The sequence below is a fragment of the Microbispora rosea genome, assembly GCF_900156315.1.
GTDB lineage: Bacteria > Actinomycetota > Actinomycetes > Streptosporangiales > Streptosporangiaceae > Microbispora > Microbispora rosea.
The window spans coordinates 1-111991 of the sequence record NZ_FTNI01000026.1 but is presented as its reverse complement, the minus strand read 5'-3'; the positions used below and the strand labels follow the sequence as shown (position 1 = coordinate 111991).

Annotated in this window: 114 protein-coding genes and 1 pseudogene (1 of these 115 cut by a window edge); 81 read left to right on the top strand and 34 right to left on the bottom strand. The window is 70.9% G+C overall.

Translation table 11 applies throughout. From position 1 onward, the window contains the following. The 9 genes from BXA11_RS30605 to BXA11_RS43370 all read left to right on the top strand — a co-directional run. A protein-coding gene (locus BXA11_RS30605) for a Fic family protein (RefSeq protein ID WP_076440073.1) crosses the window boundary here: on the top strand, positions 1-15 show its 3' end. It extends 762 nt beyond the left edge of the window; the window shows 15 of its 777 coding nt (coding positions 763-777); the start codon falls outside the window, past its left edge; the stop codon is at positions 13-15. A gap of 869 nt (positions 16-884) precedes the next feature. Then, positions 885-1982, top strand: coding sequence for a septum site-determining protein Ssd (gene ssd, locus BXA11_RS30600; RefSeq protein ID WP_076440071.1), 1098 nt, complete (start codon positions 885-887; stop codon positions 1980-1982). Then, entirely contained in the window at positions 1979-3157 is a 1179-nt protein-coding gene (locus tag BXA11_RS30595) for a TadA family conjugal transfer-associated ATPase (protein WP_083744683.1), read from the top strand. Before ssd ends, BXA11_RS30595 begins: the two co-directional genes overlap by 4 nt. After that, positions 3154-3894 (top strand): type II secretion system F family protein, encoded by a 741-nt coding sequence (locus BXA11_RS30590; RefSeq protein ID WP_076440132.1) that lies wholly within the window; start codon positions 3154-3156, stop codon positions 3892-3894. Before BXA11_RS30595 ends, BXA11_RS30590 begins: the two co-directional genes overlap by 4 nt. A gap of 152 nt (positions 3895-4046) precedes the next feature. Further along, positions 4047-4802: a type II secretion system F family protein gene (locus tag BXA11_RS30585; protein WP_239104863.1), complete on the top strand. Its 756-nt coding sequence runs from the start codon at positions 4047-4049 to the stop codon at positions 4800-4802. Positions 4803-5037: 235 nt separating this feature from the next. Then, positions 5038-5529 carry a DUF4244 domain-containing protein gene (locus BXA11_RS45670; protein WP_308441008.1) on the top strand — a complete coding sequence of 164 codons (492 nt, stop codon included), beginning with the start codon at positions 5038-5040 and terminating at the stop codon, positions 5527-5529. Positions 5530-5558: 29 nt separating this feature from the next. After that, the gene (locus BXA11_RS30575; protein ID WP_239104862.1) at positions 5559-5942 is read left to right on the top strand and encodes a TadE family type IV pilus minor pilin; all 384 of its coding nucleotides are present in this window, start codon (positions 5559-5561) and stop codon (positions 5940-5942) included. Positions 5943-6281: 339 nt separating this feature from the next. Continuing rightward, positions 6282-6674 (top strand): Rv3654c family TadE-like protein, encoded by a 393-nt coding sequence (locus BXA11_RS30570; protein WP_076440069.1) that lies wholly within the window; start codon positions 6282-6284, stop codon positions 6672-6674. A 297-nt stretch (positions 6675-6971) separates the two neighbouring features. Next, a complete protein-coding gene (locus BXA11_RS43370) occupies positions 6972-8759 on the top strand; it encodes a fibronectin type III domain-containing protein (RefSeq protein ID WP_159454861.1) in 1788 nt (595 codons plus the stop codon). 188 nt (positions 8760-8947) lie between these two features. On the opposite strand, the gene BXA11_RS30560 is transcribed toward BXA11_RS43370, so the two are convergent. Next, positions 8948-11344, bottom strand: a complete 2397-nt coding sequence (locus BXA11_RS30560; RefSeq protein WP_239104861.1) for a DEAD/DEAH box helicase — start codon at positions 11342-11344, stop codon at positions 8948-8950. Positions 11345-11747: 403 nt separating this feature from the next. Between BXA11_RS30560 and BXA11_RS30555 the strand changes: the two genes are divergently transcribed. The 5 genes from BXA11_RS30555 (at position 11748) to BXA11_RS30535 (ending at position 18212) form a co-directional block, all read left to right on the top strand. Further along, on the top strand, positions 11748-12098 hold the full coding sequence (locus tag BXA11_RS30555) for an STAS domain-containing protein (protein ID WP_030506779.1): 351 nt from the start codon (positions 11748-11750) through the stop codon (positions 12096-12098). Between the two features lie 19 nt (positions 12099-12117). Beyond that, the gene (locus BXA11_RS30550; protein WP_076440064.1) at positions 12118-12546 is read left to right on the top strand and encodes an ATP-binding protein; all 429 of its coding nucleotides are present in this window, start codon (positions 12118-12120) and stop codon (positions 12544-12546) included. 518 nt (positions 12547-13064) lie between these two features. Then, complete coding sequence (locus BXA11_RS30545; protein WP_076440062.1) at positions 13065-15398, top strand: sodium-translocating pyrophosphatase; 2334 nt, start codon at positions 13065-13067, stop codon at positions 15396-15398. Positions 15399-15605: 207 nt separating this feature from the next. Then, positions 15606-16079 (top strand): SixA phosphatase family protein, encoded by a 474-nt coding sequence (locus tag BXA11_RS30540; RefSeq protein ID WP_239104860.1) that lies wholly within the window; start codon positions 15606-15608, stop codon positions 16077-16079. After that, positions 16080-18212 (top strand): FUSC family protein, encoded by a 2133-nt coding sequence (locus BXA11_RS30535; RefSeq protein ID WP_143734600.1) that lies wholly within the window; start codon positions 16080-16082, stop codon positions 18210-18212. A gap of 4 nt (positions 18213-18216) precedes the next feature. On the opposite strand, the gene serB is transcribed toward BXA11_RS30535, so the two are convergent. Then, positions 18217-19440, bottom strand: a complete 1224-nt coding sequence (serB, locus tag BXA11_RS30530) for a phosphoserine phosphatase SerB (RefSeq protein ID WP_239104859.1) — start codon at positions 19438-19440, stop codon at positions 18217-18219. A 189-nt stretch (positions 19441-19629) separates the two neighbouring features. Between serB and BXA11_RS30525 the strand changes: the two genes are divergently transcribed. After that, the gene (locus tag BXA11_RS30525; protein ID WP_076440056.1) at positions 19630-20364 is read left to right on the top strand and encodes a GNAT family N-acetyltransferase; all 735 of its coding nucleotides are present in this window, start codon (positions 19630-19632) and stop codon (positions 20362-20364) included. Next, on the top strand, positions 20361-21359 hold the full coding sequence (locus BXA11_RS30520; protein ID WP_076440055.1) for a lysophospholipid acyltransferase family protein: 999 nt from the start codon (positions 20361-20363) through the stop codon (positions 21357-21359). The genes BXA11_RS30525 and BXA11_RS30520 overlap by 4 nt, the downstream gene beginning before the upstream one ends. Positions 21360-21426: 67 nt before the next feature. Here BXA11_RS30520 and BXA11_RS30515 read toward each other — a convergent pair whose 3' ends face one another. Genes BXA11_RS30515 through BXA11_RS30505 form a run of 3 tightly spaced genes read right to left on the bottom strand, consistent with a single transcriptional unit; the run spans position 21427 to position 23752 of the window. After that, positions 21427-21999: a hypothetical protein gene (locus BXA11_RS30515; RefSeq protein WP_143734599.1), complete on the bottom strand. Its 573-nt coding sequence runs from the start codon at positions 21997-21999 to the stop codon at positions 21427-21429. Between the two features lie 41 nt (positions 22000-22040). Next, positions 22041-23093, bottom strand: coding sequence for an S-adenosylmethionine:tRNA ribosyltransferase-isomerase (locus BXA11_RS30510; protein WP_076440051.1), 1053 nt, complete (start codon positions 23091-23093; stop codon positions 22041-22043). Continuing rightward, positions 23090-23752 (bottom strand): SDR family NAD(P)-dependent oxidoreductase, encoded by a 663-nt coding sequence (locus BXA11_RS30505; RefSeq protein WP_030506789.1) that lies wholly within the window; start codon positions 23750-23752, stop codon positions 23090-23092. The genes BXA11_RS30510 and BXA11_RS30505 overlap by 4 nt, the downstream gene beginning before the upstream one ends. A 125-nt stretch (positions 23753-23877) precedes the next feature. Here BXA11_RS30505 and BXA11_RS30500 point away from each other — a divergent pair, with 125 nt between their 5' ends. From BXA11_RS30500 to BXA11_RS30485, 4 genes are all read left to right on the top strand, one after another. Further along, complete coding sequence (locus tag BXA11_RS30500; protein ID WP_076440049.1) at positions 23878-25035, top strand: GAF domain-containing sensor histidine kinase; 1158 nt, start codon at positions 23878-23880, stop codon at positions 25033-25035. Beyond that, complete coding sequence (locus BXA11_RS30495; protein WP_076440047.1) at positions 25032-25655, top strand: response regulator; 624 nt, start codon at positions 25032-25034, stop codon at positions 25653-25655. Before BXA11_RS30500 ends, BXA11_RS30495 begins: the two co-directional genes overlap by 4 nt. 41 nt (positions 25656-25696) lie before the next feature. Continuing rightward, a complete protein-coding gene (locus BXA11_RS30490; protein ID WP_204053520.1) occupies positions 25697-26161 on the top strand; it encodes a MarR family winged helix-turn-helix transcriptional regulator in 465 nt (154 codons plus the stop codon). An 81-nt stretch (positions 26162-26242) separates the two neighbouring features. Then, entirely contained in the window at positions 26243-27151 is a 909-nt protein-coding gene (locus BXA11_RS30485) for an LLM class flavin-dependent oxidoreductase (RefSeq protein WP_076440045.1), read from the top strand. 19 nt (positions 27152-27170) lie between these two features. Here the strand turns inward: BXA11_RS30485 and BXA11_RS30480 are convergent, their stop codons facing one another. After that, entirely contained in the window at positions 27171-27896 is a 726-nt protein-coding gene (locus BXA11_RS30480) for a hypothetical protein (protein WP_373320538.1), read from the bottom strand. 71 nt (positions 27897-27967) lie between these two features. On the opposite strand from BXA11_RS30480, the gene BXA11_RS30475 reads away from it, so the two are divergent. The 3 genes from BXA11_RS30475 to BXA11_RS30465 are packed head-to-tail and all read left to right on the top strand — an operon-like array spanning position 27968 to position 29817. Continuing rightward, positions 27968-28756 carry an ABC transporter ATP-binding protein gene (locus BXA11_RS30475; RefSeq protein WP_076440041.1) on the top strand — a complete coding sequence of 263 codons (789 nt, stop codon included), beginning with the start codon at positions 27968-27970 and terminating at the stop codon, positions 28754-28756. Between the two features lie 59 nt (positions 28757-28815). Beyond that, positions 28816-29565, top strand: coding sequence for a sulfite exporter TauE/SafE family protein (locus BXA11_RS30470; RefSeq protein WP_030506796.1), 750 nt, complete (start codon positions 28816-28818; stop codon positions 29563-29565). Between the two features lie 6 nt (positions 29566-29571). Next, positions 29572-29817: a hypothetical protein gene (locus tag BXA11_RS30465; protein ID WP_239104857.1), complete on the top strand. Its 246-nt coding sequence runs from the start codon at positions 29572-29574 to the stop codon at positions 29815-29817. Between the two features lie 39 nt (positions 29818-29856). Here the strand turns inward: BXA11_RS30465 and BXA11_RS30460 are convergent, their stop codons facing one another. From BXA11_RS30460 to BXA11_RS43365, 3 genes are all read right to left on the bottom strand, one after another. After that, on the bottom strand, positions 29857-30765 hold the full coding sequence (locus BXA11_RS30460; RefSeq protein WP_076440039.1) for a Rieske (2Fe-2S) protein: 909 nt from the start codon (positions 30763-30765) through the stop codon (positions 29857-29859). Between the two features lie 101 nt (positions 30766-30866). Next, positions 30867-31469, bottom strand: coding sequence for an HD domain-containing protein (locus BXA11_RS30455; protein ID WP_076440037.1), 603 nt, complete (start codon positions 31467-31469; stop codon positions 30867-30869). Between the two features lie 104 nt (positions 31470-31573). Continuing rightward, entirely contained in the window at positions 31574-31735 is a 162-nt protein-coding gene (locus BXA11_RS43365; RefSeq protein ID WP_159454860.1) for a hypothetical protein, read from the bottom strand. A 563-nt stretch (positions 31736-32298) separates the two neighbouring features. Between BXA11_RS43365 and BXA11_RS30450 the strand changes: the two genes are divergently transcribed. Beyond that, positions 32299-33156, top strand: coding sequence for a helix-turn-helix domain-containing protein (locus BXA11_RS30450; RefSeq protein WP_076440035.1), 858 nt, complete (start codon positions 32299-32301; stop codon positions 33154-33156). Between the two features lie 63 nt (positions 33157-33219). Beyond that, positions 33220-33426 (top strand): DUF397 domain-containing protein, encoded by a 207-nt coding sequence (locus tag BXA11_RS30445; protein WP_030506801.1) that lies wholly within the window; start codon positions 33220-33222, stop codon positions 33424-33426. 194 nt (positions 33427-33620) lie between these two features. On the opposite strand, the gene BXA11_RS30440 is transcribed toward BXA11_RS30445, so the two are convergent. Further along, positions 33621-35069, bottom strand: coding sequence for a catalase (locus BXA11_RS30440; RefSeq protein ID WP_076440033.1), 1449 nt, complete (start codon positions 35067-35069; stop codon positions 33621-33623). Positions 35070-35137: 68 nt separating this feature from the next. Continuing rightward, on the bottom strand, positions 35138-35590 hold the full coding sequence (locus tag BXA11_RS30435) for a Fur family transcriptional regulator (protein WP_030506803.1): 453 nt from the start codon (positions 35588-35590) through the stop codon (positions 35138-35140). Positions 35591-35699: 109 nt separating this feature from the next. Here BXA11_RS30435 and BXA11_RS30430 point away from each other — a divergent pair, with 109 nt between their 5' ends. Both BXA11_RS30430 and BXA11_RS30425 read left to right on the top strand, forming a co-directional pair. Further along, positions 35700-36788: a CapA family protein gene (locus tag BXA11_RS30430; RefSeq protein WP_239104856.1), complete on the top strand. Its 1089-nt coding sequence runs from the start codon at positions 35700-35702 to the stop codon at positions 36786-36788. Between the two features lie 281 nt (positions 36789-37069). After that, positions 37070-37639: a TetR/AcrR family transcriptional regulator gene (locus tag BXA11_RS30425; RefSeq protein WP_308441012.1), complete on the top strand. Its 570-nt coding sequence runs from the start codon at positions 37070-37072 to the stop codon at positions 37637-37639. A gap of 47 nt (positions 37640-37686) precedes the next feature. Here BXA11_RS30425 and BXA11_RS30420 read toward each other — a convergent pair whose 3' ends face one another. Beyond that, positions 37687-38082 (bottom strand): hypothetical protein, encoded by a 396-nt coding sequence (locus BXA11_RS30420; protein WP_030506806.1) that lies wholly within the window; start codon positions 38080-38082, stop codon positions 37687-37689. A gap of 163 nt (positions 38083-38245) precedes the next feature. Between BXA11_RS30420 and BXA11_RS30415 the strand changes: the two genes are divergently transcribed. Continuing rightward, positions 38246-38785 carry a YfgM family protein gene (locus tag BXA11_RS30415; RefSeq protein WP_204053519.1) on the top strand — a complete coding sequence of 180 codons (540 nt, stop codon included), beginning with the start codon at positions 38246-38248 and terminating at the stop codon, positions 38783-38785. Between the two features lie 216 nt (positions 38786-39001). On the opposite strand, the gene BXA11_RS30410 is transcribed toward BXA11_RS30415, so the two are convergent. From BXA11_RS30410 to BXA11_RS30380, 7 genes are all read right to left on the bottom strand, one after another. Continuing rightward, entirely contained in the window at positions 39002-40285 is a 1284-nt protein-coding gene (locus BXA11_RS30410; protein ID WP_143734598.1) for a hypothetical protein, read from the bottom strand. A gap of 160 nt (positions 40286-40445) precedes the next feature. Continuing rightward, positions 40446-43037 carry an ATP-dependent chaperone ClpB gene (gene clpB, locus BXA11_RS30405; protein ID WP_076440024.1) on the bottom strand — a complete coding sequence of 864 codons (2592 nt, stop codon included), beginning with the start codon at positions 43035-43037 and terminating at the stop codon, positions 40446-40448. A gap of 24 nt (positions 43038-43061) precedes the next feature. Further along, positions 43062-43409: a heat shock protein transcriptional repressor HspR gene (locus tag BXA11_RS30400; RefSeq protein WP_030506810.1), complete on the bottom strand. Its 348-nt coding sequence runs from the start codon at positions 43407-43409 to the stop codon at positions 43062-43064. 4 nt (positions 43410-43413) lie between these two features. Next, entirely contained in the window at positions 43414-44586 is a 1173-nt protein-coding gene (gene dnaJ, locus BXA11_RS30395; protein ID WP_076440022.1) for a molecular chaperone DnaJ, read from the bottom strand. A gap of 123 nt (positions 44587-44709) precedes the next feature. After that, on the bottom strand, positions 44710-45318 hold the full coding sequence (gene grpE / locus BXA11_RS30390; protein ID WP_239104855.1) for a nucleotide exchange factor GrpE: 609 nt from the start codon (positions 45316-45318) through the stop codon (positions 44710-44712). Between the two features lie 32 nt (positions 45319-45350). Beyond that, positions 45351-47216, bottom strand: a complete 1866-nt coding sequence (dnaK, locus tag BXA11_RS30385) for a molecular chaperone DnaK (RefSeq protein ID WP_030506813.1) — start codon at positions 47214-47216, stop codon at positions 45351-45353. A 190-nt stretch (positions 47217-47406) separates the two neighbouring features. Continuing rightward, positions 47407-47883, bottom strand: a complete 477-nt coding sequence (locus tag BXA11_RS30380; protein ID WP_239104854.1) for an RAD23 family protein — start codon at positions 47881-47883, stop codon at positions 47407-47409. A gap of 85 nt (positions 47884-47968) precedes the next feature. Here BXA11_RS30380 and BXA11_RS30375 point away from each other — a divergent pair, with 85 nt between their 5' ends. Both BXA11_RS30375 and BXA11_RS30370 read left to right on the top strand, forming a co-directional pair. Then, entirely contained in the window at positions 47969-48697 is a 729-nt protein-coding gene (locus BXA11_RS30375; RefSeq protein ID WP_204053517.1) for an ABC transporter ATP-binding protein, read from the top strand. 100 nt (positions 48698-48797) lie between these two features. Beyond that, positions 48798-49532 carry an ABC transporter permease gene (locus BXA11_RS30370; protein ID WP_030506816.1) on the top strand — a complete coding sequence of 245 codons (735 nt, stop codon included), beginning with the start codon at positions 48798-48800 and terminating at the stop codon, positions 49530-49532. 36 nt (positions 49533-49568) lie between these two features. Here the strand turns inward: BXA11_RS30370 and BXA11_RS30365 are convergent, their stop codons facing one another. After that, positions 49569-50525, bottom strand: coding sequence for an AraC family transcriptional regulator (locus BXA11_RS30365; RefSeq protein ID WP_076440019.1), 957 nt, complete (start codon positions 50523-50525; stop codon positions 49569-49571). Positions 50526-50605: 80 nt separating this feature from the next. Between BXA11_RS30365 and BXA11_RS30360 the strand changes: the two genes are divergently transcribed. The 11 genes from BXA11_RS30360 (at position 50606) to BXA11_RS30310 (ending at position 60739) form a co-directional block, all read left to right on the top strand. Next, a complete protein-coding gene (locus BXA11_RS30360) occupies positions 50606-51442 on the top strand; it encodes an NAD(P)H-binding protein (RefSeq protein ID WP_076440017.1) in 837 nt (278 codons plus the stop codon). Between the two features lie 97 nt (positions 51443-51539). Further along, the gene (proC, locus tag BXA11_RS30355; RefSeq protein WP_076440015.1) at positions 51540-52334 is read left to right on the top strand and encodes a pyrroline-5-carboxylate reductase; all 795 of its coding nucleotides are present in this window, start codon (positions 51540-51542) and stop codon (positions 52332-52334) included. A gap of 109 nt (positions 52335-52443) precedes the next feature. Then, positions 52444-53838: an efflux RND transporter periplasmic adaptor subunit gene (locus BXA11_RS30350; RefSeq protein WP_076440013.1), complete on the top strand. Its 1395-nt coding sequence runs from the start codon at positions 52444-52446 to the stop codon at positions 53836-53838. A 92-nt stretch (positions 53839-53930) separates the two neighbouring features. Then, a complete protein-coding gene (locus tag BXA11_RS30345) occupies positions 53931-54632 on the top strand; it encodes an ABC transporter ATP-binding protein (RefSeq protein ID WP_076440011.1) in 702 nt (233 codons plus the stop codon). Between the two features lie 10 nt (positions 54633-54642). Further along, entirely contained in the window at positions 54643-55827 is a 1185-nt protein-coding gene (locus BXA11_RS30340) for an ABC transporter permease (protein WP_076440008.1), read from the top strand. 95 nt (positions 55828-55922) lie between these two features. After that, positions 55923-57086 (top strand): acetoin utilization protein AcuC, encoded by a 1164-nt coding sequence (locus BXA11_RS30335; RefSeq protein WP_076440006.1) that lies wholly within the window; start codon positions 55923-55925, stop codon positions 57084-57086. A gap of 42 nt (positions 57087-57128) precedes the next feature. Beyond that, positions 57129-57920 carry a phosphatase gene (locus BXA11_RS30330; RefSeq protein ID WP_076440004.1) on the top strand — a complete coding sequence of 264 codons (792 nt, stop codon included), beginning with the start codon at positions 57129-57131 and terminating at the stop codon, positions 57918-57920. Between the two features lie 312 nt (positions 57921-58232). After that, positions 58233-58436 (top strand): helix-turn-helix domain-containing protein, encoded by a 204-nt coding sequence (locus BXA11_RS30325; protein WP_030456159.1) that lies wholly within the window; start codon positions 58233-58235, stop codon positions 58434-58436. 155 nt (positions 58437-58591) lie between these two features. Continuing rightward, positions 58592-58690: a 30S ribosomal protein bS22 gene (locus tag BXA11_RS30320; RefSeq protein ID WP_018654693.1), complete on the top strand. Its 99-nt coding sequence runs from the start codon at positions 58592-58594 to the stop codon at positions 58688-58690. A gap of 71 nt (positions 58691-58761) precedes the next feature. Then, complete coding sequence (locus BXA11_RS30315; RefSeq protein ID WP_030506825.1) at positions 58762-59814, top strand: NAD-dependent epimerase/dehydratase family protein; 1053 nt, start codon at positions 58762-58764, stop codon at positions 59812-59814. 10 nt (positions 59815-59824) lie between these two features. Then, complete coding sequence (locus BXA11_RS30310) at positions 59825-60739, top strand: lysophospholipid acyltransferase family protein (RefSeq protein ID WP_081903357.1); 915 nt, start codon at positions 59825-59827, stop codon at positions 60737-60739. Between the two features lie 298 nt (positions 60740-61037). Here BXA11_RS30310 and BXA11_RS30305 read toward each other — a convergent pair whose 3' ends face one another. The 3 genes from BXA11_RS30305 to BXA11_RS30295 all read right to left on the bottom strand — a co-directional run bounded on the left by BXA11_RS30305 (position 61038) and on the right by BXA11_RS30295 (position 63417). Further along, entirely contained in the window at positions 61038-61907 is an 870-nt protein-coding gene (locus BXA11_RS30305) for an HAD family hydrolase (protein ID WP_076440002.1), read from the bottom strand. A gap of 55 nt (positions 61908-61962) precedes the next feature. Continuing rightward, a complete protein-coding gene (locus BXA11_RS30300; protein WP_076440000.1) occupies positions 61963-62724 on the bottom strand; it encodes a DUF5667 domain-containing protein in 762 nt (253 codons plus the stop codon). Between the two features lie 153 nt (positions 62725-62877). Beyond that, positions 62878-63417 (bottom strand): sigma-70 family RNA polymerase sigma factor, encoded by a 540-nt coding sequence (locus tag BXA11_RS30295; RefSeq protein WP_231513791.1) that lies wholly within the window; start codon positions 63415-63417, stop codon positions 62878-62880. Positions 63418-63712: 295 nt separating this feature from the next. On the opposite strand from BXA11_RS30295, the gene BXA11_RS30290 reads away from it, so the two are divergent. Then, positions 63713-65335, top strand: a complete 1623-nt coding sequence (locus BXA11_RS30290; RefSeq protein ID WP_143734597.1) for an antibiotic biosynthesis monooxygenase — start codon at positions 63713-63715, stop codon at positions 65333-65335. Between the two features lie 92 nt (positions 65336-65427). Here BXA11_RS30290 and BXA11_RS30285 read toward each other — a convergent pair whose 3' ends face one another. Beyond that, positions 65428-65676 carry a glutaredoxin family protein gene (locus BXA11_RS30285; RefSeq protein ID WP_030506831.1) on the bottom strand — a complete coding sequence of 83 codons (249 nt, stop codon included), beginning with the start codon at positions 65674-65676 and terminating at the stop codon, positions 65428-65430. A gap of 194 nt (positions 65677-65870) precedes the next feature. On the opposite strand from BXA11_RS30285, the gene BXA11_RS30280 reads away from it, so the two are divergent. The 7 genes from BXA11_RS30280 to hemL all read left to right on the top strand — a co-directional run bounded on the left by BXA11_RS30280 (position 65871) and on the right by hemL (position 73551). Then, positions 65871-66569 carry a redox-sensing transcriptional repressor Rex gene (locus BXA11_RS30280; protein WP_030506832.1) on the top strand — a complete coding sequence of 233 codons (699 nt, stop codon included), beginning with the start codon at positions 65871-65873 and terminating at the stop codon, positions 66567-66569. A 25-nt stretch (positions 66570-66594) separates the two neighbouring features. Next, entirely contained in the window at positions 66595-67893 is a 1299-nt protein-coding gene (locus BXA11_RS30275) for a glutamyl-tRNA reductase (RefSeq protein WP_076439994.1), read from the top strand. Positions 67894-67928: 35 nt separating this feature from the next. Continuing rightward, entirely contained in the window at positions 67929-68801 is an 873-nt protein-coding gene (gene hemC / locus BXA11_RS30270; RefSeq protein WP_231513800.1) for a hydroxymethylbilane synthase, read from the top strand. Beyond that, positions 68798-70387, top strand: coding sequence for a bifunctional uroporphyrinogen-III C-methyltransferase/uroporphyrinogen-III synthase (locus tag BXA11_RS30265; RefSeq protein WP_076439992.1), 1590 nt, complete (start codon positions 68798-68800; stop codon positions 70385-70387). Before hemC ends, BXA11_RS30265 begins: the two co-directional genes overlap by 4 nt. A 68-nt stretch (positions 70388-70455) precedes the next feature. Beyond that, positions 70456-71442 (top strand): porphobilinogen synthase, encoded by a 987-nt coding sequence (hemB, locus tag BXA11_RS30260; protein ID WP_076439990.1) that lies wholly within the window; start codon positions 70456-70458, stop codon positions 71440-71442. Between the two features lie 123 nt (positions 71443-71565). Further along, the gene (locus BXA11_RS30255; protein ID WP_076439988.1) at positions 71566-72210 is read left to right on the top strand and encodes a bifunctional DNA primase/polymerase; all 645 of its coding nucleotides are present in this window, start codon (positions 71566-71568) and stop codon (positions 72208-72210) included. 45 nt (positions 72211-72255) lie between these two features. Then, on the top strand, positions 72256-73551 hold the full coding sequence (hemL, locus tag BXA11_RS30250; RefSeq protein WP_076439986.1) for a glutamate-1-semialdehyde 2,1-aminomutase: 1296 nt from the start codon (positions 72256-72258) through the stop codon (positions 73549-73551). 1 nt (position 73552) lies between these two features. On the opposite strand, the gene BXA11_RS30245 is transcribed toward hemL, so the two are convergent. Both BXA11_RS30245 and BXA11_RS30240 read right to left on the bottom strand, forming a co-directional pair. Further along, positions 73553-74173 (bottom strand): Uma2 family endonuclease, encoded by a 621-nt coding sequence (locus BXA11_RS30245; RefSeq protein WP_239104853.1) that lies wholly within the window; start codon positions 74171-74173, stop codon positions 73553-73555. A gap of 75 nt (positions 74174-74248) precedes the next feature. Beyond that, entirely contained in the window at positions 74249-75136 is an 888-nt protein-coding gene (locus BXA11_RS30240; RefSeq protein ID WP_076439984.1) for an EamA family transporter, read from the bottom strand. A 201-nt stretch (positions 75137-75337) separates the two neighbouring features. On the opposite strand from BXA11_RS30240, the gene BXA11_RS30235 reads away from it, so the two are divergent. The 6 genes from BXA11_RS30235 (at position 75338) to ccsB (ending at position 81149) form a co-directional block, all read left to right on the top strand. Further along, entirely contained in the window at positions 75338-76267 is a 930-nt protein-coding gene (locus BXA11_RS30235; protein ID WP_030506841.1) for a LysR family transcriptional regulator, read from the top strand. 12 nt (positions 76268-76279) lie between these two features. Further along, a complete protein-coding gene (locus BXA11_RS30230; RefSeq protein ID WP_083744681.1) occupies positions 76280-77020 on the top strand; it encodes a histidine phosphatase family protein in 741 nt (246 codons plus the stop codon). Positions 77021-77096: 76 nt separating this feature from the next. Further along, positions 77097-77699, top strand: coding sequence for a TlpA family protein disulfide reductase (locus tag BXA11_RS30225; protein WP_076439983.1), 603 nt, complete (start codon positions 77097-77099; stop codon positions 77697-77699). Then, a complete protein-coding gene (locus BXA11_RS30220; RefSeq protein ID WP_076439981.1) occupies positions 77692-78423 on the top strand; it encodes a cytochrome c biogenesis CcdA family protein in 732 nt (243 codons plus the stop codon). The genes BXA11_RS30225 and BXA11_RS30220 overlap by 8 nt, the downstream gene beginning before the upstream one ends. After that, positions 78423-80198, top strand: coding sequence for a cytochrome c biogenesis protein ResB (gene resB / locus BXA11_RS30215; protein WP_083744680.1), 1776 nt, complete (start codon positions 78423-78425; stop codon positions 80196-80198). Before BXA11_RS30220 ends, resB begins: the two co-directional genes overlap by 1 nt. Before the next feature lie 3 nt (positions 80199-80201). Next, on the top strand, positions 80202-81149 hold the full coding sequence (gene ccsB / locus BXA11_RS30210; protein ID WP_076440112.1) for a c-type cytochrome biogenesis protein CcsB: 948 nt from the start codon (positions 80202-80204) through the stop codon (positions 81147-81149). Between the two features lie 34 nt (positions 81150-81183). On the opposite strand, the gene BXA11_RS30205 is transcribed toward ccsB, so the two are convergent. Further along, positions 81184-81489, bottom strand: a complete 306-nt coding sequence (locus BXA11_RS30205) for a PLD nuclease N-terminal domain-containing protein (protein ID WP_167769286.1) — start codon at positions 81487-81489, stop codon at positions 81184-81186. A gap of 382 nt (positions 81490-81871) precedes the next feature. Here BXA11_RS30205 and BXA11_RS30200 point away from each other — a divergent pair, with 382 nt between their 5' ends. Further along, positions 81872-82597 carry a hypothetical protein gene (locus tag BXA11_RS30200; RefSeq protein ID WP_076440110.1) on the top strand — a complete coding sequence of 242 codons (726 nt, stop codon included), beginning with the start codon at positions 81872-81874 and terminating at the stop codon, positions 82595-82597. 9 nt (positions 82598-82606) lie between these two features. Continuing rightward, positions 82607-82843 carry a hypothetical protein gene (locus tag BXA11_RS30195; RefSeq protein WP_030506849.1) on the top strand — a complete coding sequence of 79 codons (237 nt, stop codon included), beginning with the start codon at positions 82607-82609 and terminating at the stop codon, positions 82841-82843. A gap of 114 nt (positions 82844-82957) precedes the next feature. On the opposite strand, the gene BXA11_RS30190 is transcribed toward BXA11_RS30195, so the two are convergent. Further along, positions 82958-83179, bottom strand: a complete 222-nt coding sequence (locus BXA11_RS30190; RefSeq protein WP_036405550.1) for a BldC family transcriptional regulator — start codon at positions 83177-83179, stop codon at positions 82958-82960. A gap of 259 nt (positions 83180-83438) precedes the next feature. Here BXA11_RS30190 and BXA11_RS30185 point away from each other — a divergent pair, with 259 nt between their 5' ends. Next, a complete protein-coding gene (locus BXA11_RS30185; protein WP_030506850.1) occupies positions 83439-83648 on the top strand; it encodes a DUF4229 domain-containing protein in 210 nt (69 codons plus the stop codon). Here the strand turns inward: BXA11_RS30185 and BXA11_RS30180 are convergent. After that, on the bottom strand, positions 83645-84892 hold the full coding sequence (locus BXA11_RS30180; protein WP_076439978.1) for a hypothetical protein: 1248 nt from the start codon (positions 84890-84892) through the stop codon (positions 83645-83647). The two genes, BXA11_RS30185 and BXA11_RS30180, sit on opposite strands and share 4 nt — an antisense overlap. Before the next feature lie 101 nt (positions 84893-84993). Here BXA11_RS30180 and BXA11_RS30175 point away from each other — a divergent pair, with 101 nt between their 5' ends. The 19 genes from BXA11_RS30175 (at position 84994) to BXA11_RS30090 (ending at position 104694) form a co-directional block, all read left to right on the top strand. Then, entirely contained in the window at positions 84994-85716 is a 723-nt protein-coding gene (locus BXA11_RS30175) for a demethylmenaquinone methyltransferase (protein WP_030506852.1), read from the top strand. Between the two features lie 162 nt (positions 85717-85878). Next, on the top strand, positions 85879-87132 hold the full coding sequence (locus tag BXA11_RS30170) for a geranylgeranyl reductase family protein (RefSeq protein ID WP_204053515.1): 1254 nt from the start codon (positions 85879-85881) through the stop codon (positions 87130-87132). Next, positions 87129-87302 carry a hypothetical protein gene (locus BXA11_RS43360; protein WP_159454859.1) on the top strand — a complete coding sequence of 58 codons (174 nt, stop codon included), beginning with the start codon at positions 87129-87131 and terminating at the stop codon, positions 87300-87302. The genes BXA11_RS30170 and BXA11_RS43360 overlap by 4 nt, the downstream gene beginning before the upstream one ends. Positions 87303-87304: 2 nt before the next feature. Then, positions 87305-87664, top strand: a complete 360-nt coding sequence (locus BXA11_RS30165; RefSeq protein ID WP_030506854.1) for an NADH-quinone oxidoreductase subunit A — start codon at positions 87305-87307, stop codon at positions 87662-87664. A 2-nt stretch (positions 87665-87666) separates the two neighbouring features. Beyond that, entirely contained in the window at positions 87667-88218 is a 552-nt protein-coding gene (locus BXA11_RS30160; protein ID WP_030506855.1) for a NuoB/complex I 20 kDa subunit family protein, read from the top strand. Then, positions 88215-88880: an NADH-quinone oxidoreductase subunit C gene (locus BXA11_RS30155; RefSeq protein ID WP_030506856.1), complete on the top strand. Its 666-nt coding sequence runs from the start codon at positions 88215-88217 to the stop codon at positions 88878-88880. The genes BXA11_RS30160 and BXA11_RS30155 overlap by 4 nt, the downstream gene beginning before the upstream one ends. A gap of 49 nt (positions 88881-88929) precedes the next feature. Then, on the top strand, positions 88930-90258 hold the full coding sequence (locus tag BXA11_RS30150) for an NADH-quinone oxidoreductase subunit D (RefSeq protein WP_076440108.1): 1329 nt from the start codon (positions 88930-88932) through the stop codon (positions 90256-90258). Next, positions 90255-90926: an NADH-quinone oxidoreductase subunit NuoE gene (nuoE, locus tag BXA11_RS30145; RefSeq protein ID WP_030506858.1), complete on the top strand. Its 672-nt coding sequence runs from the start codon at positions 90255-90257 to the stop codon at positions 90924-90926. Before BXA11_RS30150 ends, nuoE begins: the two co-directional genes overlap by 4 nt. Before the next feature lie 49 nt (positions 90927-90975). Then, complete coding sequence (nuoF, locus tag BXA11_RS30140) at positions 90976-92262, top strand: NADH-quinone oxidoreductase subunit NuoF (RefSeq protein WP_030506859.1); 1287 nt, start codon at positions 90976-90978, stop codon at positions 92260-92262. A 38-nt stretch (positions 92263-92300) separates the two neighbouring features. Beyond that, positions 92301-94655: an NADH-quinone oxidoreductase subunit G gene (locus BXA11_RS30135; RefSeq protein ID WP_239104878.1), complete on the top strand. Its 2355-nt coding sequence runs from the start codon at positions 92301-92303 to the stop codon at positions 94653-94655. After that, a complete protein-coding gene (gene nuoH, locus BXA11_RS30130; RefSeq protein WP_030506861.1) occupies positions 94652-96013 on the top strand; it encodes an NADH-quinone oxidoreductase subunit NuoH in 1362 nt (453 codons plus the stop codon). The genes BXA11_RS30135 and nuoH overlap by 4 nt, the downstream gene beginning before the upstream one ends. Further along, on the top strand, positions 96000-96515 hold the full coding sequence (nuoI, locus tag BXA11_RS30125) for an NADH-quinone oxidoreductase subunit NuoI (RefSeq protein WP_030506862.1): 516 nt from the start codon (positions 96000-96002) through the stop codon (positions 96513-96515). Before nuoH ends, nuoI begins: the two co-directional genes overlap by 14 nt. Further along, positions 96508-97434, top strand: coding sequence for an NADH-quinone oxidoreductase subunit J (locus tag BXA11_RS30120; RefSeq protein WP_036405554.1), 927 nt, complete (start codon positions 96508-96510; stop codon positions 97432-97434). Before nuoI ends, BXA11_RS30120 begins: the two co-directional genes overlap by 8 nt. Continuing rightward, complete coding sequence (nuoK, locus tag BXA11_RS30115; RefSeq protein WP_030506864.1) at positions 97431-97727, top strand: NADH-quinone oxidoreductase subunit NuoK; 297 nt, start codon at positions 97431-97433, stop codon at positions 97725-97727. The genes BXA11_RS30120 and nuoK overlap by 4 nt, the downstream gene beginning before the upstream one ends. A 66-nt stretch (positions 97728-97793) precedes the next feature. After that, the gene (gene nuoL / locus BXA11_RS30110; RefSeq protein ID WP_036405611.1) at positions 97794-99635 is read left to right on the top strand and encodes an NADH-quinone oxidoreductase subunit L; all 1842 of its coding nucleotides are present in this window, start codon (positions 97794-97796) and stop codon (positions 99633-99635) included. Continuing rightward, positions 99635-101140 carry an NADH-quinone oxidoreductase subunit M gene (locus tag BXA11_RS30105; protein WP_030506866.1) on the top strand — a complete coding sequence of 502 codons (1506 nt, stop codon included), beginning with the start codon at positions 99635-99637 and terminating at the stop codon, positions 101138-101140. The genes nuoL and BXA11_RS30105 overlap by 1 nt, the downstream gene beginning before the upstream one ends. After that, on the top strand, positions 101140-102693 hold the full coding sequence (gene nuoN / locus BXA11_RS30100) for an NADH-quinone oxidoreductase subunit NuoN (RefSeq protein ID WP_076439972.1): 1554 nt from the start codon (positions 101140-101142) through the stop codon (positions 102691-102693). The genes BXA11_RS30105 and nuoN overlap by 1 nt, the downstream gene beginning before the upstream one ends. Positions 102694-102704: 11 nt before the next feature. Beyond that, positions 102705-103700, top strand: coding sequence for a polyprenyl synthetase family protein (locus tag BXA11_RS30095; RefSeq protein WP_076439970.1), 996 nt, complete (start codon positions 102705-102707; stop codon positions 103698-103700). Between the two features lie 25 nt (positions 103701-103725). Then, positions 103726-104694 carry a hypothetical protein gene (locus BXA11_RS30090; protein WP_076439968.1) on the top strand — a complete coding sequence of 323 codons (969 nt, stop codon included), beginning with the start codon at positions 103726-103728 and terminating at the stop codon, positions 104692-104694. Positions 104695-104770: 76 nt separating this feature from the next. Here BXA11_RS30090 and BXA11_RS30085 read toward each other — a convergent pair whose 3' ends face one another. Continuing rightward, positions 104771-105514, bottom strand: a complete 744-nt coding sequence (locus tag BXA11_RS30085) for an SDR family oxidoreductase (protein ID WP_076439966.1) — start codon at positions 105512-105514, stop codon at positions 104771-104773. Between the two features lie 78 nt (positions 105515-105592). On the opposite strand from BXA11_RS30085, the gene BXA11_RS30080 reads away from it, so the two are divergent. Beyond that, positions 105593-106066, top strand: a complete 474-nt coding sequence (locus tag BXA11_RS30080; RefSeq protein WP_076439964.1) for an RrF2 family transcriptional regulator — start codon at positions 105593-105595, stop codon at positions 106064-106066. A gap of 2 nt (positions 106067-106068) precedes the next feature. Here BXA11_RS30080 and BXA11_RS30075 read toward each other — a convergent pair whose 3' ends face one another. Both BXA11_RS30075 and rarD read right to left on the bottom strand, forming a co-directional pair. Next, positions 106069-106896, bottom strand: a complete 828-nt coding sequence (locus tag BXA11_RS30075; RefSeq protein ID WP_076439962.1) for a TIGR03621 family F420-dependent LLM class oxidoreductase — start codon at positions 106894-106896, stop codon at positions 106069-106071. Positions 106897-106971: 75 nt separating this feature from the next. Next, positions 106972-107877, bottom strand: coding sequence for an EamA family transporter RarD (rarD, locus tag BXA11_RS30070; protein WP_076440106.1), 906 nt, complete (start codon positions 107875-107877; stop codon positions 106972-106974). 135 nt (positions 107878-108012) lie between these two features. Between rarD and msrA the strand changes: the two genes are divergently transcribed. The 3 genes and pseudogenes from msrA to BXA11_RS44915 form a co-directional block, all read left to right on the top strand. Next, positions 108013-108675, top strand: coding sequence for a peptide-methionine (S)-S-oxide reductase MsrA (gene msrA, locus BXA11_RS30065; protein WP_076439960.1), 663 nt, complete (start codon positions 108013-108015; stop codon positions 108673-108675). 405 nt (positions 108676-109080) lie between these two features. After that, on the top strand, positions 109081-110112 hold the full coding sequence (locus tag BXA11_RS30060) for a hypothetical protein (RefSeq protein ID WP_076439958.1): 1032 nt from the start codon (positions 109081-109083) through the stop codon (positions 110110-110112). Between the two features lie 351 nt (positions 110113-110463). Further along, positions 110464-110562, top strand: a pseudogene (locus BXA11_RS44915) (peptide-methionine (S)-S-oxide reductase MsrA); the annotation flags it as partial. 90 nt (positions 110563-110652) lie between these two features. Here BXA11_RS44915 and BXA11_RS30055 read toward each other — a convergent pair. Then, positions 110653-111570, bottom strand: coding sequence for an IS3 family transposase (locus tag BXA11_RS30055; protein WP_204053513.1), 918 nt, complete (start codon positions 111568-111570; stop codon positions 110653-110655). A 2-nt stretch (positions 111571-111572) separates the two neighbouring features. Beyond that, positions 111573-111944 (bottom strand): transposase, encoded by a 372-nt coding sequence (locus tag BXA11_RS30050; protein WP_076440104.1) that lies wholly within the window; start codon positions 111942-111944, stop codon positions 111573-111575. Between the last annotated feature and the right edge of the window lie 47 nt (positions 111945-111991).

Below are 111991 nucleotides of genomic sequence, written 5' to 3'. Positions count from 1 at the left end.
GCCATGTCCCGCTGATCCGCTCTTGCGGGCCGCCGTGCGCGGCGCCTGCATGGGTGGGTGCGGTCCGCTCGGGTCGTGTAGAGCCTGCTCCTGCGGTGGTGGTGCGGGGGTCGCGATGTGCGCCGGGTGCGGACAAAGCGGACGGCGTCCCTGGTGTGGAACGCCGTCGCCGGTACGTGTCACCGGGTTACCAAGCGTGCACCTGATCTGTCGGAGCGGGTCAAGCCCGTCTCGACACGCCTCCCGCGGCTGGTCGCGCGTGGGTACCCGATGTCGTACACGAACCCGCAGGTCCGTAATCCCTTTTTACGTCCGTTTCCCTGAGATGGAAACCCCTGCGTCCAAGACCTTTACCGAGCCACCTTGGTCATTCTGGTACTTCTGTCCACATTCGTACCGTATGTCGCATGCGAGAGATGGCCGGCGTGACTCCTCGTGGCCGCTTCCCTTACCCGTTGCAACTGTGTATGTCGACATGCCACACTGACTCTGGGAAAAATTTTTACTCAGATGCGAGAGGTTCTCGACGTACCTCTCGTGATCAGGCAGCATACGGTGTGTCTCCATCGGAACGATGTGGCTTGAGGGGGTTCGAACCCTTGCCATGTCCTGGTCCCTTGTTTAAAGCTTTCTTGTAAAACGGGACCGGCTCTACCCCCCCAGAGCCGGACCGCCAGGCGACCCCCGCTCTCCCCCCCGGCGGGGGTCGCCTTTTTCTCGATCGACTTCCCTGCGGTCAAAAGCGGACGACCTGAACTGCCCCGGTCTTGTCCACAGGCCGGGCCTCGTCCACAGAACGCCGTTCGCTCGCCCGTGCCGGTCGGGGCCTCTCGCATCGTGGTCCTCCCAACCGCTGAGTCGTCCCGGACGACAGGGAGACACCGATGCCACGCCCACTGGCCATAACCGACGATCAGGAACTCCTCGACGACCTGCTCCGCATCGCCGCCGCCGCGGGCGTCGAACTCGACGTCGCCCACGCGGCGGCCCACGCCCGGCCGTACTGGACGAGGGCTCCGCTGGTCGTGGTCGGCGGCGACCTGGCCGACGATCTCGCCGCCACGGGTCCGGCGCCCCGGCAGAACGTGGTCGTCGTGACGCGGACGGCCGACGATCCCGACATGTGGCGCAGGTGCGTCGCGGTCGGGGCGCACACCGTGCTGGAGCTGCCCGAGGCCGAGCGGCTCCTCGTGGAGGAGTTCGGCGACGCCGCCGAGCCCGTGACCAGGGCCGGCACGGTCCTGTGCATCGCGGGAGGGAAGGGCGGCGCCGGTGCCACGGTCCTCGCGGCGTCCCTGGCGCTGACGGCGTCCCGCGGCGGGCTGCGCACGCTCCTCGTCGACGCCGACCCGCTCGGCGGCGGCGTCGACGTGCTGCTCGGTCAGGAGGAGGCCCTGGGCGCCCGCTGGCCCGACGTCGTCGGCAGGGAGGGCAGGGTGAGCTTCGCCGCCCTTCAGGACGCCCTGCCCACCTTCGGGGAGCTCACGGTGTTGTCGGCGCATCGCGGCGAGCCGGTGCGCATCCCCCGGGAGGCGATGCGTGTCGTGCTCGACGCCGCGCAGCGTGGCTGTGACCTCGTCGTGGTCGACCTGCCCCGGTATCTCGGCGAAGGCGAGGCCGAGGCGCTCGCCAGGGCCGCCGCGACGATCGTCGTCGTTCCGGCGGACCTGCGAGGAGCCCTCGCGGCGGCTCAGACGGTGACGCTGCTCCGGCCGGGGACCGGCGACCTGCGCCTGGTGATGCGCGCCGGGACGCTCGATCCTGAGGTCGTCGCGGCCTCCCTGTCGGTCCCGTGCGTAGGTGTGCTCCCGGAGGTGCGCGGGCTCGTGGAGACGCTGGATCGGGGAGACCCGCCGCCGCTGCGCCGCTCCCCGCTGGGCCGCTTCTGCGGCGAGCTGATCGAGTCCCTCGTCGGCGGGATCCCCGAGACCCGCAGGACCGGCACGACCGGCCTGCCCTCTGCCGGGGCAGGTGGCCCGTGACCCGCCAAGGACCGGCGACCGTTCCCGGGGTCGGCGCGGATCTCGTCGAGGCGGTGCGCGTACGGCTGTCGCAGACCGGTGCCGCCCCCAGCGAGGCCCAGGTGGCGGCGGCCCTGCGCGCGGAGCGGGCCGTGCTCGGCGACGCCGAGGTCCTGGCCGTCGCTCGAACGCTTCGCGCCCATCTCATCGGCGCGGGCCCGCTCGAAGGCCTGCTGGCCGAGCCGGGTGTCACGGACATCCTGGTGAACGGGCCGCGCGAGGTGTGGGTGGACGACGGGGACGGCCTGCGCAGGACGAGCGTGACGTTTCCGGGAGACGACGAGGTCCGCAGGCTCGCCCAGCGCCTGGCCGCGGCGGCCGGGCGTCGTCTCGACGACGCCTGCCCCTATGTGGACGCCCGGCTCGCCGGCGGCGTGCGCCTGCACGCGGTCCTCCCGCCGATCGCGGCCGAGGGAACGTGCCTGTCCCTGCGGCTGCCGTCACGACGGGCGTTCACGGTGGAGGAACTCGCCGTGGAGGGCGGAGCCGCCGTGCTCCGCGCGATCATGGCGGCCCGGCTGGCGTTCCTGGTCACGGGCGGCACCGGCACTGGAAAAACGACGATGTTGAGTGCCATGCTCTCGCTCGCCGGCCCGGCGGAGCGTCTGCTGCTGGTCGAGGACTCCGCCGAGTTGCAGCCTCTGCACCCTCACGTCGTACGGCTGGAGGCACGGCCGCCGAACCTGGAAGGCGCGGGCGGGGTCGGGCTGCGCGATCTCGTACGGCAGGCTCTCCGGATGCGGCCCGACCGCCTCGTCGTGGGCGAGGTGCGAGGGGCGGAAGTCGTCGACTTGCTGGCCGCGCTCAACACCGGCCACGAAGGCGGCTGCGGCACGCTGCACGCCAACAACGCCGCCGACGTGCCCGCGCGGCTGGAGGCTCTGGCCTGTGCGGCGGGGCTGACGCGGGAGGCGGTGCACAGTCAGATCGCCGCCGCGCTCGATCTCGTCATCCACCTCGTGCGGGAGGCCGGCGGCGGCCGCCGTCGCGTCGCGGAGATCTGCGTGCTCGAACGCGGCCCGTCCGGCCTGGTGGCGGCGGCTCCGGCCCTGACCTTCGACCCGGACGGCCGGGCGCGCCGGGGCCCGTCCTTCGAGGCGCTGCGGGCACGTTGCCCGGCCTCGTGGCCGTCATGACGCCGCCGGGCGGGCTGGCTCCGGGGCTGGTCGCGATGCTTGCCGCCGCCCTCGCCGCCTGGGAGTGGGCCGGGCCGGATGCCGGGACGACACGGCTGACGTCGCTCACACGAAGGCGGCGGCCACGGGACATGCGCAGGTTCTGGGCCGCGATCACCCGCCGTCCACGGCCAGGGGCGACGGCGGCGGCCTGGCGTGCGGCGTCCATTGAGCTGTGCCAGAGCCTGGCAGCCGAGTTGTCGGCGGGCAGGACTCCGGGCGACGCCCTCGCGCGGGCGGTCTCCTCGGTCAACCCGCCCGATCCGGCGGCGCTCGCGCCGGTGGTCGCCGCCGCCCGTGACGGCGGCGATGTCGCCGCGGCCCTGCTGCACGCGGCCCCCGCCCGCGGCGGCGAGGGACTGGTCCGGCTGGCCGCGTGCTGGCGGGTGAGCGTGGCCGTGGGCGGGGGCCTTACCGCGCTGGTGGAACGGGTGTGTGCGTCTCTTCGGGAGGCGCAGGCCCACCGAGAGGAGGTCGCCGCCCAGCTGTCCGGCCCCCGGGCGACCGCCCGGATGCTGGCGGGCCTGCCCGTGCTCGGCCTGCTGATGGCCGCCGGGCTCGGCATGGATCCGCTGGCGTTCCTGTTCGGCGGCCCGGCGGGGTTCGTCTGCCTGGTCGTCGGGCTCGCCCTCGACGCCGCCGGCGTCTGGTGGACCCACAGGCTCGTCACCAGGGCCGAGGAAATGACGTTGCCGTGAACGACAGCCCCGCCATCGGCGCGAGCGGCGCCGGGGCTGTCGGAGGGGTGCGGGCGGGGTGTCACGTGGGGTGAAGAGGACGGCTGTCGTCGTGGGAGACGACGCCGGTTGCTCTTCTGGGGACGATTGTCCTGCTGGAAGGGGAGCGAGACATGATCGCTGTGCTGGCCGGGCTCCTGACCACGCTGGCCATGCTGACGTGGCCGGTTGCTCGTTCGCCGGCCGTGCGGCTGAACGCCATCGCGTCGTCGGCGGCGTCGGAGGCGCCGGCAGGAGGGCCACCGGGCGCCGCGCCGATGGGCGCGAGCGCGGCACGCCGAGGGGTGGCCGTCTCGGCACCCGCGGGGATCGCGCTGTTCCTGCTTCTCGGTGGCCTGACGGGGGCGTGCGCGGGGACGTTGGTGGCCGTCGGTCTGTTCGTCGCCGTTCGCAGGCGGGAACCGGCCGAGGTCAGGCGCCTCCGGGAGCGTGTGGGGGCCGACCTTCCGTTCGCCGTCGATCTGATCGTGGCCTGTCTCCGGGCAGGACAACCGATGAGCAGGGCAGTCGAGACGACCGCCGTCGCGATCGCGGGCCTGCTGGGTGAGCGCCTCTCGTGGGCGGGCGCTCAGATGCGCCTGGGGGCTCCCCCCGAGGAGGCGTGGGCCGCCTTGTCCGACGAACCGGCGCTCGCCGTCCTGGCCAGGACGATGATCCGGGCCGCGCAGAGTGGCGCGCCGGTCGCCGACGTCCTCACCCGGCTGGCCGACGACTCCCGGCGTACGGCTCAGGCGACGGCCTCCGCTGCGGCGCGGAGGGTGGGCGTCCACGCCGTCGCACCGCTCGGGCTCTGCTTCCTGCCGGCCTTCGTCTTTCTGGGGATCGTCCCCATGGTCGCGGGCCTGGCGGGTCAGATCCTCCTGCCGTGAACAGCCTGTGGACAGCCTCATCCACACCTGTGGACAGCGAAGTGGGTAAAGCGCTCAGGAGCTCAGCAATCGCCGATCGTTCCTCCACAGATGAGGGCTCTGGCGTTGTGGACAACCGCGGCGGCAGCGCTCCTGTCCACAGAACCGCGCTCGGCCCGAATCCGCCCATCCGTGATCCCGCAGTCTGGCCCCAGCACGGGCGGAGTGGCCGCCCCGAGCGGGATCAGGAGGACCGATGAGCAAGCACGCCGCGACCGCCCGGAGGGACCAGACGGGCACGACCCTCCGGCGGCGAGACGGTGACGCTGTGGGCCGTCACAGGGCGCGGCCGGCACGTTGGGTGGCGCTCGTGCGCTCCGCGCGAAGGGCGCTGCCCGGCCGATCCGGGCGCACATCCGCGTTCACCCGTTTCGGCCGCCTGGGACAGCGGGCGGTCCTCGGCCGGCTCCGGAACGCCGTGCAGGGGATGGGCGACGTCCTGCGGAGGTCGTCCGCCGCGCTGCGGCAGCCGGTCGCCCGAGCCTCGTGCCGCGCTCGAGAGCTGACCCTTCAGTGGGCGGTGCAGGCCGGGACGAGGGCCGACGCGGGCATGTCCACTGCGGAGTACGCCGTCGGCACGATAGCCGCCTGCGGGTTCGCCGCACTGCTCTGGAAGGTGGTCACCAGTGCCGAAGTGAGGTCGATGCTCGCCGCGCTCATCCAAAAGGCGCTGAAGCTGGCCGCCTGAGGCTTCCGGTGATGCGCTGCCGTGCGTGGATGCCGCGACGTCGGCTGGTGGACGTGCGGCCCCGGCGAAATCGAGGGTCGGTGACGGCGGAGACCGCCGTCGCACTTCCGGCCCTCGTGCTGGTGCTGACCGCCGCACTGTGGGCGGTGACGATCGTGGGCGCGCAACTGCGATGCGTCGACGCGGCCCGGGCCGGCGCACGCGCGGCTGCACGTGGCGAGGTGACCGAGGAGGTGCGTGAGGCAGTCCGGCGACTGGCTCCGGAGGGCGCCACGGTGACCATCCGCGTGGATGCGGACACCACCCGGGTTGAGATCGTCGCGACCGTCCGTCCGCCCTTCAGGTCGCCGCTTCCGCCCGCTCGCCTCCGGGCCGCCGCCGTCTCCAGCACCGAACCCGGCGTTCTTCCGTAACTGTGCGCGGCTACGGGGGCGAACCGGTCTCCGGGCTTCCGGGAAGACCTGGTCGCGCCGAGGCCAGGTGCACGCGAATGACGAGCGGCTCCGAAGCCGCGAGAACGCGGCGAGGCAGTCGCCTTGGACTCGGAGGCCTGGGTTCGAAGGACCGAGCTCGGAGGGCCGGGCTTGGAGGGTCGGGGCTCGAAGGACCGAGCTAAGGGCCGGGTTCGGAGGGGCGGGGTTCGGAGGACCAGGCTCGCAGGACGGGACTTGCGGGACCTGGGCTCGGAGGACCTGGGCGGAGGACCCGGGCTCAGAGGACATGGGCTCGGAAGACATGGAGGAGCACGAATCGTGGGAGCGGAATTTCAGGCCTGCGGGGGCGGAGGACCCTCCAGTCGGGAACGCGGCTCGGCGACCATCTGGACGATCGCCCTCATGACCGCCGTCTGGGCGATGGCGATGGTCGTCGTCCAGGTGGGCGTCGCTCGCGTCGCCCGACACCGAGCGCAGAGCGCCGCCGACCTCGGCGCGCTCGGTGCCGCTCGCGTGGCGCTGGCGGTCCCGGATGAGGCGTGTCGTCGAGCGGGGGCGATCACGGTCGCCAACGGCGCGTCGCTGCGGTCGTGCTCGCTGTCGGGCGGTGTCGCCGAGGTTGCGGTAACCGTGCGGTTCGTGGTCCCCCTCCTCGGTCCCGCGACGGCCACCGCTTCCGCATCGGCCGGCCCGGTCGGTGCCGCAGCATGAGGGAGCCACCGGGGTGGGCGGATCAGCGTGCACAACGAGAGTGCTCTCTTCCGGAAACTCGCCCTAGGTTCGACGGCCGTGGCGGATGAGGCGTAATCGGGCGCTCAGGCAGCGGCCTGCGTACGAAGCATTCGGATCTTCCGTAATCCGACACTACTTGTGTCGCAATAGAATCACGACTTCTTGGACATAGGGTCTAAGAGTGGACGGCTGGCGTACAGTGCCGCGTACTCTCAGTCGCCGTGCGTATTCGGCCGAGGCAGCCGGGGCGGACGGTTTTCCATGAAGGGATGCGTCGTGACCAGGGTTCGTAGGCTGGGCACAACGGCGATGATCGTCCTGATGGCTGTGGCGTCCACGCCGATGATCGGTGCCGGACCCGCGTACGCGGCCGACGCCGAGATCCTGTCCCCGGCGGACGGGGCGGTCGTCAAGTCGTCCGGTGCGGTGGCCGTGTCCGCGAAGACGGACTGGTACCAGATCAGCATGGCCCTGTACGTCGAGGGACCCTCCGAATCCCGGCAGAAGATCGCCTCGGGTGGCGCGAACCAGACGATCAGCGGATCCTTCGACCCCGGCGACGCCCCCAACGGCACGTTCACGGTCAGTTTGTTCGGTGAGGTCACGCACAAGACCTACGCCACCTCGACCTTTGTGCTCAGCCGTCCGCCGGAGGCCCCCTCCGGCGTCCAGGCGCAGCTCAAGAATTCCTCGACAATCCTGGTCCGCTGGGCGAAGGGCGCGGAGCCGGATCTCCAGTCGTACGAGATCGCCTCGGTCAAGGCCGGCAGGTCCGGCTCCGTTTCCGCTGACTCCGCCTGCTCCGGATCGAGCTGTCAGACGAGCATGAAGCTTCCGGCCAATATGGCCGGACAGAAGGTGGACGTCTCCGTTCGCGCGTTCCGCTCGGACGGCACCGGCGGCACCGTCGCATCGCAGCGCTCCGCGGCGGCGTATGTGACCGTTCCCGCCCCGAAGCCGTCACCGAGCCCCTCTCCTAAGCCGTCGAAGAAGCCGGGCCAGTCGGGGGTCAAGTCGCCCGCCGCCGAGACTCCGAAGACGCACCAGTCCACCGCCGTGCCGAACGCGGAACCGGCGCTGCCTAAGGACGCCACACGGCCCAAGGACACCGAGCTGCCGAAGGACACCGAGCTCACGCTGCCGGAGGCGAACGGCGGCAGTGACCAGACCGAGCCGGTGGTCGTCCCGGAGAAGACCGACGATCCGAAGATGACGGCGCAGTCGTCTTTCCTGCCGCTCGGCGGGCTGAGCTTCGGCGTGTATGTCGCTCTCGCCGTCGTCCTGCTGCTCACGGGCGCGAACCTGGGCGCCTGGCTACGGCGCAAGGGCCTGACAAGTGACAACGCGGGCGAGGGACGATCCGGTGGCTCAGAGCCGCGGCCGGCGGCAGGAAAGACGGGCGCATCGCCTGAGGCCGCCACGGTGGCGAGCGGCGTGGCCGCGTTCAGCGGCGCCGCCACGGCGAAGGCCCGGGGGAACGCGCCTGTGCGACGTCCCTCCGTGATCCTGGCCAGGCCGAAGCCCCGCGAGAATCTCCCGGAGGCGGACGCCGACACCGAGACCCGCTTGGACGCCGTCACCTCGACGGCCGAGGGCATGGACACCATCCCAGGCGCGGGCATGGACACCATCCCAAGTTCAGGCGCGAGCGTAGACACCGTCGCGGGCCCGGGCGCGGGGACCGTCCCAAGTTCAGGCGCGGGCGTGGACACCGTCGCGGACACGGACATGAGAACGGACACGGACACGGAGACCACGGTGTCCGGTCAGGAGCCGGCCGTTCCCGCCGAAGGCGAGCCGCCTGTGCGGGCCACGCCGGACTGGCCGGCATCGCTTCCGTCGTTGACGACACGGCCGGACGAGGGCGGCCGGAGGGCCTCCGCTCACGAGTCGCCGTCTCCGGCGGTGCTGCCCGGGCAGATGCCGGTGATCTCGGCGTCGGCCATGCCCGCGGGTACGACGATCAACGACCAGATGCAGGAGCGGCCTCTCCGCCAGCCGGAGCCGGACGTCTGGACGGAGGACGACGACAACCTCTACTCCGGCCGCCACCACGACCTCTGACGGTCGCGTGATCCCGGCACCTGCCGGGATCACGAACCTTCGGTGCGCGCCGGCTACCTCCCCTCTGTTCGCCTCGCGGGCGGTCGTGCCGGGAGCGCGCCCGAACGCCTGCCGGAAGGGCGGGTCCGCTCCCGAAAGGGCGGGTCCGCTGCCAGGCGGGCGGGGTCCGCGTGTTCCGCGCGCCGGGGTCAGGCGCCCAGGAGGATGTCGAGGAGGCGGATGGCACCGGCCTTGTCGAGCGGCTCGTTGCCGTTGCCGCACTTGGGGGACTGGATGCAGGACGGGCAGCCGCGCTCGCATTCGCATGAGGCGATCGCCTCCCGCGTCGCCGTCAGCCAGTCGGCCGCCCGGGCGTACCCGCGCTCGGCGAAGCCCGCGCCTCCGTCGTGGCCGTCGTAGACGAAGACCGTGAGCAGGCCCGTGTCGGGATGGAGCTCGGTGGACACGCCGCCGATGTCCCAGCGGTCGCACGTCGCGAACAGGGGCAGCAGGCCGATCGAGGCGTGCTCGGCCGCGTGCGCCGCCCCGCCGAGATCCACCGCGTGTCCGGGCTTGATGAGATCGGCGAGTGCGGGCGTGGGCAGGGTCCACCAGACCGCACGGGTGCAGAGCGTGCGCGGCGGCAGGTCGAGCGGCTCCTCGCCGAGGACCTCCCCGGTCTGGGTGCGCCGCTTGAGGTACGAGACGACCTGGCGGGTGACCTCCACCGAGCCGAAGTGCAGGGTGCCGGGCCCTAAGGGCCGTGAACGCAGCGACTCCATCACCCGGATGTCGGTGACGTCGCGCGCGAAGGTCGCGTAGTCCGGTTCGGTGGCGGTGACCAGGGCGACCCCGGCGTCCAGATCGAGCACGTCGACCACGAACGTCTCGCTCTGGTGCAGGTAGACGGCCCCCGGATGGACCATGGTGTGCGCCGACGGCTCGTCGACCGTGCCCAGCAGGCGACCGGTGGACGCCTCCACGACCTGCACGGGGGCGCCGCCAGAGCCCCGGATGTCCGCCAGATCGGCCGCGTGGTCCCGGCTCGTCCAGAACCACCCCGTGGGGCGCCTGCGCAGCAGTCCCCGGTCCACCAGGTCGTCGAGCACGCCCCGCGCCGCCGGGCCGAAGGTCTTCAGGTCGTCCTCGGTCAGCGGGATCTCCGCGGCGGCCGCGCACAGGTGGGGCGCCAGCACGTACGGATTGTCGGGATCGAGGACGATGGCCTCCACGGGCTGTCCGAACACCGCCTCCGGGTGATGGACGATGTAGGTGTCGAGCGGGTCGTCACGCGCGATCAGCACGGCCAGCGCGTCCTGCCCCGCGCGGCCGGCCCGGCCCGCCTGCTGCCACAAGGAGGCCCGGGTGCCGGGCCATCCGGCGATGAGGACCGCGTCGAGCCCCGAGACGTCGACGCCGAGTTCGAGCGCGTTGGTGGTGGCCAGGCCGGTCAGTTCACCCGAGCGCAGGGCCTTTTCGAGCACGCGCCGGTCGTCGGCCAGGTAGCCCGCCCGATAGGCCGCCACCCGGTCGGCCAGCCGCCCTCCACGGTCCGTCCGGCGTTCCACGCCGGTTTCACCCGCCTCTTCGGTCTCGGCGGCCTGAGAGGCCTCGGCAGCCCCGGAGGAGGACCGCTCTCGCCCGCCGATCGCGTCGAAGGCCCTGCCCGCAGCGTCGAAGGTCCCGCCCACGGTCTCTAAGGTCCTGCCCGCGGTCTCGAAGGCGCCGCCCGCAGCGCCGTCCGCGGTGTCGCCGAAAGCTCCGCCGTCCCCCGCGGCGTCGCCCAGAGCTCCACCGGCGCCCGCGCCGCCCACCTCCCCCGGCACGCCCTCGGCGTACTCCCCGTACGGCGCGGGCCCGGCGTCGAGGAGGGCCTCGACCTCCTCCAGCGTGCGGCGGGCGGTGAGGGCCACGGCCTCCGCGCCGCGGCGGGAGCGGACGAACGCGAGAGTGCGGACGTCCTCGATCACGAGGTCCGCCAGGAGATCGGCCGCCTCGGCCGTGGCCGTACGGCGGACCGGAGCGCCGCTTTCCCCGCGTAAATCGGTCAGAGGCGGCTCCCACAGGGCGAAGGTGGTCGAACCCCGGGGGGAGGCGTCCGCGGTCACCTCGGCCATCTCAAGGCCGGTCAGGCGCATTCCCGCGGCGGCGGGGTCGCTCGCGGTGGCCGACGCCAGCAGGAACACCGGGGAGGAGCCGTATCTGGCGGCCACCCGGCGCAACCGGCGCAGGATCTGGGCGACGTGGGAGCCGAAGACTCCCCGGTAGCCGTGGCACTCGTCCACGACCACCAGCCGCAGCCGCCGCCAGAACGACGACCAGGACGAGTGCCGGGGCAGAATCGACCTGTGCAGCATGTCCGGGTTGGTCAGCACGTAGTTGGCGTTCTGGCGCACCCAGCGGCGTTCCTCGGGCGGCGTGTCGCCGTCGTACGTCGCGGCGCGCACCTGCGTCAGCCGCAGCTTGCGCAGGGCCCTGAGCTGGTCGGCGGCGAGCGCCTTGGTCGGGGTGAGATAAAGCACGGTGCCACCGGAGAAGATCTCCGCGACGGCCGGCACCAGGTAGGCCAGGGACTTTCCGGACGCGGTTCCTGTGGCAATGATCACGTTTTGGCCACGTTTAACCAGCTCGGCGGCTATAAACTGGTGTTCCCACAAGCCGGAGACGCCTTGCAGGCGCAGGCGTGAGACCAGCAGCTCAGGAGCCCATTCCGGCCATCGCGCCTCACCTGCCTGACGTGCTGGAACATGCTCCACATGAGTCACGCGCCCCCGGCGTGCGGGAACCGCGAGCAGACGGGTGAGAAGGTCGCCTGTTCGGGCAGAGGACGAAGAAGTCGGAGTCACTGGTTTCCAGTTTGGCATCTGCGGGGAGAGTCGCCCGGAGTCGTGATTTCGTATAGACACGGAGTCGTAGCGTGGTTGAATGCCGCGCATCGGGTCGTGCCTCTGGACTACCAGGATGCATGACCTGTATCGAGACCTACGCAAGTAAGGCGCTGGAGGATCTGTGGATCTGAAGTTGGACCACCATTCCGAGGACAATCTCACCATCGTCGATGTCGAGGGTGAGATCGACGTCTACACCGCGCCCAGACTGCGTGAGCTGCTGATCGACCTGGTCAACAAGGGCAACTTCCACCTGCTCGTGAACATGGAGAAGGTGGACTTCCTCGACTCGACAGGCCTTGGCGTGCTGGTCGGCGGCCTCAAGCGGGTGCGGGCGCACGACGGCTCCCTGGAGCTCGTCTGCACGCAGGAGCGCATCCTGAAGATCTTCCGCATCACCGGTTTGACGAAGGTCTTCGGGATCTACGCCTCGGTCGAGGAGGCCAAGGAAGCCCACGGCCGGGACAAGTGACGGCCGGGGACTCAGCAACATGGCCACCGTCGAGCTGACGTTCAGCGCTCTGCCCGCCCACGTGCGCACGGCCCGGTTGGTCGCCACGGCCATCGCCCGTCGCACGGGAGTGGCTGAGGCGATCCTGGACGAGGTGCGGCTCGCCGTCGGAGAGGCGTGCTCACGGGCTGTGGAGGCGCACCGCCTCCACTGCCCGGGGGAGCCGGTCCGCATCGAGTTACGCGATGACGCGGGGCGTTTCGAGGTGACGGTCACGGACGCCGCCCCGAGCGAGGACGTGACGCCCCAGGTGCTGGAGGCGAACGGCAGCCTCATGCCCGAGATCGACAATCTGGGCATCGCGGTCATCGCGGGGCTGGCCGACGACGTCGAGGTGCTTCCGGGGCCCAAGGGCATGCGCATCCGCATGAGCTGGCCCGCGTCGCCCCACGGCATCGCCGCCCTCTGACCGGCGAAAGCCTCCGAGAACTTCGGGGAACCTCCGAGGGCATGCGAGGAGGACCTTCACGGACCCCGAAAACCCGCCGAGACAGGACCTTCGCGGACCCCGGAGACCTGCTGGGACAGGACCTCCGAGGCACGACCTTCAAGCAGATCGAGTGTCGCCCCCCGGCGTGACACTCGATCTTTTGCTATGCCCGGCCCGATTTCGGACGGTCCGAAATCGGAGGCAAGGGAGTGCCGTAACCAGGGCGACCATCACCGCCGCACACCTGACTCCGCTGGTCAAAGCCCCTTCATAGCGGTGCAAATGTTGGGGCATTACTAGACGCCGCTTCGATTACGACGCGCGAGGGCCTTCATATCCGTGGCGTCGCTGCGTAGACTCCCGGCACCGGCCAAGGTATTGCGGATGCAACCGGAAGCGGCACTTGCCAACCCGCCCGGAAGCGCCGCACAGCCAGTGGGTTCGTCCAGCGTCGTCCGGGCAGGAGGACCGAAACCCCGTCTGGCCGAGGAGGACGGATGTTTGCCTTGCACGCCGCTGGCGAAGGCGCAGCGGTAGCCCTGAACGGTTCCCATCTCACTCTTGTCATAGTCGTCGCCGTCGTGGCGTTGCTGGCATTGGCGGTCGCGGGCACTCTCGTCCGCGAGGTGCTCGCCGCCGGGCAGGGCACCGAGCGAATGCAGAACATCGCGCGTGCCGTGCAACAGGGCGCCGCCGCGTATCTCGCGCGGCAGTTCCGGACGCTGGCCATATTCGTCGTCATCATTCCGTTCCTGCTTCTGCTGCTCCCCGCGGGCTCGACCGGCGAGCGAATCGGCCGGTCCGTGTTCTTCGTCGTCGGTGCGGTGTTCTCCGCGCTGACCGGTTTCATCGGAATGTGGCTCGCCGTACGCGGAAACGTCCGCGTGGCGTCCGCCGCCCGCGAGTCGGGCGAGAAGACCGCGATGCGCATCGCGTTCCGCACGGGTGGCGTCGCCGGCATGTTCACGGTCGGCCTGGGCCTGCTGGGCGCCGCGATCGTCGTGCTGGTCTACAAGGGTGACGCGCCGAACGTCCTCGAGGGGTTCGGCTTCGGCGCCGCGCTGCTCGCGATGTTCATGCGTGTCGGCGGCGGCATCTTCACCAAGGCCGCCGACGTCGGCGCCGACCTGGTCGGCAAGGTCGAGCAGGGGATCCCGGAGGACGACCCGCGCAACGCCGCCACCATCGCCGACAACGTGGGTGACAACGTCGGCGACTGCGCCGGCATGGCCGCCGACCTGTTCGAGTCGTACGCCGTGACCCTGGTCGCGAGCCTGATCCTGGGCAAGGCCGCGTTCGGCACCGAGGGCCTGGTCTTCCCGCTGATCGTCCCGATGATCGGTGTGATCACCGCGGTCATCGGCATCTTCACCACGGCTCCCCGCTCCAGCGACCGTTCCGGCATGGCCGCCATCAACCGCGGCTTCTTCATCTCCGCCGCCATCTCGGCCGTGCTGGTGGCCGTCGCCGCGTTCGCGTACCTCCCGTCGAGCTTCGCCGAGCTGTCCGGCGCCGCCGCGAACGTCGCCGGGCTCACCGCCGACCCGCGCCTGATCGCCATCGGCGCGGTGCTCGTGGGCCTGGTCCTGGCCAGCGCCATCCAGATCCTCACCGGCTACTTCACCGAGACCAACCGTCGCCCGGTGCGGGAGATCGGCGAGAGCTCGCTCACCGGTCCCGCCACCGTCATCCTGTCCGGCATCTCGGTCGGCCTGGAGTCCGCGGTCTACTCGGCGCTGCTGATCGGCGGCGCGGTCTACGGCGCCTTCCTGCTCGGCTTCGGCAACGTGACCGTGGCGCTGTTCGCCGTGGCCCTCGCGGGCACCGGCCTGCTGACCACGGTCGGCGTGATCGTGTCGATGGACACCTTCGGCCCGGTCTCCGACAACGCCCAGGGCATCGCCGAGATGTCGGGCGACGTCGAGGGCGAGGGCGCCCGGGTCCTCACCTCGCTGGACGCGGTCGGCAACACCACCAAGGCCATCACCAAGGGCATCGCGATCGCGACCGCCGTACTCGCGGCGACCGCGTTGTTCGGCTCGTTCAGGACCGCGGTCGAGGGCGAGCTGGCCAAGGCGACACAGGGCGTGAAGGACGCCCTCGGGTCGTTCGCGAACTTCAGCCTCTCGGTGGACGCCCCGAACGTCCTGGTCGGCCTCATCGTCGGCGCGGCCGTCGTGTTCCTGTTCTCCGGCCTCGCGATCAGCGCCGTCGGCCGAGCCGCCGGCCGGGTCGTGTACGAGGTGCGCGAGCAGTTCCGCACCAAGCCGGGGATCATGGACGGCAGCGAGCTGCCGGACTACGGCCGTGTGGTGGACATCTGCACCCGCGACTCGCTGCGCGAGCTCGCGACCCCCGGTCTGCTCGCCGTGCTGACCCCGATCGCGGTCGGCTTCGCGCTCGGGTACGCGCCGCTCGGCGCCTACCTGGCCGGCGCCATCGCGGCCGGAACGCTGATGGCGGTGTTCCTCGCCAACTCCGGCGGCGCCTGGGACAACGCCAAGAAGCTGGTCGAGGACGGCCACCACGGCGGCAAGGGCTCGGAGGCGCACTCCGCCACCGTCATCGGTGACACCGTCGGCGACCCGTTCAAGGACACCGCGGGCCCGGCCATCAACCCGCTGATCAAGGTGATGAACCTGGTCGCGCTGCTGATCGCCCCGGCCGTCGTCACGTACGCCGACAACGTCGCGGTCCGCGTCACCGCGACGATCGTGGCGGTGGCGGTCGTGGTCGGCGCCGTGGTGGTCTCCAAGCGCCGCGCCTCGGGCATCGCCCCGTCCGGCGAGGCCGACGAGGCCTCCCGCGCCACGGAGCCCGTCGCGCACTGAACGCTCGTCGCCCGAAGGCGCTGAGAACGAAGGCACTGAGAACGAAGGCACTGAGAACGAAGGTCCCCTGCTCCTGGAGCGGGGGACCTTCTCCATACACTGAGCACTTATGGACAAGCCAAACGGGGGCAGGACGCTGGCGCTGATCCTGCTGACCATGGCGGTGATGATTGCTGTGATCGTGGGCCTCGCCGTCTGGGCCATGCCGTGAGCGCGCGGACGCTCGTCGTGGTCAGGCACGCCAAGGCGGGTCAGGCGCCGGGCCTCCCGGACAGCGAACGTCCGCTCACCCCCGGCGGTGAGCGGGACGCCCGGGAGGCGGGGGAGGAGATCCGGCGACTCGCACCCGGGCTCGTCGCGGGGCTCGTCCTGTGCTCGCCGTCGGTCCGCACCCGCAGGACCGCCGAACTGCTCGGTCTCGACGCTCCCGTCGAGATCGAGCGCGACATCTACGAGGCGTACCCCGACGACCTGCTCGGCGTGCTGCGCCGTACGGACGACGAGATCACGTCGGTGGTGCTCGTCGGCCACAACCCGGGGGTGCACGAGCTCGTCGCCGCCCTGACCGACGCGCGGCTCGACGGCTTCCCGCCCGGCGCGTACGCGGTGATCGAGCTGGACGTGCCGTGGGAGGACCTCGCCCCCGGCACCGGACGGCTGGCCCGGATGAGCCGCCCCTGATTGCGGTGCGGCACGGCGGGTAATAACAAGCGCCTGCCGCTCAGGAACGTCGTGCTCGCCAGGGCGCTGAGGCTGGAGGATCCACGCCTCGCGCTCGGCTTCGGCCTGACCGGGGCCGCCTGCCTGGTGATCCCGCTGCTCACGGGCCTGCTTACCGGGCATCCCGCGGGCGGCGCGACGGTCGGCCTCGGCGCGTGGCTGGTCGCGGGGCGGGCAATCCTGAACCCCGCGGGCGTGCGCACGCCCTACCTTCTCGGCGTGGTGCTGTCGGTCGGCGTGGGGACGTCGCTGGGGATCCTGCTGTCGGGCAGCAGCTGGGCCATGGTCCTGGTCGCCTCGGCCCTGGCCGGGCTGGGCGGCCTGGTGCGCCCGATCGGCGTCACCCCGGCGCTCACGCTGCTGCTGACCGCCGCCAACCCGCTGCCGCTCGATCCCGCGCCGCACACCGGCCTGCAACTGCTCGGCGGCCTGCTGGCGGCCGTCCTGCTCACCCTGCCCTGGCCGTGGCGGCGGACCCGCCCGGTCGTCGCGATGCTGGGGGAGACCGCCGACACCCTGGCCGGGCTGGTCGAGGCCGTGGCCGACCCCTCGGTGGGTCAGGACGAGTGGGACGAGCGCCGCAGGAAGGCGGCCGAAGCGATCGCCGAGGTCCGCCTGGCCCGGGCCCGCCGCGTCCGGTGGGAGCGGTCGCGGGCGGCCGCGGACGTCGCGCTCGCGTTGCGCCGGGTGTTCCACGAGATCATCGCGTTGCGCGGGCTGTGCGACACGCTGGCCCGGCGTGCGCCCGGCGCGGCGGACGAGGCGGGAATTCGCGACCTCGTGGGCTCGCTGTCCGCGGCGCTGAGCGCCTATCTGGCCGAGTGCCCGCCCGAGCACGTGTCCGTCATGGATTTCGGCGACCGGGTCGACCGGCTGCGCGACCGGGCCGCGGGCGGCGAGCGCGAGATGGTGGTGCTCGTCCTCCTCCGGCAGATCGCCCACAGCGCCGGGCGGATCCGGGAGGCGCTCGACGGCTCCGCCGAGGCGGCCCGCTGGCTGTGCGCGCACCGTCTCGATCTTGCCACCCTGGCGGTTCCCTCGTCGCTCGCCTTCGACGACCCCCGCGTGCGTCACGCCCTGCGGGTCCTGCTCGGCACCGCCTTCGCCTCGATCGTCATCGTGCTGTTCAAGCCCGCGTTCCCGCACTGGCTGGTGATCGCGGTGCTGGTCACCATCCAGCCGACGTATGGGGAGACGCGGGCCAAGGTGTGGGCGCGGGTGGGCGGCAGCACGGCCGGCGGTCTGGTCTCGGCGGCCATCCTGAACATCGCGCCGGGTCACTGGACGCTTGTCGCGCTGATCGGGGTGTCGGCCGCGCTGGCGTTCGGCCTGGCCCCGACGCACCAGGCCTACTGGGCGACGTTCATGACGATGTGCGTGCTGCTGCTGCTCGACTTCCAGATGCCGCAGACCGCGACGATCGCCGAGTCGCGGGTCGTCCTGACCGTCGCCGGCGGCGTCATCGCCATCGCGTGCGCGCGGCTGCTGTGGCCGCGGGGGGAGACGGAACACCTGGCCGAGCGGGTCGGCCGGATGCTCGACTCGCACGCGGCGGTCGCCCGGACGGTGGCGCAGCTGGCCAGGAGGAAGGCGGGTGCGGAGCGGGCCGAGGAACGGATCAGGAAGGCCGCGGTGGACGCGGAGATGGTCACGGGGGCGCTCTGCTACATCGCCAAGGAGCCCGGCGGCACGGCCCCCGAGACCGTCGACGAGGCCCTGGAGGCCGCCCAGCGGGTCCGCGACGACCTGCTGACGCTGATCTCGGTGCTCCGCGACGAGCCCACGGGTGGTGGCCCGGTCCCCGACGTCCTCGACGCGGTGGCCGGCCACCTGCGGGCCACCGCCCAGGCCGTGCGGGGGCGGGAGCCGTACGAGCCGGCGGCGGAGATGTGCCGGGGGCTCGCGGACGACGCCGTGTGGGTCGGCGCCCAGGCCGAGCGCCGGCTCACCGAACTGGAGGCGGACGCGACCGAGCCGGGCTCGGGGCGGGCGCTGCTGCGCACCGCCGCCGTCGACCAGGCGCTGCGCTCGCTGGACGCCGACGCCGTACGGCTGTGCGCCGCGGCGGCCGACGCCTTCGCGGCCGGGCCCTGAGATCTCAGTTCATGGCGGGCGGCATGCCGTCCTCGGCGTCGGCCGCCTCTACCTCCTCGCGGGAGATGCCGAGCAGGTAGAGGATCGAGTCGAGGTAGGGCACGTTGACCGCGGTGTCGGCGGCCTGCCGCACGATGGGCTTGGCGTTGAACGCGATGCCGAGCCCGGCGACGGCGAACATGTCGAGGTCGTTCGCGCCGTCGCCGATCGCGACGGTCTGGCTCACCGGGATGCCCGCCTCGGCGGCGAAGCGCTCCAGCGCACGGGCCTTGCCCGGCCGGTCCACGATCTCGCCGACGACCCGGCCCGTGAGCCGGCCGTCCACGACCTCAAGGGTGTTGGCGGCGGAGTAGTCGATGCCGAGGTCGGCCACGAGGGAGTCGGTGATCTGGGTGAAGCCGCCGCTCACGATGGCGAAGCGGTAGTCGAGCCGCTTGAGGGTCCGCACCAGCGTGCGCGCGCCGGGCGTGAGGACGACCTCCTTGACGACCTTCTCGAAGACCTCCTCCGACAGCCCTTCGAGCAGCGCGACCCGCCTGACCAGCGACTCGGCGAAGTCGAGCTCGCCGCGCATGGCCTCGTCGGTGACCCGGGCCACCTCGTCCAGGCACCCGGCGTGCCGGGCGAGCAGCTCGATGACCTCGTTCTGGATCAGCGTCGAGTCGACGTCCATCACGATCAGGCGCTTGGCGCGGCGGTGCAGGCCGCTGCGCTGCACGGCCACGTCCACCTGCTGCGCCGCCGCCTCCGCGGCCAGCTCCGCCCGCATCGCCTGGGGGTCGGCGCCGGACACCGCGAGCTCGATGCACGTCACCGGATAGCTCGACAGTCGTTCGATCCTGTCGATGTTGGCGCCGCTCGCCGCGATCCGGCCGGCGATTCCGGCCATGGCGGCGGGCAGCAGCGGCGCGCCGAGGACGGTGACGTGCAGCCGCCCGCGTCGTCGCTTCTCCTTGGAAGTGGTGCCGGTCGCGATCTCCAGGTCCATGTCGAGGTCGGCGGCGACCTGTTCGACGGCCGTCCACAGGCCGCCGATCGTGCCTCCGGTGCCGGTGGGTGGCCCCCCGGCGTAGGCGACGAGGACGCCCAGGGTGAGGCGGCCGCGGATGACGACCTGCTCCACGTCGGCCACGACGACCGGGAACCCGGACAGTACGGAGAACAGCCGCGAGGTGACGCCCGGGCGATCCGGACCGGTCAGCGTGATCAGGAGCGTGCGCTGGTTCACGTTGTTTGAGGTTACTGCGCCGCTTGTCATGAGCGCGCACGAGGTTCACGATGCGGACGCCTTCATGCCCCCGCCCTGAGGCTCCGCTGTCATTTCCGCATGTCGTCATGGTGGTGGGCCGCGGAATGGGCCGGGAGAGACGGGACGCCTCACCGCGGCCGGCACCCCCCGAGGAAGGATGCGACACGCATGACGATCTCTCTGCAGTCCCAGCACTCCCTTGACTCCGGCCGCTACACCGTCGGGCTCGCCGAGAGCGCCGCAGACCTGCGTGCCGCCCAGCGCCTGCGCTACGAGGTGTTCGCCGGGGAGATGGGCGCCCGGATCGACTCCCCCCTGAACGGGCTCGACGTCGAACCGCTCGACGCGTACTGCGACCACATCCTCGTCCGCGAGGGCGACACGGTGGTCGGCACCTATCGCCTGCTGCCGCCCCGCCGCTCCGACCGGCTCTACTCCGACTCCGAGTTCGACCTCCGCGCGCTGAAGGGCCTGCGCGGCGACCTGGTCGAGGCCGGGCGTACGTGCGTGCACCCCGACCACCGCGGCGGCGCGGTCGTCGCCCTGATGTGGGCCGCGATCGCGCAGTACATGACCAGCCTCGGGCACACCTGGCTGGCGGGCTGCTGCTCGGTGCCACTGGACGACGGCGGCGCGGTCGCCGCCGGTGTCGTCGACCGGGTCGCGCTGGGGCCCGAGGAGTATCGCGTCACGCCGCACACGCCCTGGCGCGATGCCGGGGTCCCCCGCCCCGACCGGTTCACGGTGCCACCGCTGCTGCGCGGTTACCTGCGGCTCGGCGCGTGGATCTGCGGCGCTCCCGCCCACGATCCGGACTTCGGCACCGCGGACTTCTTCGTGCTGCTCTCCGTGGCCGACGCCGACCCCCGCTACCTGCGGCACTTCCTGGGCGGGACGCGATGAGCGCCGTCACCCACCTGCCGGCGGCCTCCTCCGCCTGGCTGCCGGCGTCCCCCTGCGCGCCGGACGTCTGCCTGCGGACGCAGGCGCGTACGGCAGGCCCCCTGCGGCGGGCCGCCCGCCTGACGGGCGCGGTCCTCGTGCTGCTCGCCGGTCTGCCGATCGCGCTCGCGCTGGGCCGTACGGCGTGGCGGGGGGCGGTCACGACGCGCTGGTCGCGTCTGCTGCTGCGGGCCCTCGGCATCAGGATCGTGACGCGCCGCGGGTTCTCCTGCATCGGGGGCGCGGCCCGGGCGCGAGCCGTACCGGAGGAGGACGGGCCCGCCCTGCTCGTCGGCAACCACGTCTCGTGGCTCGACCCCCTGGTGATCACGGCGACCTTCGCCTGCCGCCCGCTGGCCAAGGCGGAGGTGGGCAGGTGGCCGATCGTGGGCACGCTCGCCGCCGGGGGCGGCGCGCTGTTCATCGACAGGGACAGGCCGTCCGCCCTGCCGGGGGTCGTCGCGGACATGACCGCCGCGTTGCGGCGCGGTGAGAGCGTGGCCGCGTTCCCCGAGGGCACGACGTGGTGCGGACGCGAGATGGGGCGGTTCCGGCCCGCGGTGTTCCAGGCGGCGCTCGACGCGGGGGTGCCCGTGCGGCCGATGGCGCTGCGTTTCCTGGAGGGCGCCGCGGCCGGCCCGGGCAGTGCGGTTCGTGGAGGCGCGGCGTTTCATGAAGGCGCCGGGGTTTGTGGAGGCGCCGGCGAGCGGGCCGCCCTTTCGACCCGGCCGTCCTACGTCGGGGACGACACGCTGCTCGCGTCCGTCCTGCGGATCGTCGCCACCAGGGGCCTCGTCGCGGAGGTGACGGTCTTCCCCGCCGTACGGCTGGACCGTCCGGCCGCGTACGGCGGGCGGACCCCCAGGAGGGAGGCGCGGATGGCACTCGCGCGGATCGCCGAGGCTCAGGTGAGGACGGGGCTGGCAGGACCCGGGGAGCGGGCCGTAGCGGCCTGACGGGCCGCCGGACGATCGACGGCGCCTGCCCGGGACACGGGCGGGCGCCGTGGGGGATGGATGGACGTCAGCGGGTGATCGTGCTCTTCGACTTCACCCAGCCGATGCGGTCGCCGAACTCCGTGAGCAGCTCCTTGGGGTTGGTGTTCGTCGACGTGTCGACGACGGCGCCGCCGAAGTAGCCGTAGAGCGTGCCGCGGGCGGACCCGCTCAGTTGGGCCTTCGCATAGAACGTGTAGCTCTTGCCCTTCTGGAGGCCGGGCAGCACGCACAGCGCGCGCGTCCGCTCCCGCGTGCAGTGCTCGTGATACCTGGAGCCGTGCGGCACGTAGATCCGGGTCTTGGTCACGTTCTTGGGGAACTTGACCGCGAGGAAGATCTCGTCGGTCTTGGTCCTGAGCTTGTTGACGAGCGTGACCTTGAACGTCACCACGCGCCCGGCACGGACGCGGTAGGGGAAACTGACCTGGATGCGGACGGGCGCCGAGGTCGCCGTGGTCGCCGCGGACGTCGCGGCCGCCGAGGACGAGCTGGACGTGGCCGACGACGCGGCGGAGGCGGGCGCGCCGGACGCGACCAGCGCGCCCGCGGCCAGTGGCAGGGCCAGCAGCGCGGTCGGCTTGCCGATGAGGGTACGCATGCGGTCAGCCTTGACGATCGAGATCACGGTTCGATCACGTGTCACAGGATGAGATGGCTGTCGCCGAACTCGTGCCAGAGGTAGCCCTCCTCCAGCGCCGCCTCGTACGACGAGGTCAGCACGCCGGTCCCGGTGATCGCCGACAGCATCATCAGGTGGCTGGAGCGGGGCTCGTGCAGACCCGTGACGAGGCCGTCCACCGCTCGCACGCCTCCCGCGGGCGTGACGACGTGTGAGGTCCAGCCCGACGTCGCCCGCACCGTGTCCGGGGCGGAGGCGTCGAGGGCGGCGGTCTCCAGAGCCCGTACGACGGTCGTGCCGACGGCGATCACCCGGCCCCCGTGCTCGCGGGTGATGTTCACCAGCCGTGCCGTCCACGGGGAGACCGAGAACCACTCGGGGTAGGGCGGTTCGTCCTTCTCCGGAGACGCGACCCCGGTGTGCAGCGTGATCGGTGCGACGCCGATCCCCCGGCTGACCAGGGCGGTGACGAGCTCCGGGGTGAACGGCCGGCCGGCGCTGGGCATCTCCGCGCTGCCCGGCTCGACCCCGAAGACCGTCTGGTAGTGGGCGAGCGGCCAGTCGCGCCCCACGTAGCCGTACCGGATGGGCACGCCGTGCGCGGCGAGGTAGGAGAGCACGTCGCGGTCGAGGTGGGCACGCCACAGGCGCGGCGTCTCCTGCGCCAGCAGGCGCAGCGTGGCCCCTCCCGGCAGCGGCAGCCACTCGCCGGGCGCGGCGCCGGAGTAGGGCTCCGTCGCCTTCGCCGTACGGCGGCGCAGCTCGACCAGCCACTCTCCGGACGCGAGGCGGCCGGAGAAGTGGACGGCCAGCCGGTCGAGCCGCACCGCCGCGGGCAGGGTGGCGGAGTTGTTGACCACCAGCAGGTCGCCGGGGGACAGCAGCGACGGCAGGTCGGCGAAGACGTGATGGGTGATCTCGCCGGTGTCACGCCGGGAGGCCAGCAGCCTGACCTCGTCGCGGCGCAGCCCGCGCGCCTCCGGCGGTTCGTGCGCCTCCAGCGGCGCCGTCAGCGCGAACTCGAACGACCCCTTCGCCCCATGGGGCCGGATCGCCGAATCGGGGGCGGTCATTCCAGCGCTCCGCGGGTGAAGCGGCCGGGGGCGGGACGGGAGCCGACGAGGCGCAGCAGTGCGGGGACCACGCTCTCGGGCGGCGGCGCCGCCCCGGCCTCCTCCGGGCCGACGGCGTCCGCCAGCATGCGGGTGCGCATCTCGCCCGGGTCCACCCACCAGACCGCCACGTCGGGCTCCTCGGCGGCCAGGACGTTCGACACCTGGTCGAGGGCGGCCTTGGTCGCGCCGTAGCCGCCCCAGCCCTCGTACGCCTCGACGGCGGCGTCGGAGGAGATGTTGAGTATCGCGCCCTTCCGCTTGCGCAGCGCGGGCAGCGTCGCCTGGACCAGCGCGAGCGGCGCGATCACGTTCGTCTCGAACAGTGCGCGCAGCGCGTCCGGCGGATAGTCGGCGAGCCTGGGCAGCGGGGTGGGGCCGAGCCCGCTCGCGTTGTTGACCAGGAGGTCCAGCTCGGGCACGGAATCGGCGAGCCTGGCCACGTGCGCCGGGTCGGCGACGTCTCCGGGAAGGGCCCGGGCGCCGAGGTCGAAAGCGGCCGACATCAGGTCCTCCTCGCCGCGCGCGGTGAGCAGGAGCGACCAGCCGTCGTCGGCGAGTGCCTTGGCGAGAGCGAGTCCCAGCCCGCGCGACGCTCCGGTGATGAGTGCGTGCTTCATGCGCTCCACGCTAGAAATCGGCACGTCAGAGGCGCATCGGACCGAGGTCCGGCCGTCGCTCGGCAGTTGGGTCTAGGTCCTGCGGCCGACGCGGCCCACTCGCCGCGGGACCTACTCTGTGTTGCGTGCCCGAGCCTGCCGACCCCGCTGCCGCCTGTGAACGGGACCGCGACGCGGTGCTGCACGCGGTCAGCTCGGCCGTGCTCGCCGTCACCCGTCACCTGTCGGTCCGCGAGGTCCTCCAGGTGATCGTGCGGTCCGCGGCGCGGCTGCTCGACGCGAAGTACGCCGCGCTCGGCGTGCCGGACGACGACGGCGCGTTCGCGGAGTTCGTGGCCGAGGGCATCCCCGACGAGCAGTGGGCGGCCATCGGGCCCACCCCGCGCCAGCACGGCATGCTGGGCGCGATGCTCCGCGAGGGGACGCCGGTGCGGCTGCCCGACATCCGCAGGGACCCCCGGTTCGAGTGGTGGCCGAAGGCCCATCCCATCCTCAAGGACTTCCTCGGTGTGCCGATCACGGACGGCGCCACCGTCCTCGGGATCATCTTCCTGTCCAACAAGCGGACGCCCGGCGGGTTCGGCGAGGCGGACGAGGAGCTGCTGACGCTGTTCGCGGCGCACGCCGCCATCGCGATCACCAACGCCCGGCTGTACGAGCGGGGGCGCGAGCTCACGGTCGTCGAGGAACGCACCCGGATGGCCCGCGAGCTGCACGACGCCGTCAGCCAGAAGCTGTTCTCGCTGCGGCTGACCGCGCGGGCCGCCGCGGCGCTCGCGCGTACGGACCCCGAGCGGGCGGCCGAGGCGATCGATCGTGTCGAGCGGATGGCGGGTGAGGCGCTGACCGAGCTGCGCGCGGTGATCGTGGAGCTGCGCCCGGCCGAGCTGGACCGGCACGGCCTGGTGGAGAGCGTGCGCAAGCAGGCGGCCCTCCTCGACCGCCTGCACCCCGTGACGGTCGCGTTCTCGGCGGAGGGCGAGCCGCCGGACGACCGCGACCTCGCGCCCGAGATCGAGGTCGCCGTGCTCCGGGTCGCCCAGGAGGCGTTGCACAACGCCGTGCGGCACGCCAGGGCCGCCCGCATCGACGTACGGCTCGCGCGCCGGGAGGCCGCCCTGGTGCTGGAGGTGACCGACGACGGCGTCGGATTCGATGAGGCGGGCGTGCACGGCTTGGGGCTGCCGTCGATGGGCGACCGGGCCCAGACCGTCGGCGGCACGCTGACGGTCTCCTCCGCGCCCGGCAGCGGCACGACGGTACGACTGGAGGTGCCCGCGTGATCCGCGTGCTCATCGCCGACGACCACCCCGTCGTACGGCAGGGCCTGCGTACGTTCCTGGAGATCCAGGAGGACATCAGCGTCGTGGGGGAGGCGGCGGACGGCGCCGAGGCGGTCGAGATGACCGGTGCGCTCGCTCCCGACGTGCTGCTGCTCGACCTGAAGATGCCGGTGCTCGACGGCCTCGGCGCGCTCGCGGAGCTGTCCGGCCGGGACGTTCGAGTGATCGTCCTCACCTCGGTCAGCGACCGCGGCGACGTGGCCCCGGCCATGCGGGCGGGCGCCGCGGGCTTCCTCTACAAGGACGTGGACCCCGGCGCCCTCGTCCAGGCGATCCGGGCCGTGTACGGCGGGCAGGTCCTGCTCGCGCCCGAGGCGGCCGAGGCGATGCTGGCCGGCCCGGCGGACCGCGAGCAGGCCGAGGCGGGGTCGGCGCTGACCGACCGGGAGCGCGAGGTGCTGCGGCTGCTCGCCGCCGGGCGGTCGAACCGCGAGATCGCCCGTGAGCTCGTGGTGGCGGAGAAGACCGTGAAGACGCACGTCTCCAACGTGCTCATGAAGCTCGGCGTGCAGGACCGCACCCAGGCCGCGCTCTATGCCGTGCGCCACGGCCTGGCCTGACGAACTGTTAGTTCGCGTCGCGAACTGGTTACTCTGGTCCGGTGAGCAAGAATGCCGATGGCCGGATCGGGACGGTGGCCGCACTGGTGCGGTCCACGTTCCTGGTGAACGCCGTGTATGCGAATTCCGCCCGCGAGTACGGCCTCACCCAGCAGCAGGGCCAGTTGTTGTGCGTCCTGATGGCGCAGCCCTACGGCATGAGCGAGCTGGGCGCGATGCTCGGCCTGGCGAAGTCGAGCCTGACCGGCCTGGTGGACCGCAGCGAGCGCAACGGGCTGGTCCAGCGCGCCCCCGACCCCCAGGACTCCCGCGCGGTGCGGGTGTCGCTCACCGGGCAGGGCGCCAAACTGGCCGACGAGTTCTACACCGAGACCTGTCGCCGTGTCGAGGAACTCGCGTCGGGGCTGGCCCCGGCGGAGCGTGACACGCTCGCCGCCCTGCTCGGCCGTGTCGTGACGGACAACAAGGTCCCCACCGTCTTCCTGGAACCGGATCCCGTGCGCTGAATCCCGGGGACGATTGAAGTTCGCGCCACGAACTAATATGGTTCGTGGAACGAACTTTTGTTCTCGGGGAAAGGCGGAATAATGTCGGCACAAGACGTCGTCTTCGGTTTCGGCGCGCACTCCGGCGTCGACGACATACCCGAGCTGCTGCGCATGGTCCGGCAGGCCGACAGGGACGGGCTCGACATCTTCACGCTGTCGGACCACCCCTACCTCGGCGGACGCGTGGACGCCTACGCCGCGCTCGGCTTCATCCTCGGGCAGACGCGGCACATCGCCGGTTTCGCCAATGTCACCAACCTGCCGACCCGCCCCGCCCCCATGCTGGCCAGGATGGTGACGTCGTTGTCGGCGCTGTCGGGCGGCCGGATCGTGCTCGGCATGGGCGCGGGCGGGCTGTGGGATCGCATCGCCGACATGGGGGTGCCGCGGCTGACACCAGGCGACGCCGTGGACGCCTTCGAGGAGGCGATCATCCTGGTCAAGCTGCTGTCGGGCGGCGGCCCTCCGGTCACCTACCAGGGCACGCACTACCAGGTGAACCACATAGAGCCGGCGCCGGTGCCCGCGCCGCCCGTGTGGACCGGGTCGGTCGGCCGTAAATCCCTGGCGGCCACCGGCCGGGTGGCCGACGGCTGGATCCCCGGCCACGCGGCCGACTGGCTCAGCGAGCGTTACCGCACGTCGCGGCCGATCATCGACGAGGCGGCGGCGTCCGCCGGCCGTGATCCGCGGGAGATCCGCACGGTCTTCAACTTCCCCGGCCGCATCACCGACCGGCCGCTGCCCGCCACCCGCGACTCCGACGGCCGCTGGATCGGCGGCTCCGCCGCCCAGTGGGTCGAGGAACTGACCGGAGCCGTGCTGGAGCACGGCGCGTCGGGCTTCACGCTCTTCTCCGCCGACCACGGCGCCCCCGACCTCACCCTTCTGGCCCGCTGGGCCCAGGAGGTCGCGCCCGCCGTCCGCGAGGCGGTCGCCGCGCGGTGAACGCGGCACGGGCGCACCGTCAGACCTGGGACTCGACGATGGCGTTGTGCGCCGCCACCCTGGCCCGCCGTACGGCGCGGTCGAGGTCGCGCAGGGCCTGCCCGCGGGCGGTGACCTGCCCCGAGGTGAGCCCCCGCTCATCGGCGAGACGCAGCGCCACAGACAACCGGGCGGCCAAGGCGCCGACCCGGTGCGCCCTGCCGGGATAACCGGGGGCGAGGGCCTCGCCCGCGCGGTCGAGCGCGTCCGGCGCCGGGAAGCCCTGCGCCGGTCCGCCCACGCCCAGCAGCGCCTCGGTGGCGGCCATCATGGTGGTCCGCAGCGCCTGCTCCGCCTCGGCCAGCGACGGCACGTCGGGCGGTACGGGCGACGCCTCGGCCACGGTCCAGCGGATTCCGCAGTACGACGAGCCGCGCCGGTCGGCGGACGGCACGAGACCGAGGCACCGGCCGGACAGCACGGCCACGGCGGCCTGGCCCGCGTCGATCGCGGCGCCGTTGAAGGCGGGCGGCCCGGTGAGCCCGAGGGGGTCGCCGGGCACCGGCAGGGCCAGCCGGAACGCGCCCAGCCCCTCGATCCGCCGGTCGACGAGGTAGGCGAGCAGGGGGGTCTCGACGTCATCCGCCGCCACCACCTGAGGCCCGGCCTCGCGCTCGACGCGGTCGAGGGCGTGCTCCAGGCTCACGTGTCCCCCGAGCCAGGCGTTGCCCCAGGCGACGAGCGTGGCGGAGATCGGTGATTCGATGCGCACCCGATCCACGATATGTGGTGGGACTGCCATAGTTTTATCTCAGCGAACCACGGGAGGGGGACCACATGGGCGGTCAGGTGCTTCAGCTTCAGGACGTGGCCGTCCGAAGGGACGGCGCGGCCCTGCTGCGCGGCATCGACTGGAGCGTCAGGGAAGACGAGCGCTGGGTGGTGATCGGGCCGAACGGCGCGGGGAAGACGACGCTGCTCCAGGTGGCCGCATCGCTGCTGTTCCCATCCGAGGGCTCGGTGGAGATCCTCGGCGAGCGGCTCGGCCAGACGGACGTGTTCGACCTGCGGCCCCGGATCGGCCTGGCCAGCGCGGCCCTGTCGGAGCGCATCCCGCCGGACGAGAAGGTCATCGACCTCGTGCTCACCGCGTCGTACGCGATCCTGGGCCGGTGGACGGAGGAGTACGACTCCCACGACGTCACCCGGGCGGTCGAGCTCATCGACCAGCTCGGCTGCGCCCACCTGATCAGGCGGCGCTTCGGAACGCTGTCGGAGGGCGAGCGCAAGCGGGTGCAGATCGCCCGTGCGCTCATGCCGGACCCCGAGTTGCTGCTGCTCGACGAGCCCGCCGCCGGGCTCGACGTGGCCGGCCGCGAGGATCTCGTACGCCGTCTCGGCGCGCTGGCCCGGGACCCGAAGTCGCCCACGATGGTGCTGGTCACCCACCACGTCGAGGAGATCCCGACCGGGTTCACCCACGTGCTGCTGCTTCGGCACGGCTCGGTCGTCGACCAGGGGCCGATCGACGCGGTGATGACGCAGGAGAACCTGTCCGCGACCTTCGGCGTGCCGCTGCACCTCGACCGCGGCCAGGAGGGCCGCTGGTACGCCCGTCCCCTCTGACCTTCGGGCGGAGCCCGCCGCCTACCCTTGGCGGATAGCCGTACGAGGGAGAGGTGCGAGTGACGCCGTGGGAGGCGGCCGCGGTTTTCGCGGCCGGTGTCGGGGCCGGGGCCATCAACGCCGTTGTGGGGTCGGGTTCCCTCATCACGTTCCCGACGATGCTGGCCGTCGGCTTCCCGCCGATCGTCGCGAACGTGTCCAACAACGTCGGGCTCGTCCCCGGCGGCGTGACCGGCGTGCTCGGCTACCGCGCCGAGCTCAAGGGCCAGCGTGAGCGGCTGCTCCGGCTCGGCGTCGCATCGGTGATCGGCTCGCTCGCCGGCGGGGTCCTGCTCCTGCTCCTGCCGGCCGAGGCGTTCAAGGTCATTGTCCCGGTGCTCATCGCGGTCGCCTGCCTCCTGGTGGTGTTCCAGCCGAGGATCAACGAGTGGCTGGCCGCACGGCGCAGGCCGCACCCCCATGGGGGGCCGTGGCTGTGGCTGGGCGTGCTGGGCGCGGGCATGTACGGCGGCTACTTCGGCGCCGCCCAGGGCATCGTGCTGATCGGCCTGCTGGGCAGCTTCCTCGACGAGGACCTGCAACGGGTGAACGCGGCGAAGAACCTGCTGTCGCTGCTGGTCAACACCGCGGCCGCGGTGCTGTTCGCGTTCATCGCGCCGGTGGACTGGATCGCCGTGCTGCTGGTCGCGCTGGGCTCGGCCGCCGGCGGCTTCCTCGGGGCCCGCGTGGGCCGCCGGCTGCCCGCACCCTTGCTGCGGGGATTCATTGTTGTCGTCGGAATCGTGGCGATAGTGAAGCTGCTGTCCTGAAAGGGTATGTATGCCCTTGTGAAGGGCGACCGGGTGGAGATCGTCATCGATGCGGGGGGAACCCCGCGCACCTACGAGGTGGTCGCGACCAGGGCGGGCCGCCGGATCGAGATCACGACGGGCCGGGGAGTGGTCGAGGTCACCGAGGTCACGCGGGCGGGCACGCCCGTCCGCACCGCGCGGTTCATGTCCAACCGCGTGCTGGCGCTGGTCGAACATCCCGCCGACGACCGCGGCCCGGACACCGGCTGACCCGGGTCCGGGCGCGCAACGCGCCGCTGCGGGCTGGAGTCACTCCGCGGGGCGGACCTGGATGACGCCGTCCTGCCGCAGCCGGGTCTGGAAGGCCGGCTGGCGCGACGTGGCGGGACCGTGCATGACCCGGCCGTCGGAGATGCGGAAGGCGCTGCCGTGCCACGGGCAGACGATGCAGGCCTGGCCTTCCTCCATGGCGACCCGCCCCTGGTGGAGAGGGCCGGCGAGGTGGGAGCAGTTGTCCGCGAGGACGCTCACGTCGTCGCCGAGGCGAAGGACGAAAAGGTCGATGTAGCCGAGCCGCCGCCGGACCGGCCGCCCGTTGGGCAGCTCCTTGAGCGCGCACAGGTCGTGCCAGCCGAGCGGCATGAGGTGGCCGACCGACTCCGCGTGGTTGGCCCCGGCCGCCTGGCGGTAGGACATGTGGCTGCCGAGGTGCGCACCCGCGGACGCCGCCACGAGTCCCGCGTACCCCAGCATGCGCCCGGCGCGTTCGCGTCCCGTCACCCGTAAGAAGAGAGAACCCGTGTAGCAGAGCGCCGCGGCGGTGTTGGTCATGGCGTGCACCAGGCCCACGCGCTGCTGTTCGCGGTGGAGAGTGGACCAATCGGTGAGGCCGGCCGCCACCGTGGGAACGGCGCTGCTCAGCCCCGCCACGATCAGCGTCCGCGCCGCGCGTGAGCCCGTCTTGGTCATGTCCACCAGGCTCGCCGACAGCCAGCAGCCGAAGGTCGTCACCGCGAGCGCCGGGTGCAGCGGGTGTCCCATGGGCACCCCGTGCAGGACGTCCCGGAGCTTGCCCGGGCCGAGTCTGCGGCGGACCTTCTTGGATATGACGGCGATCGGCCGGTCGAGCGCGGTGGCCCGCTCGAGCCCGTCGAGGAGCTCTGCCGAAGGGACCCTCCGTGCCGTCCGGCCCGCCTTCGGCCTGGTCGTCTCTTCCATGTTTCGCCCCCTAACACGGGATCACGTACCCCCGCGTCACAGGTGTGAACATGGACAGGTATGGGACGGTACAAGCGAGTTTCGGGCCGGCGCGCTCCCGGTCAGGGCGCCAGATGACCCCGGGAGACCGAACCGGCGACCAGCTCCGCCGCGTACTCGCCGAGCGTGGGCGACCCCTCCTCGATGAGCCGCACCTTCTCCATGACCTGGGCGGCCGTCACCTTGTACAGCGGCCAGGTGCCGCCCTCGTTGTGGTGGTTGGCGATGATCGGCGCGAGCCGGTCGAGCGCCCTGGCGAACCTCGCCTCCGGTGTGCGCCGCTCCTCGAACTCGTCCCACAGGGTGCGCAGCCGCGCCCCCTGGTCGTCCGGCAGCAGCCCGAAGATCCGGTCGGCCGCCGCGCGTTCGAGAGCGGCCTGCCCCTCGACCGCGACGGGGTCGTAGATAAAGGTGTCACCGGCGTCGATCTCCACGATGTCGTGGACGAGCAGCATCGCGACCACCTTGGACATGTCGGTTCCCGGGGGCGCGTGCTCGGCCAGCGTCATCGCCATCATGGCCAGATGCCACGAGTGCTCGGCGTCGTTCTCCCGGCGCGAGCCGTCGATCAGCGAGTTCCGGCGGATGACGCGCTTCAGCTTGTCGATCTCTGTGTGGAAGGCGAGCTGGGACTGCAGCCGTTCGTGGATGAGCGCGGTCGTCACCCGTGCAAGCCTAACCGGTCACGATCAGTTCGTCCCCGATCCGGCGCCGCGCGCCGTCAGGCTGGTGAAGCGCATGCCCTTCTCCCGTCCGGCGCCCGCGGGCGTCAGACGGTGAAGAGGCGGCCGACCTCCTCCAGTTCGCGTACGAGGTCGAAGCGGGGGTCGCGATAGTGGCGGGCGCCGAAGCCGGTGCGGCTCACGGTCCATTTCAGTTCGCGCGCCCACCTGTCCTGGTCGGCGCACAGCGCCAGGTCGGCCATCGTCATCCGGCTTTTGATCAGTAATAACCAGGCGGCACCTGGGGGGTTCACCAAGAGACTCCTTCCGGAGAGGTGCCAAACGGAGATCTCGTCGTCCTGAATTCGTCGTACGGAGAGCGCGTCCAATCCTCGGAACGGCTCAATTCGGTGTTCGCTGCTCGTGCGATGCGAGCGCCGGCGACGCCGGCCGAATCTCGAAATCCCGCTGGCCCGGATGCCTCCCGTTGTCACGCGCATCCGAAGCGGCCGGCGCCCCTCGCCGGGCGCGTGCCCCGGATGGGGAAGCGGTTTCGGAGTATTTCGCCGGCGACGCCGGCGCCCCCACACTCCGGAGACCTTTCCCACATCGATCGTGACTCAGGACGCAATGCCCTGCAATACTTGACGAAAAGAAATCCGCAAGAATCTTGTGTGGATACGCTGAAAATTACGGTGCAAGTTGCACGAGCGGGCGCGGTAATCTTCGAACAGGGCGCCCCTCACCCGCGCGCCCGATCGGCCAGGGCGCGCCCACCATCCGTGCGTCCACCGCAACCACCGGATTCACCGGATGAAGGAGGTCGGCAGGGATGCCCGAGCACGGCAGTCCCACCGTCCGCCGCCGTCGGCTGGGGCAGGAACTGCGCCGCTTACGTGAGCGTGCCGATCTGACGGGCGACCAGGTCGCCGCGCGGCTCGGCTGGTCGGCAGCGAAGATCAGCAGGATCGAGACGGCGCGGACCTCGCCTCGCACGAGCGATGTTGAGGCACTTCTCGTGATCTACATGGTAGATTCCCGCCAACGCCAAGAGCTGCTCGCCCTGCACCGGGACGCGACCCGGAAGGGCTGGTGGGAGGATTACCACGACTCCCTGCCCAAGGAATACACGACGTTCCTTGGCCTGGAGGCCGAAGCCACGGCGGCACGTGACTGGGAACCCCAGGTGGTGCCGGGTCTGTTCCAGACAGAGGCGTACGTCCGGGCCATGATGGAGAGCGGACAACGGAGCACCCTTGAGCTGCCGGGCGGCGTCCGCAGCCGGATCGAGGTCCGGATGGCGCGCCAGCAGGCGGTTCTCAGGGCGGAGAGCCCGCTGGCCATCTCGGCCGTTCTGGAGGAGTCGGTCCTGCTGCGCCGGTTCGGCGACCACGAGGTGATGCGGGAACAGCTCAAGCGGTTGATCGAGGTGTCGGAGCTGCCGAACGTCGAGTTGCGGATCCTGCCGCTCGACGCGGACCACCCGATCAACACCGGGGCGTTCTGTCACCTCAAGGTGCCCGACTTCCACGACGTCGTATACCTGGAGGCACTCCTGGGCGGGCGTCTGGTCGAGGACGAGGCGATCGTCTACCGGTACGAGGTGGCATTCGACTACCTGGAGACGAAGGCTCTCGACGTGGACGACTCCCGCCGGTTCTTGGAGAAAACTGTCCGTCACTGGCGTTAGCCAGCTCTAGACCGCCCCGGGAACCTGCGCGACATGATTTCCGGGGGGAGAGAAACATTGTCCATGAACTCGATTGACCTGTCCGGCGCCGCCTGGTGGAAGAGCAGCCGGAGCTCTAACAACTGCCAGTGTGTGGAAGTCGCCGTACTGCCCGACGGGCATGTAGGCGTGCGCGACAGCAAGAACCAGGACGGTCCCGCTCTCGTCTTCACCTCCGCGGAATGGGACGCGTTCATCGGCGGCGTGAAGGACGGCGAGTTCGACCTTTAAATCAGCCCGGCCTTTCAGCGAATCCGGCCTTCGCAGGCCCCGGTCCTCGGTGATCCGGCCTTCCGCGAGGCGAGTCCGGCCGGATGTCCCGACCTCGGGAAACGACGCCCGCGGGGCGCTCGTGACGACGGTCGCGCACGCACGTACGGCCCGCGCCCCGAGAAGGGCGCGAGCCGTACGTGAGGGGAAGGGGGTCAGGCGACGCCGAGTCCCTGCGCCACGCGCTGGCCGAGGTCCTTGTGGACGTTGGTCCAGTAGTCGGCAACGCGCTTCTTCATGTCGGCGGTGACCTCGGGAGCCGAGGCGTGGCCGACGATGTTGCCCACCATGTGGTCGCGGTCGACGTCCGAGAGCACGTTCTCCCACAGCGCGCGGGGCTGGACGTAGTCGTCGTCCTCGCGGTGCCTGACGTAGGCGCTCCGGATGATCTCACCGGTGATCTGGTAGTTCTCGCCCTCGTAGAGCGACGGGTCGGCCGCGGGGCCGTTGACGCTGTTCGGCGCGTAGACCGGGTCGCCCGGGTTGCGGTAACGCATATGACCGTCGCGGTTGTAGCTGTGCACGGGCACCTTCGGCGCGTTGACCGGAAGCTGCAGGTAGTTCGGCCCGATGCGGTAGCGGTGGGCGTCCGGGTAGGAGAGCAGCCGGCCCTGCAGCATCCTGTCCGGGGAGGGCCCGACGCCCGGCACCAGGTTCGCCGGCTCGAATCCCGCCTGTTCGACCTCGGCGAAGTAGTTCTCCGGGTTGCGGTTCAGCACGAACCGGCCGATGGTGATCTCCGGGTAGTCGGAGTGCGGCCAGACCTTGGTGAGGTCGAACGGGTTGAACCGGTAGTCCGCCGCGTCCTCGAACGGCATGATCTGGACGTTGACCGTCCACGCCGGGTGGTCGCCGTTCCTGATGGCGGTGTGCAGGTCGCGGAGATGGAAGTCCGGGTCCTCCGCCACCAGCGCCTTGGCCTCGGCGTCGGTGAAGTTCTCGACGCCCTGCTCGGTCTTGAAGTGATACTTGACCCAGAACTTCTCGCCGGCGGCGTTGTACCAGAGGAAGGTGTGCGACCCGAAGCCGTGCATGTGCCGCCAGCTGCGCGGAGTGCCGCGGTCGGTCATGAGGAACGACACCTGGTGGGCCGACTCGGGCGACAGCGTCCAGAAGTCCCACTGCATGTTGTGGTCGCGCGTGTGGGTGTCGGCGCGGCGCTTCTGCGAGTGGATGAAGTCGGAGAACTTCGAGGGGTCGCGGATGAAGAAGATCGGCGTGTTGTTGCCGACGATGTCGTAGTTGCCGTCCTCGGTGTAGAACTTGATCGCGAAGCCGCGGGGGTCGCGCACGGTGTCGGCGCTGCCCAGTTCGCCGGCGACGGTCGAGAACCGCAGGATGAGCTCGGTCTCCTTGCCCTTCTGGAACAGCGAGGCCTTGGTGTACTGGCTGACGTCCTCCGTGATCCGCAGCACGCCGTACGCGCCGCCGCCCTTGGCGTGCACCACGCGCTCGGGCACCCGCTCCCGGTTGAAGTGGGCCATCTTCTGGATCAGGTAGTGGTCCTGCATCAGCAGCGGGCCGTTGGGTCCGACGGACAGCGAGAATTCGTCGCTGGGAGCGGGGATCCCGGCGTCAGTGGTGGTGATGGGCCTGTCGGTCATGGGGCTGTCCTCCGGAGTCACTTCATTGGAACCGCGTGCGGAAACGACGGAAGCAGGGGGCGCGAGGCTCAGGCGTGGGCGGAGTGGGGCTGGGCGCTGCCGGTCTCGGCCCGGCACGGGGGGCACAGGCCCCAATAGATGACGTCCGCCTCGTCCACGAGGTAGCCGGCGTCCGACACCGGCTCCAGGCAGGGCGCGTGCCCCACCGCGCAGTCGACGTCGGTGACTCTGCCGCAGCTGCGGCAGACGAGGTGGTGGTGGTTGTCGCCCACCCGCGTCTCGTACCGCGTCGGGCTGCCCGCGGGCTCGATGCGGCGGAGCAGTCCACCGCGCTGCAACGCGTTCAGCGAGTCGTAGACGGCTTGCAGGGACACCTGGCCGACGCGATCGCACACTCCGCGATGGATGGCTTCCACGTCGAGGTGGTCGCCTCCATCCACGGTGTGCAATATCGCGAGCCGAGCCGCGGTCACCCGAAGTCCGGCCTGGCGAAGGCGCCCGGCGTCGTCCACAGCTCCCACGTTAGCAGCACACTTGAATGATTCAAGTAAAGGAACTCTCCCAGTTATTTGCCCTTGGATCTCCCCCGGGCTCCCCGGATGACGGCGGGAGATGGCATGCTCGGGTGCCGTGAGACGTCAGCCCCTCGCCCTGTCCCTGTTCGCTCTCCTCGCGGCCCCCCTCCTCGTCGCGGGGTGCAGCCCGGCGGAGAGTGAGCCCGTCCCCGGCGCGTCACAACCGGAGGTCAAGACCGCGACGCCGGCTCCCAAGCCGCAGCGACGCCCCTTCACGATCTCCTTCGCGGGTGACGTGCACTTCGAGGGCATCCTGCGCAACCGGCTCGACGCCGACCCGCGTACGGCGCTCGGCCCGATCGCCGCCGTGCTGCGCAGGTCCAATCTCACCGCCCTCAACCTCGAGACGGCCATCACCACCGCGGGCACGCCCGCGCCGGGCAAGCAGTTCACCTTCCGCGCCCCGGCCGCGGCGTTCACGGCTCTGAAGGCCGCCGGGGTGGACGTGGTCACGATGGCCAACAACCACGGCATGGACTACATGGAGAGCGGCCTGCGGGACACGCTCGCCGCGATCAGGTCCTCGAAGTTCCCCGTCATCGGCATCGGCGCGAACGAGACCGAGGCATACCGGCCCTATCGCAGAACGGTCAACGGCAACCGGGTGTCGATCATCGGTGCGACCCAGGTGCTCGACCAGCAGTTCATCCAGTCGTGGACCGCCTCCGGAGACAAGGCCGGGCTCGCGTCGGCGAAGAACGAGCCCCGCCTCCTGCGTGCCGTACGGCAGGCACGCAAGAACTCCGACACCGTCATCGTGTTCCTGCACTGGGGCACCGAGCTGGTCAAGTGCCCGACGCCGGTGCAGCGGAGCCTGGCGGACAAGCTGGTGGCCGCGGGAGCCGACGTCATCGTGGGCAGCCACGCGCACATCCTGCTGGGCGGCGGTTACTCCGGTGAGGCGTACGTGCATTACGGCCTGGGCAACTTCGCCTTCTACAACTGGGGCCCCGACACCGGGACGACCGGCGTGCTCACTTTGACGATCAATGGCAGGAAGGTGCTCAAGGACCAGTGGACCCCCGCGCGGATCAACGGCGGCGTGCCGATTCCCGTGACGGGTGGCGCCAAGCAGCAGGCGCTCGGCGCGTACCGCGCGTTGCGCGGCTGCACCGGCCTGTCGGCCGCACCCGCCGACTCCTGACGACGGCGCTACGGGATTCTTGCCGCAATTCAGACGACCGGTCGATAAGCGCTGACCACGGCGCGTGAAACAGGCAAGATGGGTGAGTGTCCAGCCGGTATGTGAAGGAAGCAGGCGGTCCCGCTTTCGCCGTCGAGCAGTGTGCTGCCGTTGAGACCTGTGCTGCCGCCGAAAAACGGGGCCATGGGAGTGGTGAGGGGATGTCGCCCCGCGCGTCACATCCCGGTGAGCCGCTGCGGCGGCGTCCTTCGCAGCGTCGCAGTGCCCGCCGAGTGGAGCGGATGCTCGACGCCTGCGCCGAGTTGCTCGACGAGGGCGGGTACGACGCGCTGACGACCACCCGGGTGGCCGAGCGGGCCGGAGTGGCGATCGGGTCGGTCTACCAGTTCTTCCCGGACAAGCGGGCGCTCAGCCAGGCCCTGACACGGCGCAACGTCGAGTTGTTCGTCGCGCGGGTCGGGCGTCGCTTCATGGTGGAGGACTACGCCGGCTGGTGGGACGCCGTCGGCGCCATCATCGACGAGTACGTCGAGATGCACCGCAGCGTTCCCGGGTTCCGCTCGCTGCACTTCGGCGAGGTCTTCGACCTCGACCTCCTCGACTCCGTGTCCGACAACAACACCGTGATCGCCGGGCGGCTGCGCGCGTTGCTGCTCGCTGAATTCGGACTGGCCGACAGCGAGGATTTGGATCGTGCCATCCTCGTCGCCGTCGAGGCCGGGGACGCGGTGCTGAAGCTCGCCTTCCGGCACGACCCGCACGGCGACCCCGGGATCGTGGACGAAGCCAAACAGCTCGTCCGCGGGTATCTGTCCCGCCAGCTCGCCTCCGCCGTCTCGCGGCGCGCCTGACGACACGCGCCCTCGCGGTGCGGGCCGTTCCCTATGGGCGGAGCGGCTCACTCGCGGGGGCGGTGCGGATCGCCCGGCGCCTGCGGGCCGGGTACGACGCGGGGGACGCCGATCGAGGGCCACCGCTCCGGTACGGTGCCCTGGACGTAGGCGGTGTTCTGCCACGACCTGGTGCGGGTGCGCGGCGGTATCGTCAGCTCCCGCGTGTCGTCCTCGTCCATCAGGCTCGGCTGTCTCTTCCCGGTCGCGCCGGTGCGGCATCGCAGCGTCGCCGCAGGCTCGACCCGCAGCTCCATCATCTGCAGCTTGGTCTGCAGCCGGGCCAGTTCGGCGCGGGCCTGGTCGAGCGCCTCGTACTGGGCCGTGACGAAGCCGGCGAAACCCGGAACCACGGCGGCGAGCACCGTTGTGGAGGCGAGAGTCAGAATCACCCGCTTGGACATGCTGTAACGCTCCTCGCCGAGCTTCGATTGGCACAGGCATGGTGCGATATGCCCGACTATCTGCTGGGAAAAGCGGATAGTAGTCAAACGTGTACTAATCGTTGCTTCGGCAATGCCTGGTGTTGTCCTGCGAAAACAGGCCGGGATCGGTAGCCTCGGCTCTGTGGCACATGTGACAAATGAGCAGGTGGACCGACTGCTCGAACAGGCTCTGCTGCTCGATGACCACGGTGCCCTCGCCCGCCGCCTCGACGCGCTGGCCCAGGGGTACGAATCGGGAGAGATGTCCAGGGCGGCGATCCTCGTGCTCTCCGCGGAGGAGTGGCGCTCGGCCGGTCAGCCCGCGACCGCCCTCGACCGATACCAGAGCGCCCTGGAGGACGGCGGGGAGGTGCCGGTGGACCCGCGGGCGGGAATCGCCGACACACTGTTCGAGCTCGACCGGCCCGAGGAGGCCAGGGCGGTGATCGCCGCGGTCAGGTCGGGGGACTGGAACCCGGCCACCGCGCTGACCGTCGCCGAGACGCTCATGGCGTACGGCGACCTCGACGCGGCGCACGAGTGGGCCACCGACGGCATTCGCGCATGCGGCACGACGGGGTCAGGCATCCGCGACTCGCTGCTGCGCACCCGCTATCGCATCCGGCTCGATCTCGGCCTGCCCGAGGACGACCTCGACGCCCTCCTCGACGTCTCCCGCTGAGTCCTCCCCGCATCCCGGCTTCGGGGCCGCGGGTCACAGCGGTCACGTACGCCGGCCGGTGTGAGGGCATGTGAAAAGGGGCCGTGCGTCACGGCCCCTTGGTCACGCTGTCTTCTCGAACTCGCCCGGCGAACCACTCCTCGTGCGGCCCGGTCGCCGAACCCGGGCCGCCGGCCGCAAGGCCGCCGTCATACGCGTCGTACGGCGGATCGGGGGTTACGGCAGAAGCTTCTTGCCGGTCGCGGCGGCGAAATCGGTCACCGCGCGGGTGTCCGTCGCCTTGGTGAGGGCGGCCGGGGCGGTGATGTCGCCGACCTGCTGGTGCGAGGCCGCCTTGGGGTACACGCGCGGCCGCAGCCGCGGCACGTGCCGGCCGTCCGCGACGTCGGGCTCCACGCCCATGCCGGTCCCCTGCCCGCGCGCGGCGTCGTCCCGCTGACGCTTGTCCTTGGTTCCCTTCTTGCGCTCGCCCTCGGCCAGGGCGGTGTTGCGCGTGCCGGGCATGGGACGTCCGGCCTGACCCGCCTGATTGGCGCCCTGGGCGGGAGCCGCGACGCCGGGCTGCTTGTGGGGGTGGTGCGCCTTGCGGTGGCGGCGGTCCTTCACCGGGAAGGTCTTCGTGCTCTGCTCCTGGCCCGAGGCGCCGCTCTGCGAACTGGTGCTGTTGGACACGCCCTGGGGCGCGAGAGCGCCCTGTGCGCCCTGGTTCCGCGCATCCGGCCTCTGGCCCGGCTTCTGCGTCCCCGGCTTCTGCGCCGCCCGGCCCTGGGCGGAGTCGCCCCGGGTCGCCGCGCCCGCCGACTCGTCCTGCGGCTTGGGATGCCGGTGGCTCTTCTTCGAATTCCCCTGCGCGAGGGGGTGCTCCCGCTCCCGGGCGGCCGGCGCGGTCCGCAGCGCCTGCGGCGCGCAGGCGTTCGCGGTGCTGGGCTTGGCAGGGGCGACGGCCAGGAGGGGCACGGTGCTCCTGACCGGGAACAGGGTCTTGGCGTCGGCCCCGGGAACGGCGGGCGCGCGGCGCGGCTCGGCGACGGCCGTGGCGCCGGCCACGGCGTTGTGCACCGGCGCGGAGACCGCCTTCGCGGGCGCCGAGAGGGTCGTGGCGTCGGCGGGAAGCGTCTTCGCGGCGCCCGCCGGTGCGGGCAGCGCCGCTGTGGCGCCGGGAACGCTGGGAACACCGGGAACGGCGGGAGCGGCCTTGGCGGCACCGGATGCCGTGCCCGGCAGCGTACGGGGGCCGGGCACGGCCGGCAGCGCCGAGGGCCCCGGGATGGTCCGGGCGACCGTGGCCGAGCCGGTGGGAAGCGAGTCGTGCCCCTGCCCGGCTGCCGCTCCGGCCGCGTCGGCGATGCTCAGCACGCCCGCCGCCGGAAGGGTGGTCAGTCCTCCCGTGAGGTCGCGGCCGATGGCGTCGTGGCCGGTGACGTCGCGGGTTTGGGCCCGGCAGGCGTCGGCCAGCGCGCCGTCCTTCGCCATCGCCGGGCCCCCGGTGAGCCAGCTCACCCCGGCAGTGACCGCCGCAAGCGCGACGCACCGCCCTCGAATACTTCGTGATGTCCTGGACATCCACGTCCCCCTGATCGCGTACGGTAGTCCGACGAACGCCGAACGTAGCAGCGAGAGGAAAGGGCGGGGCGCGCTTGCCCCAATGGTGGGGAAGACCTTACCGAGAGGGCCGGATCGTCAGCGTGTCACCTGCCTCGTCAATATCGACGATTACCTCGTCGCCGTCCCGGATGGCCCCCGACAGCAGCTCCTTGGCGAGCTTGTCGCCGATGGCCGACTGGATCAGGCGGCGCAGCGGGCGCGCGCCGTACAGCGGGTCGTAGCCGGTCAGCGCGAGCCAGTCGCGGGCGGCCGCGGTGACGGTCAGCTTCAGACGGCGGTCGGACAGGCGCTGGGCGAGCCGGGCGACCTGCAGGTCCACGATCTGCGACAGCTCCTCGGTGCCGAGCGCGTCGAACACGATGATGTCGTCGAGCCGGTTGAGGAACTCGGGCTTGAACGACGCCCGCACCGCGTTCATCACCGCCTCGTGCTTGGCCTCGTTCTCCATCGTGGGGTCCACGAGGAACTGCGAGCCGATGTTCGAGGTGAGGATCAGGATCGTGTTGCGGAAGTCGACCGTGCGGCCCTGCCCGTCGGTGAGCCGGCCGTCGTCGAGCACCTGCAGCAGGATGTCGAAGACCTCGGGATGGGCCTTCTCGATCTCGTCGAGCAGCACCACGGTGTAGGGCCTGCGCCGCACGGCCTCGGTGAGCTGGCCGCCCTCCTCGTAGCCGACGTATCCGGGCGGTGCGCCGACCAGCCGGGCCACGCTGTGCTTCTCGCTGTACTCGCTCATGTCGATGCGGGTCATGGCCCGCTCGTCGTCGAACAGGAATTCGGCGAGCGCCTTGGCCAGCTCGGTCTTGCCGACGCCGGTGGGGCCGAGGAAGAGGAACGAGCCGGTCGGCCGATCGGGGTCGGAGATGCCGGCCCTGGCCCGTCGCACGGCGTCCGAGACGGCCTGGACGGCCTGCTGCTGGCCGATCAGGCGCCTGCCCAGCTCGTCCTCCATGCGCAGCAGCTTGGCGGTCTCGCCCTCCAGCAGCCGGCCCGCCGGGATGCCCGTCCACGAGGAGATGACCTCGGCGATGTCGTCGGGCCCGACCTCCTCCTTCACCATCGGCTCGGCCTCGGCCTCCGCCTTCTCGGCCGCCTTGGTGGCCTCGGCCAGTTCCTTCTCCAGCCGCGGCACATCGCCGTACATGAGACGGGAGGCCGCCTCGAAGTCGCCGTCGCGCTGGGCCCGCTCGGCCGCGCCGCGCGCCTCGTCGAGCTGCTTCTTCAGCTCGCCGACCTTGTTGAGCCCGGCCTTCTCGTGCTCCCAGCGGCTGACCAGGGCGTTGAGGTCCTCCTGGCGGTTGGCCAGCTCCTCGCGGAGCTTCTCCAGACGCTGCCGGCTGGCCTCGTCGGTCTCCTTGGCGAGCGCGAGCTCCTCCATCTTCAGCCGGTCCACGATCCGCTGGAGCTGGTCGATCTCCACCGGACGCGAGTCGATCTCCATGCGCAGCCGCGACATCGACTCGTCCACCAGGTCGATGGCCTTGTCGGGGAGGAACCGCGCGGTGATGTAGCGGTCGGAGAGCGTCGCGGCGGCGACCAGGGCGCTGTCGGAGATCTGCACCTGGTGGTGCGCCTCGTAGCGGCCCTTGAGCCCGCGCAGGATCGCGATCGTGTCCTCGACCGTCGGCTCGCCGACGTAGACCTGCTGGAACCGCCGCTCCAGGGCCGGGTCCTTCTCGATGCGCTCGCGATACTCGTCGAGCGTGGTGGCGCCGATCATGCGCAGCTCGCCGCGGGCCAGCATGGGCTTGAGCATGTTGCCGGCGTCCATCGCGCCCTCGGCGGCGCCCGCGCCGACCAGCGTGTGCAGCTCGTCGATGAACGTGACGATCTGGCCGTTGCTCTCCTTGATCTCGTTGAGCACGGCCTTGAGGCGCTCCTCGAACTCGCCGCGGTATTTGGCGCCCGCGACCATCGCGCCGAGGTCGAGCGCGACCAGGCGCTTGTTGCGCAGGCTCTCGGGCACGTCGCCCGCGACGATCCGCTGGGCGAGGCCCTCGACCACGGCGGTCTTGCCGACGCCGGGCTCGCCGATCAGCACGGGGTTGTTCTTGGTGCGCCGCGACAGCACCTGGATGACCCGGCGGATCTCGCTGTCGCGCCCGATCACCGGGTCGAGCTTGCCGGAACGCGCCCGCTCGGTGAGGTCGACGCCGTACTTCTCCAGCGCCTGGTAGGTGTCCTCGGGGGTCTCGCTGGTCACCCTCCCGTGCCCGCGGACCTTCTCGAACGCCTCCAGCAGCGCGTTGGGGGTGGCGCCCGCGGCCTTGAGCAGGTCGGCGACCTGCCCGCCGTCGGTGGCCAGCCCGACGAGCAGGTGCTCGGTCGAGACGTACTCGTCCTCAAGCTGCTTGGCCCGCTGCGCCGCGGTGTTGAGCACGGTCAGCAGCTGGCGTGAGCTGGACGGCGCGCTCACGGTGGAGCCCTGCGCCTTCGGAAGCCGGTCGAGCAGGTCCTCGGCCTGGGCACGCAGGTGCCGGGGGTCCGCGCCGACGGCCTGCAGCAGCGAACCGGCGATGCCGCCGTTCTGCGCGAGCAGGGTCGTCAGCAGGTGCGCGGGCGCGACCTCGGGGTTGCCGTCGGCCGCGGCACGCCGGACGGCCGCGGACAGGGCCTCCTGGCTCTTCTGGGTGAACTTGTAGTCCATATGTGAATGCCTCGTTTCCGCCGATCAGGCAGGTGGCAGTTCGTAGCGGACCAGTGCCCGCAACATCGTGAGCTCACCCCTGAGCCGGGTGACCTCCTCGTGCAGGCGCATGTTCTCGGTTTCGAGTTCGAGGATGCGCTTGATGCCGGCGAGGTTGATGCCGTGCTCCTGGGAGAGCCGCTGGACCTCGCGCAGAAGCACGATGTCCCTTGTCGAGTACAGCCGCCCCCTCCCCGCCGTACGGCCGGGGCTCACGAGCCCGAGCCGGTCGTACTGGCGGAGCGTCTGCGGGTGCAGCCCGGACAGCTGGGCGGCTACGGAGATCACATAGACGGGGGTGTCGTCGGAGATGTCGAAAAACCTGGCATCCATCGGCTCACTCGCTTCTGGCCTGCTTGATCAGCTCTTCGCGAAGGTCCTGGCCCTCCGTGGCGTTCCTGAACTCCTCAAGGGCCGCGCGGGCCTTGTCGTCGAGGGTCTGGGGCACCGTGACCTGGACGGTGACCAGCAGGTCGCCCTTCGTGCCGTCCTTGCGGGGGGCCCCACGGCCACGCACCCGGAACGTCCGCCCGTTGGGCGTTCCCTCCGGGATGCGCAGGGTCACCGGCATCCCCCGGAGCGTCGGCACCTTGATCTCGGCGCCGAGCGCGGCCTCGGGGAAGGTGACGGGGACGGTGACGGTCAGGTTCTCCCCGCTGCGCCCGAACACGGGGTGCGGCTTGACGTGGACCAGCACGTAGAGATCCCCGGCCGGGCCGCCGTTCTCGCCGGGCGCGCCCTTGCCCTTGATCCTGATGCGCTGGCCGTCGCCGACCCCGGCCGGGATGCGGGCCTGGATCGTACGGGTGCTCTTGCCGCGCCCGCTGCCCTCGCAGACGGGGCAGGGGTCGTCGACCACCAGGCCCCGGCCGCGGCAGTCGCGGCACGGCTCGGAGAAGGCGAAGTTGCCGAGGTTGCGGCTGGCCGCCCCGGTTCCCTCGCAGGTCGGGCAGACCCGTGGCGTGGTGCCCGCCTTCGCCCCCGTGCCGCCGCAGGCGGTGCAGGCGGCGGAACTGGTGAGCCGGAGGGACACGGTGGTGCCGTCGACCGCCTCGCCGAAGGCGAGCGTCACCTCCGACTCGACGTCCTGGCCGCGCCGTGGCCGGGCAGTGGTCGTGCGCGTGCCCGCTCCGCCCCGGTTGAACAACCCCCCGAACAGGTCCCCGATCCGCTCGCTCGACCCCGAGCCGCCGAACAGGTCGCCGAGGTCGAAGTTGAAGCCGCCGCCGGCGCCGCGCGGGCCCCCCGCTCCCGCGAAGCCGCCGACGCCCGATCCGAAGAGCGTGCGCGCCTCGTCGTACTCCTTGCGCCGCTTGACGTCGGAGAGCACGTCGTACGCCTCGGAGACCTCCTTGAACTTCTCCTCGGTCTCCTTGTTCCCCGGGTTGGCGTCGGGGTGGTACTTGCGGGCGAGCTTGCGGTACGCCTTCTTGATCTCTTCGGCGCTCGCGGTCTTGGGCACACCAAGGACGGCGTAGTAGTCCTTTTCCAAGTAGTCCTTGGTGCTCATCTATCGCTTCCTTCGCACGAAAGGGGAGTGAATCGGTGTTCCGCGCAGGCCCCCGTGGCTGTCGTCACGGGCGCCCTCGCGGGTCTCTCCCGATCTTCGCCGATCGGGAGAGACCCCGCGGTCTTAGTTCGCGTCCGGTTCGCCGGACTCACCGGAGCCGGCCGCCGTCTCCTCCGGCGCCGCGGCATCCTCGCTCGGCTCCGCGACCGCCACGCGGGCGGCCCGCAGGATCCGGTCGTTGATCCGGTAGCCCGGCTGGAGGATCTCGACGCACGTCGGCTCGGTCACCTCCGCCGAGTAGCTGTGCAGCAGGGCCTCGTGCACGGTCGGGTCGAAGGGGTCGCCCTTCACGCCGTACGCGGTCAGGCCCAGCTTGCCGACGGCCGCCTCCAGCGACTCGCTCACCTTCGCGAACCCGCCGGTGAGCTCGCCGTGGTCACGGGCGCGGCCGATGTCGTCGAGCACCGGCAGCAGCTCGGTGAGCACGCTCGCGACGGCCTGTTCCCTGACGGCGATCCGGTCGCGCTCGACCCGCTTGCGGTAGTTGCTGAACTCCGCCTGGAGCCGCTGCAGGTCGGCGGTGCGCTCGGCGAGCAGGTCCTTCGCGGACCCCGAGGCGGGCGCCGCCGCCGTCTGCGTGCCCTGGTCTCCGGGGGCGGCCTCGGGGGCGTCCCCGGCGGCCTCGCGAGCCTTGCCGGTCTCCGGGTCGATCTTGCGGTTGTCGCGGATCACCGGCTCCTCCTCGGAACCGCTCTCACGCGGGCTCACTTGTGGCCGCCCTCCCGCTCGTCGTCGACGATCTCGGCCTCGACCACGTCCTCGTCGGCCTTCGCCTGGGCGCCCTCCGCGTCCGCGCCGGCCGGGGCGCCCTCGGCGCCGGCCTGCGACTGGGCGTAGATGGCCGAGCCCATCTTCTGGCTGACCGTGGCGAGCTTCTCGGCGGCGGTGCGGATGGCGGGGATGTCGGTGCCCTCCAGCGCCTTCTTCAGCTCGGCGAGCGAGTCGTTGACCTCCGTCTTCACGTCGGCCGGGACCTTCTCGTCGTTCTCGCGGAGGAACTTCTCCGTCTGGTAGGCCAGCGAGTCCGCGTTGTTGCGGACCTCGGCCTCGTCGCGGCGCCGCTTGTCCTCCTCGGCGTAGGACTCCGCCTCGCGCATCATGCGCTCGATGTCGTCCTTGCCCAGGGCCGAGCCGCCGGTGATGGTCATCGACTGCTCCTTGCCCGTGCCGAGGTCCTTCGCGGACACGTTCACGATGCCGTTGGCGTCGATGTCGAAGGTGACCTCGATCTGCGGGATTCCGCGCGGGGCCGGCGCGATGCCGGTCAGCTCGAAGGTGGCCAGCTTCTTGTTGTACGCCGCGATCTCGCGCTCGCCCTGGTAGACCTGGATCTGCACCGACGGCTGGTTGTCCTCGGCCGTGGTGAAGACCTCCGAGCGCTTGGTCGGGATCGTCGTGTTGCGCTCGATGATCTTGGTGAAGATCCCGCCCTTGGTCTCGATGCCCAGGCTGAGCGGGGTGACGTCGAGCAGCAGGACGTCCTTGACCTCGCCCTTGAGGACACCGGCCTGGAGCGCGGCGCCGATGGCGACGACCTCGTCCGGGTTCACGCCCTTGTTGGGCTCCTTGCCGCCCGTCAGCTCCTTGACCAGCTCGGACACGGCCGGCATGCGGGTGGAGCCGCCGACCAGGACCACGTGGGCGATGTCGGCGATCTTGATCCCCGCGTCCTTGATGACCTGGTGGAAGGGGCCCTTGCATCGCTCGAGCAGGTCGGCGGTGATCCGCTGGAACTCCGCCCGGGTCAGCTTCTCCTCCAGGTGCAGCGGACCCTCGGAGGAGGCGGTGATGTAGGGCAGGTTGATCGTGGTCTCGGTCTGGGCCGACAGCTCGATCTTGGCCTTCTCGGCCGCCTCGCGCAGGCGCTGGAGGGCCATCTTGTCCTTGGCCAGGTCCACGCCGTGCGCGTTCTTGAAACGGGTCACCAGTTCGTCGACGACCCGCTGGTCCCAGTCGTCGCCGCCGAGGTTGTTGTCACCGCTGGTGGCCTTGACCTCGACGAACCCGTGCCCGTCCTCCTGGCCGACGTCGAGCAGGGACACGTCGAAGGTGCCGCCGCCGAGGTCGAAGACCAGGATGGTCTGGTCCTTCTCCTTGTCGAGGCCGTAGGCCAGGGCCGCGGAGGTGGGCTCGTTGATGATGCGCAGCACGTTGAGGCCCGCGATCTGGCCGGCCTCCTTGGTGGCCTGCCGCTGGGCGTCGTTGAAGTACGCCGGAACGGTGATGACCGCGTCGTTGATCTTCTCGCCCAGGTACGCCTCCGCGTCCTGCTTGAGCTTCTGCAGGACGAACGCGCTGATCTGCTGGGGCGTGAACTTCTTGCCGTCGATCTCGATCGACCAGTTCGTGCCCATGTGGCGCTTGACCGAGCGGATGGTCCTGTCGACGTTGGTCACCGCCTGCCGCTTGGCGACCTCGCCGACGAGAACCTCGCCGTTCTTCGCGAACGCGACCACGGACGGCGTGGTCCGCGAGCCCTGAGCGTTCGCGATGACCGTGGGCTCGCCGCCCTCGAGGATCGAGACGACAGAGTTGGTCGTCCCCAGGTCGATACCTACCGCACGTGCCATGAGTACGTCCTTGTAGTCAAAGTTGAGTCGGTCAGACTCAAATACTAGCCCCGCCGAGGGGTCTGTCAAACGTCTTGAGTCTATGGGGCTCAACCCTGGAGCGCGCGGATTTCATCCCGTCATCGCGAACTTGTGTGGACGGTCCTCTCTGCCCCGTCCGGGACGGACATGCCGGGCGGGGGAACGTGATCTATTTCGCCCCGTCCACGACCTTCCGGCCGTCGAGGGGGGCCTTGAGGTGCACCTTCGTGCTCTTCATGATCGCGATCTCGATGCAGACGGCGTCGGGTGAACGCCGGTCCTGCCCCTCGTACAGGGTGACGGTGACCTCGCGCGCGGTCTCGGTCACCTCGACCCGGTCGAGCACGTTGCAGGGCTCCACTCCGGACCACCACACGACGTCGAGGGACCTGCCGTCCCCTGTGGGGGTGGCGCTCTCCCACGGCACCTTGTGCGGGTTCAGCGTGGGGCCGGCGGGCGTCACGGGAGACGGAGTGCCGCTCGGCACGCCGGACGGGCCGACCGGCGAGGCGGGTGCGGACGAGCCGTGATCGGCTCCGGTGCCGGAGGGGGAGGCCTCGGGCTGCTCGGGTGAGGCCGAGGTGGAGGAGGTCCCTCCGCAGGCGACCGCCAGGAACAGGAGGGCCACGAGCCAGAGCTTTCTCATGCCCCTTACACGGCTGCGAGGAGCCTGTGGTTCGACCGGCCGCTCGAGCGTTGACGCGCCCGTTTCGCGGGTCTAATTTCATCACATGATGAATTTATCGGGTCCCGCGATCGCCGTACGGGATCTGCGGGTGGTCCGGGGCGGGGCGGAGGTCCTCCACGGCCTGACCTTCGAGGTGCCCCGAGGGCAGGTCACCGGCCTGCTCGGGCCGAGCGGCTGCGGCAAGACGACGCTCATGCGGGCGGTCGTGGGCGTACAGATCGTGTCCGGCGGCGAGGTGAGCGTGCTCGGCGAACCCGCGGGGAGCGCGGGCCTGCGCCGCAGGATCGGCTACTCGACGCAGAGCCCGGCGGTCTACCGGGACCTGACCGTGCTGGAGAACCTGCGCTACTTCGCCGCCGTGCTCGGCGCGCCGAAGGACGACCCCGAGCGGGTGCTCGCGGAGGTGGGGCTCGCCGGCGCCGCCGGCCGGCTCGCGTCCACCCTCTCGGGCGGTCAGCTGGGCCGCGCCGGGCTCGCCGCGGCCCTGCTCGGCCGTCCGGAGCTGCTCGTGCTGGACGAGCCGACGGTCGGGCTCGACCCCGTGCTGCGGCAGGAGCTGTGGACGCTCTTCCACCGCCTGGCGGAGGGCGGCACCACGATCCTGGTCTCCAGCCACGTCATGGACGAGGCCGCGCGGTGCGAGCGGCTGATCGTGCTGCGTCAGGGGGAGATCCTCGCCGACGACACCCCGGACGCCCTGCGCGCGCGCACGCGTACGACCGACCTGGAGGAGGCGTTCCTGCGCCTGATCGAGGAAAGGGCGGCGGCGTGAGCGAGCGCAGCGAGCGAATCGACAGGCACAGCGTCCGGCGCGGTGTTCGCCTGCGTGCCTCCGGCACGACCCCACTCCGAACCGAAGGCGAGGAGGCGGCATGAGTCTCGCGATCACCCTCGCCACGGCCAGGCGGATCATGACCCAGCTCCGCCACGATCGTCGGACGGTCGCGCTCATGGTCCTGGTGCCGACGCTGGTGATGATCCTGCTCTACTACGTGATGGACGACGAGCGCGCGTTCGGCCACTGGGCGCCGATCCTGCTGTGCGTCTTCCCCTTCCTGGTGATGTTCCTCATCACCTCGATCGCGACCCTGCGCGAGCGCACGTCGGGCACGCTGGAGCGCCTCATGGCGATGCCGCTCGGCCGGCTCGACCTCCTCCTCGGCTACGGCCTCGCGTTCGGGCTGGCGGCGTGTGCCCAGGTGGCGCTGGCGCTGGCCGTCTCCCTCACCTGGCTGGGCATGGACCTGCCCGGCCCGCTGTGGCCGCTGGTGCTCGTCGCCCTGCTCAACGCCCTGCTCGGCACCGCGCTCGGCCTGCTGTGCAGCGCGTTCGCCCGTACGGAGTTCCAGGCCGTGCAGTTCATGCCGATCGTGATGATCCCCCAGATCCTGCTCGGCGGAATCCTCGTGCCGCGCGGGCAGATGGCGACCCTGCTGGAATGGATCTCGGACGTGCTGCCCATGTCGTACGCGATCGAGGCGATGGCGCACGCGGTCGCGGACGCCGACCCGGGCGGCGAGTTCTGGCGCGACGTCGTCGTGGTGGCGGGGTCGGCCGTGCTGGCCCTTCTGCTCGGCGCCGCCACGCTGCGCCGCCGAACCTCCTGACCGAATCCCCTGAGCGCCGCCGCCGCACGCCCTGGCTCAGCGCGTCCGGCGGCGCCAGGCCGAGGGGCTGACGCCGTGGGCACGCTTGAACGCCACACTGAACGCGAACGCGTCCCCGTAGCCGACCTCGCGGGCCACGGCGGCGACGGTGGCGTCGGTGTCGCTGAGCAGATCGGCTCCCAGAGTCATCCGCCAGCCGGTGAGGTAGGTGAGCGGGGGCTCGCCCACCATGCTCCTGAAGCGCGCGGCGAAGGCGGCGCGGGACATGCCGGCCCCGGCGGCCAGCTCGGCGACCGTCCACCGATGAGCGGGACGCTCGTGCAGCAGGCGCAGCGCCTCGCCGGCGACGGGATCGGCCAGCGCCCGGTGCCAGGAGGGGACCGAAGCCCCCGGTCCGCCGCACCAGGCCCGCAACGCCAGCACGAGCACGAGGTCGAGCAGCCGGTGGAGGACGGCGTCCTGGCCGGGTTCGTCGCGGGCGACCTCGGCGGCGAGCAGATCCAGGGCCGCCCGGGTGCGCGGCTGGGCCGGCACGACCGCCAGCGCCGGCAGCATGCCCAGCAGCCGGACGCCGGCCTCGCCGCGCAGTTCGCAGGCGCCCCTGAGCATGATCGTGGCCCCGGGCAGGCCGTCGCCGTAGGTGCGCGGGCCAAGACTCCGCTGCACCCCGGCCATCGCCCCGGCCGCCGCCACGCCGTCGCCGACGAGGAGTTTCCTGCTCCCGTGGATCACGGCCTGCGGCGGGGTGGACGGATCGTCGGCGATCGTGTGCGGGTGGGCGCCGCCGATGAGGGCGATGTCACCCGGGGCCAGGCGCACCGGCGCGACGCCGGCGTCGTCGAGCCGGACCGACGCGTGGCCGCCGAGCGCGGCCACGACCGTGAGAGGAGGGGCGCCGGTGAAGGCCAGCGCCCACGGCGGACGCTGAATCAACTGCCTGACCAGCGCGTTCCTGGCATGAGCCCGGTGGAGCAGATCGCTCAGCACGTCCATGCCGTCACGCTAGACGATCACAAATGAATGAGGGACGTTCTCCCATGGATTGTCTTGGCTACCCCCGGTTTCCTTGAGGCATGGAGAAGATCCTCGTTCTCGGCGGCACCGGCAAGACCGGTCGCCGCGTCGTCCGGCGCCTGAAGGCCGCCGGTAAGCAGGCCCGTACGGCATCCCGCACCGGAGAGGACGTCCTGTTCGATTGGGGCAGGCCGGAGACCTGGGCGCCCGCGCTCGACGGGGCCGCCGCCGTCTACATCGTCGAGCCCGACCTGCGGCCGGGCCTGGACCGCCGGGCGCGCGTCCCCGCTCTCGTCGCCGAGGCGGTGGCCGCAGGCGCGCGGCGGCTGGTCCTGCTGTCCGCCCACGGCGTGGGCGAGGCCGGTGACGACCACCCGCTGAAGTCCGCGGAGCAGGCCGTGCGCGACTCGGGCGTCGGCTGGACCATCCTGCGGCCCGACTGGTTCTCGCAGAACTTCAGCGAGGCCTTCTGGCGGCAGGGGATCGTCTCCGGGACCCTGGCCCTGCCCACCGGCGACGGGCGCACCCCGTTCGTCGACGCCGAGGACATCGCCGAGGTCGCCGCGGCGGCGCTGACCGAGGAGCGCCACAGCGGCCGGATCCATTACCTGACCGGCCCGCGGGCCATCGCCTTCGAAGAGGCGGCCGAGCTCATCGGCAGGGCCACGGGACGCACGATCCGGCACGTCGACGTGGACCCCGAGGCCTTCGTGGAACGCCAGGTCGCGAACGGCGTCCCGTCTGACGCCGCGCGGCTGCTCACCGGTCTCCTCGTGGACATCCGCGACGGGCGGGGCGCCGAGCCCTGCGACGGCGTGGAACGCGCCCTCGGCCGGCCGCCCCGGCGGTTCGAGGACTACGTCGCCGAGACCGCCGCCGCAGGCCACTGGAACTGACCCTGCCGGCCACGCCGCGGCGCAGCGCATTCGGCTCCGTTCCGCGGGGTCGGTAAGCTGCGGGGAGATCCCGGCGAAGCCCAGAAGAGGTGCAGGAATGATCGCGATTCTCGGGACAGGAAAGATGGGCGAGGCCCTGCTCTCCGGGCTGGTACGCGCCGGTCTGCGGCCGGATGAGATCGTGGCGACGGCCCGCAGGCCCGAGCGGGCCGAGGCGCTGCGCGAGCGGTACGGCGTGCGCGTCGCGGGCAACGCCGAGGCCGCCAAGCTTGCCGACACGCTGATCCTCGCGGTGAAGCCGCAGGACATGAGCGCGCTGCTGACCGAGATCTCCCCGCATGTGGCGGTCGACCGGCTGGTGATCTCGGTGGCCGCCGGCATCACGACCGCGTTCGTGGAGGCGAGGCTCGGGGACGGCGTGGCGGTCGTCCGCGTCATGTCCAACACGCCCGTCCTGGTGGACGAGGCCATGAGCGTCATCTCGGCCGGGGCGCACGCCTCGGAGGAGCATCTGAAGCGCACCGAGGAACTGCTCAGCCCGGTGGGCAAGGTGCTGCGCATCCCCGAGTCGCAGCAGGACGCCGCCACCGCGCTGTCCGGCAGCGGCCCGGCGTACTTCTTCTACCTGGTCGAGGCCATGGTCGACGCCGGGATCCTGCTGGGCATGCCGCGCGCCGCGGCCCTCGACATGGTCACCCAGTCGATCGTCGGCGCCGCGATCATGCTGCGCGACTCGGGGGAGCACCCGGTGATCCTGCGCGAGGCGGTGACCTCGCCGGGAGGCACCACGATCTCCGCCATCGCCGAGCTGGAGCGCCACAAGGTGCGGGCCGCGTTCCTCGACGCGATCGAGGCGGCCTGCGAGCGCAGCCGCCGTCTCGCCGGCGGCTGACGGAAGGCGCTCGCCCCGGTTCGGGGACGGTTGCCCCGGTTGCCGCACTTTGCCCTGTGCCGACCGGGGTTCCCGAGACGGGAGATGACCACCGCTTTACGATTGGCGGGTGACGTGTCGTCGCGGGGTCGTCCCGCTTCTCGCCGTCCTGCTGGCCGCCGGATGCACGTCCTCGGAACCCCAGAAGCCCCCGGTGGCCCTGGTGACGAGAACCACCGTCAGCGAGGTCGTCGAGGCCCCGGCGACGGTGGGCGCGCGTGCGACCGCCACCCTGACCGCTCCCGCGTCCGGCACGGTCGCCCGCCTGTACGTCCAGGACGGCGACACGGTGAAGAAGGGCCAAATCCTCGCCAGGATCGGCTCTCCGCAGGCCAGGCAGCAGCTTTCCGCCGCGCGCGAGGCCGACCGGCAGGCCGCCCGCCCGGTCTCCTTCGGCGGCGCGGGCGGCGCTCCGGTGAGCGTACGGCTGCCGCGCCCGCGGCTGCCGGGCTCGCTCGACGCGCACGTCGCCCGGTCGTTCGCCGAGGCCAGGAAGGCGGCCAGGTCGATCGGCGACCGCGCGGCCAGAGCCCGGCTGCTGGCCGCCATCGACGCCGCCGAGAAGCGCCAGCGGGCCCAGCGGCGGGCGCTCGGCGAGGTGCTCGACGGACTGGCCCGCTCGCTCGACCGGACGCTGTCACAGATGAGCGGCCGGGTGAGCGCGGGGATGAGCGGGCTGAGCGCGTCCATGGCGTCCCTGCGGGCCGCGTCGAGGTCGCAGACCAAGGCGGCCGTGCGCGCGGCCGAGCAGACCGTGGACGCCCTGGTCGTCAGGGCGCCGTTCGGCGGCGTGGTCACGCTCGGCGGCGCGTCCTCCGCCGCGGGCGGGGCCGGTCTCGGCGCGCTGGTCTCGCAGCTGCCGGCCGGCCTGGCGAGCCAGGCGGGAGCCGCCGCCGCCCCCGCTGGCCGTTCCGGCGGGACGATCGCCACCGGAGTCCCGGTCGCCGCCGGGGACCCGATCGTCACGGTGACCGACGTGTCGGTGCTCACGTTGTCGGCCGACGTGGACGAGACCGACGTGCTGCTGGTGCGCAGGGGCACGCCGGCCGAGGTCGAGTTCGACGCGGTGACCGGCGCGACGTACACCGGCAGCGTGACGGGCGTGGGGGTCACCCCCAAGGAGGGCGCGACCGGCGGGGTCAGCTATCCCGTACGGCTGCGCCTGGGCCGCGGCGCCTACGACGACGGCGGCGCGGCCCCCGCGCCCAAGCCGGGGATGAGCGCCGTGGTGCGGCTGGCCGTACGCCGCTCGGAGAACGCCACGGCCGTGCCCGCGTCGGCGATCGTGACGAGCGGCAGGGAGACGATCGTGTGGGCGGTGCGTGACGGCAGAGCCGAGCGGCGGGTCGTCCGGCTGGGCGCGCAGGGTGACGCGGTCGTGGAGATCCTCAGCGGGGTGTCCCCCGGTGAGCGGGTGGTCGTCAAGGGCGCCGACGCCGTACGCCCCGGCCAGTCGCTGTCGTGAGCCACGACGAGCGTGCCGACGGGCCGGTGACATCGGCGACACCCGCGACACCCGCGACACCCGCGACACCCGCGACACCCGCGACGCCTGCGATGCCGGAGGCGACCGGCACATCCGTCCCGGCGTTCGAGGCGATCGGCCTCACCCGCTCCTACCGGCTGGACGGCGGAGTGCTGGTCGACGCGCTGCGCGGGGTGAGCCTGCGCATCGGGCAGGGGGAGTTCGCGGCGATCGTGGGCCCGTCCGGCTCGGGCAAGTCCACGCTCATGCACCTGCTCGGCTGCCTCGACCGGCCGACCTCCGGCACGCTGCGGGTGAACGGCGTGGACGTGGCGACGCTCGACGACGCCCGGCTGGCCGATCTGCGCAACCGCACGATCGGCTTCGTGTTCCAGTCCTTTCACCTGCTGGCCCGCACGTCCGCGCTCGACAACGTGGCGCTGCCGCTGGTCTATCGGGGCGTGTCCCGCGCCGGGCGCAGGGAGCGGGCCAAGGCGGCGCTGGAGGCGGTCGGGCTCGGCCACCGGCTCACGCACCGGCCGTCGCAGATGTCCGGCGGCGAGCAGCAGCGGGTGGCGATCGCCCGGGCCCTGGTGGGCGATCCCCGGGTGCTGCTGGCCGACGAGCCGACGGGCAACCTCGACACCCGCAACGGCGAGGAGGTGATGGGCCTGCTCGAACGGCTCAACGAGGGCGGCGTGGCCGTCGTCCTCGTCACCCACGACGCCGACGTCGCGGCCCGGGCCCGCCGCCAGATCCACGTACGCGACGGCCGGATCGAGCGCGACACATGAGGACGGCGTCATGAGGACGGCCGAGGCGCTGCGCATGGCGGTGGAGGCGCTGCGGGTCAACCGGCTGCGCAGCATGCTGACCATGCTCGGCGTGATCATCGGCGTGCTCTCGGTCGTGATCCTCGTCGCCATCGGCACGGGAGCCAAGAACGCCGTCGAGAAGGAGATCGCGGGGCTCGGCAGCAACATCATCCTCGTGGTCCCCGGACAGGTGGGGCTGGGCGCGGCCCCCACCCAGAGCCGCCTCGACCTGTCGGACGTCGCGTACGTGCGCCGCGTGGTCGGCGATCCGTCGAAGGTGACGGTCGCGGTGAACTCCGGCGAGCCGGTGCGGGTGGGCCGCGTGGAGGTGTTCGCCACGCTCACCGGGACCGACGAGAACATGCCCCATGTCTTCGACCGGCCGCTGCGCCGGGGCCGCTATCTCACCGAGACCGACGTGGACACGCGGCGGCGCGTGGTGATCCTCGGCTCGGAGGTCGCGGCCAAGCTGTTCGGGGACGTCGATCCGATCGGCCGCCAGGTCACGATCGCCGGGGTGCGGTTCCGCGTGATCGGCGTCTACGAGACCGTCGGATCCACGTTCGGGGTGGCGCGGGACCAGGAGGTGCATCTGCCGGTCACCACCGCCCAGCGGCTGATCGGGCTGCCGAGGATCAACGGCATCGCCGTCGGCGCCTCCGGCCCTGACGAGATCGAACCGCTGCGGCAGCGGGTCGTGGCCGCCCTGGCCGCCCGCTACCCGGGCGAGACGTTCTCGGCCGTCACCCAGACCCAGCTCCTCGGCACGATCGGCACGGTCCTCGGCATGCTCACCGGCGTGCTGGCCGCCATCGCGGGGATCTCCCTGCTGGTCGGGGGCGTCGGGGTGTCCAACATCATGCTGGTCGGCGTCAGGGAGCGCACCAAGGAGATCGGCCTGCGTAAGGCGCTCGGCGCGCGCGGCCGCGACATCCTCGGCCAGTTCCTGATCGAGGCCGTGCTGCTGACCACGATCGGCGGGGTGATCGGCATCCTGACCGGGGTCGGCGGTGCGCTGCTGATCCAGGCGGTCTCGCCGGTGCCCGCGTCGATCACCTGGTGGTCGATCGTGCTCGCCTTCGGGGTCTCCGCGGCCGTCGGCGTCTTCTTCGGCGTCGCCCCCGCCCGGCGGGCGGCCAGGCTCGATCCCGTCGTCGCGCTGCGTACGGACTGATCGGGGCATGGACTGATCGCGCGGGTGACGCCCGCGTGATCGGCGACGACTGCCCGAGCGACGGCGTCCGGGGGCCGGTGCGATAGCGTCACGGCATGAGTCAGGCGGTGCGGGTCGTCTGGGACGACGCTCTGGTTTCTTACGACTTCGGGCCCGGCCATCCGCTCGCGCCCGTACGCGTGGAGCTCACCATGGCGCTCGCCCGCGACCTGGGCGTGCTCGACGGCGCCGAGATGACCGGGTGCGTCCCCGCCACCGAGGACGAGATCGCCCTGGTGCACAACCGGGACTACATCGAGGCGGTCAAGAACGTCTCCAAGGACGGCCGCCCCGACCTGCGCTACGGGCTCGGCACCGAGGACAACCCCGCCTTCAGGGGCGTCCACGAGGCGTCGGCCCTGGTCACCGGTGCCTCGCTGGCCGCCGCCAGGGCGGTGTGGACGGGTGAGGCCGAGCACGCGGTCAACGTCGCGGGCGGTCTGCATCACGCCATGCCCGGCGCCGCCAGCGGCTTCTGCGTCTACAACGACCCGGCGGTCGCCATCGCGTGGCTGCTGTCGCAGGGCGCGACGAGGATCGCGTACGTGGACGTGGACGTGCACCACGGCGACGGCGTGCAGGCGGCGTTCTACGACGATCCGAGGGTGCTCACGATCAGCCTGCACGAGAGCCCGCGCACGCTGTTTCCCGGCACCGGCTTCCCGCAGGAGACCGGCGCGGACGGCACCGCGGTGAACGTGGCGCTGCCGGCCGGATGCGGCGACACCGGGTGGCTGCGCGCCTTCCACGCGGTGGTCCCGCCGCTGCTGCACGCCTTCGCGCCGCAGATCCTGGTCACCCAGCAGGGCTGCGACAGTCACGCTCTCGACCCGCTGGCCCATCTCATGCTGAGCCTGGACGGGCAGCGCACGGCGTACGCCGCGCTGCACCGGCTGGCCCACGAGACCGCCGGCGGCCGCTGGATCGCGATGGGCGGCGGGGGATACGAACTCGTCCAGGTCGTGCCGCGGGCGTGGACGCATCTGATGGCCGAGGCGCTGGGGCGCCCCGTCGAGCCGTCGACCGCCACACCGGCGACATGGCGGACGTACGTGCGGGAGCGCACCGGGGAGATACCACCCCTGACCATGACAGACGGGCGTCACCCGCAATGGCGCGACATTTCGGAAGGGTACGATCCAGCCGACGCCGTCGACCGGGCCGTCATCGCGACGAGGAAGGCGGTGTTCCCCTTCCACGGCCTGGACCCCATGCCCTGAGAAGTACGGAATCTTGCCGAGCCGAGGAGCGCTGTACCTGTCGTGACCGCACCACCCTCCAGAACGCCCTCCCGAGCCGAACTGCGCGAGCACCTCGTCAGGACCGCCATCGCGGGTGACGTGGCGACCAGCCGCGAGAACAACCTCGATCACTACCGGTCGCTCGCGCTGCGCGACCCGCACTACCTCTTCGGGCTCACCTTCGAGGGCGAGTGGTCCTACCCCGACGTGCTGGCGCTCATGTCCGAAAAGGTGGGGGTGACCGCCGACCCCGGCCATCGCGAGGGCGCCGACACCATCGACCCCGAGCGGACCATCGACGCCGTGGAGGAGATGGGCGAGCGGATCGCCAAGGTGCTGCGGCGCGCTGCGCCCCGGATCGTGCTCGCCACCGGGCATCCGACCGGTCTGCTCACCGTCCACCTCGCGCTGGCGCGGTTCCTCGCGGAGAACGGGGCGACCCTGCTCTTCCCGGCCGAGGGGTGGGCGTACGTCGGCGGCCTCGGCCGCCGCAGGCAGATCCGCTACCTCGACGGGGTGGCGATGCTGGAGGACCGGGGCACCTTCGTGCACACGCACGAGGCGGCGCCGATGGAGGCGATGCTCGCCGATGAGCGGCCCGACTTCGTGATCGCCGATCACGGCTGGGCGGGGGCCGCGGGCGAGGCCGGGGTCGAGACCGTGGGCTTCGCCGACAGCAACGACCCCGCGCTGTTCGTGGGCGAGGCCGAGGGCAAGATCGCCGTCGCCGTTCCCCTGGATGACAATGTGCTGCCGCGCTTCTACGCTCCGTTGACGGCGTACCTGCTCGCCCGGGTCGCCCGCAGCCTCTGACTCCCCTTCCGGACCTCCCAAACCGGGCATTTCGCGCCCGCTTTTGCGCCTCTGTGTCGGCCGTTTGCCAACTTTTTCGTGTGCCTGGGCGACTCTAATGTGAGAGAAGTTGGTCCGTTCCAAGATTGAGGCGAGGGGCACGATCTGGCTGCTGCCAGCGACTTTCCCGACTCTGAGGGCACACGACTCCGTTGATTGACGGAATGAGGGGTTTGCCTACTCGGAGTCCGGACTTACGCTGACGGCAGTACACGTGCGTGAGCAATGGCACCAGTGGGGATAACCCGGAAACACGTGCGGAAGAGGCGTCCGATGGGTGCAGGCGAAAGACCTCTCAGCGAGGTGAAGTTCTTGACGGTGGCCGAGGTGGCGACCGTCATGCGGGTGTCCAAGATGACCGTGTACCGGCTCGTGCACTCCGGAGAGTTACCGGCCATCCGTGTCGGCCGGTCCTTCAGAGTGCCAGAGCAGGCGGTCCACGACTACTTGCGAGACGCGTTCATCGAAGCAGGGTGAACCGCGCAGGCGACCACGCTTGACGGCGGCGTGGCCGACTCCCGGTCGACGCGGGGTCCCCCGGGGGAGCGATCTACCACGGATCGCCGGTAGTCTGTTGAGCCGGTGTGCGCTCGCGCGCCGGTTAGACAGTCACACCTTCACCTGGGGGTCCCGTGGGCTCTGTGATCAAGAAGCGCCGCAAGCGTATGGCCAAGAAGAAGCACCGCAAGCTGCTGAAGAAGACCCGCATCCAGCGGCGTAACAAGAAGTAGCCGAGACGGAGCGCGCACCGGTCCTCAGGGGCCGGGCGACCGTGAACACGCACACCCCCGGCGAGGCGTCGATGACTCGTACTGTGCTGGTCACCGGTGTCTCCGGTCACATCGGCGCTCGTGTGGCGCTCGCGCTCGCGGCCGACCCGGAGATCGACCGGGTCATCGGCGTGGACACGGCGCCGCCGCCATCCCCTGCCGGGGAGGACGGCGCGGTGCTCGGCCGCACCGAGTTCGTCCGGGTCGCGTTGCGCAGTCCCGACCTTGTCAAGGTCATCAGGGACGCCGACGTCGACACCGTCGTGCACCTCAGCCTGGTCAGCGGCCCCGGTGGCAGCGGCCGGGCGAGCGGATCGGGCGGCGGCCGGCCGGCCATGAAGGAGCACAACGTCATCGGGACGATGCAGCTGCTCGCGGCCTGCCAGCGCTCCGCCACGGTGCGCCGGGTGGTCGTGCGGTCCACCACGGCCGTGTACGGCTCCTCGCCGCACGCTCCCGCCGTGTTCACGGAGGACACCGAGCCCGTCGAGGTGTCGCACTCCGGGTACGCCAGGGACGCCACCGAGGTCGAGACGTACGTGCGGGGCTTCGCCCGGCGCAGGCCCGATGTGACGACGACGACGCTGCGGTTCGCCACTCTCATGGGGCCGGGCGTCGACTCGCCGCTGACCGGCTATTTCTCGCAGCCGGTGCTGCCCACCGTGCTCGGCTTCGATCCCCGGCTGCAGTTCGTGCACGAGGACGACGCCGTCGAGGTGCTGTGCCGTACGGCGCGGGCCGATCACCCGGGCGTGTTCAACGTCGCGGGCGACGGCGTCCTGCTGCTGTCGCAGTGCGCGCGGCGCACCGGCCGGCCGGTGATCCCTATGCCGTCCCCCGCCTTCCGCTTCGTCAGCGGGCTCGCCCGGGGCGCGCGGCTGGTGGACTTCTCGCCCGAGCAGCTCGCGCTCATGAGCCACGGCCGGGCGGTGGACACCACCAGGCTCGCCGCCGAGCTCGGCTGGCGGCCGAAATACAGCACGGCCGCGGCCTTCGACGACTTCCTCAGATCGCGCGGCGGCCCCGGTGACCTGCCTCGTGCCCTGGTCGACTGGCTGGCCGACTTCGTCCGGCCGATCTCGTGACGGGACGTTGATGGACGATTTCCAGGGCCGGCGCACGGACGGCAGCACGAACGAGAGCACGAACGAGAGCAGGGACGGGAGCGCGGCCGACGATCGGCTCGCCGAGCTGTTCGCGTTCCTGAGGCGCAGGATCACCGGCGATTACGAGGTCGACGAGTTCGGCTTCGATCCCGAGCTCAACGAGAAGGTGCTGCTGGAGGCGCTGCGCCCGCTCTACCGGCGCTGGTTCAGGGCCGAGGCCCTCGGGCTCGGCAACGTGCCGGCCGACAGCGGCGCGCTGATCGTGGCCAACCACTCGGGCACGCTGCCCGTGGACGCGTTGATGCTGCAGGTGGCGGTGCACGACGAGCTGAGCAGGCCGCTGCGCCTGCTCGGGGCGCACCTGGTCTATCAGCTTCCCGTGCTCGGGCACCTGGCCCGCAAGTCCGGGCACACGCTCGCCTGTCCCGAGGACGCCGACCGGCTGCTGCGCAAGGGCGAGGTCGTCGGCGTCTTCCCCGAGGGGTTCAAGGGCATCGGCAAGCCGTTCTCCGAGCGTTACCGGCTCCAGCGGTTCGGCCGGGGCGGGTTCGTGGCGTCGGCGATCAGGGCCGGTGTGCCCATCGTCCCGTGCGCCATCGTGGGGGCGGAGGAGATCTACCCCAAGGTCGGCGACCTTCCCGCGCTCGCCCGGCTGCTCGGCCTGCCCTACCTGCCGATCACGCCGCTGTTTCCCTGGCTCGGGCCGCTCGGCCTGCTTCCGCTGCCGTCCAAGTGGCTGATCGAGTTCGGCGAGCCGATCAGGACCGACGAGTACGCCCCGGAGGAGGCCGACGACCCCATGCTGGTCTTCGACCTGACCGACCACATCAGGGAGACCATGCAACGGCAGCTCGACGCGCTGCGGCTGCGCCGGGGCCCCGCGTTTCCCCCGATCGTGATGTGACGTCGCCCTGCGGGAAGCGTGTTGGGCATCGGGTCCCCCGTACGGATCCCCGGTGCCGGGCACATGATCGGTTTCGAACGTCCCGGACTGGTGAACCGCGAGCTGGCCGCCCTGATCGAGCGGGCCGCGCCGGACCTCACGCCGGGCCGGTCGAAGGGCCGGTCCGCCGCCTGAGCGCCGTCGCGGCGCGTGCCGGGCGGATTCCGGCCGCCGCGGCCACGGGAGTGAGGTGCCCGGCCGCCTTGAGCGCGCTCAGAGCGCGGAGCGGCGGTGTCTCAGAGCGCGGAGCGGCGGTGTCTCAGAGCGCGGAGCGGTAGTGGCGGCGCAGGGCGATGCCCGCGGCGACGCCGCCCGCGATGGCTCCCGCGGTCGCGGCGATCGGCAGACCGATCATCGTCGCCTTCCTGCCCGTGCGGAAGTCGCGGACCTCCCAGCCGTTCTCCCTGGCGTGCTCGCGCAGCTCGCTGTCGGGGTTGATGGCGTGCGGGTGCCCGACGAGGGAGAGCATCGGCAGGTCGTTGGCAGAGTCGCTGTAGGCCGAGCAACGGGCCAGGTCGAGGCCCTCACGACGGGCCAGCGCGCGGATGGCCTCGGCCTTGGCCGGGCCGTGCAGCAGGTCGCCGACGAGCCGTCCGGTGTAGGCGCCGTCCGCGGTCTCGGCGACCGTGCCGAGCGCGCCGGTGAGCCCGAGCCGCTGCGCGATGACCCGGGCCAGCTCGACCGGCGTGGCGGTGACCAGCCACACCCGCTGCCCGGCGTCCAGGTGCGCCTGGGCCAGCGCGCGGGTGCCCTGCCACACGCGGTCGGCCATCACGTCGTCGTAGATCTCCTCGCCCAGGCGGACGACCTCGTCCACCTTCAGCCCGGCGACGAAGGCGAGGGCCATCTCCTTGGCCTTGGCGATGTGCTCGGGGTTCTCGTTGCCCCGCACGCGAAACCACGCCTGCCCGAGCGCGAACTTCATGAGGTCACGGCTGGTGAACAGGCCGCGCGACGCCAGTCCCCGGGCGAAGTGGTAGATCGAGGCGCCACGCATCATGGTGTTGTCGACGTCGAAGAACGCCGCCGCCGTGAGGTCGGGGACGACCTCGGGGACGGACACCGCCGCGGCGGCCGCCACTTCGCCGGCGATCTCCGCCTCTTCCCGCCGTCGCAATAGCCGCCTCATGACTCATCAGCTTAACCGCCGCAGAGTGCACGGAACGGGAGCGGGACATGACGTGTCAACGTCCGGAACCCGTGAACGAATCGATATAAATTAGGTATTGGTTAACCTTGTCGCGATTTTCCCCGTCGAGCTTCGGCAGCAACGGCTCCACGAGATTGCGCTGCTCACGGGCGAACTCGCGCGCCTTGCCGTCGGCGCGTCCCTGCCGGACCACCCGGCTCAGCGCGGCCCTGGTGGTCGTCTCCATGTCGTCGAGCGTCTGCCCGATGAGCCGGCGGCGCTCCGGGGTCGCCGCGTTCACCAGCGACGCGGTCTCGGCGGCCCGCTGCCGCGCCGCGACCATCTGCCGCTGCGCCAGTTCCTCGTCGTCGTGCGCGAGGCGGAGCACCGTCGACTCCGCCATCCTCTTCAGCGGATACAGCACCTCGCCGGGCACCGCGTAGTGGGTGCGCACACCGGTCCCGAACATCGCCGCCAGCAGCACGCAGAACACCAGCAGGGGGCGCAGCCGTACGAGCAGGGACCAGCGGGACCGGGGCCGCGGGGGTGGGGCGGCGGGCGCCGCGTGCTTTCCCGCCGCCTGCCTGCCCGCCGCGCGCTCGGCGGCGTGGGCCCGCATCAGGTCGGCCCGCAGCCTCTCGCGGAACTCCGGTCGCGGGCGGCTGCCCAGCAGGGAGCGGAGACCAGCCACGCGTGCGAGGACCCCGCGGGTGCGGGCCGGCGACCGGCCGCGCAGCAGGAAACGGCGACCGGCGCCGTCGCGGGAACGGGCCGACGACCGGCCGCCCGCGCGGCGCGAGCGTCGCCACCAGCCCATCACCGCTCCCGCCATCCCCCGCTTGACGCCCAGCGGAGCCGCTCGCGGGGCTGGGAAGCGTTCGTCACCTTCCGGCCTGCCCGCGAAGTCCACCTGAAGATCCGACCTGCCACATGCCCAACGATGGGGTATGGGTAATGGTTACGGGGGGTGTCAACCGAGATCGTCGGGGAGTTCCCGGGCGAGCGCCCTGATCGCCCGGAACTGGAGCGCCTTGATCGCCCCGGACTTCTTGCCCATGATCATCGCGGTCTCCGCGAGCGACATCCCGTGCAGGAAACGAAGGATCACGCATTCCTGCTGCTCCGGGCCGAGTTGCTTGATCGCCTGCATCACGCGTTCGTTGACCATGTTCGTGACGACCGCGTTCTCGGGGATGTGCGGGCCGTCCAGAGGCGTGTCGAGTATCTCCGCGGTGGTCACCTCGAGGCGGTTGCGGCCCGACTTGTAGTGATCGGTGACGAGGTTGCGGGCGATCGTGACGAGCCAGGCGCCGAAGTCGCGGCCCTGCCAGGTGAACTCGGCCATGCCCCGCAGTGCCCGCAGGAACGTCTCGCTCGTCAGGTCCTCGGCGAGCGCGTGGCTGCCGACCCGGAAGTAGACGTACCGGTAGACCAGATCCAGGTAGTGGTCGTAGAGCGCGCCGAACGCCTCGCTGTCGCCGGTCTTGGCGCGCAGCACGAGGCTCCGCATCTCGTCGTGCTCGCGCTCGCGCTCGCGATCGGAGAGATCGGCGGAACGCGCGGGTTGCGCTGCTCCTGCTGCTACCGGAGGGGAAAGCCCGGCCAACGGCCACGTGTTCGGCATCCGTGATCCCATGGGGGAAGGGGAGTCGGCGTGCTCGAACACTCTAGAAATCAACGGGGGATTACACAATCCGTTCGGGTGGAGGAATCCGCTTCAGGAGTGCGTACGCGGCGAGTGACATTCCCGGACAGGGCGACCGGCTACCGGTGACAAGCCGATGTCCGGCAGCATGGGTGCCACCATGGAAGTCCTCGTCGCTCTCCTCGCGTTCGCCGGCGCCCTGCTCGCCGGCATCACCACCGGCGTCCTCGTCGGGCGTCTCCGTGACGAGCCGGCCGGTTGGCTGATCGCGTGGAGCATCGCCACAGGCACGCTGGCGTTGTCGCTCGGCGCCGTCGCCGTCGGCCATCTCACCGGATTCGGGCCCGTGACGTTCCGGGCCTACCAGATCACCGGCTCGCTGCTGGCGCCGCTCTGGCTGACGATCGGCGTCATCCAGCTCCTCGCGGAGAAGGGCGGCGCCCGCTTCGCCGGCTGGCTCCTCGGCGCCGCGCTCACGGTCGTGGGCACGGTGATCATGGTGCTCGACCCCGTCGTCACCGCCGGCTTCGGCAAGTCGCTGCCCGACGGGCCGGCCCACTGGGACCTCTGGCCGGAGTGGCTGCTGCGGGGCGTCCACGGCCTGGTGGTCTTCATCCTCCTGCTCTGCCTCGCCATGGCGGTGATGGCATGGCGGGACGGAGACGAGTACGACGTCGACAACATGAACGCGACCGTCGTGCTCGCCCCGGCGGGAATGGCGATCTCGGGTGTGCTCGAGTTCGGGCTTCCCGGGCTGGTCGTCGTCGCGGTGCTGGCCGCCTCCGCCGGAGGCGTCTGGTACGTCGTGGCCCGGCCGCTCGCGCCGTACGACGACGAGGGTGAGGACGACGAGGCCCCGGAGGAGGAGTGGCAGGGGCGGCGCGGCGGCCGGGCCGACAGCGCCCTGCGGGCCGAGACCCGCGTGCCCTCCGCGCCCTCGGGGCCGCCCGTGCCGCCGCGCGGGGCTCCTGGAGGCCGCTCCGCCGGAGCCGGTGCGGTGCCGTCCGGTATGCCGGGAGCCGGAGGTGCGGGAGCCGGGGGGCCGGGAGCGCCGCGCCGTTCCGGGCTCGGCGACCTGGTGGCCGAATACCGGGCGGGGGAGCAGAACGAGGTCGACTACGCCGCCCGCATGCGGCCCTCCGACGGTCCGCTGTCCCCCGACGACTTCGGCGGTCCCGCGACCGGCCAGCTTCTCGCCGCGGACCAGTACGGCCAGCCCCGCCGGCCCGAATACGGCATGCCCGCGGCGGCTCCGGCCGAGCCCGACCGGGCGATGCCCGCCACGGGGGCCCTCTATCCCGGGGCGGAGGTCCCCGATCCGGCCGACCTCGCCGCGAGCTTCGGCGTCGGGTTCGGCGGCAGGTCCCGTCCGGCCATGAGCCGCCAGGACGGCGGGCAGGGGCCGCAGCAGGCGGGCCGGCCCGCCGGTCAGGGCGGCTCGGTGAAGCCGGCCCCCGGCATCTACGGCCTGCTGACCGTCTTCACGCTGCTCGACGGCTCGGGCGAGGCATTCGACACGCTGGCGGAGGAGACGGTGGAGGCGGTCCAGCGCAACGAGCCGGACACGCTGCTGTTCGTCTGCCACGCGGTCAAGTCGGCCCCGCTCCAGCGCATCGTCTACGAGCTCTACCGGGACGAGGTCGGCTACGCCGAGCACCAGCGGCAGCCGCACATGGAGCGGTTCGCGACCGAGCGGGTGAAGTACGTGCTGGCGGCCAACGTCATCGAGCTCAGTGTCAACGCCGCCAAGGTGGTTCCCCTCCCCGCCCGCCGGATCCTCTAGGGCCAGGCAGGCCGGACAGGTCCGGGCAGGCCGGAGAGGTCAGGCAGGCCGGTTCAAGGTGGCCGCGCGCCGCACCCACGCCGGCCGTGGCCTCACCGCAGCAGGGCCTCCCGGAGGCGGTTCTCGTTGACCCGCCAGTAGTCGTGCTGCACGCCGTCGATCAGGACGACCGGGATCATCTCCCAGTATTCGGCCTGGTCCTCCGGCGAGGCGGTGATGTCGCGTTCGTCCCAGGGGACGCCCAGCTCGGCGGCCACGCGCTCGACCACGGCGCGGGCGTCGTCGCACAGGTGGCAGCCGGGCTTGCCGAGCAGTGTGATCCGGTGGTCTTGAGGAGCCATGCCCTCGATTATCACGATCCTCCCGGCCCGGAATGGAGACCGCCGCCCCCTCCTGGGACCCTTGTGATGAGGGAAACCGCGCACGATCGACTTTGTGCATTGCTTCACAAAGGCACTAACCTGGTACTCATCCGTCGCATCCGCTATGCGGCCGGGGGCGCAACCGGCCGTCCGTCCCCCTGGAGCCCCGGCAAGTGATCCGCCGTATCCCGCAGGCCCGTGACCGCGGCATCCCCGACGCCACGGTGGCGAGGCTGCCGCTCTACCTGCGCGCACTCAACGGGATGGCCGAACGGGGCACGGCGACGGTGAGCTCGGAGGATCTCGCGCTCGCCGCCGGAGTGAACTCCGCCAAGCTCCGCAAGGACCTGTCCCACCTCGGGTCGTACGGCACCAGAGGTGTCGGCTACGACGTGCAGTACCTCATCTATCAAATCTCGCGTGAGCTTGGTCTCACTCAGGACTGGGCCGTGGCCATCGTCGGCGTGGGAAACCTCGGCCGGGCGCTGGCCAACTACGGCGGGTTCGCCTCCCGCGGGTTCCGGATCGCGGGCCTGCTGGACGCCGATCCGCACGTCGTGGGCGATCGCATCGCAGGTCTCGTCGTCGAGCACGCCGACGAGCTGGAGTCCGTGATCAAGAAGCGCGGAGTCTCGATCGTGGTGATCGCCACCCCCGCCACGTCGGCCCAGCAGGTATGCGACCGTGTCATCGCGGCCGGCGTCACCAGTATTTTGAACTTCGCCCCCGTCGTCTTGGCTGTGCCTGACGGCGTGGATGTCCGTAAAGTCGATTTATCCATCGAACTGCAGATACTTGCGTTCCACGAGCAGCGCAAGGCTAATGGAGGGCCCATCATGGCCGAGGAGTGGCCGGACGGGGTGGTCATGTGAGTGAGCCATCGATCGGAGCGAGCTCATGAGTGTCCTCGTCGTCGGCCTGAGCCACCGGACCACGCCGGTCGCGCTGCTCGAACGTGTCACGGTCAGCGGGGACGCGCTCGTCAAGCTGCTGCACGACGTGCAGTCTGACGAGAACGTGTCCGAGGCGCTGGTCGTCTCGACGTGCAACCGCGTCGAGGTCTACGCAGTGGTCGACCGGTTCCACGGCGGCGTCACCGCGGTGACCAACATGCTCGCCGCGCATTCGGGCCTGCCGCAGGAGACGCTCGCGCGGCACCTGTACGTGCACTACGAGGACCGGGCGGTCCAGCACCTGTTCACCGTCGCCTGCGGGCTCGACTCCATGGTGATCGGCGAGGGGCAGATCCTCGGCCAGATCCGGACCGCGCTGCGCCTGGCGCAGGAGGAGGGCACGGCCGGGACCACGCTCAACGAGCTGGCCCAGCACGCGCTGCGCGTGGGCAAGCGCGCGCACGCCGACACGGGCATCGACCGGGCCGGCGCGTCGCTGGTCGGGGTGGGGCTGACGCTCGCCGAGCGGGCGCTAGGCGACATCACCGGCAGGCGCGCCCTGGTCGTGGGCGCGGGCTCGATGAGCTCGCTGTCCGCCGCGACGCTGTCCCGCGCGGGCGTGACCGACATCGTCATCGCCAACCGCACCCGCGAGCGGGCCGAACGGCTCGCGGAGACGGTCGGCGGGCGTGCCGCGGACCTGGCCGACGTCCCGGCCGAGCTGGCGGAGGCCGACCTGGTCATCTCCTGCATCGGCGCGGGAACCCGCACGATCACCCCGGAGACGCTCGGGCACCGCGACAGGCCGCTGTTCGTCCTCGACCTCGCGCTGCCCCACGACGTGGACCCCGGCGTACGGGACCTGCCCGGCGTGACGCTGGTCGACCTGAAGTCGATGCAGCAGGACGGCGTCGGCGACGACGTCTCCGACGGCGGCAGGGCCGAGGCGATCTGCGAGGTCAGGCGCATCGTGACCGAGGAGGTCGCCGCCTACCTCGACGCGGCGCGCGCCGCGCTCGTCACCCCCACGGTCGTGGCCCTGCGCAGCAAGGCCGCCGGGGTGGTCGAGGCGGAGATGGGCCGGCTGCTGTCCCGCCTGCCGGACATCGACGGGCGGATGCGCGACGAGATCAACCAGACCGTACGGCGGGTCGTGGACAAGCTGCTCCACGAGCCGACCGTACGGGTCAAGCGGCTGGCCGCATCCCCGGGCGGCGACCAGTACGCGGAGGCGCTGCGCGAGCTGTTCGGCCTCGACCCGAAGACGCCCGACGCCGTTTCGAGCCTGGAGGTGGAGCAGTGACCGCCCCCCTGCGGCTCGGCACCCGCAAGAGCCTGATGGCGACTTCGCAGTCGCAGATCGTCGCCGACCGGCTGACCGCCCTGACCGGCCGGGCGGTGGAGCTCGTCGGCGTCACGACCTTCGGCGACGTGTCCCGGGCCCACCTGACCCAGCTCGGCGGCACGGGCGTGTTCGTCAACGACCTGCGCGGCCGGCTGCTCGCCGGCGAGGTCGACTTCGCGGTCCACTCGCTCAAGGACCTGCCGACCAAGCCGGACGAGCGGATCGCCATGGCCGCGATCACGCGGCGGGACGACCCGCGCGACGCGCTCGTCGGCTCGGTCAAGCTGCACGACCTGCCCGCCGGCGCCCGCATCGGCACCGGCTCACCGCGCCGGGTGGCCCAGTTGCGCCTGCTCCGGCCGGACATCGACTACGTCCCCATCAGGGGAAACGCGGACACCCGCATCGGCAAGGTGACGTCGGGCGAGCTCGACGCCGTCGTGCTGGCCGCCGCAGGGCTGGTCAGGATCCGCCGGGACGGGGAGATCGCCCAGGTGTTCGAGGTCGACGAGATGCTGCCCGCTCCCGGGCAGGGCGCCCTCGCCGTCGAGTGCCTGGCCGACCGTGACGATCTCATCGAGCTGCTGCGCGCCGTCGACGACCCGCCGACGCGGGCCGCGGTGAGCGCCGAGCGCTCGGTGCTCGCCGCCCTCGAGGCCGGTTGCGCGGCCCCGGTAGGTGCTTTCGCCTCCGGTGACGGGCACATTCTCAATCTGACCGCCACCGTCGTCGCCGTCGACGGCGGGCGGTCGGTGCGCAAGTCCACCTCCGGACCCTCTACGGCGGCCGTGGAGATGGGCCGCGAACTCGCGGCAGCCATGATCGCCGAGGGGGCCGACACGTTGATGGGGGAGCAGGCCCGTTGAGCCCCGCGAATCACAGCACGCAGACCCGGTCCGGGTTCGTCGCCTTCGTCGGCGCCGGCCCCGGTGACGAGAACCTGCTCACGTTGCGCGGCGCCGACCTGCTGGGCAGGGCGGACGTCGTCGTGCTCGACCGGCAGGCGTACGGCTCGCTGCTGCGCCACTGCCGCGAGGACGTCGAGGTCGTCGACATCTCCGCCGACGCGGCGGAGAACTCGGTGTCGCTGAAGACCATCCAGGCCGCCAAGGCGGGCCGCACGGTCGTGCGGCTCTGCTCGGGCGACCCGTCCTTTTTCTCCTCGGTCACCGACGAGGTGGCCGCCTGCGCCAAGGCGGACGTGGACTTCGAGATCGTGCCCGGCGTGCCGCCGGCCACGGCGGTGCTGACGTACGCCGGCATCCCGCCGGCGGCGTCGGCCCCGGAGTTCCGCATCGTGGACGCCGCGCAGACGGACGACTGGGCCAAGCACGCCGCGTGCGAGGGCACGCTGGTGATCTACAACGGCGTCGCGGACGCGGTCCCGATCGGCAAGGCGCTGATCGCGGGCGGCAAGCCCGACTCGACCCCGGTGGCGGTGACCAGCGACGGCACGACCACCGAGCAGTACACCGTGGTCTCCACGCTCGGGCGGCTCGGTCCCGACCTCAAGCACGCCGGGATGACCGAGCCCGCGCTGATCGTGGTGGGCGACGCGGTCGGCATGCGCGACCGCCTGTCCTGGTTCGAGACCAAGTCGCTGTTCGGCTGGCGGGTGCTCGTGCCGCGCACCAAGGAGCAGTCCGCGGGGCTGTCGGAGCAGCTGCGCTCGTACGGCGCGGTGCCCGAGGAGGTGCCGACGATCTCCGTCGAGCCGCCGCGCACGCCGCAGCAGATGGATCGCGCCATCAAGGGCCTGGTGACCGGCCGCTACGAGTGGGTCGCCTTCACCAGCGCCAACGCGGTCAAGGCGGTGCGCGAGAAGTTCGAGGAGTACGGCCTGGACGCCCGGGCGTTCGCCGGGCTCAAGGTCGCCGCGGTGGGCGACGCCACGTCGCGGGCGCTGGTGGAGTTCGGCGTGAAGCCCGACCTCATGCCGACGGGCGAGCAGTCGTCCGAGGGCCTGCTGGCCGAGTGGCCGCCGTACGACTCGATGCTCGACCCGATCAACCGGGTGCTGCTGCCGCGGGCCGACATCGCGACCGAGACGCTGGTGGCGGGGCTGACCCAGCTCGGCTGGGAGTGCGACGACGTGACGGCCTACCGGACCGTGCGCGCCGCGCCGCCGCCCGCCCCGATCCGCGAGGCGATCAAGGGCGGCGGGTTCGACGCCGTGCTGTTCACCTCGTCCTCGACCGTGCGGAACCTCGTCGGCATCGCAGGAAAGCCGCACAACGTCACGGTGATCGCGGTCATCGGGCCGCAGACGGCCAAGACGGCCGAGGAGTTCGGCCTGCGGGTCGACGTGATGGCCGACAAACCGTCCGCTACGGCTCTCGCCGCCGCGCTGGCGGACTATGGTGCCAAGATGCGGCACGCCGCCGTATCGGCGGGCGAGGTGCCTCGCCGCCCGTCCCAGATGCGCAGGGGCGCGCGGCGACGCGTGAAATGAACTGATTCGCGTACGGCCCGCGGGAGACGTCTCCGCGGGCCGGCGCCGTTCCGAGCGGAGAGAGCACTGTGAACGCTCAATACCCGGTGGCACGGCCCCGGCGGCTGCGCCGTACCGCCGCGATGCGCCGGATGGTCGCGGGGACGCGGCTGCACCCGGCCGAGCTCATCCTGCCGATGTTCGTCAAGGAGGGCATCGCCGAGCCGCAGCCGGTGGGCTCCATGCCCGGGGTCGTCCAGCACACCCGCGAGTCGCTGCGCAAGGCGGCCCACGAGGCGGCCGAGGCCGGTGTGGGCGGGATCATTCTGTTCGGGATCCCCGCGTACAAGGACGCCCGGGGCTCGGGCGCCGACGACCCGGACGGCATCGTCCAGGTGGCGCTGCGCGACCTCGCCTCCGACCTGGGCGACGCGCTGGTGCTGATGACCGACACCTGCCTGGACGAGTACACCGACCACGGCCACTGCGGCCTGCTGACGGCCGACGGCGAGGTGGACAACGACGCGACGCTGGAGCGCTACGCGTCGGCGGCGGTCGCGCAGGCGACGGCCGGCTCCAGGATGATCGCGCCGAGCGGCATGATGGACGGCCAGGTGGGGGCCATCCGCGCGGCCCTCGACGCCAACGGCTTCGCCGAGATCCCGATCCTGGCGTACGCCGCGAAGTACGCCTCCGGGTTCTACGGGCCGTTCCGCGACGCCGCCGAGTGCGCGCCGCAGTTCGGCGACCGCAGCGCCTACCAGCAGGACCCGGCCGGTCCGATCGGCGAGGCGCTGCGCGAGGTGCGCCTCGACCTGGCCGAGGGCGCGGACGCCGTCATGGTCAAGCCCGCCCTGGCCTACCTCGACATCCTGCGCCAGGTGCGCGACACCGTCGAGGTGCCGGTCGCGGCCTACCAGGTCAGCGGCGAGTACGCGATGGTCGAGGCGGCGGCGGCCAACGGCTGGATCGACCGGGAGCGGGTGATCATGGAATCGCTGATCGCGATCCGCCGCGCCGGTGCCGACATGATCCTCACTTACTGGGCCACCGAGGTCGCCCGCGGACTATCCTGACACCTCATCAGGGGGGTCCTGCCGCGCCGCGATCGGGCAGAAGGCATTATCAGGTACATGTACCGCGAGCATCTTGCGTAACGCAGGAGGGCAGCGGGCGTGACGCTTGTGGGGAGGAGCGCCATGGTGGGGGTACCGCTGGCCCGACGCGCGAAACGGCGTGCGCATCACGCGCCGCGGAAGATGACGTCGGTGCTCGAGTACGCGCAGCTGGGTTGGGCGAGCTGTATGGGCGCTCACCCGCTGAGCGAGGGAGGCAGGGCGTGCTCCTGCGACCGGGTCGGCTGTCCCGACCCCGGCATGCACCCGCTGTCGCCCGCGTGGCAGATGCAGGCCACGACGGACACGGCGCTGCTCACGCGGTGGTGGAAACAGGATCCGGACGCGAACGTGATCCTGCCCACCGGCAGGGTGTTCGACGTGTTCGACGTACCGGCCTCGGCGGGCCGTCCCGCCCTGGCCGCGATGGACGCCGCAGGCTTCGACACGGGCCCGGTCGCCGAGAACGGCGACCGGGTGCTTTTTTTCGTGGCGACGCGCGGGGCGCCCGAGGACGAGGACGAGTGGTGGTCCTGCAGCCTGGACGCGGGACCCGAGACGATCGACAGCACGCCGGGGCTGCGCTGGCACTGCCGGGACAGCTACGTGCTCGCGCCGCCGTCCACCACGCCCTCGGGCGAGGTCCTGGGCTGGATCAGGCCCCCCGACGGGCGTCCGCTGCCCGATCCGCTGCGCGTGCTCGACCTGCTCGCCGACTTCTGCGAGTGATTCCCGATACGGGCCCCGCGGAGGTGGGCCCGTAATCTGGAGGGCGTGACTCGCACGCAGACCTCCGAGGACCTGTTCGACCGCGCCCGCCGGATCGTTCCCGGCGGCGTCAACTCGCCGGTGCGCGCCTTCGGCGCCGTGGGCGGCACGCCCCGTTTCATGGCCTCCGGCGAGGGGCCGTACATCACCGACGTGGACGGCAACCGCTATGTCGACCTCGTGTGCTCCTGGGGCCCGATGATCCTCGGCCACCGCCACCCCGCCGTCGTGGAGGCCCTGGAGGAGGCCGTCGCGCGCGGCTTCTCGTTCGGCACCGCGACCGAGGGCGAGGTCCTGCTCGCCGAGGAGATCGCCTCCCGGGTCGCCCCGGTCGAGAAGGTCCGCCTGGTCAGCTCCGGCACCGAGGCCACCATGTCCGCCGTACGGCTGGCGCGCGGCTTCACCGGGCGGGCGAAGGTCGTGAAGTTCGCCGGTTGCTACCACGGGCACGTGGACGCGCTGCTGGCCTCGGCCGGGTCCGGCGTCGTCACCTTCGGCCTGCCCGACACTCCCGGCGTCACCGGAGCGTCCGCGGCCGACACGATCGTGCTGCCGTACAACTCGGTCGAGGCGGTCGAGGAGGCGTTCCGCACGTTCGAGATCGCCTGCGTGATCACCGAGGCGTGCCCGGCGAACATGGGCGTCGTGCCGCCGGCCGACGGCTTCAACCGGCGCCTGCGCGAGCTGTGCACCGAGCACGGCGCGTTGCTGATCATCGACGAGGTGCTGACCGGGTTCCGCGTGTCCGCCTCCGGCTGGTACGGCCTGGACCCCGTCGAGGCCGACCTGATGACGTTCGGCAAGGTCATGGGCGGCGGGCTGCCCGCCGCCGCGTTCGGCGGGCGGGCGGAGGTCATGGCCGCCCTCGCCCCCGAGGGGCCCGTCTACCAGGCCGGCACGCTGTCGGGCAACCCGCTCGCCTGCGCGGCCGGGCTGGCCACGCTGCGCGCCTGCGACGACGACGCGTACGACAGGATCGACGCGTCCGCGCTGGTCATCGGCAGGGCCGCCTCCGACGCGCTGGCCGCGGCCGGGGTTCCGCACCGGCTCCAGCGGGCCGGAAACCTCTTCTCGATCTTCTTCACGGACACCCCGGTCACCGACTTCGACTCGGCCCGGACGCAGAACACCGACGCGTACCGCGCGTTCTTCCACAGCATGCTCGACCAGGGCGTCTACCTGCCGCCGTCGGCATACGAGGCGTGGTTCCTGTCGGCGGCCCATGACGACGAGGCACTGACCCGGGTGGCCGAGGCCCTGCCCCTGGCCGCCAAGGCCGCCGCCCAGGCCGCCGGGGTCTGACTCACGTCACCAGCCGGTCGAGATCCACCTCGAACGGGAAGGGCACCTGCACCGCCAGGTGCCCGTGGTGGATCCCGGTCGGCGTGTACGCGCCCGTGGCGGGGTCCCGTTCGTACACGTAGACGACGGGACGGCCGTCGCTCTCCTCCACCCGCCAGAAGTGCGGGATGCCCGCCTCCGCGTACCGTAGGGGCTTGAGCTTGCGGTCGCGCTCCACCGACTCGGGGGAGACGATCTCGATCACGAGACGGACCTCTCGCGCTTGGTAAAAAGTGCGTGCATTGTCCGCAGCGGCCTCGGCGTCGATGACCATCACATCTGGGCGGGGGCGCGTCCGTTCCCCCAGCTTGACGTCCATCCGCTGGACGGCTGACAGATGCGATGGGGCCTCGGCGTCGAGCCGTTCTGTCAGGCCGCGGATGAGGCTCTGGTGGAATCGCCGCTGGGGGGAGATGAAGACGAGTGCTCCGTCGATCAGCTCGACGCGTTTGAAGAAGTCGGGCTCGCCGTTCGGGCCCTTCGAAGGCAGATGATCGAGGTCGTCCGCGCTCCACCCCCAGGGAGGCGGCGCCGGCCAGTACTCGAGTGCGCTGCTCACGTCGTGCACTTCGGTGTCATCCACGTCACACACGGTAGCCGTTCCACTCAATCTCGTGACCCTTGCCCATGTCTCCCGATCGGCATGCGAGGGCGAGGGTCAGCGGGAGGCGGGCACGGGGGGTGTCGTGAGAACCGTACGAGGGCGCGCGTTGGCGAACAGGAGGCCGGCGAGGATGAGGGCGCCGGCGGCGACCGTGAGGAGGGAGATCGGCTCGCCGGTGAACAGCGCGGCGGAGGTGATGCCGAAGACCGGCACGAGCAGGCTGTACGGCGCGACGACCGAGGCGTCGTAGCGGGCCAGCAGCCACCCCCAGACGGCGAACCCGCCGAGGGTGGACAGGAACGCGGTGTAGAGCACGGCGCCCACGCCCTCGGCCGTGAACGACCCCAGCGAGGACGGCCCCTCGGTCACCAGGGCCAGCGCCAGCAGGGGCGGCGCCGAGACCGCGCTCACCCAGACCATGAACCGCAGGGAGTCGGGCGGCGCGGCCCTGCGGGTGGCGAGGTTGCCGAGCCCCCACCCGGCCGCCGCGCCGACGCACAGCAGGAACGCGCCGAAGGGGATCGCCCCCGACCTGGCGGTCACGTCGGCCGCGATCAGGCCCAGGCCGCCGAAGGCCACCGCAGTACCGATGATCCGGCGCCGCCCCAGGCGCTCGCCCAGCAGCGTGGTCGCGAACAGCGCGGTGAAGACCGCCTGCACCTGGAGGACCAGGGAGGTCAGTCCGGCGGGCATGCCGGCACGCATGCCGAGCAGCAGCAGGCCGTACTGGGCGACGCCGAGTGACGCGCCGGTGGCCAGCACCCACCGCCAGGGCACGCGTGGCCCTCCGGCGACGAGCACGGCGGGGAAGGCGGCCAGCAGGAACCGGAGGGCGGCGTACGTCAGCGGCGGATAGTGCTTCAGACCCGTCTGCATGACGACGAAGTTGAAGCCCCAGACGGCGGCGAGTGCGACGGCGAGAGCCAGGTGGCGGGGGCGCATGGATCAGTGGATCAGCGCGAGGAGAGGCGGTGGTCGCGGGACTGCCGCGTCTGCCGCGCCAGGGTCTCCAGATAGGACGTCTGCTCGGAACGGATGGGCTTCGTGAAGAGTCTGTTGAAGATTCGCATGGCTATATCGTCGCATCGCTAAACAGTTGAGCGCAAACAAGTTTTTCTAAGCAGAACGGTTTAGACTGGCTACATGTTGGACCTGAACCGGTTGAAGGCACTGCACGCCGTGTCGGTCTACGGCTCCGTGGGCGCGGCGGCCGAGGCGCTGATGGTCACCCCTTCGGCGATCTCCCAGCAGCTCGCGAAGCTCGAACGGGAGACCGGCGCCGTCCTGATCGAGCGCAACGGGCGCGGGGTCAAGCTGACCGACGCCGCCGGGCTGCTCGCCGAGCATGCCGAGCGCATCCTCGCGCTCGTGGAGACGGCAGAGGCCGATTTCGAGGCGCTGCGCGGGGAGGTGGTCGGCAAGCTGACCATGGCCGCCTTCCCCACCGCGGCCCGGGGCATCGTGCCGCGTGCCCTGACCTTGCTCAAGAGACAGCATCCCGATCTCGACCTGCTGCTCTACGAGAGGGAGCCGGAGCGGCAGATCCGCGAGCTGGTACGCGGCGACCTCGACCTCGCCGTCTTGCAGGACTGGCTCAACCGGCCGATGGCGCTGCCCGAAGGGTTGTCGCGCACGACCCTGCTCGACGACGTGGCCGACGTCGTCGTGCCGGCCGACCACCCCCTGGTGAACGCCGAGCGGGTGCGGCTGAGCGACCTCGCCGGCGACAACTGGATCAGCTCGACCCCCGGCACGGTGTGTCACGACTTCCTGGTGTTCCTGTTTCGTTCCGAGGAGCGGGAGCCGCGGATCGTCTGCATGGCCGACGAGTACCCCACCCACCTCGCGCTGGTCGCCGAGGGCCACGGCTGCGCGCTCATCCCCCGGCTGGGCAGGGGACCGCTGCCCGAGGGCGTCGCCGTCCTGCCCGTCCAGCCGCCGCCCGTACGGCGGATCTACGCGGTCTGGCGGACCGACGCCGCCCGCCGCCCCGCGATCCGCGCCGCCACCGACGCGCTGCGTTCTGCCACCGACGCGCTGCGCCCCGCGTGCTCCGAGCTGCCCGGCGGGTAGGCTGTCCAGGTCATGACAGAGATGACCATCGTTCACCTGCTCCGGCACGGTGAGGTTCACAATCCCCGTGGGGTCCTGTACGGCAGGCTGCCGGGCTACCACCTGTCCGAGACCGGCCGCCGGATGGCCGAGGTGGTCGCCAAGGCCGTCGAGGGCAGAGACGTCGTCGCGCTGTGGAGCTCGCCCATGGAGCGCGCCCAGGAGACCGCGGCGCCGTCCGCCCGGGCCCTGAGCCTGGAGGTGGCGACCGACGAGCGGCTGACCGAGGCCGGCAACGTCTTCGAGGGCCTGCGGATGGCCGGGAGCGACAACGTCTTCCGCGACCCCCGCTCCTACCGCCACTTCAGGAACCCGTTCCGTCCGTCCTGGGGCGAGCCGTACACGCAGGTCGTGGCGCGCATGAAGGCGGTCGTGGACGACGCGCGCGCGGCGGCACGCGGCCACGAGGCACTGCTCGTCAGCCACCAGCTGCCCATCTGGATCATCCGGCTGGCGGCCGAGGGCAGGCGGCTGTGGCACGACCCCCGCCGCCGCCAGTGCGCGCTCGCCAGCCTCACCAGCCTGACCTTCGAGGGTAACCGGCTCATCAGCGTCGGCTACAGCGAGCCCGCGGGGGCGCTGCTCAGGGCCGGCGCGCCGCTGCAGGGCGAGGCCGCGCTGTTCGACAAGGCCGACGACGCGCTCCCGGAGGCCCTTCGGCCGGGCTCGGAGGACGAGGAGACCCCCGGACCGCGATCCGTCCCCGGCGTGTGACCCGGCGAACGGGGCACGCGCGTCGCTCGGTAGGCTTACAGCTCTACCGGTTGTAGTACAAGGAGATCCTCCTCCCGTGTCCGCCAAGCGCCTGACAGCCGACCGCGCCACCGCCAAGCGCCTGAGCGCGCTCGTCGCCGCGGCCGTGGCCGCGACGGCCCTCGCCGGCTGCGCGGGCGGCCAGGCGGCCCAGCCCCGCTCCGGCGACACGCGCTTCGTCGCGGGGGACGGCCGTGTCGAGTTCTTCGCCGCCGCGCAGCGTCACAAGGCGCCCGTGATCGAGGGGCAGACCCTCGACGGAGGCACCGCTGCGCTCACCGCGGGCAAGGTCCACGTGCTGAACTTCTGGGCCTCCTGGTGCGCGCCCTGCCGGGCCGAGGCGCCCGTGCTCAAGGACATCGCGGCGACCAGCAAGTCCAAAGGCGTGGAGTTCCTCGGCGTCAACTTCAAGGACCTCAAGGCCTCCGCCCAGGCGTACGACCGCTCGATCGAGCCCGGCTACCCGAGCATCTACGACCAGAGCGGCAAGGTGCTGCTGCAGTTCCAGGGCACGGTGCCGCCCGCCGCCATCCCCTCCACGCTGATCATCGACGCCCAGGGCCGCATCGCCGCCCGTGCGCTCGGCGCGGTCAAGTACGACGACCTGCTGTCGGCCGTCACCAAGGTGACCGATGAGTGACCTCGGCAGCACCGTGGCGACCGGGTCGCTGCTGCTGGCCGCGCCGATCGCGGCGGCGGCGGGGCTCGTGTCGTTCGTCTCACCGTGCGTGCTGCCGCTGGTCCCCGGCTACCTGTCGTACGTCACGGGTATGAGCGGAGACCCGAAGCGCGGCCGGATGGTGCTCGGCAGCGCGCTGTTCGTGCTGGGGTTCGCGGTCGTGTTCGTGCTGGGGGGCGCGCTGTTCGGCGGCCTCGGCGCGGCGCTGCACGGCAACGCCGACGTGATCACCAGGGTCCTCGGCGTGGTGACGATCGTCCTCGGGCTGGCCTTCGTGGGCATCGTCCCCGGCCTCCAGCGCGACGTGCGCATCCATCGGCTTCCCTCGGCCGGGATCGCGACGGCCCCGCTGCTCGGGGTCGTGTTCGGCCTCGGCTGGACGCCGTGCATCGGCCCGACGCTGGCGGTGGTGATGACGCTCTCGGTGAACCAGGGCAGCGCGATGCGCGGCGCCGCCCTCGCCTTCGCGTACGCGCTGGGCCTCGGCCTGCCGTTCGTGGTGGCGGGGCTGGCCTACCGCAAGGCGCTCCACACGTTCAAGGCGGTCCGCCGCCACACCCCGCTGATCACCAAGGTCGGCGGGGCGATGCTCGTGGCCGTCGGCGTGCTGCTCGTGACCGGGCAGTGGTCGGAGATCATCGTCCACCTGCAGGTCTGGGTCGGCGGCTTCAGGCCGGTGATCTGATGAGCGCCCCCGACGACCTCGCCTCGGCCGTGCGCGAAGAGTCCGCCGCACAGGAGCAGGCCGAGCAGGAGCAGGCCGGGCAGGAGCAGGCCGGGCAGGAGCAGGCCGGGCAGCAGGCACAGGAGCGGACGAAGCCCGTCGGCCTGGGCGTGGTCGGCTGGGCGCGCTGGACCTGGCGCACGCTCACCTCGATGCGCACGGCCCTGATCCTGCTGTTCCTGTTCGCGCTCGGCTCGGTCCCCGGGTCCATCTACCCGCAGCGAAGCGTCGATCCGGGCAGGGTCGCGCAGTATTTCAAGGACAACGCGACCCAGGCGAAATGGCTCGACCGGTTCTGGCTGTTCGACGTCTTCAGCTCACCCTGGTTCGCCGCGATCTACCTGCTGCTGTTCATCTCGCTGGCCGGCTGCGTGTTCCCACGCGCGCTGGCGCATCTCAAGGAGATCCGGCGCCGCCCGCCCGCCGCGCCGCGCAACCTCCTGCGCCTGCCGCACAGCGAGGCGTTCGAGGGCGGGCTCACGCTGGAGCAGGCCGCCGCCGAGCTCAGGCGCAGGCGGTTCCGGGTGGTCACCGGCGACGGCTGGGTGTCGGCCGAGAAGGGCTACCTCCGCGAGACCGGCAACCTCCTGTTCCACGTCGCGCTGCTCGTGCTGCTGTTCGCCGTCGGCGCCGGAGGTCTGTTCGGCTATCGCGGAAACGTGCTGGTGGTCGAGGGCGACGGTTTCTCCAACGCCGTCGCGGCCTACGACCGCTTCATGCCCGGCAGCCGGGTCACCGCCGAGTCGCTCGAGCCGTTCTCCTTCACCCTCAAGGACTTCCAGGCGAGCTACGTGGCCGCCGGGGAGAAGCAGGGCCAGCCCCTCGACTACCTCGCCAAGCTCACCGTGCAGGACTCGCCGACGGCCGCGCCGCGCGAGGTGGACCTCAAGGTCAACGACCCGCTCGACGTGAACGGCACCCTCACCTACCTGATCGGGCACGGGTACGCCCCCACGTTCCGGGTGACCGACGGCAAGGGCCAGGTGGCCTACGACGGCCCGGTGCCGTGCCTGGCCGACGACCAGGCCACGTACACGTCCGAGTGCGTGATCAAGGTGCCGGACGCCCAGCCGACCCAGCTCGGGTTCCTGGCGCGCTTCCTGCCCACGACCGTGCCGAACGGCGACGCCTGGGTGTCCGTCTTCCCGGGCGCCGCGAACCCGACCGTGCAGGTCTTCCCGTTCGCCGGCGACCTCGGCCTGAAGTCGGGGCAGCCGCAGTCGGTGTACCAGCTCGACACCACGAGCCTGAAGCCGCTCGGCAAGATGTCGGCCCAGCCGACCCCGCTCAACGTGGGCGACACCAAGGAGCTCGCCGACGGCGCCGGGAAGATCGAGTTCACCGGCGTCAAGGAGTGGATCAGCCTCCAGATCACCTACGACCCGGGCCGGGAGCCTGCCCTGCTTGCGGCGGCCGCCGCGGTCATCGGGCTCGTGCTGTCCCTCACGATCCGCCGCCGCCGCGTCTGGGCGCGAGTGAAGGACGGGACGGTCACGGTGGGAGGATTGACCCGCACCGAAGGCGGTGGCGCGGCCTTCGCCGAGGAGTTCGCCGAGATCGTCGCCGCCCTGCGCGGCGACCCGCCCACCGGCGACCGGGCCGGCGACGACCCGCCCACCGGTGGCCAGGGCGGCGACAAGAGCGGCGAGCCGGACGAACCCGGGAGCGCCGGGCACGTCGCGCCGGACGCGCCCACCGGAAACACTGCGCCGGGCGCCCGCCCGGACGAGGAGTGAGTGATGCCCGCCGAGGTCAATGAGAGTCTCGCCACGCTGAGCGACCAGCTCATCCTGGTCACCGTCCTGCTGTATCTCGGCGCGATGATCTGCTACGCGCTGGATCTCGCCTTCGGCCGGGCCCGTACGGTCGTGGCCGAACGCCGGCGGCAGCTCGTCGGCGCGGGCGGTCCCGCCCTGCCCGAGGAGACGGCGGAGGCGTCAGGCCCGCAGCCGGCCGCGTGGGCGGCCCGAGCCGGAACCGTCGGCGTGGTCCTCACCTGGATCGCGTGGGCCGGCAACCTCGCCGGCATCCTCACCCGCGGCGTCGCCGTCGGCCGCTGGCCGTGGGCCAACATGTACGAGTTCGTGGTGGCCATCTGCTTCGCCGCCGTCACCGCGTTCCTCGCGCTGCTGATCCGCCAGCCGATCCGCTTCCTCGGCGCGTTCGTGACCGTGACCGCGGCACTCGGGCTGGGCTTCGCCGTGCTGTTCCTGCACGTCCAGGCCGGGCCGGTGATGCCCGCGCTGCACTCGTACTGGATCGCGATCCACGTCACGGCGGCGATCGTGGCCAGCGGGCTGTTCATCCTGGCGGGCGTCTGCGCGATCCTCTACCTGATCCGCAAGGACGGGCGGCCGTCGGTGCTGCCGAGCAGGGAGGGCCTGGAGCGCGTCGCGCACCGCGCGATCGTCATCTCCTTCCCGATCTGGACCTTCGCCGTCATCGCCGGCGCTCTGTGGGCCGACCGGGCCTGGGGCCGCTACTGGGGCTGGGACCCCAAGGAGGTGTGGGCGTTCATCACGTGGGTCGTCTACGCCGCCTATCTCCACGCCCGGGCGACGGCCGGGTGGCGCGGCAAGGCTGCGATGATCGTCTCGCTGGTAGCCTTCGGCTGCCTGCTGTTCAACCTCATCGGCGTCAACATCTTCTTCTCGGGGCTGCACTCCTACGCCGACGTGCCCAAGTAAGACGGGCCGGGGAGGGGCGGCGCCTGAGGGGGAATCAGTCCTCGTCGCGCAGGCGCCGCTCCAGGCTGCGCAGGAACTCGGGGTCGTCGTCGGGGCCGCGGGGCATGTCGCCGCTCTGGGCCCACCCGCCGCCGCCCGCCGCGTACATGGCGTGCCGGGCACTACGGGGGCGACCCACGAGGAGCCAGGTCAGCGCGCCCACGTCCGCCAGGAAGATCACGATGAGGACCCACATGAACTTGGGGAGGTTGCGGACGTCCTCCTCGGGGGTCGTGATCACGTCGAACAGGCAGTAAAGCCAGAGGGCAAGCAGCGCCAGGCCGATAATCACGCTAGGCATGCCCACACGGTAAGCCATACCGGCGACTGATCGTGTCGGCCATCGGGGTGACGGGGACGGTCCGGCATCGTACGGTGGACCGGTACACGGCATGGCGGGAACGCGGAGCCTGACGAGGGGTGCGATGGCGGAGCCGGGCGACAGGGGCCGCCACCGGCGGGGGTCGCGGTGGTGGCAGCGAGGGCCCTATTGGTCCTCCCACCGCCGTAGTGACCTCCCGGAACGCCCTCCCGACCGGGTCTCCGACCGAGCCGCCGACCATATGGCGGAATGGACCCAGGACCGGCCCTCAGATCGGTCCGCGGAACGCTCGCAGGGTCGGCGCGCTCAGTGGGAGGCGCAGTGGGGCGCCGACTGGCCCGGCTGGCCGCCGGAGCAGCCGGTGGACCGGGTCTACACCGTGACGGCGCCCGTGGTGGACGACCGGCCGCACTACATCTGGCAGGACTTCGAGCTCGACGACCTCCCGACGCGGGCCGCGCCCCACTCTCCCGACGCGCCCGACCTGCGGGACGGCAGGCGGCACTGCGGGCCGCTGGAGCGCATCCTGCACCGCGAGTGGGACGCCGCGGAAGGACCGCCCTCGGCCGACGCCGTGCGGGCCGTGGACAGCCTGGCGAGCCTGCCCGAGCAACTCAAGACCAAGCTCGCCATCGGGCTCGAAGGCATCTATGTCGGGCGCGGCGGGGTGCCCGACCTGGACGACATGGGCTACCTGCGCGGCGCGCCGCTGCCGTCGGGACGGGCCACCTGGGACATCTGCGCCGGCGCGTACGGCGACCGCAAGATCGTGGTGGGGGACCGGCCGTCGCCGACGCCGGACGTGATGATGCACGAAGTCGGACACGCGCTGGACGACGTGGACGCCGGTCCTGGAGAGTGGGTCTCGGACTCTCCCGAGTTCGCGGCGCTCTACGAGGAGTGCCTGCCGCTGTTCGCGTCGTCGTTCCACCGGCAGCCCGGCGGCCTGGGGCGCAAGGAGTTCTTCGCCGACGCGTTCGCGGCGATCGCGTCCCGGCAGCGTCCGGCCCTTGTCGACATGCTGGGCGGCGACACGAGGACCGCCCTCAACGTCATGCTCTTCTTCAACCGGCGTTACGGAATCTAGGTGATTCGGATGTACGTGATCCGGCTCGGCGACGGCACGCTGCGCGTGCCCAGGTCACTCACCACCGATGACGGGCGCCTCATCGGCAACGCGTACGTGGAGGTCGCGCCGGGAGAACCGGACTACGAACGCTGGCTGGCGGAGTCGATCACCGAGGAGGAGGACGCCGAGCGGCGGCGCCGCTGGCGTGAGGGTGACGACGCGTTGGAGCAGGCGTTCCTGGCCTTCAAGGCGGAGCAGGACTGACGTTCCCGGCAAGGGAGCAGGACAGGCCGGGGACGCAGACTCGACGGTGGGGCTGACTCCGGTGACCCTGCGGCGTCCGGGTAGCGCGCAGGATCACCCGGTGCTGGTACTGCGTCAGACTCGCGGGGAGTCGCCGTTCGGCCGTTCGGCCGTGAAGACGTCCTCACCGCGAAGGAGGGCGTGCACTTCCGATTCACGGAATCGCCTGTGCCCCCCGGGGGTACGGATGCTGCTGATACGCCCGGCCGCGGCCCAACGGGTCACGGTCTTCGGGTCGACCCTGAAGAGAGCGGCAACCTCTCCAGGAGTCAGCAGTCGCTCGCTGCTACTCTCCACAATCTCTCCCCCTCGCGTCCCGCGTCCTGCAGCGGGCGGACAGGTAACCAGTGTGCCGAGCGAAGCCTGATTTATCCGTGGTTTTCGCAGAAGATCACGGGTTGTTACCGGCTCAGTGCCCGATTGTTATATGATAGAGCCTCTTTGGGGCGCTCATGGGTGTTTCTTTACAAAAGCGCCTTGTTGTGAACACTAGCAGTGCCCGCAGCAGATGCGAAGAGAGACCGGCGCGTCGTGAGAGTGACGTAACCTCGACGCTGTGCATCCGGTTGTCGTTTACACCCTTTCGCGCCTCGGCCTGTTCGCTGTGGCCCTCGGCGTCCTGTATCTCGTCGGCCTGCGGTCGTTCCCACTCCTCCTGCTCGCGGTCCTGGTCAGCGGCCTGGCCAGCTACGTGCTGCTGACCAAACAGCGCGACGCGGTGAGCGAGCGCATCGCCGCGAAACGGCGGGAGGCGGGGAAGAACTAGGTCGCCGGGAACATGCCGACGCGGGCATGGTACTCATGCCCGAGCTCCGTCGTGTCGCTTCCCACCAAAAGACCTGTCTTTACGGTCAGGAAGGCCTTTACCCCGATTCCCCTTTCCCGCGTGGGGTTCCAGCGCAGCGCCCTGCCCGTGGCGGGGTTGATCGCCCCGATGCCGGGCCGGGAGACCGCTCCGGCGCCGGCCGTGTCGGCGCCCTTCGGGTTGTCCAGCCAGCGCTGGTGTCCGCCCACGTAGACGGCGGACCCCGAGACCGCGACCGCGTACAGGGAGTCCCCCCCGGTGCGGTTCACCCAGGTCGGACGGACCGCCTCGCCCTTCGCGTACGTCTCGAACCTGGCGGCCGAGTCGCACAGCTTCGAGGTGCCGCGCGCCGCCCCGCCCGTCGTGACGACCACGAAGTAGCGCCCGTCCGGAGACAGGTCGAGCCCTCGCACGTACGACGGGAAGTTCGGCTTGCACGCCGGGGCGTACGCCTCGGTGCGCCAGCCGGCCACCCGCCCGGTCGTCAGGTCGATCACGCCGAGCTGTGGGCGGCGCAGGCCGTCCAGGGTCGAGAACGAGCCGTCCACCACTAAGCGGTCGCGGACGGCCGCCATGGCGTAGATCCCGGGATCGCCGTGGCGCCCGTCGCCGGGGGTGACGGTGAACCGGGGGTCCACCGCGCCGGTCTCGGCGTCCACGCGGGCCAGCGCGGTGCGCGGGCTGCGGCCGACCCTGCTGAAGTCGCCGCCGACGTACAGCGCCTGGCCCAGCCGCACGAGGCTGGTGACCTTTCCGCCGTAGACGGGGGCGGCGAAATCCTCGACGGGAGCGCCGTCGGCCACGCTGAGGCGGACCAGGCCGCGGTAGGGAGCGCCGAACGCGCCACCCACGTAGACCGTGTCGCCGGGACCGGCGGCCAGTGCGGCCACGGGCCCATCGAGGTCCGGCGCGAAGTCGGGCAGGACGCGCCCGGTGTAGAGGTCGAAGGCGAAGACGTTCGACCGTGGCAGGTCCTCCCCGCCCCGGGCCTCGCGGACCGCGCTGAACTCGCCGCCCACGACGACGGTGCGGCCGACCAGCGCGAACGCGTTGACGATGCCGTCCAGCACGTGCGGAGTGGTGTTGACCGGGTTCTCCGAGACCACGCGGGGCTGTGGCGTCCCCGCGGACGCCGCGACGGTGGGGACGACGGCGGCAAAGGTGACGAGCGATGCGACTGGGAGCAGTGCGGTGGTGACGCGCATTCCCCAATTTCTAGCAGACGCAGCGTAATCGATGAACTACGTTCCGCTCATCCGGTGGCGGCGATGAGGGGGCACGCCCTTCGCGGCCTAGGCTTGCGTGCATGACGCGCGCATCGCTGGACAAGCAGCCGCACGAGGTCGCCGCGATGTTCGATCGCACGGCCCGGCGCTACGACCTTGTCAACGACGTCCTCTCGCTCGGCCAGGACCGCCTGTGGCGGAAGTCCACGGCGGCGGCGATCGACGCGGGGCCGGGTGAGCTGGTCCTCGACCTCGCCGCGGGCACCGGCACCTCGACCGACGCGTTCACCGCGCTCGGGGCGCGGGCGATCGCGTGCGACTTCTCGCTGGGCATGCTCCGCACCGGCGTCGAGCGGCGCGGCGGCTCCGGCCTGTACGGCGGGGGCGTGCGCGGGGTGACGTTCGTCGCGGGCGACGCGCTGCGCCTGCCGTTCCGCGACGAGACGTTCGACGCGGTGACGATCTCCTTCGGCCTGCGCAACGTGGCCGACACCGAGCACGCGCTGCGCGAGATGCTGCGGGTGACCCGCTCGGGTGGCAGGCTGGTGATCTGCGAGTTCTCCCGGCCGACGCCGAAGTCGTTCGACCTCGTCTATTCGCAGTACCTGATGAAGCTGCTGCCGCCGGTGGCCCGGATGGTCAGCTCGAACCCCGATTCGTACGAGTACCTCGCCGAGTCGATTCGGGCGTGGCCCGATCAGGAGTCGCTGGCGGGAATCATTCAGAAGGCCGGCTGGCGGAAGGTGGCCTGGCGCAACCTCACGCTCGGCATCGTGGCCCTGCATCGGGCGGTCAAAGCGTAATGAGACGTGCTTGGCCATACCCCTCTGACACTGTGCGCCGGGAAGGGGTTAGACTGCGGCGCGACAGTTTGTGAAGTTGTTCACAAAGGCACGAAGGTCTAAACCAATTCGAGGCCTTCCTTCCCTGGAACGGATAGGTCCCCCGTGAGCGAGCAAGCCCGCGTGACGCGGAGAGATGTCGACGCCGACGTCATCGTCGTCGGTGCGGGTCCCGCGGGTGCGACGACGGCTTTCCACCTCGCCCGCGCCGGTCTCGACGTGCTGCTTCTGGAGAAGACGCGCTTCCCGCGCGAGAAGGTCTGCGGTGACGGGCTGACCCCGCGCGCGGTCAAGGAACTCGTCGCCATGGGCGTCGACATCGACGCGCCCGGCTGGGTCAGGAACAAGGGGCTGCGCGTCTACGGCGGCGGTGTGCGCCTCGAACTCGACTGGCCCGAGCTGTCGAGCTACCCCGACTTCGGCCTCGTGCGCACCCGCGCCGACTTCGACCAGATCCTCGCCAGGCACGCCGAGCGCGCGGGGGTCCGGCTGCGCGAGGGCGTGAACGTTACAGGCCCGCTGCTCGACGAGCGCAGCGGCCACATCGTGGGCGTGACGGCCAAAACGGACGGCGAAGAGGTGTCCTATCGCTCGCGGCTCGTGGTGGCGGCCGACGGCAACTCGACCCGGCTGTCGCTCACGATGGGCCTGCACAAGCGCGAGGACCGCCCGATGGGTGTGGCGGTGCGCACCTACTACAAGAGCCCCCGGCACGACGACGACTACCTGGAGACGTGGCTCGAACTGTGGGACGGCGAGCGACTGCTCCCCGGCTACGGCTGGATCTTCCCCGTCGGCGACGGCACCTCCAACGTCGGCCTCGGCCTGCTGAACACCAGCGACGCGTTCAAGAACATCGACTATCGCGACCTGCTGCGGCGCTGGATGAAGAACACGCCGGCGGAGTGGGGCTTCGCCGAAGAGAACATGACGGGCCCGATCAGGGGCGCCGCGCTGCCGATGGGCTTCAACCGGCAGCCGCACTACACCCGCGGGCTGGTGCTGGTGGGCGACGCCGGCGGGTCGATCAACCCGTTCAACGGCGAGGGCATCGCGTACGCCATGGAGACCGGCAGGACCGCGGCCGAGGTGATCGTCCAGGCGCTGTCCCGGCCGACGCCCGCCCAGCGTGAGCGCGTATTACTCGCCTACCCGCGTATCCTCAAAGACGCCCATGGGGGATACTTCACCCTCGGCCGCCTGTTCGTCGAGGCGATCGGGAGGCCGGGAGTGATGAGCTTCGCCACCCGGCACGGGATGCCCCATCCCACCCTGATGAGATTCGCCTTCAAGCTGCTCGCTAATCTCACAGACCGGCGGGGCGACGTCTCCGACCGCATAATCAACGCCCTGTCGAAGGTGGCTCCGCCATCATGACCGAAGCCAGCATGACGCGAACCCGCACGATGCGAACCCGCATGACTGAAGCCCGCATGACCGAGACGACGCGCACAGCGCCGCCGGCCCCGAAGACGGCCGTGCGGCCGGCCGCGCTCTCCGGCATTCTCGTGATCGCCCAAATTCACCGAGTTAGCGAGGACATGTAGCCATGGAGCTGTATGTGCCGATCGTGGTGCTCGCGGTCCTCGCGGCGGGATTCGCCGTGTTCTCCGTGGGCATTGCACCCTTCACCGGGCCGAAGCGCTGGAACCGCGCGAAACTGGACGCCTACGAGTGCGGCATCGAGCCCACTCCGCAGCCGGTCGGCGGCGGCCGCTTCCCGCTGAAGTACATGATCACCGCGATGCTGTTCATCGTGTTCGACATCGAGATCATCTTCCTCTATCCGTGGGCGGTGGCCTTCGACAAACTCGGCGTGTTCGGGCTCGTCGAGATGGTGCTGTTCATCGTCACCGTCCTCGTGGCGTACGCCTATGTGTGGCGGCGTCGCGGCCTCGATTGGGATTAGTCATGGGTCTTGAAGAGAAACTCCCGAGCGGGTTCGTCCTCACCACCGTCGAGCAGGTGGCCGGATGGGCCCGGAAGAACTCCGTCTGGCCTGCGACCTTCGGTCTCGCCTGCTGCGCCATCGAGCTGATGGCCACCGGTGGCCCGAACCACGACCTGGCCCGCTTCGGCATGGAGCGCGCGTCCGCGTCGCCGCGGCAGGCCGACCTGATGATCGTGGCCGGCCGGCTGTCGCAGAAGATGGCGCCGGTCCTCCGCCAGATCTACGACCAGATGGCCGAGCCCAAGTGGGTCATCGCGATGGGCGTGTGCGCGTCCAGCGGCGGCATGTTCAACAACTACGCCATCGTGCAGGGCGTGGACCACGTGGTGCCGGTCGACATCTACCTGCCCGGCTGCCCGCCGCGCCCGGAGATGCTGATCGACGCCATCGTGAAGCTGCACGACAAGATTCAGAACATGAAGTTCGGCGCGCACCGCGAGAAGCAGATCGAGGAGCTGGAGCTCCAGGCGCTGCGCACGCTGCCGCTGATCGACCAGGGGGCCGGGAAGTGACCACCGAGAACCTGCCCGGGCTGCCCGAGGAGCCCGTCGCCCGCAAGGGCATGTTCGGCGTCAAGGACAGCGGCGACACCTCCGGCTACAACCGCCTGGTCGTCCGCCGCGCGCCGAAGCTGTCCAGCAGCCGGCCGTACGGGTCGTACTTCGACGAGGTGGCCGACGCGCTGGAGCCGGCGTTCGCCGACGCCATCGAGCGCGTGGTCGTCGACCGCGGCGAGGTCACCTTCCACGTGCGGCGCGAGCGCCTGCCCGAGGTGATGCAGCACCTGCGCGACGACGCCGCGCTGCGGTTCGAGCTGTCGCTCGGCGTCTCGGGTGTGCACTACCCCGAGGAGACCGGCGCGGAGCTGCACGCCGTCTACCACCTGTGCTCCATCACGCACAACCGGCGCGTCCGGGTGGAGGTCTCCTGCCCCGACGCCGACCCGCACATCCCCTCCACGGTTCAGGTCTACCCCACGCACGACTGGCATGAGCGCGAGACGTACGACTTCTTCGGAATCGTCTTCGACGGCCACCCGGCGCTGACCCGGATCGAGATGCCGGATGACTGGGAGGGGCACCCGCAGCGCAAGGACTACCCGCTCGGCGGGATCCCGGTCGAGTACCGCGGCGCCGAGGTCCCCGCGCCGGACCGGAGGAGGTCGTACTCGTGAGCATCCGCGGCGACCTGCACGAGTGGACGAGCGCAGCGAGGAGAGCGTCGTGAGCACCACCGAGACCGCCACCGAGACCCAGGGCCGGATCTACGACGTCGCCGGTCAGGACTGGGACGAGCTGGTCAAGACCGTCAGCGAGTCGGCCGACGAGCGCCTGGTCGTCAACATGGGCCCGCAGCACCCGTCGACCCACGGCGTGCTCCGGCTCGTGCTGACCCTCGACGGCGAGACCGTGACCGAGGCCCGCACGGTGATCGGCTACCTGCACACCGGCATCGAGAAGAACATGGAGTATCGGACGTGGACCCAGGGGGTCACGTTCGTCACCCGCATGGACTACCTCGCGCCGATCTTCAACGAGACCGCCTACTGCATGGGCGTCGAGAAGCTTCTGGGGATCACCGACAGGATCCCGGACCGGGCGCAGGCCATCCGGGTCCTGACGATGGAGCTCACCCGGATCTCCTCGCACCTGGTCGCGATCGCGACGTACGGCCTGGAGCTGGGCGCGACCACGCCGATGCTGTTCGGCTTCCGCGAGCGCGAGATGGTGCTCGACCTGATGGAGTACATCACCGGCCTGCGGATGAACATGGCGTACGTCCGGCCGGGCGGCGTCAGCGTCGACCTGCCGGCCGGCGCGGTCGACAAGATCGGTGAGTTCCTCAAGATCATGCCGGGGCGGATCAAGGAGATGCGCAAGCTCCTCGACGCGAACCCGGTCTACACCCGGCGCACCAAGGACGTGGCCTACCTCGACCTCACCGGCTGCATGGCGCTGGGCGTCACCGGGCCGATGCTGCGCGCCGCCGGCCTGCCGTGGGACCTGCGCAAGTCGCAGCCCTACTGCGGCTACGAGACGTACGATTTCGACGTGCCGACGCAGAACACCTGCGACGTGTACGGCCGCTACCTCGTCCGAATGGCCGAGATGGAGGAGTCCCTCAAGATCATCGAGCAGGCGCTCGACCGCCTGTCCGGCCCGCTCAAGGGCGGCCCGGTGATGATCGAGGACAAGAAGATCGGCTGGCCGTCGCAGCTCGCGCTCGGCCCCGACGGCCTCGGCAACTCGCCCGACCACATCGCCCACATCATGGGCAGCTCCATGGAGGCCCTGATCCACCACTTCAAGCTGGTGACCGAGGGCTTCCGGGTGCCGGCGGGGCAGGCGTACGCCTCGGTCGAGTCGCCGCGCGGCGAGCTCGGCGCGCACGTGGTCAGCGACGGCGGCACCCGGCCCTACCGGGTCCACTTCCGCGACCCGTCGTTCACGAACCTGCAGGCGGTGCCCGCGACGTGCGAGGGCGGCATGGTCGCCGACGTCATCTCAGCGGTCGCCTCGATCGACCCGGTCATGGGAGGTGTGGACCGATGACGTACTCGCCCGAGGTCCGCGAGCGTCTGGAGACGGACGCCAAGGAGATCATCGGCCGCTACCCCCGGCCGCGTTCGGCGCTGCTGCCGCTGCTGCACCTGGTTCAGTCGGAGGACGGCTACGTCTCCGACGACGGCCAGGAGTTCTGCGCCGAGATGCTGGGCCTGTCCAAGGCCGAGGTCGTCGGCGTGGCGACCTTCTACACCATGTACAAGCGCAAGCCGGCCGGCGAGTACAACGTCGGCGTCTGCATCAACACGCTGTGCGCGGTCATGGGCGGCGACCGGATCTGGGAAGAGCTCAGCGAGCACGTGGGCGTCGGCCACGACGAGACCACCGGGGACGGCAAGATCACGCTGGAGCGGCTGGAGTGCAACGCCGCCTGCGACTTCGCGCCGGTCATGATGGTCAACTGGGAGTTCTTCGACAACCAGACCCCGGAGTCGGCCAAGCAGCTCGTCGACGACCTGCGCGCGGGCAAGGAGGTCGCGCCCACCCGCGGCCCGGGCCGGCTGTGCACGTTCAAGGAGGCGTCCCGGGTCCTCGCCGGGCTGCCCGACGGCCTGGCCGGTGACGGCCCGTCGGCCGCCGGCCCGTCGCTGGAGGGCCTGAAGATCGCCAAGGCCAACGGCTGGGAGGCCCCCAAGGCCGAGGGGAGCGAGAAGTGACGACGCGGACGAGCGGCCCGCGCAGCGAACGAGGAGCGGTGAGCGACCGATGACAACGCTGACTCCAGTCCTCACCAGGAACTGGGACCAGGCGGACTCGTTCACCCTCGACGGGTACGGCGAGTACGCGGCAGCCAAGAAGGCCCTGGGCATGGACCCGGACGCCGTCATCCAGGCGGTGAAGGACTCCGGCCTGCGCGGCCGCGGCGGCGCGGGCTTCCCCACGGGCATGAAGTGGGGCTTCATCCCGCAGGGCGACGGCAAGGCCCACTACCTCGTGGTCAACGCCGACGAGTCGGAGCCGGGGACCTGCAAGGACATCCCGCTCATGATGGCCAACCCGCACGCGCTGGTCGAGGGCGTGATCATCGCGTCCTACGCCATCCGGGCCAACTACGCGTTCATCTACGTCCGCGGCGAGGTGCTCCACGTCATCCGCCGGGTGCAGGCCGCGGTCCGGGAGGCGTACGAGAAGGGCTACCTCGGGACCGACATCCTCGGCTCGGGCTACGACCTCGAACTCGTCGTGCACAGCGGCGCGGGGGCCTACATCTGCGGCGAGGAGACCGCGCTGCTCGACTCGCTGGAGGGCTACCGCGGCCAGCCCCGGCTCAAGCCGCCGTTCCCGGCGGTCGCCGGCCTGTACGCCTCCCCGACGGTGGTCAACAACGTCGAGTCGATCGCGAGCGTGCCGAGCATCATCGCCAACGGCGCCGACTGGTTCGCCGGGATGGGCACCGAGAAGTCCAAGGGCTTCGGCATCTTCTCGCTGTCGGGCCACGTGACCCGGCCGGGCCAGTACGAGGCCCCGCTGGGCATCACGCTGCGCGAGCTGCTCGACATGGCGGGCGGCATCCGCGAGGGCCACGAGCTGAAGTTCTGGACGCCGGGAGGCTCCTCGACGCCGATCTTCACGGCCGAGCACCTCGACGTGCCGCTCGACTTCGAGTCGGTCGGGGCCAAGGGCTCGATGCTGGGCACCCGCGCCCTGCAGATCTTCGACGAGACGACCTGCGTGGTGCGGGCCGTCCTGCGCTGGACCGAGTTCTACGCGCACGAGTCCTGCGGCAAGTGCACCCCGTGCCGTGAGGGCACCTACTGGCTCAAGCAGGTGCTCAAGCGGCTGGAGAAGGGCCAGGGATCCGAGGAGGACCTGGCCACGATCACCGACATCGCCGACAACATCCTGGGCCGTTCGTTCTGCGCCCTCGGCGACGGCGCGACGAGCCCGATCCACTCGTCGGTGAAGCAGTTCCGCGACGAATACCTCAAGCACTTCGAGATCGGCGGCTGCCCGTTCGATCCCGCCGCTTCCACGGTGTGGGGGTCCAAGTGACAGTTCAGACGACGCAGCCGGAGCAGCCGGTCGTGGACATGGTCACCCTGACCATCGACGGCTTCCAGATCAGCGTCCCCAAGGGCACGCTGATCATCCGGGCCGCGGAGCTGCTGGGGATCCAGATCCCCCGGTTCTGCGACCACCCGCTGCTCTCGCCGGCGGCCAACTGCCGCCAGTGCCTGGTCGACATCCCCGACGCGGGCAACGGCCGCGGCTTCCCCAAGCCGCAGCCGTCCTGCGCGATCGAGGTCGCCGAGGGCATGGTGGTCAAGACGCAGCTCACCTCGCCGGTGGCCGAGAAGGCCCAGCGCGGCGTGATGGAGATGCTGCTGCTGAACCACCCGCTCGACTGCCCGGTCTGCGACAAGGGCGGCGAGTGCCCCCTGCAGAACCAGGCCATGTCGAACGGCCAGGGCGAGAGCCGGTTCGTCGAGCAGAAGCGCACGTTCGAGAAGCCGATCCCGCTGTCGAGCGAGGTGCTGCTCGACCGCGAGCGCTGCATCCAGTGCGCGCGCTGCATCCGCTTCTCCGAGCAGATCGCCGGTGACCCGCTCATCGACTTCTTCGAGCGCGGGGCCAAGGAGCAGGTGGGCGTCGCCGACGGCGAGCCGTTCCAGTCCTACTTCTCGGGCAACACCATCCAGATCTGCCCGGTGGGCGCGCTGACCGGCGCGGCCTACCGGTTCCGCTCCCGCCCGTTCGACCTGGTCTCCACGCCGAGCGCGTGCGAGCACTGCGCGTCGGGCTGCTCGCTGCGCACCGACCACCGCCGCGGCAAGGTCACCCGCCGCCTGGCCGGCGACGACCCGCAGGTCAACGAGGAGTGGAACTGCGACAAGGGCCGCTGGGCCTTCACCTACGCCACCGCGCCCGACCGCCTGCGGTCGCCGCTGGTCCGTGACGAGAGCGGCAAGCTCGTCCCGACCTCCTGGCCGGACGCCCTGGCCGTCGCCGCCGAGGGTCTGCTGCGGGCCCGGGGCAAGGCCGGTGTGCTGGTCGGCGGGCGGCTCACCGTCGAGGACGCCTACGCGTACAGCAAGTTCGCCAGGATCGCCCTCGGCACCAACGACATCGACTTCCGGGCCCGCCCGCACTCCGAGGAGGAGACGCGGTTCCTCGCCCACGCCGTGGCCGGCAAGGGCATCGAGGTCTCCTACGCCGACCTGGAGACGGCCCCGGCCGTGCTCCTGGCCGGGTTCGAGCCCGAGGAGGAGTCGCCCATCGTCTTCCTGCGCCTGCGCAAGGCGGCGCGCAAGCGGGGCCTGAAGGTCTACTCGCTCGCGCCGTTCGCCACGCCGGGCCTGGCCAAGATGAAGGGCACGCTGATCCGCACCGCGCCCGGCGCCGAGGCCGAGGCGCTCGGCGACCTCATCGGCGGCGACCTGCTGCCCGCGGGCACGATCGTCCTCGCCGGCGAGCGGCTCGCCACCGCCCCCGGCGCCCTGTCCGCGCTCGTACGGCTCACGCAGGCCACCGGCGCCAGGCTCGCCTGGGTGCCGCGCCGGGCCGGTGAGCGCGGCGCGCTGGAGGCGGGCGCCCTGCCGGGGCTGCTGCCGATCGGCCGCCCGGCCGGCGACGAGAGCGCCCGCGCGGAGGTCGCCAGGGTCTGGGGCGTCGCCTCGCTGCCCGGGACGCCCGGCCGCGACACCGCCGGCATCATCGAGGCCGCGCTGAACGACGAGGTCGACGCGCTGGTCGTGGCGGGCGTGGACCCCTACGACCTGCCCGACCCGGCCAGGGCGCTCGCGGCGCTGGAGAACACGCCGTTCATCGTCAGCCTGGAGATCCGCGCCAGCGCGGTCACCGACCGGGCCGACGTGGTCCTGCCGGTCGCCGCGGTGGCCGAGAAGTCCGGGACATTCGTCGACTGGGAGGGCAGGGGCCGCTCGTTCGGGGTGGCCACGGCCGTCCCGGGGCTGATGAGCGACCTGCGCGCCATCGCCTCGATCGCCGACCAGATGGACGTCCACCTGGGCCTGCCCGACCCCGCCGCCGCCCGGCGCGAGATGGCCGCGCTCGGCGCCTGGAAGGGCACCCGCCCGGTCGCGCCGGCGGTCACCGGCCGCCCGGTCAGGGAGCCGCAGGCGGGCGAGGCCGTGCTGGCGACCTGGCACCTGCTGCTCGACGACGGCCGGATGCAGGACGGCGAGCCCTACCTCGCGGGGACCGCCCGCTCGGTCGCGGCGCTGCTGTCCGAGGCGACGGCCGCCGAGATCGGCGCGGTCGACGGCGGCAAGATCACCATCGGTGACGACGTGGTCGTCCCGGTGCGCGTCGCGGACCTGCCCGACCGTGTCGTGTGGGTGCCGTCCAACTCCGCCGGCCTGTCGGTCACGCGCGACCTGCGCGCGGTCGCCGGAGACGTCGTAACGATCGGGAGCGTCTCGTGAACAACCCCGGACCCACGCTGAGCGACTTCGGCCACGATCCACTGTGGATCACGATCATCAAGGCCGTCGCGATCTTCGTGTTCCTGATGCTGGGCGTGCTGATGGGCGTGTGGACCGAGCGCAAGCTCATCTCGCGCATGCAGCACCGCTACGGCCCCAACCGCGCAGGTAAGTTCGGCCTGCTGCAGACGGTCGCCGACGGCCTGAAGATGGGCCTCAAGGAAGACCTCATGCCGCGCACCGTGGACAAGGTGATCTACTTCCTTGCCCCGGTCATCATCGCCGTCCCGGCCTTCCTCGCCTTCTCCGTCGTGCCGTTCGGGCCGATGGTGTGGATGTTCGGCCACAAGACGCCGCTGCAGCTCACCGACCTGCCGGTCGCGGTCCTGCTGGTCCTGGCCACCGCCTCGATCGGCGTCTACGGCGTCGTGCTCGCCGGGTGGGGCTCCCGGTCGCCGTACGCCGTGCTGGGCGGTCTGCGCTCGGCCGCCCAGGTGGTGTCGTACGAGATCGCGATGGGCCTGTCGTTCGTCGCGGTGTTCCTCCAGGCGGGCACGCTGTCCACCTCGGAGATCGTGGCGAAGCAGGCTAGTGGCGGCACCTGGGACATCCTCGGACTGTCCATCCCGGCGCCGTCCTGGTACGTGGTCTCGCTGATCCCGTCCTTCCTGATCTACGCGATCACGATGCTGGGTGAGACGAACCGCGTGCCCTTCGACCTCCCCGAGGGCGAGGGCGAGCTGGTCGGCGGCTTCCACACCGAGTACTCCTCCTCGCTGAAGTTCGCGATGTTCATGCTCGCCGAGTATGTGAACGTCTTCACGGTCTCGGCGATGGCGATCACGCTGTTCTTCGGCGGCTGGCGGGCCCCGTGGCCGATCTCCCTGTGGGACGGCGCGAACTCCGGCTGGTGGCCGATGCTGTGGTTCTTCATCAAGCTGGTCATCGCCTTCGGCTTCTTCGTCTGGGTCCGCGCCTCGCTGCCGCGGGTCCGGTACGACCAGCTGATGGCCTTCGGCTGGAAGGTGCTGATCCCGCTCAACCTGGCCTGGATCCTCCTGGCCGCCACGTTCAAGGCGCTCCGGATGCCGGACAGCAACCGGGCGATCATCATGACCATCGGTGCTGTGGTCATCATCGGGGCCCTCGCGATCTGGCTGCGGTTCGACACCGTCAACCAGCGCCGCAGGGAGGCCAAGGCCGCCGCGATCGAGGAGGAGTTCGAGCAGCTGCGCGAGGAGCCGTCCGCGGGCGGGTTCCCGGTGCCGCCGCTCGACGCCCCGCATTACCACGGAGCCGTGCCCGCCGCGCGTCTCAATTCCGACGCCGCCAAGGAGGTGACCAGTGGGAGCAACTGATTGGCTGAACCCGATCAAGGGATTCGGCGTCACCTTCCACCACATGTTCAAGAAGCCGGTGACCACCAACTATCCCGAGGAGAAGCGGCCCACCGCGCCGCGTTTCCACGGGCGGCACCAGCTGAACCGGTGGCCCGACGGACTGGAGAAGTGCGTCGGCTGCGAGCTGTGCGCCTGGGCCTGCCCGGCGGACGCCATCTACGTCGAGGGCGGCGACAACACCGACGAGGAGCGTTTCTCGCCGGGTGAGAGGTACGGCCGCGTCTACCAGATCAACTACCTGCGCTGCATCCTCTGCGGGCTGTGCATCGAGGCGTGCCCCACCCGGGCGCTCACGATGACCAACGAGTACGAGCTCGCCGACTCCAGCCGCGAGTCGCTGATCTACACCAAGGAGATGCTCCTCGCGCCGCTCGGACCGGGCATGGAGCAGCCGCCCCACCCGATGCGCCTCGGCGAGACCGAAGAGGACTACTACCGGTTGGGTCGAAGCAATGGGTGAGTCCATCACGTTCTGGGTGCTCGCGGTCATCTCGGTGATCGCGGCGCTCGGACTCGTCTTCAGCCGCAGGGCCGTCTACTCGGCCCTCATGCTCGGCGTCGTCATGCTCTCGCTGGCGGTGCTGTACGCGGTGCAGGACGCTCCGTTCCTGGCGGCGGTGCAGATCATCGTCTACACCGGCGCGGTCATGATGCTGTTCCTGTTCGTGCTCATGCTCGTGGGCGTGGACTCGTCGGACTCCCTCGTGGAGACGATCAGGGGACAGCGGTTCTGGGCCATCGTGGGCGGGCTCGGCTTCGCCGTCCTGCTCACGGCCGGGATCGGCAACGCGGTGGTCGGCTCCGCCAAGGGCCTGACCGCCGCCACGCAGGCGGGCAACGTGCCCTCCCTGGCCGAGCTGATCTTCACGCGCCACGTGTTCGCCTTCGAGGTCACCTCGGCGCTGCTGATCACCGCGGCGCTCGGCGCGATGGTGCTCGCGCACCGGGAGCGCGCCGAGGCCAAGCCGACCCAGAAGGACCTGTCCCGGCAGCGCTTCGTCGCCTTCGGCAGGACGGGCAAGAACCCGGCGCCGCTGCCCGGCCCCGGCACCTACGCCCGGCACAACGCCATCGACATGCCGGCGCTGCTGCCCGACGGGTCGGTCTCTCCGCTGTCGATCAACCGCTACATCGCCCGGTACGAGGAGTCCCAGGGCATCCTGTCTCCCGAGGTCGCCCGGGTGCTGGAGCAGGAGGAGGCCGCGCTGCACGCGAACGGCCACAGCACGCCCACCGTGGCCGAGGAGGCCAGGGACGGCGGCCCCGACACCGAGCCGATGCCCGACGACGGCGTCGGAGACAGTGTCGTGGCGGGCCGGGTCGTCCGCCCGCGCGGTGAGTCCCCGAGGGAGTCCCTGAGCGAGGAGGACGGCAAGTGACCACGCACTACCTGGTGCTCTCCGCGCTGCTGTTCGCCATCGGCGGCGTCGGCGTGCTCGTACGGCGCAACGCCATCGTGGTGTTCATGTGCGTCGAGCTCATGCTCAACGCCTGCAACCTGGCGTTCGTCACCTTCGCCCGGCAGAACGGCAACCTCGACGGCCAGCTCATCGCGTTCTTCGTGATGATCGTGGCCGCCGCCGAGGTGGTCATCGGCCTGGCCATCATCGTGACGATCTTCCGAACCCGCAGGTCCGCGTCGGTCGACGACGTCAGCCTGCTGAAGTACTAAGAGGTGGCCGTGGAACCCGCTGAGATCATCCAGCACTCCGGCGGAGCGATCGGAGCAGCCTGGCTCATGATCGCTCTGCCCCTGGTGGGAGCGGCGGTCCTCCTGCTTGGCGGCCGGAGGACCGACAAGTTCGGCCACCTGCTGGGCGTGCTCATGGCCGTCGCGTCCTTCGTGGTGGCGGCGCTGTCGTTCGCGCAGCTGCTCGGCTTCGCCCCCGGCGAGCGCCGCCGCGGGATCGAGCTGTACGACTTCATCCCGGGCCTCGCGAAGGTGGGCCTGCTGGTCGACCCGCTGTCGATCTCGTTCTGCCTGCTGATCACCTTCGTGGGCTCGCTGATCCACATCTACTCGATCGGCTACATGGCGCACGACCCGAACAGGCGGCGGTTCTTCGCCTACCTCAACCTGTTCGTCGCGGCCATGCTCCTGCTGGTGCTGGCCGACAACTACGTGGCCCTGTTCGTCGGCTGGGAGGGCGTCGGCCTCGCGTCCTACCTGTTGATCGGGTTCTGGCAGCACAAGCCCTCGGCGGCGACCGCGGCCAAGAAGGCGTTCATCGTCAACCGCGTCGGTGACTTCGGCCTGCTGATCGGCATCTTCACGATCTTCGCGACGTTCCACACGCTGGCCTTCAGCGACGTCCTCGGGAACGCCTCGAAGGCGTCCTCGGGCACGCTCACCGCGATCGGCCTGCTGCTGCTGGTCGGCGCCTGCGGCAAGTCGGCGCAGCTCCCGCTGCAGTCCTGGCTCCTCGACGCGATGGAGGGCCCGACCCCGGTCTCGGCCCTCATCCACGCGGCGACCATGGTCACCGCCGGCGTCTACCTGATCGTCCGGTCCGGCCCGATCTTCGAGGGCGCCGGGACCGCGCAGCTCGTGGTGACGATCGTCGGCGTCGCGACGCTGCTCGCCGGTGCGATCATCGGTACCGCCAAGGACGACATCAAGAAGGCGCTGGCCGGTTCGACGATGTCGCAGATCGGCTACATGGTGCTCGCCGCGGGCATCGGCCCGGTGGGCTACGCCTTCGCGATCGCCCACCTGATCACGCACGGCTTCTTCAAGGCCGACATGTTCCTCGGCGCGGGCTCGGTCATGCACGCCATGAACGACGAGGTCGACATGCGCAAGTACGGTGCGCTGCGCAAGGTCATGCCGGTCACGTTCGTGACGTTCCTCATCGGCTACCTGGCGATCATCGGGTTCCCGCTGCTGTCCGGTTACTTCACCAAGGACGGCATCATCGAGACCGCGATGGAGCACAACGCGATCCTCGGCTGGCTGGCCGTGCTCGGCGCGGGCATCACCGGCTTCTACATGTCGCGCCTGGTGTTCATGACGTTCTTCGGCGCCAAGCGCTGGGAGCCCACGGCCCACCCGCACGAGTCGCCCGCCGTCATGACCTGGCCGCTGATCATCCTGTCGATCGGCGCGATCGGGCTCGGTGCGTTCCTGGTGCTGGGCAACCGGTTCATGACCTTCCTCGCGCCGGCCGTCGGCGCGCCGGAGGAGATGCCGTCGTTCCACCCGTTCAGCCTCACCGGTCTGGTCACGCTCGCGCTCGTCGCGATCGGCGCGGCCTTCGCCTGGGTCAAGTACGGCAGGGCCGAGGTGCCCGCGGTGGCCCCGCGCGCCTCGTTCCTCACCACCTTCGCCCGTCGTGACCTGTACGGCGACGCCCTGAACGAGGCGCTGTTCATGCGCCCCGGCCAGTGGCTGACCCGCCTGGCCGTGTTCTTCGACAACCGCGGCGTCGACGGCCTCGTGAACGGCCTGGCCGCCGGCATCGGCGGCACGTCCGGGCGCCTGCGCAGGGTCCAGACCGGGTTCGTCCGCTCGTACGCGCTGTCGATATTCCTGGGCGCCGCCGTCCTGGCCGGTGCCTGGCTCGTCGTAGGGAACCTGTGATGCCCTGGCTTTCAACCCTGATGGGCGTGTCCGTACTCGGCGCGCTGGGCGTGACCCTTGTCCGCAACGACAAGCTCGCCAAGCAGTTCACCCTCGTGGTGTCGCTGATCGTGCTGGCGCTGACCGTCGCCATGGCGGTCCAGTTCAGCCCGAACGGCGACAAGTTCCAGTTCGCCGAGACGTACGACTGGATTCCCCAGTTCGGGGTCCACTACGGCGTCGCCGTGGACGGCATCGCCCTGGTGCTGATCCTGCTGTCGGTGATCCTCGTGCCGATCGTGGTGCTCGCCTCGTGGCACGACGCCGAGGCCGGCAAGCGCTCGGTCCGGACGTACTTCTCGCTGCTGCTCGTGCTCGAGGCCATGATGATCGGCGTCTTCGCGGCGACCGACGTCTTCCTCTTCTACGTCTTCTTCGAAGCCATGCTGATCCCGATGTACTTCATGATCGGGTCGTACGGCGGGGCGCAGCGGTCGTACGCGGCCGTGAAGTTCCTGCTGTACTCGCTGTTCGGCGGGCTTCTGATGCTGGTGGCGGTGATCGCGCTCTACACGATCGCCGGCAAGGGCACGTTCATGTTCTCCGACCTGGTCGGGACCATCCAGGACGTGACGACGCAGAAGTGGCTGTTCCTCGGCTTCTTCATCGCCTTCGCGATCAAGGCGCCGCTGTGGCCGTTCCACACCTGGCTGCCGGACGCCGCCGCCCAGGCTCCGGCCGGCGCGGCCGTCCTGCTCGTCGGTGTGCTGGACAAGGTCGGCACGTACGGCATGCTGCGCTTCTGCCTGGAGCTCTTCCCTGACGCCGCGAAGTTCTTCACGCCGCTGGTGATCACGCTGTCGGTGATCGGCATCGTGTACGGCGCGATCGTGGCCATCGGGCAGACCGACATGAAGCGGCTCATCGCATACACCTCGGTGTCGCACTTCGGCTTCATCGCGATGGGCGTGTTCGCGATGACCACCAGCGCGGGCTCGGGCGCGACGCTCTACATGGTCAACCACGGCTTCTCGACCGGCGCGCTGTTCCTGATCGCGGGCTTCCTCATCTACCGCAGGGGCTCGCACTTCATCGCCGACTACGGCGGCGTGCAGAAGGTGGCCCCGATCCTCGCCGGGACGTTCCTGGTGGCCGGTCTGTCCAGCCTCTCGCTGCCCGGTCTCAGCACGTTCGTCAGCGAGTTCATGGTGCTGACCGGCACCTACCAGCGGTACGTCGTCCCGGCGGTGATCGCCACGGTCGGCGTCATCCTCGCCGCGATCTACATCCTGTGGATGTACCAGCGGACGATGAACGGCCCGACGGCCGAGTCGGTCAAGTCGCTGCCCGACCTCAACGCCAGGGAGAAGTGGGTGGTGGCGCCGCTCGTCGCGCTGCTGCTGGTGTTCGGCTTCTATCCCAAGCCGCTGCTCGACGTGATCAACCCCGCCGTGAAGGACACGCTGTCGAGCGTCTCCGTCACGGACCCGAAGCCGGCCGTACCCGTTGCTCAGGAGGGCCAGTAGTGAACGGCACCATTCAGGCGCCGAGTATCGAGTACGCCCTGCTGGCGCCGATACTCGTCGTCTTCGGCGCGGCGATCGTCGGCGTGCTGGTGGAGGCATTCGCCCCGCGCTACCTGCGCTCGGCGATCCACCTGCCGCTCACGCTGCTGTCGCTGGCCGGCGCGTTCGCGCTGGCCGTCTGGCAGGCGATCAAGGGCGTGCCCACCAAGCCCGCCGCGATGGGCGCGGTGGCCGTGGACGGCCCGGCCCTGTTCATCTGGGGGACGATCCTGATCCTCGCCTTCGTGAGCGTGCTGCTCATCAAGGACGAGGAGCACTTCGTCGGCGCCGCGGCGGCGGTGCCCGGCTCGGCCGAGGAGGAGCAGTCGCTCGTCGAGCGGGCCGCGCACACCGAGGTCTATCCGCTGCTGCTGTTCGCGGTCGGCGGCATGCTGCTGTTCCCCGCGTCCAACGACCTGCTCGTGGCGTTCGTCGCCCTCGAGGTCATGTCGCTGCCGCTCTACCTGCTGTGCGGCCTGGCCAGGCGCCGCCGCCTGCTGTCGCAGGAGGCCGCGGTCAAGTACTTCCTGCTCGGCGCGTTCTCCTCGGCCTTCTTCCTGTACGGCACGGCCCTGCTGTACGGCTACGCAGGCTCGGTCGACCTCGCGAAGATCAACCAGGCGCTGGGCGCGGTCGGCGGCCAGGACACGCTGCTCTACATCGGCGCGGCCATGCTCGGCGTCGGCCTGCTCTTCAAGATCGGCGCCGCGCCGTTCCAGGCGTGGAAGCCGGACGTCTACCAGGGCGCGCCCACGCCCATCACCGCGCTGATGGCCTCGGGCACCCTGGTGGCCGCCTTCGGCGCGCTGCTGCGGGTGTTCTGGGTCGGTCTCGGCGGCCTCGACTGGGACTGGCGCCCGGTGCTCTACGGTGTGGCGATTCTCACGATGGTGGTCGGCGCGGTCCTCGCGATCACGCAGACCGACATCAAGCGGATGCTCGCCTACTCGTCGATCGCGCACGGCGGCTTCCTGCTCATCGGCGTCATCGCCACCGGCCACACCCAGGCGGAGAACACCTCGGCCCTGTCCGGACTGCTGTTCTACCTGGTCGCGTACGGCTTCACCACGGTGGGCGCGTTCGCCATCGTCACGATGGTGCGCGACGCGGGCGGCGAGGCATGGCACCTGTCCCGCTGGGCCGGGCTCGGCAAGCGCTCGCCGCTGCTGGCCGGGACGTTCGCGTTCTTCCTGCTGGCCTTCGCCGGCATCCCGCTGACCAGCGGGTTCTTCGGGAAGTACGCGGTCTTCCAGGCCGCCGTCGCCAACGGCGCCACGCCGCTGGTCATCATCGGTGTGGTGGCCTCGGCCATCGCTGCGTTCTTCTACGTGCGTGTGATCGTGCTGATGTTCTTCAGCGACCCGGCCGCCGACGGTCCGTCCGTCGTGCTGCCCTCGCGGGGGACCGCGGCCGTCGTCGGCATCGCGGCATTGGCTACGGTAGTTCTCGGGGTTTACCCCCAGCCCGTGCTGGACCTTGCGCACACGGCTGCACAATCCCTGTTCGTACGATAGGAGATCTCCGTATGGCCGCGCCGCCCGTTGTGGACATTCCTCTCGTAGACGAGCGGCTGGCCGACGATCTCGCGGGCGGGCTCGCGGCGGTGGAGAAGCTGCTGCGCTCGTCGGTCGAGAGTGAGGACGCCTTCGTCACCCAGACGTCCAGGCACCTCATCGAGGCGGGTGGCAAGCGGTTCCGGGCGATGCTCGTGCTGCTGGCCGCCCAGTTCGGAAACCCGGACGCCCCGGGCATCGTGCCCGGGGCCGTCGTCATCGAGCTGACCCACCTAGCCACGCTCTACCACGACGACGTGATGGACGAGGCCCCGGTGCGCCGGGGCTCCCCGTCCGCCAACGCCCGGTGGGACAACACCGTGGCCATCCTCACCGGCGACTACCTGTTCGCCCAGGCGTCGGAGATCCTCGCCGACCTCGGCAGCGAGCTCATCCGGATCCAGGCGCGCACGTTCTCCCGCCTGGTGCGCGGCCAGATCCGCGAGACGATCGGGCCCGCCGAGGGCGGCGACGCGATCGCCCACTACATCAGCGTGCTGGCCGACAAGACCGGCTCTCTCATCGCCACCTCGGGCCGCTTCGGGGCCATGCTGGCCGGCGCCCCCGCCGACGTGGTCGAGCGCCTGACCGACGCCTGCGAGGCGATCGGCGTGGCCTGGCAGCTCGGTGACGACCTCATCGACGTGGCCGCGCCCACGGCCGACTCGGGCAAGACCCCCGGCACCGACCTGCGCGAGGGCGTCCACACGCTTCCCGTGCTGTACGCGCTGACCTCCGACGACCCCGCCGACGCCCGGCTGCGCATCCTGCTGTCGGGGCCGGTGGCCGAGCAGGACGTCGAGGAGACGCTGACGCTGCTGCGGGCCCACCGGGCCATGGACCAGGCCCGCGAGGAGCTCACCCGCTGGATCGACCGGGCCAAGGCCGCCCTCGCCGGCCTGCCCGACATCCCCGCGCGTACGGCCCTGGTCGCCCTGTGCGACTACGTCGTCGAGCGCACGGGCTGACCGTCCTGTAGGAGATCATGACCGGGTGAAGCTCACCCGGTGTGCGGTCGTGGTGTCGGCGGCCCTGTGCCTCCTGGCGGTGGCGGCCTGCGGCGGCAAGCCACGCGCGGGCATGCCCGTCACCCCGATGCCCGGGAGTCCTGTGCCCGCCGACGCCGTCATCGTGGACAAGGACCAGGTCCTCACATGTGGCGAGGGCGAGGGACAGGGCTCGGCGCAAGCCCTGTGCGACGCCATCGCCGGGGTGGCTTCGCCCGAGCCGGTTTCGCGCGCGTCTGCCCGTCCGTCCCCGGCACCGTCCGTGGAACAGGTCTTCGAGGCGGAGGTGCTGAAGAAGGGGCGGCCGCTCTCGCCCGCGAACCCCGGAAGCGGCCCCGGCGATCCCCGGCTTAGGCGGGCCCTGCTCGTCGACTACCGGGGGGTCCACGAGTCGATCACCAAACCGGGCGCGGTCGTCGCTCTGCCCGCCGCCGAGGGCAGAGCGACGGAGTTCATCTCGGCTCGGCAGGCGGCCGGGGTGTTCGAGAGGTTCTCCGGCTGCGACTGGTGGACCGTGGGATCGTGGCGCGTCGCGCTGCGCGACTTCAACCGGCCGGGTGTGCAGATCGCCGCGACGCTGCTGAGCGCCATGAGCGACGAGGCGTGGAAACGGTCGGCGGAGTTCTCCGAGACCATCGTCACCGGGCCCGCTCCAATGCTGAACGCCCTCGGTGATCCCGCCGCGATGGCCTCCTGCCGCGGGTTTCTCAACGTGTGGGGCCATTCGATGCACGTGGAGCCGATCCCCGTGCCGCCTCTCGGCACCCGGTCCTGGGCCTTCCGAGTCATGGAGGGGAAGTCGGTCACGCAGTGGGTCGAGGTGGTGCGGACGCCGCGTTACGTGCTGGAGGTGCGGATCCCGAACCAGTGGCCGAGGCCGCGGACCGACCCCGCCGTACTGCTGCCGCGCATCGCGGCAGCCGCGTACGCCAGGGCCGAGGCGGCGCTGACCTGACGCCTTTGTGACCGTGGCCGCCCTGCCCTGAGTGGGGGGCGGCCGAGCACGAGGTCCGAAGGGGCGCTGCCGGTGTCTACTGCTGGGTCGCGAGCCACTCGTCGAAGGTGGTCGGCGCGATGCGGGCGCCTTCTCCGGGCAGCAGCACCTCGCCGGCCATCGCCGTGCCGAAGATTCCCGACCAGGTCGGCACGAGCTTGACCGTCCCGCCGCGCGCCGCGAAGGTGCGACGGGCCATGTCGACGAGGTCCTGCGGCTCGGGACCGGCCACGTCGGTGTAGCGGCCCTGCGGCCTGCCCACCGCGATCTCCGCGAGGACGTCGGCCACGTCAGCGGGCGCGATCGGCTGCACCAGCAGCGGCGCGATCGTGGCGACGCCGTCCTGCTCGGCCCACCCCGCCACCATCGCGGCGAAGTCGTGGAACTGCGCGACCGGGACGATCGTCCACGGCACAGAACCGGCGGACACCAGGCGCTCCTGCTCCCGCTTGCCGGCGTAGTGGGCGTTGCCCTCCACCTTGTGGATTCCGATGATCGAGAGCAACACGTGGTGGCGGACGCCCGCTCGCTCCTCGGCGGCCAGCAGGTTCCTGGTGGTCGTGCCGAAGTACGCCACCGACTCGTCCCGGTCGACCGCGTTCGAGCTGATCGCGTCCACGACCGCCTCGACGCCGTCCAGGGCCTTGTCGAGCCCCTCGCCCGTCAACAGGTCCACACCGAGAGAGCGGCTGACGGGGACGACGTCGTGCCCGTCCCGTTCGAGGGCGGCGACGGTGAGCTTCCCGATGTTCCCGGTGGCGGCGGCGACTGCGATGCGCATGGTCTTCTCCTTCGCTAGACGCCACGGATGCTATCTCGGACAAAATAGATCTGCAATGTCTCCAATACACTGGAGGGCATGAAGCTGCCTGCGAGCACCGAGTGGGTGTTGCACTGCGCCGCCACGCTGGCGCAGCTCGAGCCGGGAGCGACCGCGTCTGCGGCGCAGCTCGCGGAGTACTACGACGTCCCGGCGCCCTACCTGGCCAAGCAGTTGCAGGCGCTCGTAAGAGCCGGGGTTCTGGCCGCGATGACGGGCCCGCGGGGCGGATTCCGGCTCGCACGGGCGGCTCCCGATATCACGTTGCTGCAGATCGTCGAGGCGGTCGACGGCGCCTCCTCGCCGTACGAGTGCCGTGAGATCCGTCAGCAGGGAAGGGGGGCCCTGCCTCCCGAGGACTGCCGGAGCATCTGCATCATCGCCGAGAAGATGTCCGAGGCGCACCGGGCGTGGCGCGGCAGCCTCGGAGGGGTCACGCTCGCCGACATCGTGGCCGGGCTGCCCGCATGGGCGCCTGCCCGCACCCGGTCACGCCTGTCGGCCACCCGGTGAGGTCAGCGACCGGCGAGGAGTCCGACGACGGGGGCGAGGGCGTCGGCGAAGAAGCCGCTGACGGTGATGTAGGACAGGCCCAGCTCGTCGCGGCGGCGCAGCAGCGTGTCGGCCATCTCACGAGGTGAGCCGCGCAAGATGGCGGCGGCCTGCGCCGACGTGCTCCTGAGCCCCTCGGGCACCCATGGGGGCGGCTCGTCGCCGATCTGGAGCAGGTTCATGCTCAGCTCGATGTCGTCGAACCTCGCCCCGGCCAGATCCCGCAGTGTGCCGATGGGCCCGCGCAGGCCGTCCTCCGGCGTGTCGGCCTGTACGGCGAGCGCGACGATGTCCGCCTCCTCCGCGGCCAGCGTCAGCATGCGGGGACCGGCTCCCGCGATCATGATCGGCGGCCCCTGGCGTTGCACGGTGGTTTTGCTCGCTGAGAAGGCCTCCCGCACTTCGCCGATCACCGAACGGACCAGCGCGAGGCGTTCGCCCGCCGTGCCGTACGGCATGCCGAGCGCCAGGGCGTCCTCCTCGGCGGCGGGACGTCCGGCCCCCAGGCCGACCTCCAGCCGTCCGCCGGACAGGAAGTCGAGCCCGGCGAGCTCGTGCGCGAGCAGGCGGGGGTTGCGGTAGGGCGCGGCCAGCACGAACGTGCCCACGCGCAGCGTCGTCGTGACGGTGGCCGCGGCGGTCATCGCGAGCAGCGGGGGCATCGTCCCCAGCGTGTCGGGGACGAGCAGGGTCGAGTAGCCGAGGTCCTCGGCGTGGCGGGCCGTCAGCGTCCATGCGGCGGCGTCGGGGGCCAGACCGGCGACGATCCCGAAACGGAATTCTCTGCTCATGCCACCGATCCTCGCCGTTCCGGCCGGCCCCGTCGTCGTACCGTCGGAGGCGGGCCCCGTACTCCGGAAGGCGTATCAGACGGTTTCGAGCGCGGCCGCGCGCTCCAGCCGGGACGTACGGGCGGAGCGCGCGCTGTCCCAGGTGAAGACGCTCAGCGCGAGCCAGACGACCACGAACCCGGCCCACCGGCTGACGGGCATGGTCTCGTGGACGATCAGCACCCCGCACAGGAACTGCAACACCGGGGCGATGTACTGGAGCAGGCCGATGACGGTGAGCGGAACCCGCAGCGCGGAGGCCGTGAAGAGCATCAGCGGCACCGCGGTGATGAGACCGGACACCACCAGCAGCAACGCGTGGCCGAGACCGTGGTTGCCGAAGGTCCCGGTGCCGTTCGCCTGCAGGACGAGCAGGTAGCCCAGGGCCGGCACCAGCAGCACGAGCGTCTCGATGGTCAGGCTCTCCGCGCTGCCCACCCCCGCCGCCTTCTTGATCAGTCCGTACGTGCCGAAGCTGACGGCGAGCACGAGGGCGATCCACGGGAGGCGCCCGTAGCCGAGCGTCAGGATGAGGACCGCGAGAGTGCCCAGCCCCACGGCGATCCACTGCCACCGGCGCAGCCGCTCCCGGAAGATCAACACTCCGAACAGCACACTGACCAGGGGATTGATGAAGTAGCCGAGCGCGCCTTCCACAACGTGGCCGGCGTTGACGGCGTAGATGTAGACGCCCCAGTTGACCGAGACCGTGACGGCCGCGAGGGCGAGGAGGATCAGCTGCCGGCGCGTTATCGTGCGGATCCAGGACCAGTGGCGGCGTACGGCGAGGACCGTGATGACCACGACCAGCGACCAGACCATTCGGTGGGCGAGGATTTCCACGGCGCCGGACGGCTTGAGCAGAGGCCAGTAGAGAGGGAACAGACCCCACATTGTGTAGGCGGCGACGCCATACAGGACACCGCGGCGCGTATCAGGCATGAACCACATCTTCGCTGCTTACCTGGATTCAGCACAAATAAGGGTCTCTATGTCTGAGATTTAGAGACGCTTACGTGGGGAACAAGGTCGCCCGGTGTCTGGTTGGGGATGGCAGAGCGGAAGGAAGGGTACGTGATGGGCTGGCTCTTCGGCACAGACAAGACGACGATGGTGGACCCCGCGGAGGCGCTGTCGGGCCGGGTCGAGGTCATGCCGGTGGCCACTCGCCACCAGGTCCTCGGCGCGCCGCTGGCTCCGCCGTACCCCGAGGGTACGGAGATCGCCGAGTTCGGGCTGGGCTGTTTCTGGGGCGCCGAGCGCAAGTTCTGGCAGACCCCCGGGGTCGTCTCGACCGCAGTGGGCTACGCGGGCGGCTATACGGCGAACCCGACGTACGAGGAGGTCTGCACGGGGCGGACCGGGCATACCGAGGTCGTCCGGGTGATCTTCGACCCGGCGGAGGTGTCGTACGAGGAACTCCTGAAGGTGTTCTGGGAGGCCCACGACCCCACGCAGGGCATGCGCCAGGGCAACGACGTCGGCACGCAGTATCGGTCGGCCGTCTACACCCACGGCCCTGAGCAGGCCAAGGCGGCCGCGACGTCCCGGGACGCGTACCAGGAGGTGCTCACCAAGGCCGGGTACGGCGAGATCACCACCGAGATCGCCCCCGCCGGCGAGTTCTACTTCGCCGAGGATTATCACCAGCAATACCTCTTTAAGGTGCCGAACGGCTACTGCGGCATCGGCGGCACCGGCGTCGCGTGTCCGATAGGCCTGACCACCGGTGAGGCCTGACCTGCGGTAACTAACTGATCCTGGCCCTTGGTCGCCCGGCTAGCCCGGTGCCGATCGAGGGCCGGAGCCGTACTCGGCGAGGACCGCCGGCACCTCACAGCCCCGCGACAACTCGGTAACCACCTCATGGAGCGTGGGCATCCAGGCTCCATGGCCGCACACCACTGGCCGACCTGGAAGACGCCCACGTAGCCGCCGCCGTCACCGCCGTCCGTCTCCTCGATGAACCCGTATGTCTTGTCGTCGAGTCCGAGAACTGACGGTCCGGGCGTGTGATTCAGATCTGTCGCTGTCGCCTGATAAAAGAAGAGGCCACAGGTCCAGGTCCTGGTAGCCCCACTCAGAGAATGATCACCGATTGAACCATGCCGCCGACGGGCGCAGGTGACTGTAGAAGGAGTTTTGATGGTGCGGACTACGCCGCCGCGTCCGGTTGACATCGCTTCCATATTCCCTGAGCTGGCTCCGCTGGCCAGGCAGGCGATCCGGCTGCATCCGCGCCCAGGCATACCGACGCCTTACGAGAGTTCCATTGGTGGCCCGCTGCTCTGGCCGGCGGATGAGGAGTGGCCGGTGTGCGCGGAAGTGCACGATGATTGGCAGCTGCCGGTGTCGCTGGACGACGTGCGTAGGCGTCGTGCCCTGCTGGAAGCAGCATGGCTTCGTCCCCGTGGCCCTAAGGAGAACCTTCTCTCCCCAGAGGAGCGGGCCCTACTGGACACATTGGAAGCAGGCCACCCCTGGCACGGCGAGCCGAATGCCCTGCTGCCCGTCGCACAGCTCTATCTGCGCGACATCCCAGGGCTGACTGGCCCCGATGGTGCAGATCTGCTCCAGGTGTTGTGGTGTCCCCTCGATCACGAAAGCGGACTGCCTGCGGCCCGCCTGGTGTGGCGGGACACCGCGAGCGTCGTCGATCCTCTGGTCAGTCCGCCCGAGCCGGCCGATGTCGATCCCTACGGCAACTATGTCCCCGAACCCTGCGTCCTTCACCCGGAGGCCGTCATGGAGTATCCGGCTCCGCATGAGTTGCCGGAAGAGTTGGCGGGCCGTCTCGTTGCCTGGGGCCCCGCGGAATGGGCCAAAAGCCACCCGGAGGATGAAGATGAGAGTGGCGGCGCTTACTACCAGTATGAGCTGTCCGTCGCCCCCGGATGGAAGGTCGGTGGGTGGGGGCCATGGAGCTTCTGCGACCCGTGCCCCATGCTCTGTGCCACCTGCAAGACCGAATGCCGGCCACTGCTGACCGTCAGCTCCGGTGAATGGGACGGCGGGAGCGGAAGCTGGATTCCCCTCGAAGACCGCGTACCGCCGCGACCAGCCGGCCTCCGCAGGCCTTCCGACCCTCCGATGGTCTCCATCGGCCGCGGCTACAACATGCAGATCTACATCTGTCCGGAGTCGTTCGACCACCCTCATCTGGAGAATATGCAGTGAGTTCTTTCGGCCTGCCCGCCGCCAGGTGAGAAGCGATGGCAACCAACGGAAGCGTTCTTGTAGCTCGAAGGCGTCGTGTCAGCTTGTCCCCATGCCAGCACGCGATGGCGTCCACTGTGTCTGCCTGGTCTCGCCTCCGGCACGTGCGGAGTCCGGTCTGCCGCGAGGGCATGATCCTTGTCGGTCTTGTTGGAAGCGGCGACCAGCGGTCCTGTGTCACAAAGGATCACCCTGTTGCCGCTCCGCCGGCTTTCTCATGGTGGGGGTACGTGAGGTACCGTCCTCGACCAGACCTGGACATCCGATCCACTGTCGTGCGCGGAGCAAGATCTATTGCCTGAGGTGAACTGCTACCACCAGCAATACCTCTTTAAGGTGCCGAACGGCTACTGCGGCATCGGCGGCACCGGCGTCTCCTGCCCCGTTGGCCTGACGGCGAGCGAGAGCTGATCAATCGCCTGGCACGATCGTGAGTCGTTGCCCTTTGGGAAGATGACGAGGGGCAACGACTGTCAATCCCCTGAAAGCGTGGAGACGGTCCTATGCCACAGAGACCCTCAGCAGGGCCATTGACGATTGCCTCTCCTCGATCACCTGACGTTCGAATGTGACAGGCGGCAGCCCGTCATTGGCGCTGTGCCTCCTGCGGGTGTTGTAGAAGTCGACGATCCAGGTCGCGATCTTCAGCCGTGCTTCGGCCCGGGTCTGGAAGCGCTGCCGGTGCACGTACTCGACCTTGAGGGTGCTGTTGAACGCCTCGGCTGCGGCGTTGTCGAGGGCGCAGCCGACCCGGCCCATCGACTGGACCACCCCGTGCCGCGCGCATTCGGCCTGGTAGCGGGCCGCGGTGTACTCACTGCCCCTATCGGAGTGAAAGATCACGCCGTCCACGTCACCACCGCGTGTGGCCACGGCCATCTGCAGCGAGGCGACCGTCAACGCCGCGTCGTGATGCTCGCTCATCGCGTAGCCGAGCAAGCGCCGGGAGAACAGGTCCTCCACGGTCGCCAGGTACAGCTTGCCCTCGCCGGTGTCGATCTCGGTGACATCGCCGCACCACAGCAGATCCGGTGCGATCGCGGTGAACTTCCGGCGGACCAGGTCGGGCGCGGCCGGCCGCTTGCCTTGGCGGGTCAGCGATCGCCGCCTCTTCGGCGGCCGCCCGGCCAGGCCGAGCTCGGCCATCCGGGTCGCCACCGTGTTCTTCGACACCCGCCAGCCGACCTGGTGCAAATCACGGGTGATCCGCGGGGAGCCGTAGGTACGGCCGGAGGCCTCAAACAGGCGGGTGATCTCGCTATCCAGGTCGTTGCGCCGCTCGTCGCGGGCCGTAGGCGTCTCGACGTCGATGCGGTTCTTCCACTTGTAGAACCACGACTGCGACACCCCCAGCGCCCGGCAACTGGTGGCGTGGTCGATGCCGTGGTCGGTCTTCTGAGAGCAGATGAAGGCCGCCACGCTCACCGGCCCATCGCCTCTTTCACCCACAAGACCACCGAGCGCTTGAGGACATCACGCTCGTCCTCCAGCTCAGCGCGTTCCTTGTCCCACGCCGCCTTCTCGCGTGCATGCTGCTTGACCAGCTCGGCCTTCTCCCGCCGCAGCCGCTCCAGTTCCTCGCTCTCGGACTCCTTCAGCGTCCCGCCTCCGCCGCCGTTGCCGCCGGCCTGCCCGCCGGCGTGCCGGTCCATCTGCACCCAGTTGTGCAGCGTGTACTCGTTGATACCAAGGTCTCGCGCGACGTGCGAGACGGGTTTGCCGGTCTCCTTAACGATCCGCACCGCACCGGCCCGGAACTCCGGATCAAACCGCCGTCTCGTGGTAGCTCCCACGACCAAACCTCTCCCGGTTCGGTCTCCACGCTACGAGGGGAAGCTCA

What these genes read in the sequence shown, in the direction of transcription:
- ssd (WP_076440071.1), top strand. Translation starts at nt 885, where the DNA reads ATGCCACGCCCACTGGCCATAACCGACGATCAGGAACTCCTCGACGAC.
- BXA11_RS30590 (WP_076440132.1), top strand. Translation starts at nt 3,154, where the DNA reads ATGACGCCGCCGGGCGGGCTGGCTCCGGGGCTGGTCGCGATGCTTGCC.
- BXA11_RS30585 (WP_239104863.1), top strand. Translation starts at nt 4,047, where the DNA reads ATGATCGCTGTGCTGGCCGGGCTCCTGACCACGCTGGCCATGCTGACG.
- BXA11_RS45670 (WP_308441008.1), top strand. Translation starts at nt 5,038, where the DNA reads ATGAGCAAGCACGCCGCGACCGCCCGGAGGGACCAGACGGGCACGACC.
- BXA11_RS30575 (WP_239104862.1), top strand. Translation starts at nt 5,559, where the DNA reads ATGCCGCGACGTCGGCTGGTGGACGTGCGGCCCCGGCGAAATCGAGGG.
- BXA11_RS30550 (WP_076440064.1), top strand. Translation starts at nt 12,118, where the DNA reads ATGGCCACCGTCGAGCTGACGTTCAGCGCTCTGCCCGCCCACGTGCGC.
- BXA11_RS30545 (WP_076440062.1), top strand. Translation starts at nt 13,065, where the DNA reads ATGTTTGCCTTGCACGCCGCTGGCGAAGGCGCAGCGGTAGCCCTGAAC.
- BXA11_RS30525 (WP_076440056.1), top strand. Translation starts at nt 19,630, where the DNA reads ATGACGATCTCTCTGCAGTCCCAGCACTCCCTTGACTCCGGCCGCTAC.
- BXA11_RS30520 (WP_076440055.1), top strand. Translation starts at nt 20,361, where the DNA reads ATGAGCGCCGTCACCCACCTGCCGGCGGCCTCCTCCGCCTGGCTGCCG.
- BXA11_RS30515 (WP_143734599.1), bottom strand. Translation starts at nt 21,999, where the DNA reads ATGCGTACCCTCATCGGCAAGCCGACCGCGCTGCTGGCCCTGCCACTG.
- BXA11_RS30510 (WP_076440051.1), bottom strand. Translation starts at nt 23,093, where the DNA reads ATGACCGCCCCCGATTCGGCGATCCGGCCCCATGGGGCGAAGGGGTCG.
- BXA11_RS30505 (WP_030506789.1), bottom strand. Translation starts at nt 23,752, where the DNA reads ATGAAGCACGCACTCATCACCGGAGCGTCGCGCGGGCTGGGACTCGCT.
- BXA11_RS30485 (WP_076440045.1), top strand. Translation starts at nt 26,243, where the DNA reads ATGTCGGCACAAGACGTCGTCTTCGGTTTCGGCGCGCACTCCGGCGTC.
- BXA11_RS30475 (WP_076440041.1), top strand. Translation starts at nt 27,968, where the DNA reads ATGGGCGGTCAGGTGCTTCAGCTTCAGGACGTGGCCGTCCGAAGGGAC.
- BXA11_RS30465 (WP_239104857.1), top strand. Translation starts at nt 29,572, where the DNA reads ATGTATGCCCTTGTGAAGGGCGACCGGGTGGAGATCGTCATCGATGCG.
- BXA11_RS30460 (WP_076440039.1), bottom strand. Translation starts at nt 30,765, where the DNA reads ATGGAAGAGACGACCAGGCCGAAGGCGGGCCGGACGGCACGGAGGGTC.
- BXA11_RS43365 (WP_159454860.1), bottom strand. Translation starts at nt 31,735, where the DNA reads ATGACGATGGCCGACCTGGCGCTGTGCGCCGACCAGGACAGGTGGGCG.
- BXA11_RS30450 (WP_076440035.1), top strand. Translation starts at nt 32,299, where the DNA reads ATGCCCGAGCACGGCAGTCCCACCGTCCGCCGCCGTCGGCTGGGGCAG.
- BXA11_RS30445 (WP_030506801.1), top strand. Translation starts at nt 33,220, where the DNA reads ATGAACTCGATTGACCTGTCCGGCGCCGCCTGGTGGAAGAGCAGCCGG.
- BXA11_RS30440 (WP_076440033.1), bottom strand. Translation starts at nt 35,069, where the DNA reads ATGACCGACAGGCCCATCACCACCACTGACGCCGGGATCCCCGCTCCC.
- BXA11_RS30425 (WP_308441012.1), top strand. Translation starts at nt 37,070, where the DNA reads ATGCTCGACGCCTGCGCCGAGTTGCTCGACGAGGGCGGGTACGACGCG.
- BXA11_RS30420 (WP_030506806.1), bottom strand. Translation starts at nt 38,082, where the DNA reads ATGTCCAAGCGGGTGATTCTGACTCTCGCCTCCACAACGGTGCTCGCC.
- clpB (WP_076440024.1), bottom strand. Translation starts at nt 43,037, where the DNA reads ATGGACTACAAGTTCACCCAGAAGAGCCAGGAGGCCCTGTCCGCGGCC.
- BXA11_RS30400 (WP_030506810.1), bottom strand. Translation starts at nt 43,409, where the DNA reads ATGGATGCCAGGTTTTTCGACATCTCCGACGACACCCCCGTCTATGTG.
- dnaJ (WP_076440022.1), bottom strand. Translation starts at nt 44,586, where the DNA reads ATGAGCACCAAGGACTACTTGGAAAAGGACTACTACGCCGTCCTTGGT.
- dnaK (WP_030506813.1), bottom strand. Translation starts at nt 47,216, where the DNA reads ATGGCACGTGCGGTAGGTATCGACCTGGGGACGACCAACTCTGTCGTC.
- BXA11_RS30380 (WP_239104854.1), bottom strand. Translation starts at nt 47,883, where the DNA reads ATGAGAAAGCTCTGGCTCGTGGCCCTCCTGTTCCTGGCGGTCGCCTGC.
- BXA11_RS30375 (WP_204053517.1), top strand. Translation starts at nt 47,969, where the DNA reads ATGATGAATTTATCGGGTCCCGCGATCGCCGTACGGGATCTGCGGGTG.
- BXA11_RS30370 (WP_030506816.1), top strand. Translation starts at nt 48,798, where the DNA reads ATGAGTCTCGCGATCACCCTCGCCACGGCCAGGCGGATCATGACCCAG.
- BXA11_RS30365 (WP_076440019.1), bottom strand. Translation starts at nt 50,525, where the DNA reads ATGGACGTGCTGAGCGATCTGCTCCACCGGGCTCATGCCAGGAACGCG.
- BXA11_RS30360 (WP_076440017.1), top strand. Translation starts at nt 50,606, where the DNA reads ATGGAGAAGATCCTCGTTCTCGGCGGCACCGGCAAGACCGGTCGCCGC.
- proC (WP_076440015.1), top strand. Translation starts at nt 51,540, where the DNA reads ATGATCGCGATTCTCGGGACAGGAAAGATGGGCGAGGCCCTGCTCTCC.
- BXA11_RS30345 (WP_076440011.1), top strand. Translation starts at nt 53,931, where the DNA reads ATGCCGGAGGCGACCGGCACATCCGTCCCGGCGTTCGAGGCGATCGGC.
- BXA11_RS30340 (WP_076440008.1), top strand. Translation starts at nt 54,643, where the DNA reads ATGAGGACGGCCGAGGCGCTGCGCATGGCGGTGGAGGCGCTGCGGGTC.
- BXA11_RS30335 (WP_076440006.1), top strand. Translation starts at nt 55,923, where the DNA reads ATGAGTCAGGCGGTGCGGGTCGTCTGGGACGACGCTCTGGTTTCTTAC.
- BXA11_RS30325 (WP_030456159.1), top strand. Translation starts at nt 58,233, where the DNA reads ATGGGTGCAGGCGAAAGACCTCTCAGCGAGGTGAAGTTCTTGACGGTG.
- BXA11_RS30315 (WP_030506825.1), top strand. Translation starts at nt 58,762, where the DNA reads ATGACTCGTACTGTGCTGGTCACCGGTGTCTCCGGTCACATCGGCGCT.
- BXA11_RS30310 (WP_081903357.1), top strand. Translation starts at nt 59,825, where the DNA reads ATGGACGATTTCCAGGGCCGGCGCACGGACGGCAGCACGAACGAGAGC.
- BXA11_RS30305 (WP_076440002.1), bottom strand. Translation starts at nt 61,907, where the DNA reads ATGAGGCGGCTATTGCGACGGCGGGAAGAGGCGGAGATCGCCGGCGAA.
- BXA11_RS30300 (WP_076440000.1), bottom strand. Translation starts at nt 62,724, where the DNA reads ATGGGCTGGTGGCGACGCTCGCGCCGCGCGGGCGGCCGGTCGTCGGCC.
- BXA11_RS30295 (WP_231513791.1), bottom strand. Translation starts at nt 63,417, where the DNA reads ATGCGGAGCCTCGTGCTGCGCGCCAAGACCGGCGACAGCGAGGCGTTC.
- BXA11_RS30290 (WP_143734597.1), top strand. Translation starts at nt 63,713, where the DNA reads ATGGAAGTCCTCGTCGCTCTCCTCGCGTTCGCCGGCGCCCTGCTCGCC.
- BXA11_RS30285 (WP_030506831.1), bottom strand. Translation starts at nt 65,676, where the DNA reads ATGGCTCCTCAAGACCACCGGATCACACTGCTCGGCAAGCCCGGCTGC.
- BXA11_RS30275 (WP_076439994.1), top strand. Translation starts at nt 66,595, where the DNA reads ATGAGTGTCCTCGTCGTCGGCCTGAGCCACCGGACCACGCCGGTCGCG.
- hemC (WP_231513800.1), top strand. Translation starts at nt 67,929, where the DNA reads ATGGCGACTTCGCAGTCGCAGATCGTCGCCGACCGGCTGACCGCCCTG.
- BXA11_RS30255 (WP_076439988.1), top strand. Translation starts at nt 71,566, where the DNA reads ATGGTGGGGGTACCGCTGGCCCGACGCGCGAAACGGCGTGCGCATCAC.
- BXA11_RS30240 (WP_076439984.1), bottom strand. Translation starts at nt 75,136, where the DNA reads ATGCGCCCCCGCCACCTGGCTCTCGCCGTCGCACTCGCCGCCGTCTGG.
- BXA11_RS30235 (WP_030506841.1), top strand. Translation starts at nt 75,338, where the DNA reads ATGTTGGACCTGAACCGGTTGAAGGCACTGCACGCCGTGTCGGTCTAC.
- BXA11_RS30230 (WP_083744681.1), top strand. Translation starts at nt 76,280, where the DNA reads ATGACAGAGATGACCATCGTTCACCTGCTCCGGCACGGTGAGGTTCAC.
- BXA11_RS30220 (WP_076439981.1), top strand. Translation starts at nt 77,692, where the DNA reads ATGAGTGACCTCGGCAGCACCGTGGCGACCGGGTCGCTGCTGCTGGCC.
- resB (WP_083744680.1), top strand. Translation starts at nt 78,423, where the DNA reads ATGAGCGCCCCCGACGACCTCGCCTCGGCCGTGCGCGAAGAGTCCGCC.
- ccsB (WP_076440112.1), top strand. Translation starts at nt 80,202, where the DNA reads ATGCCCGCCGAGGTCAATGAGAGTCTCGCCACGCTGAGCGACCAGCTC.
- BXA11_RS30205 (WP_167769286.1), bottom strand. Translation starts at nt 81,489, where the DNA reads ATGCCTAGCGTGATTATCGGCCTGGCGCTGCTTGCCCTCTGGCTTTAC.
- BXA11_RS30195 (WP_030506849.1), top strand. Translation starts at nt 82,607, where the DNA reads ATGTACGTGATCCGGCTCGGCGACGGCACGCTGCGCGTGCCCAGGTCA.
- BXA11_RS30180 (WP_076439978.1), bottom strand. Translation starts at nt 84,892, where the DNA reads ATGCGCGTCACCACCGCACTGCTCCCAGTCGCATCGCTCGTCACCTTT.
- BXA11_RS30175 (WP_030506852.1), top strand. Translation starts at nt 84,994, where the DNA reads ATGACGCGCGCATCGCTGGACAAGCAGCCGCACGAGGTCGCCGCGATG.
- BXA11_RS43360 (WP_159454859.1), top strand. Translation starts at nt 87,129, where the DNA reads ATGACCGAAGCCAGCATGACGCGAACCCGCACGATGCGAACCCGCATG.
- BXA11_RS30165 (WP_030506854.1), top strand. Translation starts at nt 87,305, where the DNA reads ATGGAGCTGTATGTGCCGATCGTGGTGCTCGCGGTCCTCGCGGCGGGA.
- BXA11_RS30160 (WP_030506855.1), top strand. Translation starts at nt 87,667, where the DNA reads ATGGGTCTTGAAGAGAAACTCCCGAGCGGGTTCGTCCTCACCACCGTC.
- nuoE (WP_030506858.1), top strand. Translation starts at nt 90,255, where the DNA reads ATGACGTACTCGCCCGAGGTCCGCGAGCGTCTGGAGACGGACGCCAAG.
- nuoF (WP_030506859.1), top strand. Translation starts at nt 90,976, where the DNA reads ATGACAACGCTGACTCCAGTCCTCACCAGGAACTGGGACCAGGCGGAC.
- BXA11_RS30135 (WP_239104878.1), top strand. Translation starts at nt 92,301, where the DNA reads ATGGTCACCCTGACCATCGACGGCTTCCAGATCAGCGTCCCCAAGGGC.
- BXA11_RS30120 (WP_036405554.1), top strand. Translation starts at nt 96,508, where the DNA reads ATGGGTGAGTCCATCACGTTCTGGGTGCTCGCGGTCATCTCGGTGATC.
- nuoL (WP_036405611.1), top strand. Translation starts at nt 97,794, where the DNA reads ATGATCGCTCTGCCCCTGGTGGGAGCGGCGGTCCTCCTGCTTGGCGGC.
- BXA11_RS30105 (WP_030506866.1), top strand. Translation starts at nt 99,635, where the DNA reads ATGCCCTGGCTTTCAACCCTGATGGGCGTGTCCGTACTCGGCGCGCTG.
- BXA11_RS30095 (WP_076439970.1), top strand. Translation starts at nt 102,705, where the DNA reads ATGGCCGCGCCGCCCGTTGTGGACATTCCTCTCGTAGACGAGCGGCTG.
- BXA11_RS30085 (WP_076439966.1), bottom strand. Translation starts at nt 105,514, where the DNA reads ATGCGCATCGCAGTCGCCGCCGCCACCGGGAACATCGGGAAGCTCACC.
- BXA11_RS30080 (WP_076439964.1), top strand. Translation starts at nt 105,593, where the DNA reads ATGAAGCTGCCTGCGAGCACCGAGTGGGTGTTGCACTGCGCCGCCACG.
- BXA11_RS30075 (WP_076439962.1), bottom strand. Translation starts at nt 106,896, where the DNA reads ATGAGCAGAGAATTCCGTTTCGGGATCGTCGCCGGTCTGGCCCCCGAC.
- rarD (WP_076440106.1), bottom strand. Translation starts at nt 107,877, where the DNA reads ATGCCTGATACGCGCCGCGGTGTCCTGTATGGCGTCGCCGCCTACACA.
- msrA (WP_076439960.1), top strand. Translation starts at nt 108,013, where the DNA reads ATGGGCTGGCTCTTCGGCACAGACAAGACGACGATGGTGGACCCCGCG.
- BXA11_RS30060 (WP_076439958.1), top strand. Translation starts at nt 109,081, where the DNA reads ATGGTGCGGACTACGCCGCCGCGTCCGGTTGACATCGCTTCCATATTC.